The sequence below is a fragment of the Brevibacillus sp. genome, assembly GCF_003521185.1.
GTDB lineage: Bacteria > Bacillota > Bacilli > Brevibacillales > Brevibacillaceae > Brevibacillus > Brevibacillus parabrevis.
Map to the genome: position 1 here is coordinate 1 of NZ_DOTK01000078.1, position 83568 is coordinate 83568.

Below are 83568 nucleotides of genomic sequence, written 5' to 3' on the forward strand. Positions count from 1 at the left end.
ACACAAAAAAATTTACATTCCCGTTATTTATGAAACTACACTTCGTAAAAATTGTTGATCGCATCAAAAAGTGGGTTATTATTTAACAGGTTATGAGTCGAACCTGCATAGAAGACGATTGGAGCCTCTTTGACAATGCCGGAGAATGTATCCACATAGTAATCGAACCTGTCAGATCGGCTCTTACGATAATTATCATCACCTTCCATGGTTACCCCAATTAATGCTGTGGCCGAAGTCTTTCTTCCACCGCCAACAACATCTCCATCCAAATCATAAACCTTTTGACTATCGGCACTATCAAAGACTTTATCAACGTTAACTCGGTAAGGATCGCCCTGAAAATAGTATTGTGGCTGGATGCAAATGATATCAAAAATGTCTGTCCTGTTTGCAATTACCCCTAGATTATGAATGATATTCTCTGCATACGTTCCAAACCCATAGTATGGCGCCCACATAAACTCTTTTTTATGTGTCTTGCGTACTCTGTAAGCAATATCATTCAACAATTTAACCATTTTGTTCGAGGTCGGGGACGTACTGCTAATTTTCTGATCAATTGGGAAAATCGTTTCTGTTCGGAAATAAAAACCTTCTATCCGGAACTTCCATCCATCTTCACCTAAAATATCGATGCATGTTTTTTCAACTTTTCGCATATAGGATCGATAGTCGTCATAGAAATCATCAACATTTTTAATTGTAGTAATATCATTACTGAGAGCTGGCAACGAAATATACAAGTCTTTATAGTTTATTTCTGATGCTTTGTATTCAGGTAAAAAATCAGCAAGATCATCAATCATTTGATCAATTACAGCATTACGGTCTGACTTGCCCTTTCGATAATCAAAAAACACTTTATCCATGTTTCCCAGGTGTACTACGTAATCATGAATGTTGGTACCATCAAATTCATTTAGCATCTTTGTTGTTACCGTTCCATAACCTTTTCCTGTATAAAGATGAATCCCACGCATTCCTTTAGACATATTCACAACACTCCCACTATAAAGTAATGTTTTCCTCTGTTTTTTCGCCCATTCTTCGTGTAATCCGTTGATTCTGTTTCTGCCTATACTTCCTGTAGAGTATCCTCCCCATTTAGGGCAGTGAATGTGTCCCATTCCAAGACCCCGCATACAGGGGGCGCTTTTTTTCTTTCAACTTCATTACAGGAATGGCTCCCTTGGTTGCACTGCTTGCCTGCTGTTTGTCACATGCCAGCTCCCTCCTTCGTCGGATTAGCGAACAGGAAAAGCCACCCGGCAATTGACCAGATGGCTTCTTGTGTCTCTTACTTGATTCGCTTGAGTCCATTATAACCTTTTGCGCGGATCAAAATGGATTTTTCACGTAAGTGTCAGGGAGTGTCAGCTCTTGTCAGCCTTGTTAGCCAGTGATTCGCCCGCCCTTTTGGAAAAAGCCGCTCGAAGATCGTTCCAGCTCTTTCAACGATTCCAGCTACTTCATTCCAGCTCCAAAAAAAAAAGCCCGATCCTGGCATGTCGCGCCAAAATCGAGCTTCTCGCATCTTCTGCGTATTCACTTTTCGCTTTTTCATCCCGTCTGCTGCATTTCATCCCCGTACATCGCCCACGCCATTTTCAGCACAGCACTCCGCTTAATCTCGTAGTAGCGTTGGCGGGACACCCCGATCGCTTTGGCGATCAAATTGTTTTTCTCCCCATCCAGCAGCGCTTCCACAATCAGGCGCTCCTGTTCGCTGCGAATCGTTTCTACCGCTCTGTTGATCCGCTCGATTTTGTCCTGCAAATTTTGCAGCCGCTTCTGTTTCCGTTCCCGGCGAACGACTTCCGCGTGTGTTTTGTCGCTGTGGGAGCCTTGGCCTTTTGGCATGGCTGAATCCAATCCGTACTGGCTGACCATGCCTTCCCCGGCTTCCCGCAAATAGCGCTGAATGCGAACAATCTCGATTTGCATGTAGCTGTAATCGCGAATTTCTTCTTCCGTCTTTTGCAAAACAGAGAGGGCTGGAGCCAACTCGTGCAAATCAAAGCGGACTTCCCGTTGTTTACTCGCCTCTTTCTGAATCAGCCGTGCTGGCTTTGCTTGCTGCTGCTGCAAATATCTGTCCCACTCCGGGCACGATTCAATTTTGCCGATATGCTGGTCATGGACCTGGCAATGCGTCCGCTTCCCCCAGCACGTCGCCGGGCAACCTTCGCACACCGCTTCCATCAACATGTCTTTACTGATCAAAGTTGTCGTCGTCATTCTCTTTCCCCCTCGGTCTCTCGTAAAAGCTGTAGAGATACATCGTTTCGTTTTGCTGCTATCTATCTTTTTCGTACCTTTTCTGCTAAAATGCTCTGCCCGATGATCACTCCGACCAACAGGGCGCAAGCAACGATCAATGCTGCCTGTATCATCTCTGCAAAAATCCCCTTCCCCCATGGAATGATATGGAAACAAAGGACAGCGCCGACTCCTCAACTATTCTTGCGGATGCTGCTTTTCATGGACAGGAGGATCGATTTTTTTCTCACTCGGTTCTGCCTCCTTCTCTTTCTCCTTGTTCGCTTTCAACTGAACATCCAAAATGTTGTTGATGCGAATCTGCAAATCGACATGCTTGAACGTCACTACCAACACGAGAAAACAAACGACAACAGCGAGCACCTGGACATAATCCATCGACATCATCGCTGCCCATCCTTACTTTGAATCAATAGGCGCTCTCTGATCGTGCTTCCTCGGCTGAGCTTCGTGCTTGTCCATTCGCCTGCCAAAACGAGATTCTTCTTCGGGGAGAGCACAGGGAACTGGCTCGTGAGTACCGCTTTGCACTCTCCTGACCGTCCTCTGCGCACTCGGCAATGAGAACTCTCGCCTATGCAGCCGATACGGCCTATCGCTTGTTTTTGCATACTCTCACTCCTTGCCTGATTCCATTTTTGGAAATAAGATAGTTTGCTTCCCCTAAAAGATAGACAGGAACGTTTGTTCTCTTTGTTAGTACAAGTATCTCATACAATCCATTTCAGTTCAAGTTATTTCCAATCATTTTTTCCCTTGACTTTTCTTGATCGAACGGGGTTAAATGCCCCTGTATTTATTGCAAAATTCCGCATAAAAAGAAGCGCGATTCTCTGGAAAAGAACCGTGCTTTGAACGATAGCCACAACTCGAAAAGTATACCACTCTCATACTTCGTTGGTTACGTAATGCTTTCTTGCTGCCTTTCTGCCTGAGCGTTCCCAACTACGCCATCCACCATGCATAGCTGAAAAGCCGTGCGCAAAAAACGCGAAAGAGCCAGCGTCTCCTCCCGATGCAGAGAACGCTGGCTCTTTTGCGTTATTCCCAAAGCTTCTTCCGTTCTACTCAATCCCAAATGTTCGGACGTTCGATTCCCATCGTCCTCATGTAATCGAGCAACTGCCCGGTATGAACCGACTCATGGTACGCAATCCGGAGCAGCATGTCGCCCAATGTTCTGACGTACCCGACATCGGAACGGTCGATGCGGATGCTCTCCAGGTCGCTTTTGTCCAACTCTTTGACAAAGGCGAGAAACTCGTCCCGATACGGCTTAGCAAAAGCCAACTCTTCCTCAATCGAGGTGAACGGCTTGGTGTCATACGGATTCGGCAGAGCAGACAGAGCGGAGCTGCCTCTTTGAATCAAAATCTGATGGTACAAAAACTCGCCCTCGATGACGTGCCGGATCATTTCCCCGCAAGTAAACGCTTTGTTGTCGGGCTTCCAATCCAGCTTGTCTTCCGGGATCGCCCTCCACACCTTGATGCTGCGGCGTCTGACTTCCTCGAAATTCAGAATCAAAAGATCAGTCGCATTCATGTCTGCTCCTCCTCTCATTGCCTGTGCTTTAGTCTTTTTGATACAGATCGCACGTCTTCACGTGGTCATTTACCATCCCTACTGCTTGCATGAACGCATAGCAGATCGTCGAACCGACAAACGTAAACCCGCGCTTTTTCAAATCCTTGCTCAGCTTGTCGCTGATCTCGGTGGAGGCAGGCACATCTTTTAGCTCCTGAAAGTGGTTGTGAATCGGCTTGCCGCCAACAAACGACCAGATGTAGCTGGAGAAGGAGCCGAACTCCTCCACGACCTTGAGAAAGGCGTGAGCGTTTTTGACGACGCCCCTGACTTTCAGCTTGTTCCGCACGATGCCCTCATCCTGCAAAAGCTGCTCGATCTTGTCCTCGTCGTACTGCACAATCTTTGCCGCTTCGAAGTTGTCAAAAGCCCGGCGGTAGTTCTCCCGCTTTTTCAGGATCGTGTACCAGCTCAGCCCCGCCTGCGCGCCTTCCAGATTCAAATATTCAAAGAGCAGCCGGTCATCGTAGACAGGCACTCCCCACTCATGATCGTGATAATCCAAATACAACGGGTCCTGATTCACCCAGCCACATCGATTCATCAAAAGGAACCTCCCAGCAAATACGAACATATATTCTTATGCAAAGAATATACAATCTTTGGCTATTCTGCAAGTTATTCTTGCTCATTCTCGCAATTTTTCTCCCAAAGCAAAACGGTCATGACCGTTTCGTTGACCGTAAGCGCTCACATCCCATTTCATAAAAAACGTCGAGACGTTTTTCACACAAAAAAGACCCTATCAGCGCAATAGGGCCTCCTCTCTTTGTTCACGCTCGCAAAATCACCGCGCGCGGTGCGGAAAAACGCTCAAGCCGTCAAAATAATCGGCTTGCCGCGCGTTATGACGACGGTGTGCTCGTACTGGGCGGTGTAGCTTCTGTCCGGCGTCACCAAAGCCCAGCCGTCCTTCCCGTCCTGCACATACTCGGCTCCTGTGGAAATAAACGTTTCGACAGCGAGCACAAGCCCGTCCGTCAGCAGCCGTTTGTCCCATTTGTCGTAGTAGTTCAGGATGTCCGTCGGCTCCTCGTGCAAGCTTTTGCCGATGCCGTGGCCTGTGAGGTTTTTGACGACCGTAAATCCTTTTGCCTTCGCTTCATTGTGGACGATGCGCCCGATCTGGCTCAACTTGGAGCCAGCCCTGGCCGAATCCAGCGCCTTGTACAGCGACTCCTCTGCGCATTTGCACAGCGCCTGCTTCACAGGTTCTCCCTGTCCCACGACAACCGAAGCGCCTGTATCCGCAAAGTAACCTTCCAGCTCTGCGGAAACGTCGACATTGACGATGTCGCCTTCCTTCAATACCGTTCCATCGGGAATCCCGTGCGCCACGACATGATTCACGCTGATGCACGTCTGCCCGGGGAAGTCGTACGTCACCTGGGGTGCGGAGCGCGCGCCGTACTTCGCCAAAATATCGCCGCCAATCCGGTCCAGCTCTTTTGTCGTGATCCCCGCCCGAACGGCCTGCAGCATCGCTTCTCTCGCTTCTGCCACGATTCTCCCGATCCGTTGCAAAGCGAGCAAATCGTGCTCATTTTGAATCGACATGTCATTTCCCCCTTCATTAAAATATATGGCCAAAATTTATTTCCAGCTCTGCTCCCATTTATTGAAACACACTTCCGCGCAAATCGCAAATGCCAAAGGCTTGAACCAAACGGCAAGCCAGGCGCGCTAGGCCGGACTGACCACGTACTGTCCTCCCCCTGCCTGCTGCCTGATAAATCCGATCGAGACACGATTGAACTCTTCCGGCTGATCCACATTGACGACGTGGCCGCAATTGTCCAGCATGCAAAGCTGGGCGTGCCTTCTGCGGCTTACACACGACTGGACCGAGGGCAAAAACATATAGTCCTCATCTCCCATGATAAAAAGCGCGGGAATCGCAGGCTCTTTCGTCAGCAGCCCCGCGAGAAATGCATTGATTCCGTACGTCAGCCTGAACCAGCGCTTGAACTCCTTTTGACAAAGCTTTTTCGCTTCTCTGACAAATAAAGAGCGGGATTCGTGATGGCGTTCCCGCGGCATGATCACCCAGGCAAACAGCTTGTACAGCCACATGTACGGAACGATATGCTTGACGAGATTGCCCAGCGCAATCAAAATTTGCGAGCGCAAGTTCAGCTTCGTCACGGCTCCCGCCAAAACCATCGAGCGTATTTTTTGCGGCGCAAGCTCGGCGATGATCTGGACGATGATCGTGCCCAGCGACACCGCTACGAAATGAGTGGAAGCAATGTTCTCGTGCTTCAGCACCTCAATGATATCTTTGCTGATGTCTTCAAACGTGTATTTAGCCCTGGGCTTCCCCATATGCTGCTTCGACTTGCCGTGACCGCGCAAATCGACGAGGAGAATATTGAAATGCTCTTTGTAAGCTTTGATCTGTTTATACCAGATGGATGAGCTGCCGCCCGCCCCGTGGACGAAGGTTACCCATTCATAGGCATCTCCGCGTATGTACGTCTTATAATGGATCACTTATATCCCCCCAGAGTATTATAGCGGAGGGATGCTGCATGTGAAACATTTTCCATTTTATTGAAAAGAAAAAGGCAGGATGCCTGCATTCCCGCAGCTCCCTGCCTTGCCTGTACAGCCATGTTTTACGCTTTTCTTTTCCTGCGCAACTGATAGTACGTCACCGCAAGAGCAAGCGCCAGTACCGTTCCTTTAATAATATCGTAGGCGTAATACGGCACGTTCAGCATCGTCATGCCGTTCAGCAACACCCCGATCAAAATCGCGCCGACGAACGTACCGAATACGTTCGGCTTGCCCGCGCCGAAAACGGAGAAGCCGACAAACGCGGCCGCCACTGCATCCATCAGCATCGAGCCGCCGCTGCTCACCTGGCCCGTACCGATCCGCGCTGCCAAAAGCATCCCGCCCAGTCCGGCGAACAGGGCAGACAACACATAAGCGAGCGTGCGATAGCGATTCACGGGAATGCCGGAGAGACGCGCCGCTTCCAGATTGCCGCCCGTCATGTACAGCATCCGCCCTTGGCGAGTATACGCCAAATAGACGTGTGTGACCGCGACCAATAAAAAGGTCAAAATGACGGGAACAGGCAGGGATAAAATTTTGCCTTGTCCGAGCCAGAGGAACCATTCCTGGAATTTTCCCGGAGCCATCGAACCATCTTCCAACGGCATGTTGGCGTAAATCGAGTAGCCTTTTGAATAAGTCATATGAAGTCCGTTGACGATGTACAGCATCGCCAGTGTCGCCAGCAGATCGGGAATGCGGATTTTGACGACCAGAAAAGCGTTGACCAATCCGACAATCAGACTGAGCGCGATCGGGACGACCAAAGTGGCAAACACGCCCTGCTCGTACCAGACCATCATGGAAGCCGAAACGACTGTGGTCAACGACACCGTCGAACCGACAGACAAGTCGAAGCCTCCGACAATCAGTGAAAACGTAACGCCGATCGCGACGAACGTTACGATCGAGATGGAACGCAAAATGTCTGTGATGTTGTCGTACGTGAAGAAATACGGATTGGTCAGACTGAACAACAGCATGACGATCACAATTACTGCGACTGTACCGTATTTGTAAATAAAATCAAACAAGCTGAATTTTTTACCTTCCACCTTACTCACCCCCGCTGGCATAATACATCATCGTCTCCTGTGTCGCGTCCGCGCGGCTCAGCTCCTTGACGATTTTCCCTTCAAACATGACCAAAATCCGGTCGGCAATGCCCAATACTTCGGCAAACTCGCAAGAAAAGTAGAGAACGCCCTTGCCCTGCTCCGCCAGCTTTCCAATCAGGCGGTAAATATCGCTTTTCGCCCCGATGTCGACGCCTTTGGTCGGCTCGTCGAACATGAACACTTGCGCATCCGTATCCAGCCATTTGCCAATCGCGACTTTTTGCTGGTTTCCTCCGCTGAGGTAGCCAACCAGCTGTGTGATGTCTGCCGTCTTTACGCCCAGACGGCTCACCAGCTCCCTCGCCTGCTTCGCTTCTGCCCCTCTGCGGACAAATCCGAGCCGCGACCACTTCTCCAAAGCGGAGACAGACAAGTTGTTCTGGACAGATTCCTCGACAAAAATGCCTTCTTTGCGCCGTTCTTCCGGTACGAGGACGATTCCCGCATCAACAGCGTCCTTCGGCGACCGCAGCCGCACCTCTTTGCCGCTCAGCCTGACTTGTCCCGCCTCGGCGGTATCCGCTCCGAACAAAAGTCTCGCCAGTTCCGTCTTCCCGGCTCCAACCAGCCCGACAATCCCGACAATCTCGCCTTCGCGAACGCTCAAATCGGCGCGGCGAACCTTGCCGCCAGCCACTCCCGCAGCTTCCAGAAGCACCCCGCCTACAGGCACTTCGACTTTCGGGAACTCTTCCTCGAAGCTTTTGCCCAGCATGTTGCCGATGACCTCATCCATCGTCGTGTGGGACGTCTCGCTCGTCACGATCAGTTGACCGTCCCGCATGATCGTGATTCGGTCGCATATCTCAAAAATTTCCGGCAGGCGATGGGAAATGTAGATGATCCCGACACCCGCTTTTTTCAACTGGTCAATGATGAGAAACAGCCGCTCGCTCTCCTTCGTGCTCAACGGAGCTGTCGGTTCGTCAAAAATGACGTACTTCGCTTTTTGCACGGTCGCGCGGGCAATCAGGATCAGTTGCTTTTCGGACAGCGTACATTCCTCGACGAGCATGCGCACAGGGATGGAAAAGCCGAAGCTCTGCAAAATGCTTTCCGCTTCCTTGTGCAAGCTCGGCCAGTTCATGAATCCTTTGCGGCCTGCCGAGACAATCTGATCGAGCAAAATGTTTTCCGTCACGCTCAAGTACGGGATCAGCGCCGTATCCACTTCCTGGTACACGCACTGGATGCCTAAAGCTTTCGCATCCTGGGGCGATTGGATCGACACCTCTTTGCCGTCAATCGTGATGCTCCCCCCGTCAGACTGATACGCGCCCGTCAAAATTTTCATCAAGGTACTTTTCCCCGCTCCATTCGCCCCTAAAAGCGCATGAACCTCGCCAGCCTTGACCTCAAAATCGACCGAACGCAGCGCAGGAACGCCGGAGAACTGCTTCACAATCCCTTTCATCTGCAAGCTGGACACTTTTCGCACCCCCTTAAATAAGCAAGATTCCCGTTGACTGATCAACGGGAATAGCCAAATCAACCAGCTTTATATGCTTACTTGCCCCACTCTTTCACGTACTGGGACAAGTCGCCCATTGTCACTTTTTTGTCCTTAGGCAAATCTTCTTGTTTCACCAACACCGGATTCAGCTTCACGCTGTCTGGCACTTGCTCGCCTTTGATTTTTTGGAAAATAGCCGCTGCGTGAGTGCGTCCGATGTTCGATGGATCTACGGCTGCAGTCGCTGCCCATGGCGAATTTGCTTCCTGGATCAGTTGCAGGTCTTCATCACTCAGGTCGATGCCGTATACTTTGATTTCTGTGCGGCCTGCTTGCAAGATCGCACGGGTTGCCCCTTTGGCAAATTCATCCCAAGATGCCCATACAGCCGTGATGTCGCCTTTGTTCGGATATTTTTTCAGGATGGCTTCCATCTGTGCTTGGGTATCCAGCGCTGTGTTGTTTGTCGCGGAACCGAAAGCGGCGACTTCCTTGATATCCGGATATTTTTTCAGGAACGCTTCATAAGTCACCTGACGTTTTTCCATCGGAGCAAAGCCTGCCACCCAAATTTTCACGATGTTGCCTTTGCCGCCGGAATCTGCCGCCAGCTTTTCCAGGCTCAGCTCTGCCAGCTTGTTGTCGTCTTGCTCGACAATCGGCACGCCAGGCAGCTTGATGTCTGTGTCGAACAGAACGACCGGGATTTTTTTGTCGACAGCTTTTTGCGTACCTTGTTGCAACGCTTCCGCTGTACCGTGGTCAATCAGGATGCCGTCAAAGTTTTGGTTGACCGCAGCGTCAAGATTCGACGCCATTTTCGACAAATCCGTATCTGCGTTGAATACTGTCAGCTCTCCGCCGTTTTTCTCGACTTCCTGCTTCACACCGTTAATGTATTGAGCCGAAAACGTTCCTACATTTTGGCGCATGATCAGGGCAATCCGCTTCGCTTTTTCGCCGGAAGCGCCGTTTGCCGCCGTGTTTTTCGTATCGGCTCCGCCGCCGCACGCGGTCAAGGCCACCGATACTGCCAGTACGAGTGATGTGATAAGGCCCAGTTTCTTTTTCATCGAAAAATCCCCCTTTTTCTTTGTTCCTTGTTGTGCTGCAAGCTGAGGAGGCGACGACCTTCCCTTTCCAAAAGGAAAAGCCTCTTTCAACAGATGAAAGAGGCTTGATCGACAAGATTCGCGCCTCTTATCTGTCAGGTATCGCTACCTGTTGGAGTTAGCACCTTGGCTCGCAAGACATTGATCTTGCCAGCTAGGTTGCCGGGCGTCATAGGGCCATTCCCTCAGCCTTCTCTGGATAAGAGTAGTTATTATTTTCGAAACCTTTGTATTAGTATATAGAGACTATAATCCGTGTTTTACCCATCTGTCAACTAGGTTTTTAAAACTTTTCTCCTTTAAATTTATTCCGTCGGCGCGTCCAAATTTTGGAGGAATCGTGTAGGCTCTTGTCGAAATATCGTAGATTGAAGCAGCCATGCAAATTTGCGATGGGGATGTCCGATGATTCTACTAAAAGAAGTAATTTTGCAGATGTTTTTTGCTCTGACGCCATTTGTCCTGTTCAATATTTATTACCGCGACCGAATGCGCAATTACAGCCGCGCTTTCATTCTTGTGACCAGCTCGATTTGCATGTTTCTGGCCATGACCTTCGCGACCAGCGTCTCGGAAGGCGTGATTTTCGATATCAGGCACATCATCGTATTTTTTGCCCTAGTCTATGGGGGAGTGCGGATCGCGCTGGTCTTGCTGATCGAGTCCGCGCTATACCGCTATTATTTGGGTGGTGAAGGCATCTGGCTCGCGCTGCTTGCCCTGGTTGTCACCTTTGCCATCTCCCTCCTGATGTATCGGCGTTACAAAGCCAGTTATCGGAAAACACTGTATATTTTTTTGACGGGCGCGCTCTTTTCCCTGGTAGCTTTGGGGTTGACCTATCTATACTTTCCCACCTATGTATCCCATCATCCTGCCTACTACTTGTTCGTGATCCCCGTTCAAAACTTTGTCGGAATTTGGCTCTTGTTGTCGCTATTTAGCAAGTGCGTATCCGACAAAGAACTGTTTATTCGACACGCCCAAAATGAAAAAATCGAAACGATGAGCCATGTCGCCGCATCGCTTGCTCACGAGGTGAGAAATCCGCTCACAGCGGTCAAAGGATTTTTGCGCCTGATTCAGGAAAATCCCGAGAATATTACGAAAACCGATCAGTACATCCGCATCAGCATGGACGAAATCCAGCGGACGGAAGCGATCCTGACCGAGTATCTCGCTTTGTCCAAGCCGCTCAAGGAGCGCACCGAGCTAATCAACGTATGCGACCAGCTTTACGTCGTGCGGGAAGTCATGCTGCCTTTTGCCAATATGCACAATGTCGAGCTGGAGCTGCAAGCTTATGAAAAGCCTGTCACGATCCTGGCCAATCCCGACGAGTTCAAACAAGTCTTGGTCAACTTCATCAAAAATGCGATCGAAGCTTGTGAGGAGACGGTCAACGGCAAAGTGTCCCTCTCGCTGTTCATTGAGAAAAGCAACGCCATGCTGATCATCAAAGACAACGGCATCGGGATGGACGAAGGCCAGATCAAACGCCTCGGGTCCATTTATTTCTCGACGAAAACAAGCGGAACCGGTCTCGGGCTTACGTACTCCTATCACGTCATCCACGCGTTCGGCGGGTCGGTAAGCGTGTCCAGCAAGCCAAAAGTCGGCACCAAATTCACGATCACGTTTCCGTATCACGCGCAACCCTAGCCGTCAGTCGAGTGATCTGGGCTTAAACGAGCGACCTGGTCATGAATACTTGCTCGGCCATCACGTCAAAACCTGCCCTTTGCAAAATACGGATGGCCATTTCGTTGGAAACTGGCAAATTGACCGTGAGGCGATACAGCTCCTTGTCCCATGGCGAAAACACATGGGCAAGAGCACTTCTGACAATCGCCTCCCGGTCGGCCCGTTCCGGCCTTGCCTCACACTGAAACAGCAAAGCTGTCGTTTGTTTTCCGTTTTCAAAAATCCGTCTGTACAAGGCATAGCCGATTACTTGTTTGTTCTCATCGCGGACGAGTACCGCTTGCGGTCAACAAAACGATCATGACCGTTTTGTTCCGGAAAAATCGACTGGTCACAGATAGCAAAGCCCGTTTTCTCGTACAAAGCGATCGCCCTGTCTTTCTCCCGGATGGCGACCAGTGACGCGCCCCCCGACTACATTTTTTCTCCGCCAAATAGTCAGACGAAAAAGGGAAATATTACATAAAAAAGGCCGCCTGACCAAACCGTTCTGTCAAGCGATCAACAGGGGAGAATTCGCTAACATCGAAAAATCAGAAACATGATTTACCAAGGTGTTTGAAATTTAAAAGGGTATCTCTAAAGCCGAAAAATTGACTTTGAGACACCCCCTTTGATTCGTAATACCCCTTTATTCTCTTGTGTCCTTAGTTGTGTCACTTAATTCCATTTTTTCTTGCTCGAATTCGTCAAGTAATTCTTGTGCAGACTTACCAGTTGTCAATTTCGCATTTCCCGAAAGCTCATTTTCCATTCGTTCAATGAGTTGTTTTCTTTTCTCGATCGCTTCCAAAACCTTGATAACTTTTGGATCATTGAAATCCACCTCTTCAACATTTTCGCCCTTATAAGAGTTTTCATGAATGAGCGTCATTTGTTTGAAGGCGCTCAGTTTCCTTTTTAAAACTTCTTCAGGATCTTCGGGATGTAGCTCTTTTTTCAGTTTACCAACTTCCCACGATAAATCTTTTACCTTTTTTTCCTGTTTGTCAGTATACTTCTTATCCAAGATTTCTTCTTGTTCTTTGAATTCCTTCTCCATTTGGGCTAGACGTTGTTGTTTATCGGCATATGCGTCAACCCCGATGATGCCTAAACTCAGGGAAGCTGCAGCAGACAAAGTTACTACTAGCAACTTATTCAGCTTACGCATAAAATCATCTCCAATTGACAAAAATCTGTCCTTATTTTTTTATCTCTATGGTAATTACATACGCACCACCATAATCAAGCCATTCGCTTAACCGCAAATCTGTTCCCCAATAATAATCTTCATCATTAACAGAATGTTGCGCCATATATACATCACCATCTTTGAACTTGTGTACGACTTGTGAGTGTACTGTCCTTCCGTTTTCATCGACATATTGAACAATATCACCAGTATTTAAATCTTGATAAATATCATCAAAATTCTCTTGTGCATCCTGAACTGAGTACTTTTTAGCTTGATAAGCAAATTCCCCTCCAGAGCCATTCACTACAGCCCAATGCTCCCGAAATTGATGAGCGCCGGTCCAAGATGATGTGCGTGATTTTTTATCATTCGTATTTTTAGGAACATGTGGACCGTAATAGTACCAATCCTTTTCATTCCTATTGTAACCAATCTTCCCATGAAACCCCAGACCTCCACCTTCATGTAATACCTGAGAGACAAAGTTTGTGCAATCGCCGCCATCGCCGTTGCTTCCGTAATTTGCGTAATTTTTGTTTCCTGGTCGCTCAGCATACTTTTCAGCATATTTTTTTGCTTCGCTACGATCGTACTCTTTATTGGTTGAGGAACTATTAGTAAACAAAGTTTCTGCTGCCATCGCTTGTCCAGTCACTAAGGTGGATGCTAGGCACACAAGTGTTAGTGACTTTTTTAAAACCTTTTTCAAACAAGCTCATCTCCTTGAAATAAATAAACTTTCGAATCTTCAGCGTACAAAAATTGTCCTGTAGTAACCTTTTATTCAAAAGTATGGATTTTTATTGTGTAGAGAGAATTCTTCATTAAAAAACCACGTTAAGGGAAGAATCCCCGTTTGGCCGGACCCCTAGACTATTAAATCACACTTTTTTGCATCATTTTTGATTGAATTACCAGAATGTACTGATCCAACTGCTGGCTTAATTCCACGACTTTATCATCCAACAAATCATTCTTCTCTAAATACAATTGAACCAGCTGTTCGCGCAATTGTTCCACCATGTTTTTCAATTGAATGATATCGTGACAAGTTCCTCCTTCCCGATCTAAAGGTGGCGTGGTACATTTACTTATAGGAGCTGTAACTGCTCCTCCTGTGGGCGTTCCTTGAACCTGGCGAATGGGTGGGACGCCCTTTTTATAGGCAATAGCTCCTATAATTATCACCTTCCTTTTTTTAACATAAAATACAATTACAACTATACAATATTATCCTAAAAAAACCGTTGATAGAAAAACAGGAAAAAAGCACCCCTTTTTGTTTGGGATGCTTTTTCAAATCCTTTATCAAAACGCTTTTTAGCCTCCTACGCCGTGATGATATTGAATAATTGTAGAAGATGAAATAGTAGAAATGGATAGCGATTCGCTTTCTTTAGAAGCCTGGGCAACATTGGAAAACAACCCAATACTTACAATCACAGCTAATAAAACAAAAAATCTTTTCATACTCACACTCTCCCTTCTAAAATGGCTTGATAGCGATCTTTTTGCTCGTTTGATGCATGGGGCAAGTGTTTCCAAAACTTTGTGATACAACGTTTGAAGCCATGATAATAGGCCATTTTGTCAGAGAAATCTAAGCATAGCAGTAACTCATCTATCGCTTGTGAGGTGCGTCCTTTTCTAAAGTCATATTCGGACTTTTGATCCCAAAAGTGAAAATTCTGACTCAAATTAATTGGGTTCTGATGATCATGGAAGCTGGATAGATGAGCAGAAAAATGATCTAGCAGCTCATCTATACAAAAACCATGCTGATTAGCTGCTTCAATGATGGTCAACATGCCGGGAAGAATCTCATTTGGATGTTCCGTTAAGAAATCAACATACTCTGATAGGAGATTCAGGTTTCCCTTTTTTAAGCCAAGTCCATATAAATTGGCCCTTCCCCAGACATTGAATTTCTTTACTTCTTTATATCCTATCTCATCCAACAGTTCAAACCAGCTAAGATCCGTATATTCGTGCACATGCTTTTCTGCTTCCTCATATTCTTCTTGCATAGTTAGAGCGATTCCTTTTAGCAAGGAACTTTGCCCATAATATACGACTAGATGACGTTCCGTATCTAATCTTTCCTCGGTTTTACCGATGTCTTTCTTGCGTAGCTGATCCTGATAAACTGCAATAGCTAGAGTTCGTAATTCGTCTGCATATTTCTCAACATCTTTCCATTTCTGCAACGTGTAGCACGCATTCGCTAGCTGTAGCAACGCATCCAATTGAAGATTTTCAGATAATCTGTTCCTGTAGGGTTCAAACCGTATGATTGCTTTCCAGTTATCTTCGGCATTTGCCCCTTGTACCGCACGAAATAAGCGATATTGGCTGATCACAAATAATTCAGAATGACTATCTTTTTCCGTTTCAATCACGAACTGATAAAAGGGGACAGACGAAGCTTTTTTCCCATTTTGAAATAATTCCTCTGCCACAGTGAAGAGAATGGAAACACTTTTGGGCTTCTCTAGTAATTTGGAGACAACCGCTTCAATGCAATCCTGCCGCCCAAGCTCAGCGCATCGAACCAAATAAGGTACCAAACGCGGCCGCGAGATTCTATCTTCGGAGATACATTCTTCCGGGTACAACTCATACAACCATCCAGGAGGTTGACCAAAAACCATTGCCATTGCGTCAAGTTGGCCAATCGTAATGGCACGCGGCGGATTGCTATTTAAAATCTCACTCAGATGACCTGGATTAACACCGCTTAGTTCACTGAGTTTGCTAAGTGTATATCCGTTCTCTCTCATGTTGCTATGAATTTCAGAACGAATTGACTTTAGCATCGCTTTGCTTGTTCCCATACGAAAAGAACTCCTCCTTAGTCATATACACAAGAAACGTATAACTTCTTTTATTTTACGATATTTTGATTTTTTGTAAATATATTCCTATACAGCGCTACTTAGCACTCAGGTACCACAATTTGCTTTGAGCTACCTGTCAAAAAGCACACTTTATGACACATTGGAAATCTGCTTCTCTCAACATGTCATAAAGTGTGCTTTTTTTGAAACATTTCAATTCATTGATATACTCTTTGCAATAGAATGTCGAAGGGAGTAACAAGGTGAAGATAGGATACGCTCGTGTTTCTACGAAAGATCGAAATCCTCATTTGTAAACCGCCGTAACTTCTCAGAAGATTGATGCAGCCATACGCGATATTTTGGATCAATATAATACACACTGAACCTACCTAAACTATGGGGAGACGGGAAGAAGTGAGTATGGCGGAAGCCACTTGAATGAGCAATGTCAGTACCTGTTTAATTGCTGGGGTCATAGCGTTGATTTTTTCACCATCACATGACCCGTTTTCACACGTATCCCGGCTGTACCCGCAGCGAGCCTTACCCCTCCCCCTAATGATGAACGGGCGGCACTTGTTGCTCGTTCTTCGGATGTTTTTCAAAAAACAGCAAATCGTTTTGCCGGTTCAATGTAGCTAAAAATACTTGCTCAACCGCGACGCCGCTTTTATGTAGCTCCTGCAAAAGCCAGTTTTCATCCCGCTCGCGATAGGTCAACACTTCTGCGCATATTTTCCCCTCGATAATCACAGGCAAGGAAATGCCTGTCGAAGCCGTCTTGATTTGCAAATCTTGTCTCGTCACGGTCTGCTGTGCCGATTTTTTCAAGACCGTCAAACGCCCGTTGGCCTCGATAATCGCCATATCAATCTCGGCGAGATCGAAAATATCTTTTTCCCGCAGCATTTGCAGCACGTTGTCGAGGGAATAGCGGATTTTTTTCAGCTGATCGACGAGAAACTCGCCGTTGTAATAAACAACCGTCGGCTCAAACGTGACCATTTTTCCAAAGCGCCTGGAAACGACCGACCATTGCGACACGATTCGTTGCAGCACGCCCAATGTCACAATCGCTACAGCTATGGGGATATGGTGGACGTTCGGTTCGGCGATATCGGCCCCTGCCACAGAGCCTAACGTGATGATCACCATAAAATCAAAAACAGGCAGCTCGCCAATCGAGCGTTTTCCCATGAATAGCGTCACAATCAACAATAGCGGCAAAATCGAGCAAACCCGCCCGATCACGATCAAGCTTTCACTGAACAGCTCCACCCACTTGTGCCCCCTGCTCTATGCCTTTCTTCATTTTACTATGTAAAGTTTTGGAAGCAATTATACAAGTTCGCCGATCAAGAAAGGCCGTTTCCCGATTTCCCGAGCTGACGGCCTTGAAAAAGACGTTGCTATTTTCATATCGCAGAAAATTTTCCATTATATGGACCGAAGAAAAATTATATGCTCCCCAGCCGCTGCGATGTTTTGTGGGCAGCATCCTGCACGCGCTCGATCAAATAGTTCAACCGCTCTTCTTTCAAATCAAAGGTGACGATTCCGATGCTGAGAGCACCGATTACTTTTTGCGTATAATCAAAAATCGGAGAGGCAACAGAAGCTGTATTCTCTGTCCGTTCCGCAAAACTCACCGCGTAACCAGCCTTGCGAATCTGGGCCAGCTTCTCCATAAATGCAGGCGTCTCCTCCTCGCCGACGAGCTGAAGCACGGTCTGCCTCGCTTCCTCCTCTGGCATGTGCGCCAAAACGACCTTGTTCGCTGCACCGATGTGCATCGGGATGCGCAAGCCAAGCTGATCGTAGATGCGAATATTGTGCTGGCTGTCCACTCGATCGACCACGATCGACTCCAAACCGCTCGGCTGGCTGAAATAAACGCTTTCCTCGACTTCTCTGGCCAGCTCCTCAATCATCGGTTTGATCACTTTGCGATAATCGATCCGATCCAGGACGCGAAGTCCAAACTCCATCCACCTGATTCCCAACGTGTACTGCTTCGTCGCCGCATCGTGCTCCACCAAATTGTGATTCATCAAAGTGTACAGGAGGCGATAAGTCGTACTCAGCGGAAGCTGGCATTCTTTCGCCAAATCGTTGATGGTCCACCACTTTCTATGCTCGTCCGACGCAAGTGCCGTCGCAATCGCCATCGCCCGATCAAACGATTGAATCACTGTCATTTCCCCTTTTTCTATGTTCTCGTCTATCTCATATCTTAAACTACTTGCTATAATTTTGTGAATCGCAAAAAATTTTACACAAATCCCCGCATCTGGCGCGGAATAGCGATTGACAGTCCAAAATCAGAATGTGTACACTTAGAGTGATTTTTCGAAATATGAACAATATTCCATAATACGGAATAAAGGGAGGCAACTATGTTCCAAGGCAGCCAATCCATGGTCAAAAAGATGAAGACAGTCATCATCAAGCATCCCCGTGAAGCTTTTATCAGCCAGGCCCACCTCGAAGAATCGTGGAAAACCTTTAACTATACAGACCGTCCTGATTGGGACAAAGCTTTGCACGAGTACGAGAAGTTCGAAGCCATTTTGCAAGAGCATGTGGAAAACGTCCTGCATCTCCCGCAATCGGACAAAACCGGACTCGATTCCATCTACGCCCATGATCCGGTGAAGTTCACGTCCAAAGGGGCGATCATCCTCAAATCCGGCAAAGAGCTGCGCCAGGGTGAAGCAGAAGTATACAAAGACTTTTTGCAAGCAAACAACATTCCGATTCTCGGACAGTTGACAGGCGATGCCCGCTCCGACGGTGGCGACCTCGTCTGGCTGGACGAAAAAACGCTCGCCATCGGGCTAGGCTTCCGCACCAACCAGGCGGCGATCGCGCAAATTACGGAGATGGTCAAAGATTTCACGGAAGAAATCATCGTCGTTCCGCTGCCATACGACCGCGGCCCGGCGGAGTGCCTGCACCTGATGTCGATTATCAGCATGGTTGACCACGATCTCGCCGTCGTCTATTCCAAGCTGATGCCTGTTTTCTTCCGTCAGCTGCTCATCGACAGAGGCATTGAACTGATTGAAGTTCCCGACAACGAATACGATAACCTGGGCAGCAACGTCCTCGCGCTCGCCCCTCGCCTGTGCATGGTCGTAGCGGGCAATCCGCTCACAAAAGAGCTGCTGCAAAAAGCGGGCGCTACGGTGTACGAGTACGAGGGTCATGAAATCTCGTATAAAGGCACGGGCGGCCCTACTTGCCTGACTTCTCCGGTTGAGCGGGTGTAGTTTTCTCGCAACCGTTCGGAAACTGGTTTCTCCAAATGAAAAACGAGTCATAGAAGTGATTCTACGGCTCGTTTTTTTCGGCTGTTTCTTTGTTTGTTTCTGAAAAAAGAGGCTTTTGCAGCGCTTGGCAAACAGTTATTTTTACCAATCGGGGTCCGCGAATGTGATGACAAATTTCACCCAATCAGGATCAGCATGCTGCGGCATGTATTGTATTTGGGTAATGGTGAAGAGAAAAATGAAAGCAGCGAATCCAGGCAACCATTTTTTCATGGCACTCTACCTCCCTATTCTTTTACTAAACTAGCACGGAAAATTTCCGCGATATTTTCCACGGTCTCGAAAGATACATCCTTTCTATTTGCTAGATGGTACTTAAAAATCGTCTCAAAACCCTCAACCATCTTTGCCGCCGCTCCAATTTGTCGATAAAATGCAATACTTTGTGTGAGACTGTCGATCCCTTCCTCCTCCAGCTCCATTGAGATCAAGCAAATGCCTTTTCGTTTAAAGTATCTGGCTGCATGTTTAATTCGGTTAGGATGGGTGTCCACCGACAAAAAGGTGTCTTCAGTAGCGATCAGCTCTTGAATCGCACCATTTTGTTCCGTTTCGAAGTATACGTCCAATAGATCGCTGGCAATCGTAATGCGCTCAGACGGCTTTGCTTCATGCAAGCACTCGTTATACAGCGCAATCGCTTGGTCGTATTCTCCTTTTTTCGCATGCAGCAGCGCCCGCAAATGCTTCTTTCGGAAATCCGCATATTCACTTTTTTCGTATAATTCCAAATATTGCTCAGCCAAAATCAAATATCCAAGGCGCAAATAAGCGTTCACGACAGAGATTAACGCTGAAGCTTTTTGCCTGCTGTCGTTTGTCCTGTCTTCCATCAACGCCTTTCCGCACAGTTCAATGCTTTCGCTGTAATAATCCAAAATATAAGCGTGGACGCCCATCCAGTAATAGTAGTCGATGCGCTCTAACGGTTGCAGCAGGTCGATATAGTGCAACAATTCCATTCCTCGCTGAAAAGTTTCTTCAAAGCGGGAAAAATCATCCCGTTCGAGCAAATAACGCGCGTAGAGATTCTTCGCCAGATAGAAAGGGATGCCGCGTTTTCTCGTAAACTCGATCATCACCTCATGCAAGGCCAATTTAGTCGATGAGTCCTCTGTTTCTTTTGCCAGTTGATGAAGGTAGTCCAGCGCAAGAAAAGTATCCATTTTCGGTGTGTCGAGCAGCTTCTGAGCCGCTTTGCGCACGAGAGCCTGGCTGTTAAGCGAAATAGCTTCGTTCAACAACAACTGAATCGATGCAGGTCTTTCGGTTGTACTTAAATAGACGGAGATAACATCGACATACGGAATTTTCAGAGCACTTGCGATCTTCTTCCACTGGGAAAAACCTGGCCGCTTGGTTGCTCCTGACTCCATTCTGGAAAGTGCTGTTTTGCTAATACCCGTTCGTTCTGCAAGCTCGCTTAACGATATATTTTCCCGCTGTCGATAGGCAAGGAGCAATTCTCCAATTTCTTCGGTGAGCATTGAGATCCCCCTAAAAAATTTTTATCTTTTATATTTTTTATAATATAACACGACTAGAAAAATGGGAATATATTCCTTTGGCGTAAAATAAAAAATATATAGAACAAACACGACAAAATACCAAAAGGCGCAAGTCCGGAGCCAAAAAGTACCCAAAAAAGAAGAGCCTCGACAAAGCGGCTCTCCTTTACACAAATCTGATCTGGCAATTCCTCGCAATGCAACAGCCTGTGCGCGCTTACAGAAAATGCTGCATCCAAATATTCGGCTCCACGTACTTGGCCTCGTTTTTCTCCACATCCATCCGCACAGGGACAAGCGCGTCCGGAATGATATACGTGCCGGACTCAGGGAACTTCAAGCCTGTCCATTCCTCCCAGTTGGCAATGCTTCCCACGATCGACATGGATTCCGACGCCACTTTCATGATTTTCGCCCCCATCTTCCAATGCGTGCGAACCCACGGATCAAAAGGAGCGCCCTCTTCCGTCTTCCATTCGATGTAGTTTTCCATCGGGGTCAACGGATACTTGTGCTTGAGCGATGGGCGAACAGGCGCCACCATATATTCCAGCCCGTTTTGCTTCGCAATGTCTTTCATCGCCGCCACCATGTGACGACTCAGTCCAAGACCGCGATGCGCAGGGTCGATTGAAATCGAAAGCGCCGACAATGTGTTTGGCTTCTGGCCTTGGGCGTGTCCTTCAATCCCGCGCAGAAAGACGTCTCCCCAGCCCTTCGGCATTCCTTCCAGCGTGCCGTCCCAGTAAAAAGGAATCGAGTTGCCCACGGCCATTACCTTGTCGTTTTCATCGGTCAACAAATATTGAAAAGAAGCAAACCACTCTTCCAGCCGATCGTAGTGCTGGTCGGCCACTTCGTCATGCAGCATGAAGGTAGACCAGCTGGCAGCGAGCACTTCGGCCATCTGATCGTTCAAATCAGGACGTTCTGCTTGTGTATACACCTTGTATGCCATTCTTTCCATCCTCCCAAAAACATCGCTGTCTCTCTGTTCGCCAAAAGGCTCCTCGCTAGAAAGTCAGGAAATCCTTTCCACGACTCTTTCATTCTATCAAAACTTGTTTGAAGCACAAACTTTTTCGCCGAATCGCCCTTTTCCGAAAAAACTTCTGATTGCTGCGTCACAAAAATTGCCCCCGCCTCGTTATATGGTCAAATCGCAGCGAGGAGCTGATCTCCATGAAAGAAATGACTGTAGTCGTAGTCGGTGGCGGCTATGCCGGAATCAATGCCGTTAAAGCAATCCAGGACACATGCAAAGGACGCCCTGCACGCATCGTCCTGATCGACAAGGAGCCTTACCATCTGCGCAAAGTTTTGCTGTTCAAGCCAGCTGTCTCCCAAACCGATATCGCCATCCCGTTGAAAACCATCTTCCCCGCAGGCGTTGAATTTTTGCAAGGTACGGTCGTTTCTGTCCAGGGAAGCGCCAAGATGATCCATTATGTAGATAAAGGCGGAAAAGAACTGTCGCTTGCGTATGACGTGCTCGTCCTCGCGGTAGGCAGCGTCGCCCGCCGAGCAGAACCGGAGCAGGGCGGAATCGCCTTGTCTGATGTGGCAGCCGCCGAGACGATTCGCAACACCTGGCAGCAAAATATGCGGCTGGCCGTTTTGGAAAAGCGCCCCGAAGAAAGACAGCGGCTCTTGACAATCGCTGTCGCAGGAGCGGGCATCAGCGGCATCGAGACAGCTTCCGAGCTTGCTTTTTCCATGCGGCAGGAAGCGCAACACCTCGGCATCGCTCCCCATGAAGTCACTGTCTACTTGCTCAATGCGCAAAATCGCCTCTTCACGGAAGGACCTGTGAAAATGGCGCGCAAGCTGGAACAAGCTTTGCTGGACGGCGGAGTCACGGTTTTGCACGGGACAAAAGCCATTCGCGAGCAGGACGGCAAGCTGAGTCTGTCCACGGGCCGCACGCTTGCTGTCGGTCTGTGCATCTGGGCGCTCGGTCTGCTGCCGAACCCGGCGCTGCGCCAGATGGGGTTGCCGCTCACCACACACGGCCAGCTTGTCGTGGATGAATCGTATCGGGTCGCTGGCGCCCCTTTCGTCTACAGCATTGGCGATTGCGCCCGCATCGTCGACCCGGCAAGCGGTCAGGCGGACCGGATGACGTGCAAGGAAGCGAGCAGGCAAGCCGCCCGGTTGAGCAAAATTATCCTCGCTGATCTGGATGGAACGCAGTCTCCCGTTCATAAAAGTTGCATGGACTTCTACTGCGTCGGATTGGGGCCGGAGCGGGCGATCGTCTGGACGCGCCAATGGGGCGTGGACATCATTTTGACGGGGAAATTGGGCTGGAAGCTGCGTCAGTTCACGTGGAATATTGCCAGCATGATAAAATAAGGAAAAAACGATGCTGACACTAGACGCCAGAGGAAGTGAACATGCGATGGAGGCCCTTTATCAGCAATACAAAGGATTGCTGTTTCGTCTCGCCTACCAGCTCACAGGCTCGGCCACAGATGCGGAAGATATCGTGCAGGATGTCTTTTTGAAAGCGTACGATGTCGAGCTGGAACAAATCGCAGAGCCAAAAGCCTACCTGTGCAAAATGACGACAAACCGCTGCCTCGATCTGTTGAAATCGGCACGCCACAGGCGGGAGCTGTACACGGGGCCATGGCTGCCCGAACCGATCCCTACTCCCGGAGCGGACAGCTACGAATCGGTCATCACCAAAGATTTGTTGTCGTACGCCATGCTCGTGCTGCTCGAACGCTTGTCTCCGGTCGAGCGTGCGGTCTTCGTCCTGCGCGAAGCTTTTGCCTTCGACTACGACGAGATTGCCCAGCTTGTCGGAAAAAGCCAGGCCAATTGCCGGAAAATCATCAGCCGCTGCAAAGCCAAGCTCGGTTTGGATGCAGACGAACAGCTTCACGCGCACGAAAAAGAAATCGGCGAAGAATGGATCGGCCGTTTTCTGCATGCGCTGGAACACGGCAATGTCAACGCTTTGCTCACGCTCTTGTCCGCAGACGCTGAACTGCTCTCGGATGGCGGTGGAAAAGTATTCGCTGCCATACGTCCGGTCGTGTCTGGCAAACGTGTCGCGGAGTTCTTGCTTGGCTTGATGCGCTTCGCCGCACAAGGCTCTCCGTACGAAGTAGGGCTTGCTTCGCTGAACGGCCAAACGGCACTCGTCATCCGGCAAAATGACGCAGTAGATACAGTCGTTTTCCTGCACAGCAAGGCAGAAAAAATTCACCGCCTGTACTTCGTTCGCAACCCGGATAAACTGAAAGCTGTCCTGTAAAAGCAAAGCAATGCCCCCTTCGCTCTCGGTACGAAGGGGGCATGTTCACGCTCATGACTTTGTTCACTTACAGGCGAAAGCGCTGGACGATCTCTTCCATCGAATGCGTCAACTCCGCATTACGTTCGGAGATGGTCGCGATTTTCTGGTTGTTGTGCGCGATAATTTGCGCCTGCTCGGTGATCGCTTCGACGCTGTATGCGCTTTGTCCCATGGAGCTTGTCACTTGCTCCACGATCGCCACTACACTGGCAATCGACGAGTTCAATTCTTCGAACGAAGCGCTGAAATCCGTCAGCAATGTGTTGAAATGATGTGCGTCGCTGTTGTATTGCTCTGACATGTGAATCAGCTTGCCGTAGTCCGGGCGGACTTTGCTGTCGATAAACTCCAGCACGCTGGAAGAGTTTTCTGCGAGATTGTTCACGGACTCGCGCACGATGGCGATAATTCGCTGAATATCGATGACGACCGCAGACGACTGTGTCGCCAGCTTGCGTATTTCATCAGCCACGACGGAGAAGCCTCTTCCGCTTTCCCCGGCACGCGCCGCTTCAATCGCGGCGTTCAAGGCGAGCAAATTCGTCTGCTCGGAAATATGCAAAATCGCTTCTGCCAACAAATTGATTTGCCCCATCGATTCGGTCGACTGCACAATCGCCTGCTCCGTTTGCTGCTTCACGCTTTGATACAACTCGGCTGCTGATACTTGCGCCGCAACGGCATTTTCCTTCAACACATCGGCTCGCTGGCTTACGTCCTGTGAGGTAGCCGCTGCTTCGGTCGTGCGCAAAGTGACTGCGTGAACGACATGCTGAATATCAGTAAGAGTAGCGTTCATTTCTTCCGTCGAAGCCATTGTCTCTTGCATATGCGACAGCAAGACAGCAGTCGCCTCCGCCGTTCCGCTCGATTGCTCGCTGACGGCCACTGTGGATTGCTGCACGCTTTGCGCATTTTCCGCTACCACATGAGAGACGGTCGCAAGCTTGCTCGCCACTTCCCGCAATTGCTCGCGCATGACCAAAATCGACTTCGCCATCAGGCTGATCTCATCCTCCGTCACCTGCTCCTTCGCCACGATCTGCTCGCGCAAGTCGAACTCGGCTGTTTGCGCAATCATCTTGCGCATGTGGTCGAGCGGTCCGGTAATCAAGCGGCTGAGCACAAACGACAAGATCAGCGCTCCTGCCACCGCTGCCGCCATTTTCAATAGCGCAGACCGGAGACTGTTGGCGAGCACTTCGTTGCGCTCCGTATTGTTGTAGACGATTTCCACTACACGGGAACGGCTCAGGTCGTTGGCGCTCTCATCCAGCTTGTATGGGATATAGCGGTATGTTTGGTCGTCCTCTCCCGTACTCTCGTGAAATTCCTTGATCGTCTGCGTGGAGAACGCCGCTTCAAAAGTTGGCGCAAACCGCTGCGCGATGCGCAAAGCTTTGCCGTCCTCCCCTTTTTTGCCGAGCGCGTAGCCATCGTGCGAGTAAACGGTGATTTCTTTCACAATGCTGTATTTGCCTGCGATCTCCTTCGAGACATCGAGAAAGTTGAACGTCTGGAACAAGTCGCTGTCCTGCAAATTCATGCTCGCTTCCAGCAAATATTTGTGATCCCCGGTTGGGAGATAGGCGAACTTTTTGATCTGCCCGCTGTTGACGGACACTTCCATTCCGTCGGCGGAAAACTTGCTTCCGTCGATTCGTTTCTTCAACACCTCCGCGAAAGCTCCCGATTGGCTAAAATCGAGTCCCACGTCAGAGGCGACACTGGACTGCACTACTTTGATGTTTCGATCAATGACGAAAAAATCCATTCCGTACTGCTCGCGCAAAGCCGCATAGTCCCACGCCGAAAGCGCCGAGTTGGCCTGATAGTTTTTCGCCAGCTTTTCCAGTGCGCCCTTCATCCGCTCCTCCATGTCTTGCTCGAACACGCCGTACACGAGATCGACGTTTTTGACGGCATGAATGATCCGATCCTCGACTAGCTGATACTGCACCGCTTTTTCCGAAAGGATCGTGGCCTTGAGCTGCGAATAGTCGATCAGCGACAGCACAATCGCGACCAGCATCGTAAACAGCGAGATCATAACGCTGAGTTTCATTTGAAAAGACACAAAATTTCGTTTCATAAGTATGCTCCAATAGTCTCCGTATTTTTCAACAAAACTCAACATAATTTACCATATCTTAACTTGTCAATATTTCTTCCCGATGACTTTATTTTGCAAAAACTATGTCTTCTTACCTTTTTGCGCTTTTTATGTCCATCCGAACACATGACAATCGAACTAAGGTTAACATCGTGCCAATAGTGTCAATGAACACCGTATGAACTTATGCCCTAAACCACTGCATCAAATCGTTCCTTGTGTTAAAATCACCTGGAATCAATATCCATCACAGGATATCCATTCTATTTTTATAAGGAGGGCACGTACACATGCGTCCACCAAGCAACAACGAAATCATCATTCCTGAAAATCCCGTGTCACAATTTTTGTTCACCAGCACCCGTTCGGCATGGATCTGGCTGATCATCCGCGTGTATGTCGGCTACACTTGGCTGACAGCAGGCTGGAAAAAAATCCATACCGACTCCTGGACAGGAGACAAAGCTGGAGCTGCCATCGAGGGCTTCGTCAAAGGCTCGCTCGCGAAAGCAGCGGAAGGAAAAGACGTCACCTCCTGGTACGGCTGGTTTTTGGAAAGCGCCGTTTTGCCAAATGCCAAGCTGTTCGCTTTCATGGTCGCTTACGGCGAGGTACTGGTTGGTCTCGGACTCATTCTCGGCCTGCTTACCGGAATTGCCGCTTTCTTCGGCGGATTGATGAACGTCAGCTTCCTGTTCGCAGGGACAGTCAGCACCAACCCGATGCTGTTTGTTTTTGCCACATGGCTCGTTCTCGCTTGGAAAGTCGCTGGCTGGTACGGTCTGGACCGTTGGGCTTTGTCGTACCTGGGCACGCCTTGGACACGATCGAAGTCGCGTAACGTGGGCATGCACTAGCCTCTCGTTCCATTCATCATCCTGCATACGGCAGGCAAAAGACGCTGGCTGCACCGGAATCTTCTGGTGTCGGCCAGCGTTTTTTTATTCAGGATCAAATCGCTTGCAACAGCAGCCGCTTTCCGCTTTGCTGCTGATTCAAGGACAAATTGTATGAATTATTCCCGGTTTTAAAAACAGAATATTCATGAATATTTATACAGAATGTTTAATGACATATACAGGAAACTGAATTATCCTTCTACATATGAATTTTTAAAAATATTCAAACAACTAGGAGGTACTGATGAAAAAATGGTTGCGAGTTGCCTGTAGCACCGCGTTACTAGCAAGCCTCATGATCGGCTGTACGACGAAGCCCGCTGAAAATGCCCAGCCTGCCGCAAGCCAGCAGCCCGCTGGTGAGACCGGAAAACCTGCCTCGGGAGAACCGATGGTCTTGCACTGGAGCATCACGGGCGAACCTCCGACGATGGACCCCGGCATTGCTACTGACGCCTCCAGCATGGACATGATCAATCTCGCTTTTGAAGGACTGACTATCGTCGATCGGCAAGGTCAGATGATCAACGGAACAGCAGAGAGCTTCACCAACTCCCCTGACTTTACCCACTTCACTTTTACCTTGCGCAAGGATGCCAAATGGAGCAACGGCGATCCGGTTACCGCCCACGATTTTGAATACGCTATCAAGCGCAATCTCGATCCGAAAACCGCCTCCGGCTACGCTTACCAGCTGTTCTACATCAAAGGCGGCGAAGAGTTTTTCAACGGCACAGGCAAAGCAGAAGACGTCGGCGTCAAAGCCAAGGACGATTACACACTCGACTTCACCCTGCGCTCGCCTACGCCATTTTTCCGTGAATTGACCTCATTCACTACTTATTATCCTTTGCATAAAAAGACGCTGGAGAGCAATCCGAAATGGGCAAGCGACGCCTCTACCATCGTCGGAAACGGCCCGTTCGTCATCGACCAGTGGGAGCATAAAGCGAAGCTGGCCTTTTCCAAAAGCCCTACTTACTGGGATCAGGCCAACGTCAAGCTGGATCGGATTGAAATCGTCGTGATCGAAGACAACAACACCGCTCTCTCGATGTTTGAAAACGGCGATCTCGATTGGGGCGGCTATCCTTCCTTCGGCCTTTCTCCTGATGCAATCGGGCAAATCAAGGAACAGGGCAAGCTGGTCGTCGCCGATAATCCGGGGACAAAGGCAGTCATTTTCAATACGCAAAAACCGCCTTTTACCAACAAAAAAATTCGCCAGGCTTTCTCTTACTCCATCGAACGCCAACAGTTAATCGACAATATTTTGCAAACCGGGGTACCTCCTGCATACGGTTGGGTGCCGACCTCGATGGGCTTGAACCCGGACGGCTACTTCAAGGAAGACATAGACAAAGCCAGGCAGCTGCTCGCGGAAGGCATGAAGGAGCTGGGGTTGACCGAGTTCCCGAAGGTGACGTACTACTACGACACGGGAGAAACTGACAAAAAGATCGCCCAGGCGTTGCAGGACGAGTGGAAGAAAACGCTCGGCGTGAACATCGAGATTCGCACAGCCGAATGGAAAGTGTTCAACGACGACGTCCAGAACGGGAAATACGACTTCGGCATCTGGCTATGGGGCGCCGATTTCAACGATCCGATCAACTTCCTGGAAATGTACAAGGACAAAGAAGGCGGCAACAACGTGGTGCGCTTCGACAACAAAGAGTACCGCGACCTGTTGAACAAAAGCTACTATGAAACCGATGCCGCGAAACGCAAGCAGTTGATGTTCGACGCGGAAAAAATTCTCATGGAGGAAATGCCGCTCGCCCCTCTGCACTTCCGCGGCAACGCCTACGTGAAAAACGACAAAGTCAAAGATTTCGTGATCTTCCCGCTCGGAGGTTCGTACTTCAAGTACGCGTACGTAGAAAAGTAGCTCGCTTCGCTTGCCCGAAGTGCCCGAATCGCTCGAATCGCCCAAAAGAAAGAGGAGCTTTGCCTGTTTGATCGGCAAGGCTCCTTTGGTTTTTGCTGAAAGTGTTCCTAGCCCCAGCCCCGTCTCGTTGGGAAGGGCGGAAGTTGGGAAGTCGGACAGTCAGGAAGTCAGGCTATCTCCTATCCCCTCAGTAATCGCAGCAAGCTGGCAGTCTCGTACGGATGGCTGAGCGGAAAATGGTGGGCCAAATCCAGGCGGTGTACCGCAATCTGCCTCTCCCCAAGCGCTGCCTCCTGCTCGCTGGTCAGGCGATAGGCGCTGTCTTGATTCCCCCATACAAGGTGAACGGGAAAAGCGGCAGCCTGCCCCCACTCCATTTGTTGAAAATCGTGCATGAAATAACGTAAAACCTCTGCGTGCGTCTTGCTGATGCGCGGTGATTGCAGAAGGCTTTTTGTCTTGTCCAGATAGCCAGCCGGCACCTCAGCCACGAAGCGAAACATCCCTTGTTCAATCATCGTGCTCTCCAGACGGGGGCGAGTCAGCTGCTTTTGCAAAAAGCGCTGGAGCAAGCTCTCGCTCTTCCCGATTTGCACAAGCAGCGGGTTCTGCTTCGGGGCGTGCAGCGGCGGTTGCAGCAAATACACTCCGGCGATCTTGTCCGGCACTCGCTTGGCCGCTTCCCATGCCAGGAAAGCACCAAACGAATGCCCTGCCAAATGGACGGGAGCAGGCAGCTCTCGGAGCGCGCTGGCGACAGCCTCGATGAAGCCGCCCAGCTTTTGCTCCCGGTGATGATAGGGCGATCTGCCAAAGCCCGGCAAGTCCCACAGCCATACCTTCTCCTCGCCAAGCTGCTCAGCCAGCGGGAACAAATCGCCAAGCTCGCTGAACAAGCCGTGCAACAGTACCCATGGCGCTCCCTCCACGCCTGGCTTCTGATAGGCAGCCAAGCCTGCGACTTTCGCCCGCTGAAAAGCATCGGGAGCGGCATCGTCCCGGACAGACAGTCGATAATCGAGATCAGCCACAACGCTTGGCAGATGACTGTCGACGCGATATTCGCCTACTCCCCTCATTTGCTTCATGTGCTGAAAAGGCGCGAGCGGAAACTGTTTTTTCACGATAAAGTCCATCGAGTTGGCCGGAACGCCGAGCAAGCGGCTGCCTCCGTTGCGCACGATCGTTTTCAAAACGGACAGCGGGAACGGGACGGACGGAGGCTTCATCCGCAGTTCTTTTGCCATGAGCTGCACCAGTTCCGGGAAAGACGGCGTCGCCCCGCGCTCGTTCAAGGCGTAGTACGTCTGGTGCGCGATGTTTCTTGCCTCGACAATTCCGACGATTACTTCAGCCAGATCGTCCACAGCAAGCAGCGGGAGCCACCATTCTTTTCCGCCGGGCAATACGGGAAATTTCCCCTGCCGCATGGAGTTGACCACAAGTCCCAGGCCATCCGTCTGCTCGGTGCTTCCCGTATGCCGCGGCCCGATGATCGTGCTCGGATTGACGACAACCAGCGGCATTCCTGCTTGATGAGCCTGTTGCCGCACGTACAGGTCAGCCAAAAACTTGTATTTTTCATAGCCTCCTGCATGATCGAACAGCTTGTTCTCGGTGAACACATCCGTGGCAAGCGTCGCGCTCGCATCGTCAAAAGGGCTCATGTAACCGACAAGGTGAATGAGCTTTTGCAGCCTTTTGCGCTGGTGCAGCTCGCCTGCCAGCTTCAACAGATGTTCGGCTCCTTGCAAAATGACTTTTCTGGCCGCTTCCTCGCCGAGCGAGATATCCATCGGCACCCCGGCATGAATGATTGTATCTGCGGCAAGCACCCGCTGGTAGTCAAGCTCTGACAGCCCCAATCTCTCCTCGCGCAAGTCGCCCCGCACTGCGCTGCTGTTCGCCTGCTCTTCGGCTGTCATTGCAGCCAGCTGCCTCTCCCACTTTTCCAGAGAGCGCACGAGCGCCAACACCGTATGTCCTGCGCGTGCCAAGCGCCTTGTTACCTCCCGGCCGATAAACCCTGTCGCTCCTGTTATCAATACAACTGCCATAAAACGAACCTCCCTTTAATAGGACTAATCGGTACTAATCAGTTGCAAAAAAAGCCTACACTTGAATCAAGTGTAGAAAAGTAGCGCCTGCGTTTATAAAAGCTTCTGTGTTGCCGTAAGACTCGGCAAGCTGCATGGCCCCTTCCAAAATCGTGATGAGAAGCGCCGCCGTCTCGGGAACCGGAATCTCTGCCTTGAACTCTTTTCGCTCAACTCCTTCTCTTAGCACATTTTCCGCTACTCCTTGCAGCTCGCGCATAAACGCGTGGATGCGAACCCGAACCTGCGGGATTTGCGCGGACAGAAGGGACAGGATCGGACAACCTCCCACACAGTCTCGCCCGTTCAGCTCGTCAGCCAGTGCGGCAAAAATTTGCTCGATCCGCCTCGCAGCGGTCAAGTCCCTGGCCTGGGCAATCTCATCAAGCACCGTGCGCAACAATTGGGCGCGGTAGTCCAACACAGCGACAACAAGCTCCTCCTTGCTCTTGAAATGGTAGTAAATATTTGACTTGGAGACTTTGCTCTGCGCCACGACGTCATCCATGCTCGTATTCATCAGCCCTTTTTGCAAAAACAGAGCGGATGCGCTGGCAATCACATGGTCGCGATTCGAGATTTTTTTCATGATTAGAACTATATAGTCCTAATCAAATAATGTCAAGCGACAAGCTGCTCGGCACATGCAGTTGGCAACAAAAAAACGTGCCCGCGGGAGCCACTGAAAATCATGGCGTCGCCTGGACACGCTTCGCTGGTTGCAATCCGCTTACTTACCGGACACGGGCGCGGGAGCTGGAGCAGGGCCAGCCCCTTCTGTAACAGGAGCATTTTTCAGCTTTTCTCTCGCTTGCTCGATTTCCGTTTGTGTCAGCGGCGCTCCTGTCGAGAAGCCGTCAATGATTTTGCCCAATACGTTAGGCGCAAAATCATCTTGCGCATACAACTCGATCGTATACCCGTCCTTCTCCCAAATGACAATCCCGTTCGCCATGTACACTTTCGTTCCGTTCAGCACTTGCGTTTTGACTTCCTCTGTCGTTCCGATCCCGTTTTCCCCGCCTTTCGAGATCAGGAAGTTCACTGTTTTATCGCCATGCGCATATTGGACTTCCGCCATGCTGTCACCGTGAACGACCGTGTTGACGTACTCGTAATCGGCTACCCAGGATGGCGCGGGGAAGTTCGAACCGAGTAGCGCGCGCGCTTCCTGCACCGTCAGATTGGGACGCGGCTGCAAAGTCACGGCACGGGCGCCGTCTGCTCCGGCTTGGACGGCTGCATTTTCGCTTGCAGGTGCAGCAGGCTCTTTGTCATATTGCACAATTTGCAAATTCCCCACTTGAAACCGCGCCAAAATAGAGGACAGCATTTCTTGGGCAAACGAGGTAGTCGAGAAAGCTCCCGTCAGGCAGACAATGGCAGCGACACTGGCCGCAACCGTTTTCCAACTGCTTTTTTTCATCACGATCTCATCCTTTTCCACAGGCTTTGCCTGGATTTTTCCGGCTTTCAGCTTGTTTGCAAGCCGGTTGTAGATTCTGTCCCTCGCTGCCTGGTCATCCAGCTCCACATGAGCGAGATAGTCGGCCAGCTCGCGAAATTCGTCTGTATCCGGCTTATTCCTCATGCCGAAAACCTCCTTTTTCCAGCTCTTTTTGCAGCTTCTTCAAGCATCTGTACAGCACAACCCCGATATTCGAACCGCTGACGCCAAGCAGCTCTGCGATTTCTGCGTTTTTCAAGCCTGCCGCATACTTCATGCCGATGATGTTGCGTTCTTTGTCGCTCAGCTTTGCCAGCGCCCGGAACAAAGCGGCATGGCGGTCATCGCGGATCACGATGTCTTCCGGAGACGACTTGGGCAAGGCCAAATTCAAAATCGAACTGAGCGAGAAGGCGGCCCTTTTTTTCTGTGAGCGGAAGTAATCCGTCACCGCATTTCTGGCAATGGCGAACAGCCATACTTCAAAACTCGCTTTTTCCGGCGAAAAGCGGTTGTATTTGGCAATCACCGCTTCGAATACGTGGCTGCATACTTCCTCTGCCGCATAGTGATTGTCGATCCGGTAGCAAATGTACTTGTAGACGCGTTTGTAGTACGCATCGTAAATCTCGGCGAACTTTTCCGCTGCCATGCACTCATCGTGGCTCTCGTTCAGCTGATTTTGGTGGATGCCCGTTTTGGTGCTCATTTGAACAATCTCCAACTACTTCCCCTCCCTTCCCTCCCGACTCAGACATGGTACAGGAACAAATTGCGCAATTTGTTGTGGTTGTCCGTGAGTCTCACGCTAGTTAATACGGAAAAAAACAGATTGTATTAACAAATCGGTCGAGAAAAGTACCCAACTCTTTTTCGAGCACAACGAAAAAAGCCGACATCGTTCGTGAACGATATCAGCCTGTTGCTGCTTTTTAGCGAACCCTATGTGTCCATCTGCACATGATCCCACTCGTCTTCCATGTGACGCACGAGCCAGTTTAGTGCCCTGTGTCTTTCCATGACGACTCCCGGCTCCAAACCTCCCGCCACGGTCCGGTTGTTGATGCGCGCATCGACGCACGCCCAATCGTAGCGATAGATCAAATCCGCCTGATCCAAAATCTCCGCCTTGCTTCGCACGACGGCGTTGTCGTAGAAAGTTTGATAGTTTCCCGCGCTGCGCAATACATCGATGGCATAGCTGACATCGCAAATCTCGCTCGGAAACTCCAATTCTTTTTTATAGCCGAGCGCCCACAACAGCACCCAGTAGCATTCGTACATCCACGCCATCTGCACCATGTCGTTCTGGCTTGGATTCGGGTCGTCGAGGAGCTTTCTTTCGTTTTCCGTAAAGAAGTCTGCCGCGCCGTACTGCTCGATAATTCCTTCGATGAACTCGCGCTCTTCGGCAATCTCCCCGTTCTCCGCGATTCCGGCGGCGTAGACGGCAATCAGGCACAAAGCAATGGCCCGCTGCACGATCTCTTCCTTGGTCCTGATGACAGCATCCTCATCCCCGACGATGACAGGCAAATGGTTAATATACGGGACGCCTTGCTCCTGCAAAAGCTGGATGTTGCGCGCTTTGCGCTCTTCCCCGGACTGGGATGGACGCACGTGCCGATCGATAAACTCGGTGCTCACCGTCACCAAATAGTCGTCCACCTCTGATTCGCCCTCGGTGTTCAAAAGCAGGCGGCCCTCTTTATCGAGCATGTGGCCTGTCGGGAGGAAAACGATGCCGGATACTTCCTTGGCAATCGCCAGGACAGCAGCGAACGTTTCCCGGTCGATTTCCTTGCTGGCTACGATGCCTACGGCCACGTTGAGCGCGGTAATCTGGATCAGCAGCTTTTCCTTGACCTTTTCATGCGCCGTCTCAATCTGGGCAAAAAATCCGTACATCCCTTTTTTCATCTGCAAAAAGCGCTCCGGATCGGCTTCCTCGCGCATGAAGTTGAAGGCCAGTGTGCTTTTGCCAAACCATTTCTTGTCTGTGACAGTCACGCTTTGTCCGTCCGCAGCAGCTTGTACTTCTTTGTCTGGAAAAGTCTCCTTGATCGCATCGACTATTTTTTGATAGTCAGCTATGGAGACGTATAGTGTACATTGATTCATCGTTGCTCCCCGCTTTCGTTTCTATCTTTTGTCTAGACGAAATTTTGCCACCAATAGTCAATTATGGTATTCTACCCCTGTTCCGTGCAAGTTTACATCTACCTATTTTGATGAAGAATCTACCATATTCCGTTTGGAAGGTGATCCGATGAAAAACATTTTGTTGGAGGAATTTTCTCCACTTTGCGACATTCAAGCCTTTGTCGAAGAAGATGAATCTGGCGTTTATTTTTATTTGTGGGACTACCCCGGCCAGGAACACGCGAGTATTCGCTCCTGCTGGGTGCGCAATTACGGGCCAGCTCCCGAGACACTCGATTTTTCCGCCATGGAAGACGGAAACGCTCCCATGCTGCCGCGCGACTGCTGCGCCCATCCGCAAGGCGCGGAAAAGCTCGACCCAGATGAGCTGTCAATCGTCTGGCTGACAGAAGGAGACGCCGCAGCTTTGCTTTATCAAGACGAGGTGCTGTGCGTCATTCCCGGCTGGGCGGGGCAGCAGGCAGACGGCTCCAGCTATCCGGCTTATGCGCGAGACTGTATCGCAGAATCTCCTTTCTGCTTTCCGCTGGGCACACCAGACACAAACGCTTTGTTTGCGCGAATCGAAGCTGCCCGGCAATTTTGGGCGAGCTGGGACGAAAATCCTTGGCCAGACTTGCAGCATCAGTATCTCGACGCGATCACGGCAACGCTTGGCCCGGTCAAAAACTATTACGGCATCGACGGCGGTCACTGGCCGCCGAAAGCATTGGTCACGGTGGAAAAGGGCGAAATCACCTATGCCGTCACCTTGGGCGTCTCCATCGTGCCGCAGCCAAAGGTCGAGCTATATACCGAATCACCGGAACAACTGCGCCGCTTCGAGCTGGCTTTTGCCTGCGAAACCAAATGGCTGGCTGAAAATGAAAAGCAACTTTTGGCCTACATCAGCGGACAAACAACGCTGCCCTGGTCGTACATGACTTTTCTCGCCCAAGGGCACACCATCCCTTGTCAGGAGATCAGCGAGGTAGACGCCCGCTTCACATCCATGCTGCTCGCCAAGCCCCAAAGCGCCCCGGCGCTGGCCTTCCCGACGGTTTACGGCGATCCGGTCAACCTGCTCTGGATGATTCCCATCACGAGTGCCGAACAACGCTTCGCGGAGGAAAACGGGTCGGAAGCATTGATCCGTCTGGCTGCTGGGACGGAAGCGGAATGGATTTTCAATGGGATGGAAAAGTGGATGCGTTGAGTGAATGCGTAGAAAAAGTTCGGATTCGCCATGCCGAAAAGAGTTGCCTAGCATGATAAAAAGCTTCGCTGCATTTTGTGCGCGAAGCTTTTTCGTGCTTGTTTTGCTTATGTGTTTCTCCTGTTTCCTCCCTTCGCTACAGCTTCGATCAACACCATCTTTACAAACTAATCCTTCTCTCCGGCTTCCAATACAACAACGCCGCTTTAAACTGATGCACATACGCAGGCTTGCCATCTACCCAGACCAAATATTGGCGCAAAATCGCCTCCGCTTTCTCCCGATCATAGGACGGCTCCATAATCGCGCTCAAATTTTGGCTGACAAACTGCTCCTCCGACTCGTACACGTACGTTTTTTGCAAAGGAAGAATATTGCAGTTCACGTCAATGCCCAGCTCATATAGCAAATTGGTCAGATGAATATAGTCTCTGCGCGAAAATCTGATTTTGTACCCGAGCTGCTGATGAATATCCCAGTAGTGCGGCTTTTCCGGTCCGCTAGTCATCCCGATCACCGCCAACCGCCTGGCCGAATTGTTCATATTGACCATCGCCTGATCAATCGCCTGCATCCGATAATAGCAGTTCACACCAAACACGACATCATGGACGGGCGGCTCGTACTCTTCCCACTTGGCATGGACAAAGCTCATGTTGGATAGCCCTTTCGCACGCGCCCCCTGCTCCAGATAGCCCAGCACACTCGCCGAGCTGTCTACGCAAGTGAGCGACCGCGCTTTGCTCGCCGCCGCAAACGTGTAATTTCCCCATCCCGGCCCAATCTCCAGCACTTCATCGTCTTCCTGAATAAAGGAAAGCAGCTCCCTGCCAATCTCCCGCACATAGTCATCCGGCTCCGCTTCCGCCGTTTTGCGCTGCAAAAATTGATCCCAAAAGCTTTCTTCCAGTTGGTCGTCAGTCATGCGCTCGGGCAGCTTGCCTTCCCAGTTTTTCATCCCTTCCATCCAGGCTTCCCTGGACTTCATCCCTAGCCTTACTCCGTAGTACATGTTCTCCCCCTTGCTTATCGCGACTCTGGCAGCGTGGCCGTCAACTTCAGACCGCTGCTGCCCTGCCCGATCTCGACTTTTACTCCGTACACCTGCTCCATATTCGCAGAGGTAAACACTTCCTCCGGCCGCCCGGAAGCATAAATTTGCCCTTGCTGCAGCAAAAACACGCGATCTGAATATCTGGCCGCCAGCTCCAGATCGTGCATGATCAACACGACCAGCACTTGCTGCTGGAGGGCAAGCTGCCGAACCAGCTCCAGCACCTCCAGTTGATGGCGAATATCGAGAGCGGACGTCGGCTCATCCAGCAGCAGTATTTCCGGCTCTTGGGCAAGCGCTCGCGCAATCAGTACCTTTTGCCGCTCGCCTCCGCTCAGCTCGTCCATATAACGCTGCGCCATTTCCGCAAGTTGCAGCCGCTCCATGATTGCTCCCGCTACTTCCAGATCGTGAGCCGTCACGTTCCACTGCATGTACGGTTTCCTGCCCAAAAGCACTGTCTCCAACACCGTTAACGGATAGCCGAAAGCCGTGTGCTGCGGCACGTACCCCAGCGTTTTCGCCAACTCGTTAGCCGAATAGGAGCGAATGTCTCTGTCTTTGATCCAGATCCGCGCTCGTTCCACCGGGATAATCGACGCCATGCTTTTGAGCAAGGTTGTTTTCCCGGCACCGTTTGGCCCGATGATGCTTGCGACCTCGCCTTTTTGCAAGTTCATCTGAATTTGCTTCAGAATCATCTTCGTTCCGTACTTGATCGATAAATCCTTGACCTGCATGTACACCCGACCGTCCTCCTTATGCCCAGTAGTCCTTGCGCTTTTTCAACAGCAAATAGACGAAAAACGGGGCGCCAAACAACGCGGTGATGATGCCTACCGGAATCTCGATCGGAGATAATACCATGCGGGCCGCCGTATCTGACAAGAGCAACAGCAAAGCGCCCATCAGGCAAGAGCACGGCAGTAAAAATCGATAATCCGTCCCGATGATGATTCTGCTGATATGCGGTGCCACCAGCCCGATGAACCCGATAATCCCTGTGAAGGCAATCGTGACGGAGGCCATCAAGGTAACGAGCAAAAGGCACACCCAGCGGACTTGTTTGACATTGACGCCGAGCGTTCGCGCTACATCTTCGCCAGCGCATAGCGAGTTCAGGTCCCAGGCGTATTTCAGCAAAAGGACAAGCGAGATGATCACGAGCGGCAGCAAAATGTGCAGCACTTGCCATTTTGCTCCCCAAAATCCCCCCATGAGCCAGACGACCAAGTCTTTCAACGCTTCGTTGTTGGAAAAAAACTTCAAACCGGAAACGCCCGCCGAAAACAGTTGCCCAATGGCCACCCCCGCCAAAAGCAGTACGGTCGTCGAGCTGTTTTTGAGCTTGGCGATGCCGTAGACCGCGCCCACAGCGAGACAGCCAAACACAAAGGCATTAAGAGCGATCATCCACTGTCCACTCGAAACGAGGTTGATGCCAAACACACTCGTCCCGGCCACGATCGCCAATGCTGCTCCAAAAGCCGCTCCGCTCGATACGCCGAGCGTAAAAGGGTCTGCCAGCGGATTGCGCAAAATCGCCTGCATAATCGCACCGGCACATGCCAGCGAAACTCCTGTAATGATCGACATGACCATGCGCGGCAGCCGAATCTCGTATACGATGTAGGCGGTCATCTCATCGGAAGCGCGTCCGGACAAAATAGCCAAAAGCTCAGGCAACGCAACTTCTACAGCCCCTTGACTGACTGCGTAAAGCGTCAGCAACACCAGCAGGAGGAAAAGGCTTGTCAAAACGAGCAGCTTGCTTTTCACGCTCCCGTGATAGATGGCCTGGATCGGTCGCTGCACTGGCTTGCTCAGCGGTTGTCCTTGGCTGTCATTGAACATCTTTGAACGAATAGTGCCAAATGCCTTGGTATGGCACGCCTAACCATTTTTCAAAATACTCTTTGGCATACTGCTCGGGATCGATATCCTGGAATTTATCCGGGTACAAATATTTGGCTAGTTGGAGATTGCCGATATACCGCTTGTCCGATCCGACAAAGTTGGTGTAGAAAAAGTAAATGTCTTTGCTTTGCCCCGCCTTGAGCCGCGAAACAGATGTCGTGCTCATAATATGGCGCAGCGCTTCCTCAAACGGCTTCGTATCCTTCACATTGTAGCCACCCAGCCAGGTGCCGTGCAGGGTAATGACCTCCGGGTTGCGCTTGAGCACATATTCCTCGTCGACCATGATCGTAGTCGACGCCTCCGCCGGATTCCATTGCAAGTCGGCAGCGTCTTTCCCGCCAGCCAGAATCGTCGCGTAGCCTTCCCCTACTCCTGGCTTCCCGTCCAACGACTGGCTGGGGAAAATCCGGTAGCCCCCGTTCGTATTGAGAAATCCGGCTGACAAGGCAAGCACCTGTTTTTTGTCTTCCTCCTTGATGCCTGCCACCCGGTCCGCTAACAGCTTTTCAATCGAATGCTTCCAGGCGAGAAATTCGTCTGCCTTGTCCGATTTATCAAAAATTTTTCCGAGCAGCTTCAGCTCCTCATCCATCTGTTCCGGCAAATAGTTGTTCATTCGCACGACTTTGATTCCGGCTGGCTCCAGCTTTTCCTCCAGCGTCTTGTCTGGGCGATTCGTATAGGCGAAGACGATTTGCGGCTTCAAGCTGATGATTTGCTCCAGATTGATCTGCTTCGTTTCCCCCACATCCGGCTTGCTGTCAAATCCGAGGTACGGGTTATTTTTGACCGTCGTGTCGCCTGTAGCCAGCACGTACTGCTCGGCTCCCAGCAGCTTGATCGCTTCTGCCGTGTTGCGATTGAGCACGACCACCCGCTCTACTGGTAGCTTTACCGTGATCGCAGTCCCTGCGGAATCTTGAAAAGCAAGCTCCTGCTTTTCCTGCGGCACCGCCTGTTCAGTTTTCTGTTCCGCAGGCGTTGACGATGACGGTGAAGCAGCAGAGCAGCCAGTCACGACCAAAAAAATCGTGAGCAGGCCAAACAGCCATGCTTTGCCGATCCAGCTTTTCCGGTTCTTTTGCAGCATCGTTTCCACTCCCTATCTTTTTGTGATCAATAGAAAAGCCCCGTCCCGCCGGACGAGGCAAACGTGTAGAAGTAATCAGTCGACATCATGAATAAATAGACACAAGCTGTCGCAGCTTCTTCCTACACCTCACCTTTTCCGCGAAGGATTACGGGTGTGACAAACTAGGTAGGTCTCCTGGCTTTTGGCTCATCGCGCTCTTTCGTCTTCCCCGATGGTTATGCTCCACACCGAGTGACATGTTGGAAAGAGAACTCACCAATTACAGTGGCGGGACCGCTCGGGATTTTCACCCGATTCCCTGTTACCCCTTGCTCTCGCAAAGGCACCTAGCTGCCTGCTATTCTTGGCTGATTATACCATTATTTTCATAGGGAGGGGGGACCGTAAAAACAAATCGGCCGCTTCCTTCCCTTTTTTGCCTTCGCCCGAAAAAAATCCGCCGTTCTCAGGTGGTCGTATGGTTGTCGTATGCGATTATGGCCCGGTGCTTTCAGCAGTTTTAGGCAGTCGGCTCCACTTCATCCGCCACAGGCGTGCCAAACTGCTCTCCCCATTTGATCAAGTATTCAATCACGGGACGCAGTGCCTCTCCCCGCTCTGTCAGCTCGTACTCCACCTTTGGCGGAACGACCGGGTACACATGCCGCAGCACAATCCCCGACTCTTCCAGCTCCCGCAGCTGTTCCGCGAGCATTTTGTGATTCACGCCCATGATGTTTTTCTTCAGCTCACCGTACCGCTTTTTCCCGTTCAGCAGCTGGCAAATAATCGTCGTTTTCCATCTTCCTGCAAGAATGGAAACAGACAGCTCGATCGGACACTGAAACTGTTTGCCGTTTATTTGATAAATCACCTGTTGGTTCCCCATGGTTCTCACTTCCCTTTTGGTAAGTATTCAACGAAAAAGTGCGTACTTACTTTTTTACAGTGTATTCGGTAAGATCACTTTTGTAAAACACGATTTCAAGGAGGCCCTCATGGAAAAATTCGTTCAGGTTGGTCCCATAAACGTCGCATATGCAGTAGAAGGAAGCGGGCCTGCCGTGCTGTTGATCCACGGTACAGGAGGCAGTTACGAAGGCACGTGGGGCAATCTCGGCAAGGCGCTGGCACCTGACTTTACCGTCATCACCCCCAATTACAGCGGCTCGGGCAAAACGCAAGACGACCGCGAGCGGCTGGAGCTGGACGATCTGGTCGAGCAAAATGTGCAGGCAGTTATGCAGGAAGGCTTTACGCACTTTCATGTCGTAGGCTACTCGCTCGGCGCTGTCGTAGCAACGGCCATCGCCGCCAAATACCCGGAGCGAGTCCAATCGGTGACAGCGATCGCGGGCTGGGTAGAAAGCGATCTCGCTGTCGCCTATCAGTTCGATCTGTGGCAAAAGCTGTTCCGCCAGGATCGGGAGCTGTTCGCCCAATTCGCCATCCACACTGGCCTCAGCCCGGCGTTTTACAGCTCGTTTCAAACGTTGGAGCAGTTGCATGAGTTTACCGCCAATTTGGCTGCGACACTTGCCGAAGGTACTGGCAAACAGGCCGAACTTGACACTCGCATCAACCTGCGGCCTTTGCTTGGCAAAGTCACTGCCCCAGCACTGGCCATCGGCTTGACTTACGATCGCATGGTGCCTGTGGAGCAGACAAGGGAAATGGCCGCTCTCCTGCCTGACGCGCGCTACCACGAGATCGCTTCAGGGCACCTGGTACTGTGGGAGCAGGAGGCAGAGCTGATCGAAACCGTCCTGTCCTTTGTCCGTTCTACCCGATGACTTCCCCAAAATAACTTACCTTATCTGGAGGATAACATGATCCAAAAAGAACAGATTTTGCAAGCATACGAAACCAGACACGCCACTAAAGAATTTGCCGCAGACAAAACGGTTGCACAAGAAGACTTCGCTTTCATTATGGAAACGGCTCGCCTTTCTCCCAGCTCATTCGGTTTTGAGCCTTGGAACTTTCTCGTCGTGCAAAACCGCGCTCTGCGCGACAAGCTGTCTGTCGTTTCCTGGGGAGCGCAAAAGCAACTGGCTACAGCGAGTCATTTTGTCATCATCCTGGCGCGTACCAAGCAAGAGATGGCGGCTGATTCCGACTACGTAATGAACCAGATGAAAAACGTGCAGCTTTTGCCGGAAAACGTCATCACCGCGAAAAGCGCCATGTACGACAAATTTTTGAAGCAAGATTTTGAGCTGTTTGCAGACGAGCGCGTCATGTTCGAATGGGCAGCCAGACAAACGTACATCGCCCTTGGCAACATGATGACCTCAGCCGCCATGATCGGCATCGATTCCTGCCCGATCGAAGGCTTCGACAAAAAACAGGCAGAGGAACTCCTGCAAGCTGAAGGACTGCTGGACAAGGAACGCTTCGGCGTAGCCTGCATGGTTGCCTTTGGCTACCGCAAAAACGAGCCGCGCCCGAAAACAAGACAGCCGCGCGAACACATCATTCGCTACGTCGAGTAACGACATCGCTACTGCCACTATTGCCGCCCCGAACAAGAATGGATGTTCGGGGCGGCCCTTTTTCCATATATAGTTGTTTCAAGACGGAAATGACGCCGTCCGCGCCGTTTTCCGTCATGCGAAATGCTTTTCTGGCGATGCACACCGCATCGATATTCGCCTTCAACATCGGCGGCACGCCGTAATTCCACATCGGAGCAACAATAATATAGCCGTCAGCGGAAATAAACTGCTCGGTGATTGATCACCGAATACCACATTTTTCTCAAAAGCAAACCATCCAATTGCTCAGCCATTCACCCATCCATGTTCAATAGATTGGTATTCTTTCGGCCGAAGCTGCTTCCATTCGCGTGGTATGATAAGTTTGTTTCTTGTCAATATCATTGTTAACGAATATGTCCAAGGTTGTGATTATCATGTGGAAACCTGATCGGTCCAGCACGCAAACACTCTATCACCAAATCGCCGATGAGATCGAGCGCAGGATTTCTTATGGAGAATATCCTCCCGGAAGCTTGCTCCCCTCTGAAAGAAAGCTGGCAGAGCAGTTGGGGGTCAATCGAAGTACCGTCATTTTGGCTTACGAAGAGCTGCGTGCACTCGGCATCATCGAAAGCAGGACAGGCAGCGGCACGCGCGTCTGCAAAAACAAATGGGAAGCGACCCCCAAACACACTCCAAACTGGCATCGGTACGTGGAGGGCGGGCAGTTTCTCCCGAATTTGTTTTACTTGCGCCGCATTCGCGAGGCCCTGCAAAAAGACGGCATGATCGACTTTGCCAGCGGTGAGCTGTCCGCGCAATTGTCTCCGGGTCAGGAAATCAGCACCTTGATGAAAGAAAACCCCTTTACGGAATATTTAGGCTACGACAATCCCCAAGGCTTCACGCCACTGCGCGAAGAACTCGTTTCCTATTTGTCGCGGTATCGGCAGATCAACACGACAGACTCGTCCATTCTCATCACATCGGGTTCCCAGCAGTCGCTTTATTTGATCACTCAATGTTTGCTCGCTCCCGGGGATGCCGTCGCCATAGAAGATCCATCGTATTGCTACTCTTTGCCGATGTTTCAGTCGGCCGGCCTGCGCCTGTTCCGGCTCCCGGTCAGTCCGGAGGGCATCGATCCCGAAGATATTCGCTCCTTGTATAAAAAACACCGGATCAAAATGATTTTTCTCAATCCGACTTTTCAAAACCCGACAGGCATTTGCCTCAATCCGGCCCGCCGTACCCAACTGCTGAACGTGGCCAGCGAGCTGGGGCTTCCGATCGTGGAGGACGATCCATTCAGTCTCACGTCCTACGATGGCGATCCGCCTGCCCCGCTCAAATCGCACGACCAGCTCGGCTCCGTCCTGTACATCGGTTCCTTTTCCAAAATCGCGGCCTCCGGCTTGCGCGTCGGCTGGATGGTGGCCCCCCACTCCGTCGTGGAACGACTGGCAGACGCGCGACAGCAGATGGACTTCGGCCTGAGCGTCGTTCCGCAAAAAATTGCCGCCCAATTTTTGCACTCCGACTTCTTCCTGCCCCACCTGGAGCAACTGCGGATGCGCCTGCTCTATCGCCGCGATTTGCTGGTGGAAGCCTTGCAAAAGGAACTGCCCGATCTGGTGACGTTCACGCTTCCGCAGGGCGGACTGCATTTGTGGTGCAAAATTGTGCCCGAGATCAACGACAACCAGCTGTTTGAAGAAGCTCTGCGGCGCGGCGTGGTTGTCGCCCCCGGAAGTGTGTACGGATCTGACTCCGGTTATATTCGCTTCACCTTTGCCCGCCCGAAAGAAGCAGAAATCACGCGTGGCGTAGCCAAATTCGCCTCGGCTCTGCGTGCGGTTTTAAGCTGATTCGCGCCACAATGTCCAGAAAAAGAAAACCTCCTGTCGCGAGTTTCTCAGGCTGTCGACTTTCTCGACGGCCTTTCTTTATGGCCTCCGCAATTCAGGGGAAAAACTTTAAAAGCTATGTACAGCATTGTGCTACTTTCAATTCGTCACTTTTTCTTATCCATAAAGACCCATCTTCTTTGATCATATAATCTATTTTATTACTCTTTAGAGCTTCTATCTGTTCTGAAGATGCTCCATCAGAAAATTTATAGTAATCGGTTCCAGTCCACACATATAAAAATCCAAATACTAGCACCACAACTATTGTTGTTGCAGCCAAAGGCACCATTAATTTATTCTTCATAAATATCACCTTCTTTCAAAAAGGAGAATCAGGAATGATTATTCCTGGTTCTCTTTTTTCTTACTAAATAGGGGGAAGATCTTGATCTGCATAATCCTCTTCTTTACCTGTAAATTTATCTAGTGTCCAGGTACTCTCTTTTTTAGGGTTCGGTTTATTAATTTTTTTAAGCTTTCCGCTTTTGTATAACTCATCAATCGCAATTTTAATGTCTGAACGACTGCTATCACTGTCTATCCCCTCTTGTGCTGCTTTGTATCGTCCTTCTGCATTATTGTGCATATCCATTTTATATGTTAGAGATTTTTTGTTTTGATAGGAAGCACCATCTTCGTGGGCATTCGTCCACTTTTCTGCCCAACTATCATTCACTGCCCATACTATCCACATATTCCATAACGCATGTCGAAAAGCATCTGATTCTTCATCAGTACCATTTCTACCGAAAGCTAATTCTGTATAATTCCATGCCCCTTTCCCAGCCATAAGAGTCACCATCAGAGCTTGAAGCCAGATTCATCCGGCATTTATCTCGTTCCGATTGACCAAAATGAAAAAGTGGAAGCCGATTTCTTCCGTAACAACAGGCAAGTAGCTTTTGACAATGCCCCAGAGGAATTTCAAGCTGTTCTCCTAGCGCTGCTGCTGATAAGATAACAAAACGAGGCAGGGCTTTATCGACAAAAAGAGAAACTCGCCAAAGGAGTTTCTCTTTTTGTCTTGCCCTATTTTTGCAGCAGCTTGATGTCCTCCACGATCTCGTCGTAAGGCGGATCGGTCATGCCGTCATAGCGTGCCACCACTTTGCCGTTCTGATCGACCAGGTAGAGCAGCGTGTCGTGAATGACTTGTTCAGATGCAGCGTCTTTGGCAATCGTAGCCCGGAACGAGCGTAGCAAAAACGTTTTGATTTCGGCAAACTCGTAGCCGGTCAATGCATGCCAGTTGGAAAAATCAGCAGCGAATTTGCCCAAATAAGCCTTCAGTGCCTCCGGGCTGTCTTGCTCTGGATCGACCGAAAAGGAGACCAGCTCGACGTCCACTCCCGCCTCCTTCGCTTTCTTTTGCAACTGCGCCATGTTGGCTGTCATCGTCGGGCAAACCGTCGCGCAGTACGTAAAAATAAAGTTGGCGACCCACACCTTGTTTTCTACATCGGCTGAGGAAAAAGGTTTTCCGTCCTGGTCAGTAAACGCGAAAGGTTGCACGGGTATGTTCAGCTTGCTTGCCTTTTCACTGCCGCAGGCGGTCGCCAATACGATTGTGATGACTAAAGTGATGAACCAGACTGCTCTTTTCATCGCATATTCCTCCCGCTCTATTCCTTTTTCGCAGCCAACCATTTTGCCAGTTGGGAGATTTCTTCGGTCTTCAGGCTCTTTTCGTAACCCGGCATCCCTCTTGCACCCGCTTTGATGATGTCTCCAATCTGTTCCTCGGTCAGCCTGGAACCTGCTTGCTGCAAGCTCGGGCCGACCCTGCCGGACAAATCGTTGCCATGGCAGCTCATGCAGTTCTTTTTATATAGCTGCATCGCGCTTGTATCTTCAGCGGAAGCCGTCACTTCCGCCTGTTCTTCGGCTGCTGGGCTGCCGCACCCGGAAACTGCGGCGAGCAGAAAAAATACGATCAGATAAGAAGCCACTCTCATAAGAATCCCTGCCCTTCATCTGGTCTACCAAAATGGACGGCCTGGCGTATCGACGACCATGCACACGAAGACAACCAGCAAATAGTTTACGGACAAGATAAAATTCGTTTTCGACCATTTCTCATTATTTGCTGTCACAACGCCACTGATGGTATGTCCCATCCAGATCATGCCGAACAGCAAAGAAACCGCGAAAAACACAACCCCTGCATACCCTAGCAGGTACATCGCCGTGACCGTCGGGAGCAGAAACAGTACGTACGGAATCATTTGCAGCTTGGTTCGGGCGATTCCTTTGACGACAGGAAGCAGCGGAAAGCCAGCCGCTTTATACTCGTCCACGCGCCGAATCGACAGCGACCAGAAATGCGCGGGCTGCCAAAAATACAGCAAGGCAAACAACAACCATGCCCCGGCATCAAGCTCGTTCGAAGCGGCACAATACCCCATCACCGGGGGCATTGCGCCGGACACCCCGCCAATCGACGTGCTCCATGTCGACTTTCTTTTCAGCCACATCGTATAGACGCACCCGTACATGAACATCCCGAACAGTCCGAGCCAACCGACCAGCTCGTTTCCTTTCCAGAACAAAACCAGCTCGCCGCAAACACCGAGCATCAGGGCGTACAGCAGCACGCCCCCGGTTTTCAGTCGACCAGCCGCGAGCGGGCGGTCTTTTGTCCGCTGCATTTTGCGATCCAGCTCGTAATCCCAAACATTGTTCCATACGCAGGACGCCGCCATCGTCAGCGCCGTCCCGGTCAACAGCCACAAAAGAAGCAGCCAATCCGGCTCCCACTTGCTAGCCACCCAGTAACCGCCAAATGCTGCGATCAAATTCAACTGTAGGATGCGGGGTTTGGTCAGCTGTATCCAGTCTGCGAGCATCCGGGCCCCTCCTTTTGTTTCTTGCTCATATCGCTACCATGTTGTACATCATGATCCAGATGGAGCCGACCACGATCAACAGGACGATAAAAATCCCGAGCAAAAGCGACATCAGATTGTACCTCGGTTTTTCCTCGTCCTTCAAGTGCATGAAGAACACCAGCTGGACGATAAACTGCAACAGCGCCGCCGCCAAAAAGACGATTGTGCTGCCCAGCCCTTCCAGCCAATTGTTTACGAGGACGACAATCGGGATAATCGTCAACACGATCGAGCAAATAAACCCGGTGACGTACGATTTCAAGGAACCGTGTGCCGTTTGGTTGCTCACTTTACTTCACCCCCAGCAAATACACGATGGTGAAGACGAAAATCCAGACGATATCGAGAAAATGCCAGAACAGGCTGACGATGTTGACTTTGCGCTTGGTCACGGGCGTGATGCCGTGCTTGGCGATTTGGATGATCAAAATAATCATCCAGCCCAGGCCGAGAGCAACGTGCAAGCCGTGCGTCCCGACCAATGTGTAAAAGGCAGTCAGGAAAGCGCTCGTGCTGATCGTTGCGCCTTCGTGCACCATGTGCATAAACTCGTTGACCTCCAGGAACAAAAACGACGCTCCCAGAAAAATCGTCACCCACAGCCAGTTCATCAGAGCAAGTCGATTGCCCTTGTGCATCGTCAAAAGGGCAAGGCCGCTCGTAAAGCTGCTCGTCAACAAAATAAACGTACTGGCGTAAATGCCGTTCATCTGAAAAATGTCTTTCGGCCCTGGCCCGCCGTCCGTGTTGCCTTGCAGGACGATGTAAGTCGCAAACAAGGTCGCAAACAAAATGACGTCTGTCATGAGGTAAATCCAAAAAGCAAAGGTGCGCATTTCCTCCTGATCAGGATGTTCATGGCCGTGGCCGTGATGCTCGGCGTTGCTATGCGTCTGAGCCATTACTTGCTCCCCCTCCTTGCCGCAGCCTCAACCCGCTGCACTTCCTCCACCGGGACGTAATAGTCCGGCTTGTAGTTGAACGAATGGACGATCATGCAAGCGAGCACTCCCACAAATCCCGGTACCGCCAGCCAAAGCCAGTCAAATACCAGCCCGAATCCGCTGAAAAACCAAAACATCGACATGATGATCGGGATACCGGAATTTTTCGGCATGTGAATCGGTTCCAGCTCGACTGCCGGAGCACTCCAGCCTCTCTGCTTCTTCTCCCACCAGTCGTCCTGATGAGTCACCTGCGGCAAAGTAGCGAAGTTGTAGAACGGAGCGGGAGACGGAATCGACCATTCCAGCGTTCGCGCATTCCACGGATCTTGGGTTCCTTCCCGATCCATTTTTTTCAGGCTGTGCGCAATATCCCAAACTTGCACGATGAAGGCTGCGCCCATCAGGACGGCCCCGATCGTGGAAACGAGATTCATTTCAAACCAGCCTTTGTCCCAACCGTACGTATATACCCGACGAGTCATCCCCATCAGACCGAGCGCGTATTGAGGCATGAAGCACAGGTAAAAACCGATATTCCACAGCCAGAAAGCCAGTCGGCCGAGACGTTCGTTCAGCTTGAAGCCAAACAGCTTCGGCCACCAGTAGTACAATCCGGCGAAAAATCCAAATACGACTCCGGCGATAATGACCTGATGGAAGTGGGCTATCAGGAAATAGCTGTTGTGATACTGGAAATCGGCAGGCGCGACAGACAAGAGCACCCCGGTCATCCCGCCGATGACGAAGTTCGGAATAATCCCGATCATCCACAGCATCGGTGTTTCAAAAGTGACTTTTCCGCGGAACATCGTAAACAGCCAGTTGAACACCTTCACACCTGTCGGAATGGCAATCACCATCGTGGACAGGGCAAAGAACGCGTTGACATCTGCCCCGGAGCCCATCGTAAAAAAGTGATGCGCCCAGGTGAGGAACGACACTACGCTAATAATCATCATGGCGAACACCATGGATTTATACCCGAACAGCTTTTTCTTCGAGAACGTGGCGGCGATCTCGGAGAAGATGCCGAATGCAGGCAGCACGAGAATGTATACTTCCGGGTGGCCCCACATCCAGATCAGGTTGATGTACATCATCGGGTTGCCGCCGCCATCCAGCGTGAAAATATGTCCGCCCAAATAGCGGTCGATGAACAGAAGCGCCAAAGTCACGGTCAAGATCGGAAAAGCAAACACGATGGCGATACAGCTCGACAGCACCGACCACGAGAACATCGGCATTTTCATCAACGTCATGCCGGGCGTGCGCATTTTCAAGATCGTGACGATGAAGTTGATCCCTGTCATCAAGCTGCCGATCCCGGAAATCTGGATGCCCCAAATGTAGAAGTCTTGCCCGTAGCCAGGGTTGAATGTTTTATCCGAGTACGGCGGATAGGCCAGCCACCCGGCATCCGGCGAGCCGCCGATGACAAACGACAAGTTGAACAGCATCGCTCCCGAGAAAAACAGCCAGAAGCTCAGCGAGTTCAGAAACGGGAAGGCTACGTCACGCGCCCCCAGTTGCAACGGTACGATCACATTGAACAGCCCGAACATAAGCGGCATCGCCATAAACAAAATCATGATGACGCCATGCGTGGTAAAAATCTGGTTGTAGTGCTCGGCGGGCAAAAATTGCAGCTCTGGCATGGCGAGCTGCGCGCGCATCAGCAACGCGTCGACCCCGCCGCGAAACAGCATGAGCACGGAAGCCAAAATGTACATGATGCCAATCCGTTTGTGGTCGACAGTCGTCAGCCATTCGCGCCAGAGCCAGCCCCATTTTTTATAGTAAGTCAGCACAGAAACGATCGCGATCAGCGTCAAAGCGATACTGACATCCGCACCGTAGATGAGCGGATCGCCTGTCACAAAAAACTCCGAAGCAAATTCTTTCACTTTATCCCACACGTCTTCCTCTCTCCTTCCTTCTGGCTATTCCTCGATGCGCACTTCCTTGCGTGCCTTCACGGACAAACCGTGGTTGTGCGAAGCAGCGTATTTCGTCACTGTCATCTCAAACAATCCTTCAGGGAAAGAGGAGAAATAGCGGACATCCGAGGTACCTTGCTCTGCCAGCTTTTTATAGCCATCCAGAGTCAATGCTGCCGATGTTCCTTTCACTTCGCTCACCCATTGATCAAAAGCTTCCTGCGATGCCGCCTTGGCCGTGAAGTACATGTCCGCGAAGCCCTTCCCCGTGTAGTTGGCGCCGGAACCCATGTACTCGCCCTGCTCGTCCGCTTGCAGGTGCAAAACCATCGCCATTCCCGACATCGCATAAATCTGTCCGCCAAGCTGGGGAATCCAGAAGGAGTTCATCGGGGCATCCGAGGTAATCTCGAAGCGAATCGGCACATCTTCCGGGAACTGCACGTAGTTCACTGTCGCAATCCCCTGCTCGGGATATTGGAACAGCCACTTCCAATCCAGATTCGTCACCTGAATCGTGATCGGTTCGACTTTTGACTCCAGCGGTTTGGACGGTTCGAGCGAATACGTATAGCGAACCGTAATAATAGCGATCAACGTAATGATGACAACAGGAATCCCCCACCAGGTCGTCTCCAGCGCCGTGCCGTGCTCCCACTCCGGGGTGTACTTCGCCTTTCTTCCTTTCCTGTCACGGTATCGCCACACAATGACAAAAGTCAGAATCAAAACCGGAACAATCACGATCAAGCATAAAAGCGTAGACAAAATCATCAGGTCCTTTTGCTGTTCACCGATCGGCCCCTTCGGATTGAGCACGAGATATTTATCTGCGCACCCGGTCGTCATGAACAGCAGCAGGAACATGTACAAAACGGACAGACAGCGTGCTGTCTTGGACGTTTTCATGTCCTCATCTCCTATCACCATGCTCGGTACTGGTTGAAACAAGTCCTACTGTAAGGGCGATCCAATCGAGTGTCACCAGCCAATAAGCAAGTCCTTGAACCAGCCATGTTCAAGATTTGGTTGCATTTACGACAAGGTTTGGTCACAGAAAAAGACAGCCCGTAGCAAAGGCTGCCTTTTTTTGCAGATCACATTTACTTGAGTACACGTACAGTCAAAAACGCTGGGTCTTCCGAGCCTTGGACAGGCAGACCTGCCTCCCGGTTTCTTTGCGCGTAAGCCACATTTTCCTTGGAAATGACTTCACCCGGAATAAAAATCGGGATTCCTGGCGGGTACACCATGACAAACTCGGCGATAACTCTCCCCTCCGCTTCTGCGACGGGCACGATTTCGGTCGGCGCGTAAAAAGCGTCACGCGGCGTGACAGCAAGCTGCGGAATTTGTGGCAGAGGCATGTGCTCCTCTGCCAGCGCCTTCGCCTGCTCTCGAAAATGCAGCGACAATTCTTCCAGCGCATACACGAGAATTTGCAAATCCGCTTTGCTGTCGCTCGGTGTGACAATACAAAGGATGTTGTGCAAATCGGACAGCTCCACTTCAATATGGAAGCGCTCCCTCAGCCATTTTTCCACCTCATGCCCGGTCAGCCCCAGCCCTTTTACGGAAATGACCAGCTTCGTCGGATCGTAGGCGACCACCCCGTTTTGTCCGATGATCTCGCTACCCATGCAAGTCAAATACTCGATCCGATTGATTTCCTGACGCGCCTGATTGGCAAGCCGGATTGCCTGATCCAACAGCGTTTTGCCTGCGGTCACCAGCCGTTTGCGCGCTACATCGAGCGAGGCGAGCAGCAAATAAGACGTGGACGTCGTGGAAAGCATGCTGGAAATCGCCTGTACGCGCGATAGCGAAATCCGGTTTCCCTGGATATTCAGCACCGAGCTTTGCGTCATGGAGCCGCCAAGCTTGTGCATGCTGCTCGCCGCCATATCTGCGCCTGCCTGCATCGCGGACAGCGGCAATTTCGGGTGAAAATGCACATGCGAGCCATGGGCTTCATCGACCAGTACAGGCACCCCCCGCGCATGCGCCACCTTCACAATTTTTTTCAGGTCGCTGGCCGTACCAAAATAGGTCGGGTGAATAACCAAAACAGCCTTGGCGTCCGGGTGCTGCTCCAAAGCTTCTTCGACGGATTTTGGAGTGATGCCATGCGCGATCCCGTAGACCAGGTCCATTTCCGGATGCAGAAAAATCGGATGCGCCCCCGAGAAAATAATTCCGCTCATGATCGACTTGTGCACATTGCGCGGCACAATGATTTTTTCGCCCGGATGGCAAACCGACATGATCATCGTCATAATCGCTGTACTGGTTCCTTGCACGGAGAAGATCGTGTGCTCGGCGCCAAAAGCCTCGGCAGCCAAGTCCTGGGCCTCTTGAATAATCCCGGCAGGCTGGTGCAGATCATCCAGCGGCCGGATGTTGATCAAGTCGATAGACAGCGCATTTTTGCCGATGAACCAGCGAAATTCCGGGTCCATTCCTTTGCCTTTTTTATGGCCGGGTATATGAAATTGAATCGGATTTTTTCGGGCGTGCTTGACCAGTCCAGTAAACAACGGTGTTTGGTCTTGATTTGACATGGCTCCTCCTTCGCTTGTCCAGCCTTTTCTCAAGTGTCAGCCTGTAGTGTGGCAAGCTGATTATAGGACAAGCCGCTGTCTTTCTTCTGATCCAATCGCGCTGTTTCTTACCCATCCAATTTGTCTCCATGCCAAAAAGCCGTCCAACGCAAAAAGCCACCTGTATTCTGGTGGCTTTTTGCCGCTTTTATGCCAAAATCGGTTCACGGGGCGGATCGGTTTTGGTTGCCCGCGCGAGATTGGTCATCATGCAGCCCTACTTTTTCAACAACCCGCCATGATAGAGCAATTCATAGACAATCTCATCCTGGCGGTAAATAAATTCCTTCCCCTGAAAAAGAGTCACATTCCCCTCATTCGTATCGACGTAGCGCAAATCGTCCTGCGCATGCTCGAACGCCCCCAAAAAGCGGCCCTCCGCGTACATCTTCGACAAGCTCGCCTTAATGACCAGTCCCGCAGCATGCGCGTCGATTCGCTCCGGCTTGGTAATGTAGCCAAAATAATTCATCGCCCACACCGGACTTTTTTGGAAGTACACGACCTCTTGCCCGATAAAATCGCTCTCGCCCAAATAGCTGTCGTGATAGGCCCAATCCCCGCTTGCATATTGAATGTCCTTGGACCCCAGCCGATACGGCAACAGGCGCTTGGCTCCTCCAACGTATGTGTGCTGCTTGGCTTGCACGACAAACGCTTCCAGGTCGGCAACAGAAAAAAGCTCACGCATTCCCCAACACCTCTTTTTCGGTTCGTTTCCTCTTACATTTCAAGAAACGCGAGCAATTTCCTGTAAAAATTTTCTTTCAATTCCAAAAAAACAAGCACCGCATCGGATGGCTTGCTACTCTTCCTGCCCCTGAAAATTTTGCCCGGTTCGCAGGGAGGGAAAAAGCGCTTCGGCGTTCTGCTAACGCAGCAGTCCCACTTTAATCCCTTTGTTCAGGATGTTCTCATAATCGATAAACGCGTACAGATCGTCTCCGATGTACGGGCTGATCTGCTGCAATTCTTCCAGCGTCAGCTCCTCGATCGCCTTCTGGTTGTCCTCGCAATAAATCACAATCGAGCCGACGATGCTGTGGGCGTCGCGGAAGGCAACCCCTTTGCTGACCAAGTAGTCGGCAACCTCCGTCGCGTTGAGAAAGCCCGCTTTTACTGCCTTTTTCATCTGCTCGTGATTGACCTTCATCGTCGCGATCATTTTGGACATAATCGCCAGGCACGAGAGGACGGTATCCAAAGCGTTGAAAAACGCCTCCTTGTCTTCCTGCATGTCCTTGTTGTAGGCAAGCGGCAGCCCTTTCATCGTCGTCAATAGCGAGGTCAACGAGCCATACACGCGTCCTGTCTTCCCTCTGATCAGCTCGGCGGCGTCCGGGTTTTTCTTTTGCGGCATGATGCTGCTTCCCGTCGAGTACGCGTCGTCGATTTGCACGAAGCGGAACTCCTGGCTGCTCCACAAAATCAGCTCCTCGCTCAGACGGCTGAGGTGCATCATCAGGATGGAAAAGCCCGACATCAACTCCAGCAAATAGTCGCGATCGCTCACCCCGTCGAGGAAATTGTCGACTGGCTTTGCGAAGCCGAGCGCTTTTGCCGTCATCTCCCTGTCGATCCGATGCGTCGTGCCTGCGAGAGCGCCGCAGCCGAGCGGGCTTTCGTTCATGATTTCGATTGCGTTGGCGATTCGCAGTTTGTCGCGGCGCAGCATCTGGTAGTACGCCATCAGATGGTGCTGGAACGTCACGACCTGGGCGCGCTGCAAGTGGGTATAGCCCGGCATGATCACGTTGTTTTCGCGCGCCTTCGCTTCCAGGCTGGCTTGCAGCTCCTCGATGCTTTGCATGACCTCGTGCGCCTTGTTTTTCGCATAAAGCCGAATGTCTACCGCCACCTGGTCATTTCTGCTTCGCGCCGTGTGCAGCTTTTTCGCTGTGGCGCCAATCCGCTCGGTCAGCTTCGCTTCGACAAAGCTGTGAATATCCTCGTAATTGCCGCCGATCTCCAATGTGCCCGCTTCGATCTCTTCCAAAATGGCGAGCAGCCCTTTGACGATCTCCTCGCCTTCTTGCCGGGTGAGCAGCCCGCTATGCGCCAGCATGTTGACGTGGGCCACGCTTCCTTTGATGTCCTCTGCATACAGTCGCTGATCGACATGCAGCGAGCTGTTGAAGTCTTCCATCAGCTTGTTTTCTTCTTTTCTAAAACGGCCACCCCAAAGCTTCATAGCTACGTTCTCCTTTACGATCGATAAAAATGTTTGCCGCTCGCTTGCGCCTACTCCTCGGCAAGCTCTGCGACGTTTCCTTTTTTGCGCATGTACCAGACACCGTTGTACACCGCAAAGTAGTAGAAGATGAAGCCTGTCACTGCGGCGACGATCGACATGAACGGCTCAGGCAGGATGCCGATTCCGCCAAAGTTGCCGAGGTAGGACAGCCCGATGAGCACGAGGATGTAGGCGATCAAATACAGTCCGCCGATGATTTCCTCCGCTTTGTACTTGCGGATGAAATGAACGATCAAGTAGCAAGCCAATCCAATCAGCAAGCCCGTAATCCCCAGCTGCACCTTGCTCCATTTCGTCCAGTAAATGAGCAGAGTGGCAAATACGAACGCCAAAGGCGCAATGACACTCATGCCCGGAAGACCTTTGTCTTTGGTCAAGCCCACCTTGCGAAACACCATGACGGTTACGCACGCAGAGGCGTACTTGTAAATGCCGATCGCGCCGACGATCGCGACAATTGCCGTCCAGCTTTTCAGCGGGAACAAAAACAACAAGCCGATGACAAAGTTAAAAGCGAGCGCGCGAGTCGGTACGCCAAAGCGCTTGTTGATCACCCCGAAATAACCGGGCAAAAAGCCGCTTTTCGCCATCCCGAATACATGTCTGGAAGTTCCCGCTGTGTAAGCGAGCGCAGAGCCTGTCGGAGACACCATCGCGTCTGCTGTAATGATCCAGGAGAGCCAGACCATGTTGGCAATCATCGCGAGATTGGCAAAAGGAGAATCAAACTTGATGCCGCTCCAGCCGTTCGCAATCATCTCCGGCGGCACAGCCCCGATGAAGACGACTTGCAGCAGCACGTACATGATCGCCGCCAAGACGAGCGACGCAATCAAAGCCAGCGGAATGTTTTTGCGCGGATTGACCACTTCGCCGCTCATCATGATGACGTTTCCAAATCCGGTGTAAGCAAAGAAAATTCCGCTTGTGAGCACCGCGCTCAGACCCGCACTGTAGCCATTCGGCGCAAAGCCCTGGCTCGTGAAGTTTTCCGGGTGAAAGCCTGTCATGAAAAAGGCGATAATCGTCAGCACCGGCACAACAAATTTTATGACCGTAATAATCGTGTTCGTCACAGCAAACAGCTTCACGCCGAAATAATTGAATACAACGAAAAAGACCATGAGTACCGTAGCAGCCAACATCCCTGTCGTCGTCAACTGTTCGTTGCCCACGTCGTAAAGTCCGGGCCAAAACTGATTCGCGTACTGAATCACGCCAGCCGATTCTACCGGAGCGGTAGCGCAATAGCCAAGCCAGATCGAGTAGCTGGTCACAGTCGCCAGCATGCTTCCGTGCGAGTACAGCGGATAGCGTCCAAGTCCCCCGGACTCGGGTCTGACCCGCCCAAGCTCTGCGTATACGAGAGCGATAAACGTAATAACAATGGCACCGATTAACCAAGAAATAATAGCGGCAGGACCTGCCAGCTTCGCTGTTGCCCAAGGGCCGAACAGCCAGCTGGAACCGATGATTCCCCCGAGAGAAAGTGCCGTAAGAGACCAAAAGCCCATTTTCTTTTTCAGGTATTGTTCTTGATCCATGAATTTCCCTCTCTCTTCACGTCGTCGTTGTGCTCATAGCTTGCCCGCAAAAAATGGATACTCCTTTCTCTTCGGCCTGTTGATCCGCAAAGCTGTCTTCCCTCGCCAGACTGGATATGTTCAAATGAGTGCGATTGTCCAGCGGCTTTTATTTAAGGGTAATAAAAGGGTAATTACCTAAAATGCATTATATTTGAATCATTCTCATTTTTCAACGCATTTTCGCCAAAAAAAATAACCATTCAACCTGCGAATGGTTATTTCAAACGATATCTTTTGCTTGGCCTGCCCCGGGCGGAAGAAGCTTCTTCCCCGACGCATTCCGCCAAATCTGCCTCGCACAGACTGACCATGAAGCGGCGCGCATTGCGCTCGTCCCAATAAAGATGCGTCGCCAAGTCCTTGATCGTAAAGTCGTTCCAGTTCATTCTTTTCATCAACGCCGTGACTTTGTAGTAGTTTTTCGCACTGAGCTTGACTTCCTTCAGCTTCTCGATCAGTTGCTTGTCGTCGCTTCGAAAGGAAAAGCTCAGCTCTTCTTCGTCGCCCGCCGACTGGACAATCGTGCCGTCCTCGCGGATGATCACAATTCCGTGCTCGGCCCGGTCTTTGGATAACTGGAGGGCGCGCTCGGCGTTTATTTCCGCTGTATGCACGGTGACACCGTAGCCGATCCCGACACTTGCGGCATGCTCAACCTCTTTCGCCAGTTGCTGGAGCGTCTCCTGAAGCTCCCTGATTTCCCGCTCGATTGCCCCGCGCGAGCTGATAATCACGTAGCGGCCGTTGCCTTTTTCCAGCAAAGAACCGTCCAGCTTTTCACAGTACCGCAGCAGCGTCTCTTTTACCTTCATCTCGAAGTATTGCAGATGATAGGAGCTTTTCGCCTTCTCGCTGATTTTGGCGAATTGCTCGATTTCCACCAGTTGTACGCCAATCTGTGTGTCCTTGTAGTAAAACGTTCGGATTTTTTCCGCGAGGATGCGCAGAGCCTGACGAATTTCCATATCTGTACTTTCGATCCGATAAGCGGGCACTCCGGCTTCGGTCAACGCAAAATAGACGGCTTCAAAGCACGTCAGAGCCCCTTTCGTTTTCCCGGCCCGGTACAAGTCCAGATGAAAGTCGATCAGCTCTTGCGTACTCGAATGAACGTCAAAGGTCTTCACATACATGTCCTGCGGCGCAATTTCGATCTGTTCCAGCGCCTGCTCCAGATGGGATGTCGTAATCTCGTCGATGCTCACCTTGCTCAAAAATTCGTGCTGATAGTACCCCATATGCAAAAGACTTTTGTAAATGCCTGATTCCGTATGCTGGATGTAGACCAGCTTTTCGTCCGTGCTTAACGTATTTTTCGCCACCATGTACGAGATTTGGCCAGAGAATAGCCAGGCGTCGACTTGCTGGTCGTATTCGCGGACGATTGTTTTCGTTTCCTGAAAGTCGCTGTATGAATAGCCGATAAATTTCATCGTCTGCTCGTATTCGTTCCCGAGCTGGATAATTCGTTCAACAGATGTATGAGGACCGACAACCCCAACTGTATACATGATTCCCTCCTGTTCCAGAAGACTCCTTATCTACCATTCTATCTGTTCCGGGAGGGAATTGACAGCCGCTACAGCTTGAATACGCGCACGGATGATTGCAGCTCTTCCGCCATCTGGGAGAGAGCGGCGGCAGAGGAGGCGATTTCTTCCATCGATGCCAGCTGTTCTTCGGCCGCAGCCGTAATATTTTGCGTGCCAAGCGCCACTGACTGCGCTACATTCGTAATTTGTGAAATCGTTTGGACGACCTGCTCGGTGCCCGCTGACATATGACCGGAAGCTGCGGAGACTTCCGCGATCCGGGCTGCCACTTCCGTCACGGACTGCTGTATTTCTCCGAAGGTTTGCCCGGCCATCTGAACGACGTTCATTCCTTCCCGCACTTCCTTCGTGCCTGTGTCCATCGTCGCCACAGCCTTCGCCGTCTCTGCCTGAATCGTCTGGATCAGGCAGGCAATCTGTTCGGCAGAAGCGGATGATTGCTCCGCCAGTTTGCGGACTTCCGCCGCGACGACAGCGAAGCCGCGCCCGCCTTCTCCGGCCCGGGATGCTTCAATCGCCGCGTTCAACGCCAGCAAATTGGTCCGCTCCGCAATGCTCGTAATCGCTTCTGTAATATGGCCGATTTCCGATGAGCGCTCGCCCAATCCTCTGACGACTTGCGCCAGCTCGGTCATGGTGGAGTGAATAGCGTCCATTTGCCGCGTGGTCGTATGGACAGCCTGATTGCCTGCCGAAGCCATGTTGGAAGCTTGATTGGAGATGACAGCTACTGCGTTTGCCTTGGTCGCAATCTGCTCGGAGTCGCCGGACATCTCCTCCACGACCCGGAAGCTTGCTTCCACACTTTGCACCTGCTGATCCGAGCCATTCGCCACTTCTTGAATGGAAATCGCAATATGTTCGGTCGCTTGGCTCGTCTGCTCTGCACTGGCTGTCAATTGCTCCGCGGAAGCCGCCACTTGCTGGGCGGTCACGTTCACCTGGGAAACGATTTCGCGCAGCTTTGCCAGCATGTTGTTGAAGTCACGGGTCAGCTCTGCGATTTCGTCCGTGCTTTTTACCGGGAGAGCTTCCATGCGCAAATCGCCTTCTGCAACAGCGTTTACTTGCTGGGCCAGCCTGTTCAGGCGAGAGCGGATACTGCGAGTAATCGCAGCAGCCCATACCACCGCTACCGTGACGGAGACGGCTATCAGCAGCAATGTGACTTTTCTTCCCTCGTCATAGATCGCTGCCGCTTGTTCGCTCTCATTGTTTGCCCCGTCATGATTGATTTTGATCAGGGCATCGAGGTCATTTTTCATGGCCTGAAACAGGGCAGACACTTCGCCAATTACGTCCTTTATGTCGGCGCTGTTGTTCTGTCTGGATGCGTCCATCAGCTTGTCGTGCAGTTGTTCATACGACTCCCATTTGCTCTTGAAGGAACTGAAAATTTTCTGGTCCTCGACGTCGTCCTCCTCCAGGGTGCTTTCGTAAGACGCTATATCCTCCCTGACTTCCTGCAAGGTCAGCGCAAGCTCCTTTTCCAGCGGCTCTTTCTGTTCCTTGCTTTGATAAAAGACATGCGAGAATACGAGCGCATGGACATGCTCGGTCAAGTAGTTCAGATGGTTGATGTCTTCTACGGCCGGCAACCAGCTCGTATTGATTTCCACCGCCTTCTCGTTCAAATTTTTCATTTGATAGATGCCAAGCCACCCAATCGCCGCCATCAGCAACAACGTCACTGCGAATGCTGTGTACAGCTTTTTTCCGACTGTGAGTTTCATACGATTCTTCTCCTACTCTTAACGATTCCTGTTTGTACTATGTACCCTTTACAAAATACGTTAAAACTCATTGAAAGCATAAAATGTCGATTAATCAGATCAACAAATAAATGATTGGATCTGTGCCAAGAAAAAGGAGCCCGGTTGGTTGAATGCCAACGGACTCCACAATTGTCGGTTACGCCCTCTGCTTGACGGTAACCGGGTATGTTATGCTTTTGTCGCCATTTTCGATCGTAATGGTGATCACCGTTCCATCTGGAGCATCCGGACTGACTTCCAGCAAGCCATTTTCGCTGATTTTGGCATATTCCGTATCATCCAACGAATACTTTGTGCCCATGCTCGATTTGGTGATGTCGCTGCTGCTCCGATCCGTATACTTCCCTTTGACCTTCAATTGCAGCGTCTCTCCCGCATAGACAACAGCTTTTGCCGGAGACACAGCGATGCTGTCCAGAGAATACACACTGACCGTCATTTTCACCGTGCTTTGCCCGTTTTGGATGGTGATCGTCGCTTTCGAACCACTCTCCGCCTCCGGCAACACCGTGATCAGACCGTCCTCATCCACCTCAATCAACTCAGGCTTGTTTGACGAGTAAGTCGTGCCGTCTTCGGAAGCAGTCAAATCCACTTTTCGGCCGCTCGTCAAAGCTCCTGTCACCTGCACTTGATACGTCGCTCCCTGCTCAAGCTTCACTGTACGTTGAGCCACAGCGAGAGAGCGCAGCTTTGTTTCCGCCAGCATGTACGTCCCTGGCGCGCTGGTCAGAAAAAGCAACTGCTCCCCATCATGCTTGACGTATCCTTCGCCTTTGCCTGTTGCACCAGCCTTCCAGTTTTTTCGAGCGGCATCATACGCATAAGGAGTGAACTTTTTCGAGGAATAGGCGTACGGTATTCCGATCAATGCCTCTCCTTTGGCAAAGCTCTTGATTTCTTTTTCCCCGGCAAAAACCCGGAAATCGTATGCATCGCTTGTCTTGGAAAACGTAGCAGGGATCGTTGCCTCGTCGTTTTCTTCGACCACCACGGCTATCGCCTCAGCGTTGTAGCGGGCAAAAAAGGCTGGCGGCAGCTTCACGCTTGCTCCCGACTGCGCCATAACGGTAACGGCAAACTGTTGATTTGCCAAAGTCTCGACCAGCTCTTCCGACAACAGCACAGTCGGCTCTTGGGACGCAGAAGCAGCACGGCTGGAACGCAGCTGATCGCCATTGTCCTCTACGTCCGCCGCTTCTTCGTCCACCACTTGAATGAGCAAGTGCCGTTCGAGATCAAACAGGTCGGACTTGCTGCCAAGCTCCTGGCTCCAGTCCTGCACCAGAGCAGCAACCTCGTTCAACTGTTCGCTCGTATCCGCTACTTCTGTATGCTGGGCTACCTGGAGGATGCTTTTGTGTTTGAGCAGCTTGTCCATAGCTTCACGGAAAGGCTGAGCCACTTCTTCCCTGACCTGATCATCTTCCAGTTCGACGATCACGTCCCGAATCACCGTGCTTACGAGCTTTGCCCCTGCTGCAAACACTTCCGAATCATCCAGTTTGCTTTGAGCAAGACCTTCGTTCATTCCCTTTTCTAAAAAGAGGGACAGCGCTTCTCTCAATTGCTTGTCGGAAACTACTCCTTCTTTCCATTTGACAACGAGCGGAGACAAAACTTCTGTTGAAGTGCTTGCTACGAGTTGAAGCTTCTCGGTATCGCCGAGCTTGCTGCTCATAACTTTATCTGCCAAGTGGGCGAGCGATTTATCCACCTGCTCGGCAATTCTTTTTGCGTCAACTGATTCCTTGATTACCTCTTTTGCCTGTTCATTCAAATGGTTCTGCGATTCCGGAATCGTTTCGGAATGTCCTGGATAAGTTGGTGGGTTCGGCGTCACAGGCGGAGCGCTATCCCTTGTCACACTCAACTGGTATGTCTTGGTCGAGCCGTTCCGCGCCGTCACGATAAACGTAATATCGTTTTGGCCTGGATTCAGGCTCACCTCTTTGCTTATATCGTTCACTTCAGCCGCCCCGTTAATGGTCAAGGTTGCCGTCTGATCCAAAGTTGCCGCCCGAAACCGCAAGCTGCTCACTTCGTTGGGCACTCGCAGCGTGTATTGCGCCACACTTGGCTGAAAAGCAGGTGTCATCGTACCTTCTTGCAGCCATAGACCTTTCAGTTCGTGAGAGACGACAGATACGGTCCGCGTCACGGGCAAAGCTTCAATTCCGTTGTCGTCCTGAACGTTATACACCAGATCGTAGTCTCCCGGTTCACTCGTAACCACCTGACCAGTCACTTGCACCTTGTTCGTAATGTCGTTATTGTTTGCGTCTCTCGCTGAGTAGCCTGGTTCTTGAAAGCTTTGACCGAACGGCACATACATTGTGTTGCCGCCAACCAGCGAAATTATCGGCTTCGTGATTTGTTCCACGGAAAACTCCGCTTTCGCTCCAGCCGTCAACGAAGCAGGAAGGCCACTGGTTGTTCCATCGTCTAGTAAGCTGTATTGAAAAGACGCTGTCCCCTGGAAGGTAGGGTCCAATGAAAATTCTACCTCTTGGTCGACAAGTCTGACCGTCCCTCCTACTGCTTGATCAACATCTGCCACTGTCAATGTTTGTCCGTGCTCATTGGCTGGCCCTGCCTGATCATTTGCCGTCAACAGCGAAAACGGAATCATCACTTTAGGCGTTCCTTTTGTCACCGTCGCGAGCTGATCGTTCTGGGCGGTCGGTGCATCGTTCACTTCCTGCACCGTAATGACCGCCGCCGCCGCTCCGCTTAGCCCTGCACCATTGGCATCTTTGGCTGCTTTGACCTTGAAGCCGAACAGATCGCCAGCTGGCGTATTCGCATCCGCATTAGGCACGAATTTCAGCCCTGTAGCACCATCTGCTTTTTGCAAAAAGTTGCCATTCGTTAACTCAGTCACTCCATCGTTCAAGTAAAGCTTTCCGCCCTGAATTTCGCTGACCTGAAAATGGGTCACGCTGCTGGCGTCCGCCGGGTCAGGAGTAATCACCAGTCCACTTGAAGTTGCGGTATCTTCCAGGGTAGTAGCTGGGGTCACTTGCGGTTGTTTGGCTGCATATTCGAGCACGAGACGCGGGTAATTGCCGTCTATGATTTCATTTGACCCAAATCCGAAAGCACCTGTCTGTGTATTGCTCAAAAGCGCAAATGTCACATTCTGGCTTTGCGCCTCTAGCTGGAGGCGAAGAAAATTGGTTACGTCAAATTCCAGCCAATCGCCTTCTTGCAGATTTTGCCCAAATGAATCAATGACCGGATCATTGGGATTCAGCGGAAAATCGTCGTCCCATGCTCCGTAGGTGGAGCCGTACAGAGTGAAGCTCGGAACCGTTTGAGCGTCCCCGTTCACATTGGTCACGTACAATTTGAGCTTGGCCTTGATAAATGACGTATCAAGCTGAGTCAATGGGAATTGCACGGCTGCTTTTTGCATGCCAAAATTTTCGTCTAGTCCTACATAGTTGGAGCTGTCCTCAAAATAGCTCCCATCTTCGACTTCCCCGCCGGAGTACCAATAACCATCCACTGTAGAATTGATTTCTTCCAGTGGTCCCTGAGCGTGGGATTGCGCTGCAAATCCAAACAGGCTCTGTATGGCAAGCAATCCGATTGCTGCTGTCTTGATCATTTTGGCTTTTTTGTGTGTTAGGCTCATGTTTTCCTCACCTTTTGTACGTCTTGTCATCAATAGCTGTCTGTTTACGGATTATGCCGCCCAATGTTCTGGTAATAACCGGCAGGATAGATGTCCCATTCCCCTTCGAGGCTGAAGCTTTGCGAGCCTGTATAGATTCCCGACTTGCGAACAATCGTGCCCGTTTGCGCCAGGATCGGGGAGCGGTTATTCGGATCGGGATTCCCCAAAACATCCACGATTTGACCATCTTTTTTCAGCACGAAAGCCGTGACATATCCTTGGTAACTCATATGAACTTCTTCGTTGTAATAAGTAGCTGGAGTGATATCAAGGAAGTCATAGAAAATCGGGTCGATAATAATATAGGCCATTTTCGGAAACAGCGGCATGATTGGCTTTGTCTCCACTGCTTTTGTCTGCGTACTGGTCATGTACCTGTGAATTTCCAGCTCGTACCCTGTGACCTTTTGACCGTTGTTGTCTCCCTGGAAAAAGAGCTGTAGCGCATTGCGGCCATCTGTTCCGTATACATAATCCGAGAAGAACAGTTGCGGCTGTCCTTGCTGCTGAATATCTACCTTGATTAGCGCAACCTGGTCGCTTTGATTGGCAACCCACAGCCCGCTTCCAGGCACGCTTGCAGGGATCAGCTGGAGCTTGGTGCCCATCACGGTGCCACCCGTCCCGTTATTGAGGATTTGCAGGGAGTTGGCCGGAGCGCCCGGAAAATATTTGTTCAAGTCCAGTTGCACGTTCATGACCCCTGATTTGGTCCTGATCGTGACCTGCCCGCCTGCGACGAACTCATAGGCGTGAGCTGTAAAAGTAACGTCTTGTGTGCCGCCCTTGCCGTCATTGGCCGTGACCGTAATCGTGACCACTCCTTTGCCGACCGGAGCAAGACTGAGCATGTTGCCGCTAATGGTCGGCTGCACGATATTTTGCGCCGTTGCCGTTGCCTGGTACTGCAAGGCATCGTTATCCGGGTCAGCAAAAATAGTAGACAGATCGATCTGCGGATAAGGCTGGCTTCCTGGCAGCAGCGTCTGGTTGCTGATCGTGCCTACTGCCGTCGGCGGCTGGTTGTTACTTTGCGCCGCTTGCTTGAGTACGGTAAGGACGAACGGTTTGGTGTCCGAGCGGCTTCCGTTCGTTATGGTTGCCGTCAATGTGACGGTAGCGTCTTGCTCGATAGCTTGCGGGCGCGTAACCGTGCCGTCCTGCGCAATCACAGCCGGGTTATCCGAACTCCATGAGATCAGCGAGCCATTTGCCCCTGTCGTTGCCAAAACCACATTTTGCGTAACATGATCGGCGTCATCCCCGCTGGCATAACCGATGGTCAGCGTCTGGCGATCAGCTTCAAGCGGGTCTTCTGTCACGGTTACGGAGACAACTGTAGCAGCTGTTCCCCCTCTTCCGTCATCCGCCACGATGGAAAAGCTGTCCGTTCCTGTAAAAGCATTTTGTGGCGTATACGTCCATGCTCCGCTCGGCAGAACGACCACAGCCCCGTGTGCAGGAGTTGTGGAGCCGAGCAAATACGTGATGGTGTCGCCATCCAGATCGGTCGCAGCAACAGTTCCGCTTGCTAACGTATTTTTGAACGTTTGCGCCGTATAGCTGCTGTTGATGACAGGCGGGTTATTCGCCGCGGGAACGTTCGTAACCGTCTGGGTTGACGTGTAAGTTGCCGGCACCCCGCTTCTCGTTCCTGTGCTGGCGATAGGTGTCACTTCAAACGTCACATGCTTCCCTACATCATCCTGCTGCAACACATACGTTTTTTTGTTCGCGCCGGAAATTTGCACCTTATCGGAACCGTCCGACAGCGAACCGCGGTACCATTTGAACAAGGACAAGCGCTCCGGGTTGTTTTCCGCATCGGTGTACACATAGCTGCCCGTCAATGTCTCGCCTGCTTGGAACGTACCGGAAATCGTTACTTGGCTGGCAACAGGCGCCTGGTTTGCAGGCGGTGTAGGTGGAGTCGGCGGTGTTGGCATAGCAGGTTCATTCGCGTACGCCACTGTCGGTATGTTGACTTCGCTTTTCACATTTACCGAACTGTCGGCCAGCACGAGCTTGTCTATCGTGCCCGATCCTTCCACACTGGCGCTTGCATTCGCTTCAATTACTTCGATTTTGCTCTCTTTGGTGGTTTCGATCCGCGTTCCTTCAGCGTCTTTGTCTACAACCACCTTTGACACAACAGAGTCGACTACCACCCAGGAAGGAGATGTAATTTGCAGCGTACTGTTAGTAGCTGCTTTGCCTTCGATCACGACAGGGAACTGTGTGGACTGGGCAGATACCTCTACCTCTGGCAGCTCAACCTCATCTTCGAGAACAAGCCGTGCGCCATTCTCATCGGTGATCACCAGTCGGTCGGCTGAGACATTATTTACATGCAAACTGTTGGAAGCAACGTCCTTCACCTTGATCTCCCCTGAGACGTGAACGTTGTCCAAAGTGACAGAACCGCCGTTGTCGATGACGAGATCGCCGTCCAGCTTCGTGTTTCTCAGTAAAACAGTAGTCTCCTTGCCTTTTATCTCGATTGTTCCACTCGTTTTATATACTCCCGATTCCGGGCCAAATTCTCCATCTTTGGAAATCGCCGCCGGAACTTGCTGCTTGCTGACGACATCGATTTGATAAGTCTCCGTCTTCCCAGCGATCGTTGCCGTAATTTCCGCAGTTCCCGCCTTCTTCGCCCACACTTTTCCTAGCGAAGTAACAGAAGCAACTCGCGGATTTTCACTTGCCCAGGTAACTTTATCATAAGCGACAATCGCACCTTCGCTGTCTTTCGCTACTGCCAGCAATTTCGCTTCCCGATCATTGCTGTCGCGCAACTGCAATTCAGAATTTCCCCAAGTGTTCAAAATCTCGATCGATTCTACCTCGGAATCTTTCGGCGCCAAAACAATAGAACGCTCTGTCGGTTCTGAATCTTCATAGCCGATGCGAATCGTTATTTCTTGCTCTGTGTCGGTTGATTGAAAAGGTTTAAAGGGAATAAAAAAGGTTCGCGTAGATTCTTCCCATTTTGCTGGGAGGGGGGATAAGGAGTGTGTCTCAGAATCTTGCGTGTAAGAGAGGGTAAACTGTTTGGTCTTAGGATTTCTTTCTGGGATCGAATAAAATGGAACGGTGATAAGGCCATTGGTCACTTTTATTTCGGAGAAGTTAACATTTTCCGCTGTAGAAGAAGTGGTTGTTTCGCTTTCAAAAGCGAATGAGGGTGAAACGGGACAAGAAAAGGAATAAACAAGCAGGCATAACAGGATCATTCGCATGACCCAATGATTCAGTCTCATCGTGGTTCCCCATTTCATGTTCGGCGTATTTGTCTAGCTGATCATGGTTTCCTTCGAATAAAGAGCAAAGCGCTGTCTTCCACCCCTCCTTTTCTCAAAAAATAGTATAAACGATGAACTAGGTCTTTGGCATCATTTTTCCTTTCATTTCCCCAACCTTTTCCGCAGTCCGCCCACCACGAGCAGCAGCACAGGCAAAAACAAGCCGTACGTCAATGAGTACGGCATCCAAATCTCCGAAACAAAGTTGTCAAAATACGGCCGATTGGGCATCGTGGCAAGCGCGACGATGACCATGATCATCGCCAGAGGCAGCGTCAGTCTGCGATAGTCGGTCAATCGCAGCGTCTGGGCAATCCCGCAAGCCGTGGCATAATAGCAAACCGTTATTTTGATAAACAGCGTGATGAACCAAATGACAGCCATCAAAACCTCGATGCGTTCAAAAAAGTTGCCGACGCTAATTTTTTGCGCCAGCGTGTAGCTTGGATAGGCAAGCAGTACGGTAATGTTGGGACCGAGCACCAGCACCGCGACGGTTGTAATGATCGTCAGGAAAAAATTAGCAATCAAAATGCCCATAATATACGCCTTCGCTGCGTGCCGCGGCTGTTTCACAAGCGGAAACAGAAAGATCAGGACGACCGATTCCAGCAAATAGCCCATATAGCGGAAGTTGCCGCCAAAAACGGGCGCCATCCCATGGGCAAGGACAGGCTTGAGGTTATCGACCTTGATTTGCGGGGCGATGAACGCAATCAGCGTGAAAAACAGCAGCAGAAAATACGGAAACAACAGCTCGGAGACACGCGCAAGCGGCTCCATCCCGCAGCGGGTTCCCATGACAATAATCGCCGCAAACAGAACGAGAATGATTTCGATCGGCGTCTCCTGCATGATCTGTGTGGTGACAAAATCGCCGATTTCCATCAGCATCAGTGACGCATCGATAAAAAAATAGGAAAGGAACAAAAAAGCGACCGCTTTTCCTGCCCACTTGCCCAAGATGTCTTCGCTGTATTGAAGTATCGTCCGATTCGGATGCCGCAAGCTCAATGCCGCATACAAACTGGTCAAAAGAAAGCCCTCTCCCCAACCGATCAAAGCCGAAATCCACGCGTCCTGCCGGGCGGATGTAGCGGTGAGCGAGGGAACGTACAAGACTGCATCGCCAATGACGAACAGGGTTACCAAAATAAAAAACTGCCTCGCACTGATCAGACTGTTGCCAAGCACCCTTGTTTCCCTCCCTTCTCTTGCGCACCGCTTATGTTCACCGTTACTCCACCATGCTTAAAATCAAGTCGCTGAACGGCCGATAGACGAATGTAATCCAGTCCAGCGGGTTTGGAATGTTTGCCTCCACCGCTTCGGCGATGCAAAGCCCTGTCCCGAGCAGCAGCAAGCAGCCAAAAACAAAAAGCTCCTTTTTCAAGCCGTTCCTTTTCAGAAAAGGAGCTTCGATCGCTACGATCACCAGACTAATCAGCAAAATCAACAGGATCATCCACATCGGAACAAGTCGCACCTACTTCTTGCCAGGAATATCCTTACCTTTTCCACAACAGGAAATAGTTATGCTCTAATCCTTTTTGATAAAGGGGATAAAAGAATTGCCGACTTTGCCTGTTCGCCGGAGCTTCACATCTACGTTGATTTTCACCTTCAGGTCGGCAAAAGCCTCGTTCCAGTTGCGCTTGACCTTTTCCCAGCCCTTTGGATCGTTCTGGTAAATGACTTGCCCAAATCCGAACGCATCGGAGTGAAATTGCTTCTGCGCTTTTGTAATCACATTCTGGATTTTTTCCTTGATTCGCTTTTCTACCTCTCGCTCCAATTTGTAGATCGTTTGCGACTTTGCCAGGTCAATCGCGCACGCTACTTCTCCTACATTTCCTTCCGCTTCGATTTTCACCTCGACTTGCGGTTTTCCGTTTACGACACGACCATCAAGCGTCGATTTGCTGTGAATGATTTCAATGATGAGCTTGCTGTTTTTGTCGCACGGTATGGCTTCAACTGTGCTGTCCAGCCTGTCTGTAATATAGCTGAAGCCGATGCTTTCCTTTTCATTAAACCATCCTTGCAGCTTGTCTTCTTTGAAAACGCCGATATCCTCATACTTGAGCAGGGTAGAGACGCTTTCCTGCTGCGGGTTATTTCCGTTGCTTCCTGTCTGAACCTTGCCTTTTACAGTAACCCCTACCAACACTGGCTCCGACCCTTCGCTCAGCAGCTGTGTAATAAATTCGTCCAGTTGGATCGAGATCACGGAGCCCCATGCTTTTTCGCCTGTTTCCAGGCTTTTGTACAGCTTGGTGGCAGGGATCTTCTCCAGCGGATCAAGCATGCTCAAAATGTGCAGGGCGGAAGTATCTTTCGCCAAAATGACGTAAAAATCCGGGCGAACTTCGTGATCGCGAAACAACAGGTCGAGCACCTCTTTTGTCCCTTCCCTCGCTACCTGCTCCCCCAACACCAATACTTGAATATGCGAAAAGTACAGCCGGCGCGGAGTCATGGTCGTCAAGCGGCGTATCCCCTCAAAAATGTCCGCAGATCGCATGCTGTACGTGGCTACTGCCGACTGAGTGCCTCCTGCCCCGTCCTTGGAGGCGGCAACTCCACCCGGATTGACGATTTGCGTAGACAACAAATACTCTCCGTCCACCTTGTCGATGCCCACCGCCATGACAATCGCCAAGTCGTTCAATTCCCTGCGGTTCCAACACCCTGTAGTCAACAGCAGCAGAACAGCGGCCAGAACGAACACCGCCTTTCGTTTCATGCTATTCCCACCTCGGCAATCAATTTAATGAACAGACTCTCTCGGAGGATTGGGCTTGTTGTCATGCTCTCTGATACTGTTTTTCGGCCGTAAAAAGTAGGGACGCGTGTGCATCATCCAGATCGGCAGACGCAGCAGCGTATCTCTCTGGTCGGCCAAATTCAACGGAGCGAGCGGCGACATGTACGGAACCCCGAACGAGCGCAAGGTGCACAAATGCAGGCAAAGCGCGATCAAACCGACAAATACGCCAATCAGGCCAAAGCTGGCAGCAAGTGCAATCAAGCCGAAACGCAGCATGCGAATCGGAATGGACATGGAAAACGACGGAAACACAAAGCTCGTAATCGCCGTGATGGAGACGACGATGACGGTCGCAGGAGATACGAGTCCGGCCTGTACCGCCGCTTCGCCCAAAACGAGCGCCCCGACGATTGAGATGGCAGAACCTACGGCACGCGGCATGCGCACTCCAGCCTCACGCAGCAGTTCAAAAGTCAGCTCCATCAGCATCGCCTCGACAGCAGCCGGAAACGGTACACCCTCCCGCTGGGCCGCAATACTCATCAGCAAGTTCGTCTGGAGCATTTCCTGGTGAAACGTCGTAATCGCTACGTAGATGGAAGGACCGAGCAGCGCGATAAAAAAGGAAAGCAGCCGCAACATGCGAAGCAGGCCAAAATCCGAACGCTGATAGTAATCCTCCGGCGACTGAAAAAACTGGACGAAAATCGCCGGAACCAGCAGTACAATCGGCGTTCCGTCTACCAGGATCGCGACCCGCCCCTCCAGCAGCCCCGCTGCTACCGAGTCCGGCCGTTCGGTATTGTAAATCGTCGGAAACGGCGTAAAGGCCGCGTCCTGAATCAGCTCTTCTATGTTTCCGCTCTCCAAAATGCCATCGATATCGATCCTGTTTAGCCGCCGCTGCACTTCCGCAATGACGTTTTCGTCCGCAACCCCCTTTATGTACATCACGCTCACTTTGGTCTGGGTCATTTTCCCGATCTGTTTCGTTTCCAGCCACAGATGACGGTTGTTGATCCTTCTTCGCACCAGCGCGGTGTTCGTCCGCAAACTTTCCGAGAAAGCCTCCCGGGAACCACGCACTACGGTCTGTACAGAAGTCTCCTGGACACCGCGATCCTCCCACTGCTTCGTATTGACGATAAAGCCCTGCGTACACCCCTCCACGAGCAGAACCGTATCTCCGGTCAATACAGCATTGAAAAGCTCGTCCAAATCATCCAGCAGCTCCACTCCACCCATCGTCAGCATGAAATCCTTGATCAACGACAGCGGCTCGTCTGCCAAAGCGTCGTCGGATGGAATTTCCCTTTTGTGCGCATGAACCATGAGCGACTCCATGAAGTTGCTGATCAGGCTTTTATCGACCAATCCTTCTGTGTACAGAATGCCTACCTCGATTTGCCCAATCGCTTCCATCCGTACAGTTCTGGTCACGAGGTCGGTGCTGTTCCCCAGCTCCCTTTTCACCACTTCCATGTTCTCTTCCAGCGAGCTGCTGAACGACACTTGTTGCTTGGCGTTATGACTCATTCTCCAATCACTCTTTTTCCAAATCAGGATAGCTTTACTATCCCTCAGCGAACATGGCTCTATGCCCATGAAAAAAAGCCCCCTGCACGTACAGGCGACTTCTTCGTTCTCTGGCATGTATATCATCGGGCGAACCTTTTGCTGCCCCGGTTACAGCTCGCTCTCTCGCAGCTTGACCACTGCCTGTGTGCGATTGCGAACTTGCAGCTTGGCGTAAATCTGGTGAACGTACACCTTGACTGTCCCGATCGTCAGGTGCAGCCTGCCCGCAATCTCAGCGTTGGACAACCCTTCTCCGATCAGAGACAGCACTTCTGCCTCCCGCTCGGTCAATTTGTCCAGTTCAGGCGACACGCGAATTTGAATGTCCAGCGCCGGAAACTCTTTTTCCACCGTCTTGAGCAGACTTGCCATATAGTCAAGTTCTTGCCTGGAGCACGCCTTGCTTTTATAGAGGGCGTACAGCATTTTGGCGACCTCTGGCCCTTCGTCCAAAAAGATCCGCACGTAGCCTTCCGGTGCCGCCAACATCACCGCTGTGCGAATACATTCGGCTGCCTCGTGATGCCGCTTTTGGCTGTGATAAGCTTGGCTGAGCAAAATCAGCGTCTCGATCCGGCTCCCCAGCCGATCCTTCACCTCTGTCTCATGCTTTAGCCGGGTCAGCAGCTCACACGCTTCATTTTCCCTTTTGGCAGACAAGTACACACGAGCCAAAGTCAACCGTTCAAACTCGTGCCGGGAATGAATCAAGTCTTTGCTCATTTTTTCAAATTGGCTCGCCCATTGCTCTGCTTCTTCCCGCTGATTTTCGTCCAGCAACAGCCGCACACGAAACGCGTCCAGGAAAGCAATCCAATGAGGCGGGGCTTTTCGCTGGCGACACAGCTCCGCTATTTCCGCAAGCGGCAGCCACATCTCCGCCCCGCGCTTCTCCGCCTTTCGCCAACGGGTCAAAACCAGATAAGCCGGGACCAGTACGCCAAAATTCATCGTATTGCTTCCCAACTGCAATGCTCTTTGCACAAAGTACGTCAATTGCTCGAACTCGTTTTTCTCATAATACAGCTCTGCCATTACAATCGAGCCGTATGCGAGAATCCCCAGGCCGCTGTGCTTCCAAATCGTTCTGATGGCAGGGTAAAACTCGCTTACCTTGGACAAATAGCCGCTTAACGCCACGCGACTGCGAAGCACAAAAGCCTCGTCTCCATTCAGCTCAATCCCGACGATAAAATAGCGGCTGAATTTTGGCTTCATTTTGACCGATTCTTCCAAGTACGAAAGGGAGAGGGCAATATTGCGCAGGATCAACTGCACGTATCCGCGAAGCACCCAGATTTCTACCCGACATTCCTCAAGCCCCTCATTTTTGCCGTGCAGACCATCCTCAGCGAGATGCAACAACGCTTCTGCCTGCTCAAGCTCGTCCGATAATGCGTGCATCCAGGCAAAAGCAATGCACAGCTCGGGATGACTCTTGAGCCACACTGTATCAAAACGCCTCATCCAGCGGCGCAATGTCACATTTTCGTGCTGCTTCAACATCCAGGGAGCGTGCTCGACGATCAGCCTGGTTGCACGCGACCAATCACTGCCCTTGAGCGCGTGGTCGATTGCTTCTGTCATCCATCCGTGGCCCTCAAACCATCGACTGGCAGCCACATGAAGCGTTGGCAGCTGTTCACTGTATGTTTTACGCAAATGCGTGTGCAAAAGATCCGCAAATAAATGATGGTAGCGGTACCACTCGTTGACTCCATCCAGCGGTACGACAAAAGAGTTCGTACGTGCAAGCATCTCCAAAATGGCGTGGGCATCCGGCTCACTCGCTACGGCTGCGCACAGTTCCCCGGACAGGCGCGGCAATATGGAAGTTTTCAGCAAAAATTGCTGTACCGATTCCGGCAATCGCTTCAATACTTCTTCGGTCAAGTAGTCTTCCACGTATTTGTCATTGCCGGAAAAGCTGTGCATGGTAACCGTGGAGCCACCCTTCCCCTGCATGGACAAAGCAGCCAACTGCAACCCGGCAATCCAGCCCTCTGTCCGTTTGCTGAGTACGTGAATGTCCTCGTATGACAAATCTAGCCCGAGCAGTTCGTTAAAAAGCTGACGACATTCCTCTTCATTGAACCGGAGATGCTCCGCGCCCAATTGTCCCAGCTGTTTGCGTACGCGCAAGCGATGGAGAGACAGCGGCGGCTCCTCACGGCTGATGAGAATGACGTGTAAAAAAGGCGAGGCGTGCTGGAGCAATGTTTGCAAACCTTCGTGAATCGAGCGCTCTTTGATCAGATGATAGTCATCCAGCACCAAATAATAGTCGGTAGGCATTGCAGCGATTTCTTCAAGCAGCATGGAGAGCAGATTGTCTGCTGACGCCGCATAGGTCAAATCGAGCATCGCAGAAGCTTCACGACCAGCTTCCCGTTGTGCCATGCTCAATGCTTTTGCGAAGTAGCGCCAAAAACGGGCCGGATCGTTATCCGCCTCATCCAGCGACAGCCATCCCGCCGGCTTGCCGATACTCGTAATCCACTGACTAACGGCTGTTGTTTTCCCGAACCCGGCCGGAGCGCAAATAAGGATCACTCTGGCTGTCCTGACTTCATCGATTTCTTCCACCAATTGATGCCGATGCAACAGGTCCGAACCATATGTAGGAACATGTAATTTCGTTGCGATAAGTGAACTGTACTTTCCTTGATCCATGTGCATCTCCCTGCCTAAAAAGAAAATGACCCCACAAAAGAGCAGCCTTTTTGTCTCGATCCAATATGTGCACAAAGTTATTATGTGGAATCCTTCCGAACAATGCAAGTAAACTGCCTTATAAGAAAAGAACGTTATGTGGACGCAAAAAAGCCCTCCAGCTAGAGGGCCCGTGGACGGCTTGCTTTTTACTTGATTAAATCGTATCTCCCGTAAACCAAAAATACCCTCCGGTCGCGATCGCCAAGACTACTATGATAGCGAAATACCATTTCGTGAATCGAAGGTTTACCCAGGTGCCTTCCCACCACATCGTGAGGTAGGCGACAACCCCCAGCACTAAAACAGCGACAAAAGCAGTCATAGGCGTACTCATCATAATCACCCTGTATATGGTTTTTCTTACATCAGCTCGCTTCCTAATATAATCGTCGCAACTATCGTGTGTCACCTATCTTTAGGTAGGTTTCTTGCAGAAAAGCAAAATTTGACAGAGTAAATTTTGAAGTGTTTAAATGTTATATGTTTACATTTTTGTTGGAGGTGCACAAGTTTGGAGAATCATTCATTGCCGCAAGCAGATTCATCGGTGGCTCCCCCAATTCCACCACCAGACAGACCGATTCTGGAAGGACCGCAAGTAATGGGGTCCATTACGCAGACTTACGGAGCGTCGATTTTTTTCCTGCGTTGGGGAGCGCATGTGATAGATTACATTTTGCTCATTTTTTTCGTCTTAGGGGTGGTCGCGCTGGCTGGGCGTTCGTCTGACGATCCGTCCATTATCGGGTTGCTTGTTTTCGTACTCGGAATTTTATCTTACTACGTTCTTCTGGAAGGTTTTACTGGCTATACCATCGGGAAATTCGCCCTGCGAATCAAAGTGGTGAATCAGGAAGGTCAACCGCCAGGGCTGTGGAAATCGGTCATTCGTTCCTTGATCCGCATCGTCGAAACCAACCCGATGCTCATCGGCGGATTGCCTGCCGGGATCAGCGTACTGGTGTCGAAAAAGAAGCAACGGTTCGGCGATATGGCAGCGAACACTTTTGTCGTGAAAGTAAAAGATTTGAAAAACGAGAGCAAGCAGCTGACCACCAGCTTTGCCATCGGCTTCTCCTTGTTGGCCCTCGTTATCATTGCTTGCGGTATTTATGGCGTTTCCTTTTATGCCAAGCAAGACCCGTTAACAGGTTCGTTTGAGAACAAAGCTTTTTTTAACAAGGCTCTTTTCGCAAATTTTGTTGCTATTGCTGTTGTGGAAACGTGTGTTCTATAATGAAAATCAGGAAGTCTATAGGATTTCCATTTACCGTGAATGCACGCTTCGCTTGGTACTATAAATATCAAGCAACTCACGGCTTTTCTAAAAGCAACAATTTCTTAGAAAAGAGCGTTTAACAAAGACAAAACCATGCAAATCATTGCTCCGACTTCCTGGAGCGAGAATGCTAGTCTTCACCCAGACGCATCCATTGCCCTTTCCAACAACTTCGCGGACAAGCATCTGCTTATTCTCGCGGACTCTAAAGAAGAATTGGACGGTTCATTTGATTATCCCCAATACGTCGATTTCGTGGAATCAAACTTGTTCAGTGAATTGACAGATGCAAGCATGAGCAAGCATGTTCAGCTCACGATTGACGGACGTCTTTCCACTCAATTCACGATGCATGGGAAAGTCGATGGTCAAAGTATCTCCTATCTTGTAACCGTCACAGAGTCTCCGACGCACTTTTATCAGATTATGTGCCTGACGCAAACGAGAAAATTTGACAGACTGCATGGCGAGTTCAAGCAAATAACCGCCAGCTTTCACGAAATGCCAGAATCGCCGAAAAAAAGTGCTCGGCTTCGCCAGGCGTGCCTGCAAAGTCGCGCCTCCTTTTTCCATGCCAAAGCTCATAAAAAGTGGCTGCCCACAAGGACAGCCACTTTCTTTTATCTTGCCGTTTTTTCTGCATGGAGAAATTGTGTGAGCAGCTCATTAAACCGTTCGGCATGCTCCCAAAACATCATGTGCCCGCCCAATACTTCCACTGCGGACTCGGGGGCATGCTTTTCCATGAACCGCTTTGCAGTCTCGGCCCAATGCTCAGCCACAATCGTCAGCGTCGGCACCGACTCGCTCGCAACCTTTGCCTCTACCCGGTAGTCAGAGAACATCCCGGACGCGAACAAGTTCGCCGCGATATAAGGAGGCGTTTTGAGCGATTGCTCGATGATCCAGGAAAGCTCATTTTCCGCAAGCTCTCTTTGCACCATGACCCCTGTCGCGTAGCCCGAGATAAACTCCCGCTGCTTCTCGGCATCCCGCGTGTAGTAGTTGTAGGCGGCGGCGATTTCATCGAGCGGCCCTTCCACCCAATCTTGCTCGTGATTGGTGGAGAGCGGCTTCGGCGACAAGTCGACGAACACGAAAGATTTTACGTTTCGCGTGCCGTGCTGCCGAACGTATTCCCACATCGTCAAGCAGCCAAATGACCAGCCGACCAGCGTCACATCCACAAGCCCCAGCGCCTCGATGACTTTTGCCAAGTCAGTACCGTGCGTGGCATAGTCGTTGCCGTGCATCGTCACGGACGATCTGCCATGGCTTCTCGGATCAATCGCGATCACCCTGTTAGTCTTTTGAAAATGCTCGATCTGCTTGTGAAACACTTCGGTTGTAAACGTCCAGCCCGGGATCAGGACGATCGGATCACCTTGTCCCACGTCCTGCACAAAAATCTCGACCCCTGGCTCCACCTTCACATATTTTCCACCTTGCAACATGGTCGCAGCCGCCTCCCATCGTGAGTGAATACTCAGACTTTTTATCCGTTATTCTCTTCACTTACGGAAAAACCCTTCTTTTCAAAGATCAGGCGAGCACATCCGACTTGCGTAATCGCCGGAGGACAACTGTACTGATTCCCACTCCGAACAATGCGTTCATCAGCAGAAAAACCACGTTGCTGCCAAAATCAAGTCCCTCCTGGCTCAATACCCCCATCCCCACTGTTAACAGCGAATGCGGGAAAAACAATCCGAGCTTCAGCACATACATTCCCAGCCCGAAAAAAACGGCACACAAACCGATGCCGACTGGCGTTGCAAAGCTTTTGATCCGCATCGAGAGCGCCAATTGAAAAACCGCGATCGTCATCGCCGCGATCCATCCGCGCAACAACCAGCCGGGCAATTCTGCGGGAAGCAACGCGGAAAGCCCTGCCAAAAGCCCGCCGCATACATACAGCAAGCAAAAGAACGCTTGGACTAGGAGAAGAAGAGTTGCTACGACTCCCAGTTTGGCTGCAAACAGGGCCGCAAGCGATACAGGTGCGGTCAGCACCAGATGCCAGTTTTTGTTTTGATGCTCCAGTCGGCATTGATACGAGCAGCCGATCGCAATGAGAATAGGAAAGAAAAACTCTCCGTAGAACAAGCCAACCTGCGACCACAAGCTGTACCATTCCTTTTGCAGCGTCCCTTGGTTCATGACGTAATTGGCCCAGCCGATGATGACGCTGACCAAAGGCAGGAGCATGAACACCACCCAAATATGGGAGCGGCGCATTTTCAACCACTCCGCCTGAAAGCATTGCTTGATCATCACTTCTCCCCCTACCCTTCCAGTCTGGATGCATGGCGTCTTCCCATGAGAAAAAGCAGCGCGGCAACCGCCAGCAAAACAGCCGCGGCAGACGAGATCGGGCCTGCCTCCCGGACGACGAATTGCATCTTTTCGCTCGCATACTGCTGTGTAACGGGACTAAGCCCCGTATAGTACGCCCAGACGAATACGCGTCTTGCCGCTTCCGGAAACAAATCGCCTACCATTCCGAGAAAACCGCCGAGCATCCCCAGGCAAAGCGCAAACGCCTGATTTTTCACCACCGTAGAAATCCACTGCTGCAAGGCAAGGACGACCAGCGTCGTGACCAGCGTGCCGAAAAGAAACCGTGCCAACAGCACAAGCGGAACAGACGTCAAGTACCCGGATTGGACGCCAAACACCGCAATCGCCAGCAGCTGGCACAGGCAAACGCCCAGCATGATCAATCCGGCGCAAGCGTACTTCGCCGCATACAGCTTCCCTGGCTGCACGGCCATAGAGCGAAGCAGCCTCCACGTATTCCCTTTATGCTCCATGTCGCAAATCCGGGAAACGACAATAGCCGAAAGCAATGGCAAAAACAGTCCGTTCATCGTGGACAGCATGGCGACGATCACTTCCCAGCCCGCGCTGTCACGATTGCGCTCAAAAGACATGCTGACGGCGATCAACGCCCAGACAAGCTCCACCGTCAGAAACAAAAGCGCCATCGGCAACACATATTTGCGACGCAGCTTGTAAAACTCAAGCGACAGCGCCTTCCTCACAGACTCTCGCCTCCCCCTGTAAGCTTCAGGAACATGTCTTCTAGGCTTCTTTTCTGTTCCTCGATGCGAAGCACATCAATATGTTCAGCCAGCAGAATCCTGTTTGCCTGCGCTACCTGTCCATCGGCAAGCTTTTCAAAAACAAGCGCGCCCTCCTCCACGCCGGGGAAAAAGCCTGCCCGCATCAACACGTCCCTCGCCGCCCTGTTATCTGTCGTTTTGATGATAATGCGCGGCTGGTTTTTTTGGTGCAGCTCGCTCAGCTTGCCCTGGAACAGCATGTGACCATGATTGATAATGCCCACGGAAGTCGCGATCTGGTCGATTTCGGATAAAAGGTGGCTGGAAAGCAAAATCGTCATTCCATATTGTTGCGGAAGCGCTTTGATCAGCTCCCGGATTTCTCCGATTCCCGCAGGGTCCAAACCATTCGTTGGCTCATCCAAAATCAACAGCTTGGGAAACGCCAGCAATGCCATCGCAATTCCTAGCCGCTGTTTCATCCCCAGTGAATACTTTTCAACCTGCTTCTCCTTCTGTTTTTCCAGACGCACGATTTTCAGCGCTTCCTCGATGTTTTTCGCCGGAACAGCGCGCAGCTTCTGCACGACACGCATGTTTTCCAGCCCGGTCAAGTGCCCGTAGTACGAGGGCGATTCAATCAGTGAACCGATTTGGCTGAGAACGAAGCGGCGGTTTGCCTGAAGCTCCTTCCCGAACACCTGCACCTGGCCGCTCGTCGGTCGTACCAGCCCCAACAGCATCTTTAATGTAGTCGATTTCCCTGCTCCGTTCGGGCCAAGAAATCCGTAAATCTCCCCTTCGCGTACAGACAAATTCACTTCCTTCACGCGCAAGGCATCACCGTATCGCTTCGATAGTTTGGTAGTAGATAGGATCGTCTCCATCTGTCCCTCCTGCAATGGCTTTATTTGGCATATATGCAGTATGACAGGAGATTCTTTCAGCAATCTGACGTTCACCTTACGCCAGCCTTAAATTTGCTGCAAAAGCCGATTATCCCGCGCCAAAGCCGCTATAGTAGAGAGAGGTGATGACAGATGGACGAACTGAAACAGAAAAAGCTGCTTATCGTCGACGATGAGCCTGAAATCCGAAAAATGGTCGAGCATTTTTTGCGCAAGGAAGGATTCATGCGCATTTACCATGCGGGCGATTGCAGAGAAGCGCTGGAGCTTTGTCGTTCCATCCAGCCTGACCTCGCCATTCTTGATGTCATGCTGCCGGATGGCGACGGCTTTTCCTTGCTGCAAGCGATCCGGCATATTTCGAACTTGCCTGTGCTGTTTTTGTCTGCCAAAGGACAGGATGAAGACCGAATCCTCGGCCTCGGACTGGGCGCGGATGATTACATCGTGAAACCGTTTTTGCCACGGGAGCTTGTCTTGCGGCTGACGGCTATTTTGCGCAGAGTGTACATTCCCCACACGCCGGAAAAACGCCCTGTTTTTCAACTGGACGACCGTCTCATTGACTTGGAGGCTGGCACCATTCGCCATGACGGAACAAATATCCCGCTGACCGCAAAAGAAATCGCTCTGCTCGGCAAGTTTTATGAGAACCACAATCGCATCGTCACGAGCGACGCGCTCTGTCAGGCCGCATGGGGCGACGACTATTACGGCTATGAAAATACGCTGATGGTGCACATTCGGCGCATTCGGGAAAAAATCGAAGCGAATCCTTCCCAGCCCGCTCATTTGCTGACCGTGCGCGGACTCGGCTACAAGCTGATCGTAAAGGAGGAGTAACGATGGAAGGCACGTCGCGCATTATCAAGCGTTTTGTTCACGCCACCATCCTGATTTCGCTGCTGCTCCTGGCTCTCAATGCTGTCGTGCTCTTGATCTGGATCGGCAGCGGGATCAGCGATGGCGCCTCTCCTTCCGCTGTTGTGCATTTCGTCAGCGACGACTTGCATGGCAATCGAGACGCCTATGCCATCGCTCCCCGCTCGCAACAACTTTTGGAGCAAAACAGGGCGTGGGCCATGCTGATCGACTCCAAAGGCTACGTGGCATGGAAGTTCCAGCTCCCTGCCGAACTGGAACGGCCGTACTCTCTCGCAGATGTAGCCAAGTTTTCACGCAGCTTCCTGGACGATTATCCGGTCTTCACCTGGGAACATCCAGATGGCCTTGTCGTCGTCGGTTACCGGAAAGGCTCCTACGCCAAATACCAGCATATTCTTCCGGTTGGCTGGGTGGAGAATTTGCCCGGGAAGGCGTTCTTTTTGTTGGCAGGCAACATCGTGCTGGCTCTGTTGCTCTCGCTGTTCATCGGTTCCAGACTCATCGCTTCCATCCGCCCGCTGACAAGCGGCATTCAAGCGTTGGGAGCAGACAAGCCTGTCCAGATTGAGCCAAAAGGCGTGCTGGCGAATCTGGCGGTAAGCATCAATCATGTGTCCGCCCTGCTGCAACAAAAAAACGCAGCTCTGAAAGCAAGAGACGCGGCCCGCTCCAACTGGATTTCCGGCGTTTCCCACGACATCCGTACGCCGCTTTCCATGCTCCTCGGCTACGCGAGCGACATCGCTGACAGCCCGGAGCTGCCGGCAGAACAGAGGCGCTTGGCCGCGATTATGCGCCAACAAGCCGAGCGCATCCGTTCTTTGGTAAGTGATTTGAACCTCGTCTCCATGCTCGAATACGAGATGCAGCCGCTGGGCAAAAAACCGCTGCGGTTGTCGGCAGTCGCCAGACAAGCGGCCTCGGAGCTGTTGAACAACGGACTGGATGAGCGGTATCAGCTGGAAGTAGAGCTTGGAGATGAATCCCCGCAAATCGATGGGGATGAGCGCCTTTTGTTGCGTGCCCTTGCCAATCTTTTGCAAAACAGCATCGACCATAATCCGGCGGGGTGCCAACTGCGCATCCAAACCTTTTTTGATCCCGGCAACCAAGCTTGTCACGTAGTCGTCTCAGACAACGGAAACGGAATTTCCCCAGACGAACTGCCCGACTTGCTGGAACTGCCTTACGCAAGCAAACGCAAACGCCCGCGCCATAACGGACACGGCTTCGGCCTTCCCATGGCCGAGCGAATCGCCAAGGCTCACGGAGGAAAGCTGTCGTTATCGAGCGAGGTCGGCAAAGGCTTCTGCGCGAGTATGGAGCTGCCTGTCCTCTCGCAAAAAGAAAAGAGCAAGCCGTAATGGCCTGCTCTTTCTCCGGTTAGATTTCTTACTATTGCGAATAAAAGGTTCGTGACTGCGGTGTAAAAAAACAACCGTACGTCACAGCACGGCGTCCCATTTTTTCACTAATTTTTTGCATTCACCGGATTTCAGTTGGTTCGCTCCGTTTGACGCTTATCGCTGAATAGCTGCGCTAGGCTAATCATTCAATCCTTTTCCGTTTAGAATTTGCTCCATGTATTTTTCCACTCTCGCCACTCGCGTCTTGGATTGTTTCGGTTCAGAAAAATAATGAAGGTATGCTCTCTGCCGTCCCGGTGTCAACGCTTCGAAGGCAGCTTTCAGGTCAGGATTTTCAGCCAATTTCGTTTGAAATTCTTCAGGAGCGGTATATTCTTCTGTCTTCTTGAAATCCACTTCCAAACCGGCTTTTTCCACTTCAATAGCCTGATGAATATAGGCTTTCAAGACGTCTTCCATCTCCACGATTTCTTGCACGTTGGTAAAGCGAATTTGTCGCGCCGCCTGTACATTTTCCGTCTGCTGGATGAGGATTCCGTGCGGATCTTGCAACAACGCACCTTTGTGGAACAGGAGCGCACAGTATTCTTTGAAACCATGGATTAAAACGACGTTCTTTTTCTCCAGCGTGTAACAAGGATGCATCCATTTAAAATCTTCGGTCAGCCCACAGTCGAGAACGATTCTGCGCAACTCCACAAATTCTTCCTGCCACTTTTTCGCTTTGCTTAAAAATTCGTCGACCTTCGGATGCGCACTACTATTTGTCATCAAAGAGCACTCCTCTTCCATCTTTTGATCAACTGACAGTCAAAAGAATGTTCATTCAGTCGTAATAACCTCTTGCTCTTAATTTTGCCCATTCTATCATAATTAAGACTGTGACTATGCGAACAACCGCGACAATTCACTTGCACGCAATTGAAAAACCTCCCATTCGAGCACTCTATCCCGTTTGCTGCAACTGGAAGGCTTTTCATTTGTGTGTATGGAAATGATCATCCATTCATCTAGCGTTGCGGACGGAGGTAATCAGTGGTACATCCCGCTATCCGGTTATTATGCCAACGCCTTTTCCAGCTCGCTGCACCACTTGCTCCAGCCGTACTTCGCTCCACCCAGTGCCTGCTCATTGGAGATTCCGGATTGTTCGAGATGCAGGTTAACTTTTCCGTCTCCTAAATCCTGTAGCGTCCAGACAACTGTGTGCTTCTCTCCCCCGCTGCCCCACGTGTAGGACAAGCGGTTTGGTTCGTCTACGATAAGCACTTCGCCCTCAACGACTCCATCCCAATATTCGGTCGGCTTAGTGCGAAACTGAAAACGATGTCCCACCACAGGTTTAAAATCATTTTCCATCGGCTCGCCAGTCTGGATGTTGCACACCCATTTGGCCAGCTTGCTTGAATCAGTCAAAGCGGACCACAGCTTCTCAAGCGTTGTCTTGTACTGAAAATCCAAAGATAATGTCAAACTCATTCTGCTTCCTCCTCTAATAGTTGGTTCAAGCGCAACAAATTCGCACTCCAAAACTTGCTGTAGAAAGCCACCCAATCTTGAATTTCCCTCAGTGGAGCCGCGTTGAGCCTAAATCGCGTTTCCCTGCCGACTTTGCGGTCGAGCACCAGTCCGGCCTCTTTCAGAATTGTCAAATGCTTGGATACCGCCGTCCGGCCCATTTGAAACTGTGCCGTTAGTTCATGAAGCGGCAGCTCCTCTGCTCCGGCCAATAACTCAATCAGTCGTCGCCTGGTTGGGTCCGCTACAGCATCAAACACATCCCGAGACTGGTTGTTTTCGTTTTCATTCTCGTTCACAACACTCCCTCCAAAATATTAATTTCTGTAGGACATAGGTATTGGTGGCGCGAAAGGACGAATGTTAATTTTGAGCACCTCCCTAAAGTTTGCACCCTGTGAATGCAGCGCCCATGCGGCGAGATTTAGCGCGGAATAAAAGAGCGGGAGGATAGCAGAAAACTCGCAATCACCGTAATCGTTGGCAAACACATGAGAGAAAGCTGCACCAGTCATTCAAATGTAGATACCAGCGTGAACCATTCTTTCAGCCGAGGTAAACCTGGCACGGCAAGAGCGATGGCTCCGGGCACTTTTCAAATCCCGGGAATGGTTAAGAGGGTTAAGATAGTCAAAGCCTATAGCGGGCAACCAAACTTCGCCACCAGTTCGACGCTTCTCCCGCTTGCATCAGTTGACCGATGCCACTTGCCATCACTGTTGCTGCGAGTAAG

Annotated in this window: 76 protein-coding genes, 2 pseudogenes and 2 riboswitches; of the genes and pseudogenes, 13 read left to right on the plus strand and 65 right to left on the minus strand. The window is 50.9% G+C overall.

Annotated features, from left to right (window positions below; genetic code table 11):
- Positions 1-35: 35 nt before the first annotated feature.
- The 10 genes from DEP07_RS22685 to DEP07_RS22730 form a co-directional block, all read right to left on the minus strand.
- Positions 36-995, minus strand: a complete 960-nt coding sequence (locus DEP07_RS22685) for a DUF4855 domain-containing protein (protein WP_167470268.1) — start codon at positions 993-995, stop codon at positions 36-38.
- 568 nt (positions 996-1563) lie between these two features.
- Positions 1564-2241, minus strand: a complete 678-nt coding sequence (locus DEP07_RS22690; protein WP_287103039.1) for a hypothetical protein — start codon at positions 2239-2241, stop codon at positions 1564-1566.
- A gap of 219 nt (positions 2242-2460) precedes the next feature.
- Positions 2461-2670, minus strand: a complete 210-nt coding sequence (locus DEP07_RS22695; protein ID WP_063231744.1) for a hypothetical protein — start codon at positions 2668-2670, stop codon at positions 2461-2463.
- A gap of 681 nt (positions 2671-3351) precedes the next feature.
- Positions 3352-3828, minus strand: coding sequence for a DinB family protein (locus DEP07_RS22700; protein WP_122963770.1), 477 nt, complete (start codon positions 3826-3828; stop codon positions 3352-3354).
- 28 nt (positions 3829-3856) lie between these two features.
- Positions 3857-4414, minus strand: a complete 558-nt coding sequence (locus DEP07_RS22705) for a DNA-3-methyladenine glycosylase I (RefSeq protein WP_122963769.1) — start codon at positions 4412-4414, stop codon at positions 3857-3859.
- A 269-nt stretch (positions 4415-4683) separates the two neighbouring features.
- Complete coding sequence (gene map / locus DEP07_RS22710) at positions 4684-5427, minus strand: type I methionyl aminopeptidase (protein WP_122963768.1); 744 nt, start codon at positions 5425-5427, stop codon at positions 4684-4686.
- A 126-nt stretch (positions 5428-5553) separates the two neighbouring features.
- Positions 5554-6363 carry an alpha/beta fold hydrolase gene (locus DEP07_RS22715; protein ID WP_280649120.1) on the minus strand — a complete coding sequence of 270 codons (810 nt, stop codon included), beginning with the start codon at positions 6361-6363 and terminating at the stop codon, positions 5554-5556.
- Positions 6364-6488: 125 nt separating this feature from the next.
- Positions 6489-7487: an ABC transporter permease gene (locus DEP07_RS22720; RefSeq protein ID WP_122963766.1), complete on the minus strand. Its 999-nt coding sequence runs from the start codon at positions 7485-7487 to the stop codon at positions 6489-6491.
- Position 7488: 1 nt separating this feature from the next.
- Complete coding sequence (locus DEP07_RS22725; RefSeq protein WP_242774198.1) at positions 7489-8979, minus strand: sugar ABC transporter ATP-binding protein; 1491 nt, start codon at positions 8977-8979, stop codon at positions 7489-7491.
- A gap of 77 nt (positions 8980-9056) precedes the next feature.
- Positions 9057-10076 carry a sugar ABC transporter substrate-binding protein gene (locus DEP07_RS22730; protein ID WP_063231736.1) on the minus strand — a complete coding sequence of 340 codons (1020 nt, stop codon included), beginning with the start codon at positions 10074-10076 and terminating at the stop codon, positions 9057-9059.
- A gap of 124 nt (positions 10077-10200) precedes the next feature.
- Positions 10201-10321, minus strand: a riboswitch (SAM riboswitch).
- A 199-nt stretch (positions 10322-10520) separates the two neighbouring features.
- Here DEP07_RS22730 and DEP07_RS22735 point away from each other — a divergent pair.
- Positions 10521-11777 (plus strand): ATP-binding protein, encoded by a 1257-nt coding sequence (locus tag DEP07_RS22735; RefSeq protein WP_242774195.1) that lies wholly within the window; start codon positions 10521-10523, stop codon positions 11775-11777.
- A 22-nt stretch (positions 11778-11799) separates the two neighbouring features.
- Here the strand turns inward: DEP07_RS22735 and DEP07_RS22740 are convergent, their stop codons facing one another.
- From DEP07_RS22740 to DEP07_RS22775, 8 genes are all read right to left on the minus strand, one after another.
- Positions 11800-12054, minus strand: coding sequence for a hypothetical protein (locus tag DEP07_RS22740; protein WP_287103041.1), 255 nt, complete (start codon positions 12052-12054; stop codon positions 11800-11802).
- Between the two features lie 396 nt (positions 12055-12450).
- Positions 12451-12972, minus strand: coding sequence for a hypothetical protein (locus DEP07_RS22745; protein WP_122963762.1), 522 nt, complete (start codon positions 12970-12972; stop codon positions 12451-12453).
- 31 nt (positions 12973-13003) lie between these two features.
- On the minus strand, positions 13004-13705 hold the full coding sequence (locus tag DEP07_RS22750; RefSeq protein WP_122963761.1) for an amidase domain-containing protein: 702 nt from the start codon (positions 13703-13705) through the stop codon (positions 13004-13006).
- Between the two features lie 167 nt (positions 13706-13872).
- The gene (locus DEP07_RS22755; RefSeq protein WP_122963760.1) at positions 13873-14184 is read right to left on the minus strand and encodes an aspartyl-phosphate phosphatase Spo0E family protein; all 312 of its coding nucleotides are present in this window, start codon (positions 14182-14184) and stop codon (positions 13873-13875) included.
- 132 nt (positions 14185-14316) lie between these two features.
- Entirely contained in the window at positions 14317-14466 is a 150-nt protein-coding gene (locus DEP07_RS22760; RefSeq protein ID WP_167470265.1) for a hypothetical protein, read from the minus strand.
- Between the two features lie 2 nt (positions 14467-14468).
- A complete protein-coding gene (locus tag DEP07_RS22765) occupies positions 14469-15830 on the minus strand; it encodes a helix-turn-helix domain-containing protein (RefSeq protein ID WP_122963759.1) in 1362 nt (453 codons plus the stop codon).
- Between the two features lie 561 nt (positions 15831-16391).
- Complete coding sequence (locus tag DEP07_RS22770; RefSeq protein WP_122963758.1) at positions 16392-17114, minus strand: DUF421 domain-containing protein; 723 nt, start codon at positions 17112-17114, stop codon at positions 16392-16394.
- Between the two features lie 179 nt (positions 17115-17293).
- Positions 17294-18028: an IclR family transcriptional regulator gene (locus DEP07_RS22775; protein ID WP_353772896.1), complete on the minus strand. Its 735-nt coding sequence runs from the start codon at positions 18026-18028 to the stop codon at positions 17294-17296.
- Positions 18029-18232: 204 nt separating this feature from the next.
- Here DEP07_RS22775 and DEP07_RS22780 point away from each other — a divergent pair, with 204 nt between their 5' ends.
- A complete protein-coding gene (locus tag DEP07_RS22780; protein ID WP_287103043.1) occupies positions 18233-19108 on the plus strand; it encodes a dimethylarginine dimethylaminohydrolase family protein in 876 nt (291 codons plus the stop codon).
- A gap of 141 nt (positions 19109-19249) precedes the next feature.
- Here the strand turns inward: DEP07_RS22780 and DEP07_RS22785 are convergent, their stop codons facing one another.
- The 3 genes from DEP07_RS22785 to DEP07_RS22795 all read right to left on the minus strand — a co-directional run bounded on the left by DEP07_RS22785 (position 19250) and on the right by DEP07_RS22795 (position 21634).
- Entirely contained in the window at positions 19250-19381 is a 132-nt protein-coding gene (locus DEP07_RS22785) for a hypothetical protein (RefSeq protein WP_267901842.1), read from the minus strand.
- A gap of 14 nt (positions 19382-19395) precedes the next feature.
- Positions 19396-20655, minus strand: coding sequence for a helix-turn-helix domain-containing protein (locus DEP07_RS22790; protein ID WP_287103044.1), 1260 nt, complete (start codon positions 20653-20655; stop codon positions 19396-19398).
- Between the two features lie 238 nt (positions 20656-20893).
- Positions 20894-21634, minus strand: coding sequence for a GNAT family N-acetyltransferase (locus tag DEP07_RS22795; RefSeq protein ID WP_122963755.1), 741 nt, complete (start codon positions 21632-21634; stop codon positions 20894-20896).
- 224 nt (positions 21635-21858) lie between these two features.
- Here DEP07_RS22795 and DEP07_RS22800 point away from each other — a divergent pair, with 224 nt between their 5' ends.
- Together DEP07_RS22800 and DEP07_RS22805 are read left to right on the plus strand one after the other, a co-directional pair.
- Positions 21859-23031: an NAD(P)/FAD-dependent oxidoreductase gene (locus tag DEP07_RS22800; RefSeq protein WP_280649116.1), complete on the plus strand. Its 1173-nt coding sequence runs from the start codon at positions 21859-21861 to the stop codon at positions 23029-23031.
- Positions 23032-23077: 46 nt separating this feature from the next.
- Complete coding sequence (locus tag DEP07_RS22805) at positions 23078-23941, plus strand: RNA polymerase sigma-70 factor (protein WP_242775246.1); 864 nt, start codon at positions 23078-23080, stop codon at positions 23939-23941.
- A gap of 67 nt (positions 23942-24008) precedes the next feature.
- Here the strand turns inward: DEP07_RS22805 and DEP07_RS22810 are convergent, their stop codons facing one another.
- Positions 24009-26075, minus strand: a complete 2067-nt coding sequence (locus DEP07_RS22810; protein ID WP_173599390.1) for a methyl-accepting chemotaxis protein — start codon at positions 26073-26075, stop codon at positions 24009-24011.
- A gap of 311 nt (positions 26076-26386) precedes the next feature.
- Between DEP07_RS22810 and DEP07_RS22815 the strand changes: the two genes are divergently transcribed.
- Together DEP07_RS22815 and DEP07_RS22820 are read left to right on the plus strand one after the other, a co-directional pair.
- Entirely contained in the window at positions 26387-26953 is a 567-nt protein-coding gene (locus DEP07_RS22815; RefSeq protein ID WP_122963751.1) for a DoxX family membrane protein, read from the plus strand.
- Positions 26954-27239: 286 nt separating this feature from the next.
- Positions 27240-28886: a peptide ABC transporter substrate-binding protein gene (locus DEP07_RS22820; protein ID WP_287103046.1), complete on the plus strand. Its 1647-nt coding sequence runs from the start codon at positions 27240-27242 to the stop codon at positions 28884-28886.
- A 179-nt stretch (positions 28887-29065) separates the two neighbouring features.
- On the opposite strand, the gene DEP07_RS22825 is transcribed toward DEP07_RS22820, so the two are convergent.
- From DEP07_RS22825 to DEP07_RS22845, 5 genes are all read right to left on the minus strand, one after another.
- Positions 29066-30943: an alpha/beta fold hydrolase gene (locus tag DEP07_RS22825; protein WP_287103047.1), complete on the minus strand. Its 1878-nt coding sequence runs from the start codon at positions 30941-30943 to the stop codon at positions 29066-29068.
- Positions 30944-30998: 55 nt separating this feature from the next.
- A complete protein-coding gene (locus DEP07_RS22830; protein ID WP_217023239.1) occupies positions 30999-31571 on the minus strand; it encodes a TetR/AcrR family transcriptional regulator in 573 nt (190 codons plus the stop codon).
- Positions 31572-31712: 141 nt separating this feature from the next.
- Complete coding sequence (locus DEP07_RS22835) at positions 31713-32573, minus strand: hypothetical protein (RefSeq protein WP_217023242.1); 861 nt, start codon at positions 32571-32573, stop codon at positions 31713-31715.
- Complete coding sequence (locus DEP07_RS22840; protein WP_242774178.1) at positions 32563-33138, minus strand: sigma-70 family RNA polymerase sigma factor; 576 nt, start codon at positions 33136-33138, stop codon at positions 32563-32565. The genes DEP07_RS22835 and DEP07_RS22840 overlap by 11 nt, the downstream gene beginning before the upstream one ends.
- A gap of 233 nt (positions 33139-33371) precedes the next feature.
- Positions 33372-34550, minus strand: a complete 1179-nt coding sequence (locus tag DEP07_RS22845) for a DUF4272 domain-containing protein (protein WP_122963745.1) — start codon at positions 34548-34550, stop codon at positions 33372-33374.
- Positions 34551-34698: 148 nt separating this feature from the next.
- On the opposite strand from DEP07_RS22845, the gene DEP07_RS22850 reads away from it, so the two are divergent.
- Entirely contained in the window at positions 34699-35787 is a 1089-nt protein-coding gene (locus tag DEP07_RS22850) for a suppressor of fused domain protein (protein ID WP_122963744.1), read from the plus strand.
- Positions 35788-35947: 160 nt separating this feature from the next.
- Here DEP07_RS22850 and DEP07_RS22855 read toward each other — a convergent pair whose 3' ends face one another.
- The 5 genes from DEP07_RS22855 to DEP07_RS22875 all read right to left on the minus strand — a co-directional run bounded on the left by DEP07_RS22855 (position 35948) and on the right by DEP07_RS22875 (position 40722).
- Positions 35948-36799: a class I SAM-dependent methyltransferase gene (locus tag DEP07_RS22855; RefSeq protein ID WP_281869359.1), complete on the minus strand. Its 852-nt coding sequence runs from the start codon at positions 36797-36799 to the stop codon at positions 35948-35950.
- A gap of 14 nt (positions 36800-36813) precedes the next feature.
- The gene (locus tag DEP07_RS22860; RefSeq protein WP_217365748.1) at positions 36814-37581 is read right to left on the minus strand and encodes an ABC transporter ATP-binding protein; all 768 of its coding nucleotides are present in this window, start codon (positions 37579-37581) and stop codon (positions 36814-36816) included.
- Positions 37582-37600: 19 nt separating this feature from the next.
- The gene (locus tag DEP07_RS22865) at positions 37601-38656 is read right to left on the minus strand and encodes a FecCD family ABC transporter permease (RefSeq protein WP_287103049.1); all 1056 of its coding nucleotides are present in this window, start codon (positions 38654-38656) and stop codon (positions 37601-37603) included.
- A gap of 28 nt (positions 38657-38684) precedes the next feature.
- The gene (locus DEP07_RS22870) at positions 38685-39851 is read right to left on the minus strand and encodes an ABC transporter substrate-binding protein (protein ID WP_122963740.1); all 1167 of its coding nucleotides are present in this window, start codon (positions 39849-39851) and stop codon (positions 38685-38687) included.
- 150 nt (positions 39852-40001) lie between these two features.
- Positions 40002-40199, minus strand: a riboswitch (cobalamin riboswitch).
- Between the two features lie 154 nt (positions 40200-40353).
- Positions 40354-40722, minus strand: a complete 369-nt coding sequence (locus DEP07_RS22875; protein ID WP_122963739.1) for a winged helix-turn-helix transcriptional regulator — start codon at positions 40720-40722, stop codon at positions 40354-40356.
- 109 nt (positions 40723-40831) lie between these two features.
- On the opposite strand from DEP07_RS22875, the gene DEP07_RS22880 reads away from it, so the two are divergent.
- A complete protein-coding gene (locus DEP07_RS22880; RefSeq protein WP_173597667.1) occupies positions 40832-41626 on the plus strand; it encodes an alpha/beta fold hydrolase in 795 nt (264 codons plus the stop codon).
- 39 nt (positions 41627-41665) lie between these two features.
- Positions 41666-42328 (plus strand): NAD(P)H-dependent oxidoreductase, encoded by a 663-nt coding sequence (locus DEP07_RS22885; protein ID WP_420840590.1) that lies wholly within the window; start codon positions 41666-41668, stop codon positions 42326-42328.
- Here the strand turns inward: DEP07_RS22885 and DEP07_RS27775 are convergent.
- Entirely contained in the window at positions 42309-42569 is a 261-nt protein-coding gene (locus DEP07_RS27775) for an NAD(P)H-dependent oxidoreductase (protein ID WP_173599432.1), read from the minus strand. The two genes, DEP07_RS22885 and DEP07_RS27775, sit on opposite strands and share 20 nt — an antisense overlap.
- Positions 42570-42747: 178 nt before the next feature.
- Here DEP07_RS27775 and pdxR point away from each other — a divergent pair, with 178 nt between their 5' ends.
- Complete coding sequence (pdxR, locus tag DEP07_RS22890) at positions 42748-44181, plus strand: MocR-like pyridoxine biosynthesis transcription factor PdxR (RefSeq protein ID WP_173597669.1); 1434 nt, start codon at positions 42748-42750, stop codon at positions 44179-44181.
- Between the two features lie 115 nt (positions 44182-44296).
- Here the strand turns inward: pdxR and DEP07_RS22895 are convergent, their stop codons facing one another.
- The 23 genes and pseudogenes from DEP07_RS22895 to DEP07_RS23005 all read right to left on the minus strand — a co-directional run bounded on the left by DEP07_RS22895 (position 44297) and on the right by DEP07_RS23005 (position 74147).
- Positions 44297-44527: a hypothetical protein gene (locus tag DEP07_RS22895; protein WP_274874424.1), complete on the minus strand. Its 231-nt coding sequence runs from the start codon at positions 44525-44527 to the stop codon at positions 44297-44299.
- 63 nt (positions 44528-44590) lie between these two features.
- Positions 44591-45013, minus strand: a complete 423-nt coding sequence (locus DEP07_RS22900; protein ID WP_233454115.1) for a DUF6973 domain-containing protein — start codon at positions 45011-45013, stop codon at positions 44591-44593.
- Between the two features lie 239 nt (positions 45014-45252).
- Entirely contained in the window at positions 45253-45828 is a 576-nt protein-coding gene (locus DEP07_RS22905; protein WP_173597671.1) for an SCO family protein, read from the minus strand.
- 17 nt (positions 45829-45845) lie between these two features.
- Positions 45846-46178: a c-type cytochrome gene (locus DEP07_RS22910; RefSeq protein ID WP_122963733.1), complete on the minus strand. Its 333-nt coding sequence runs from the start codon at positions 46176-46178 to the stop codon at positions 45846-45848.
- 24 nt (positions 46179-46202) lie between these two features.
- Positions 46203-47075 (minus strand): annotated as a pseudogene (gene cyoE, locus DEP07_RS22915) (heme o synthase); the annotation flags it as partial.
- A 19-nt stretch (positions 47076-47094) separates the two neighbouring features.
- Positions 47095-47400, minus strand: a complete 306-nt coding sequence (gene cyoD / locus DEP07_RS22920; RefSeq protein WP_063229517.1) for a cytochrome o ubiquinol oxidase subunit IV — start codon at positions 47398-47400, stop codon at positions 47095-47097.
- A 1-nt stretch (position 47401) separates the two neighbouring features.
- Complete coding sequence (gene cyoC / locus DEP07_RS22925; RefSeq protein ID WP_287103052.1) at positions 47402-48013, minus strand: cytochrome o ubiquinol oxidase subunit III; 612 nt, start codon at positions 48011-48013, stop codon at positions 47402-47404.
- On the minus strand, positions 48013-49974 hold the full coding sequence (locus DEP07_RS22930; protein ID WP_173599402.1) for a cbb3-type cytochrome c oxidase subunit I: 1962 nt from the start codon (positions 49972-49974) through the stop codon (positions 48013-48015). Before DEP07_RS22930 ends, cyoC begins: the two co-directional genes overlap by 1 nt.
- Positions 49975-49998: 24 nt before the next feature.
- A complete protein-coding gene (gene cyoA, locus DEP07_RS22935) occupies positions 49999-50904 on the minus strand; it encodes a ubiquinol oxidase subunit II (protein ID WP_287103055.1) in 906 nt (301 codons plus the stop codon).
- 194 nt (positions 50905-51098) lie between these two features.
- Entirely contained in the window at positions 51099-52556 is a 1458-nt protein-coding gene (locus DEP07_RS22940; protein WP_287103056.1) for an aminotransferase class I/II-fold pyridoxal phosphate-dependent enzyme, read from the minus strand.
- A gap of 256 nt (positions 52557-52812) precedes the next feature.
- On the minus strand, positions 52813-53286 hold the full coding sequence (locus DEP07_RS22945) for a DUF5680 domain-containing protein (RefSeq protein ID WP_122963727.1): 474 nt from the start codon (positions 53284-53286) through the stop codon (positions 52813-52815).
- Between the two features lie 180 nt (positions 53287-53466).
- The gene (gene argH, locus DEP07_RS22950) at positions 53467-54786 is read right to left on the minus strand and encodes an argininosuccinate lyase (RefSeq protein WP_217023259.1); all 1320 of its coding nucleotides are present in this window, start codon (positions 54784-54786) and stop codon (positions 53467-53469) included.
- 50 nt (positions 54787-54836) lie between these two features.
- A complete protein-coding gene (locus DEP07_RS22955; RefSeq protein ID WP_173597678.1) occupies positions 54837-56393 on the minus strand; it encodes an APC family permease in 1557 nt (518 codons plus the stop codon).
- A gap of 257 nt (positions 56394-56650) precedes the next feature.
- Complete coding sequence (locus DEP07_RS22960; protein ID WP_122963725.1) at positions 56651-57946, minus strand: hypothetical protein; 1296 nt, start codon at positions 57944-57946, stop codon at positions 56651-56653.
- 68 nt (positions 57947-58014) lie between these two features.
- Positions 58015-59721: a HAMP domain-containing methyl-accepting chemotaxis protein gene (locus tag DEP07_RS22965; RefSeq protein ID WP_173599406.1), complete on the minus strand. Its 1707-nt coding sequence runs from the start codon at positions 59719-59721 to the stop codon at positions 58015-58017.
- A 178-nt stretch (positions 59722-59899) separates the two neighbouring features.
- On the minus strand, positions 59900-63403 hold the full coding sequence (locus DEP07_RS22970; protein WP_287103059.1) for an immunoglobulin-like domain-containing protein: 3504 nt from the start codon (positions 63401-63403) through the stop codon (positions 59900-59902).
- A 44-nt stretch (positions 63404-63447) separates the two neighbouring features.
- On the minus strand, positions 63448-66312 hold the full coding sequence (locus DEP07_RS22975; RefSeq protein WP_287103061.1) for an immunoglobulin-like domain-containing protein: 2865 nt from the start codon (positions 66310-66312) through the stop codon (positions 63448-63450).
- A gap of 540 nt (positions 66313-66852) precedes the next feature.
- A complete protein-coding gene (locus DEP07_RS22980) occupies positions 66853-67944 on the minus strand; it encodes a GerAB/ArcD/ProY family transporter (protein ID WP_122963721.1) in 1092 nt (363 codons plus the stop codon).
- A 43-nt stretch (positions 67945-67987) separates the two neighbouring features.
- Positions 67988-68221 (minus strand): hypothetical protein, encoded by a 234-nt coding sequence (locus tag DEP07_RS22985; protein ID WP_122963720.1) that lies wholly within the window; start codon positions 68219-68221, stop codon positions 67988-67990.
- A gap of 69 nt (positions 68222-68290) precedes the next feature.
- Positions 68291-69496: a Ger(x)C family spore germination protein gene (locus DEP07_RS22990; protein WP_173597682.1), complete on the minus strand. Its 1206-nt coding sequence runs from the start codon at positions 69494-69496 to the stop codon at positions 68291-68293.
- Positions 69497-69520: 24 nt separating this feature from the next.
- Positions 69521-71056 carry a spore germination protein gene (locus DEP07_RS22995; protein WP_122963718.1) on the minus strand — a complete coding sequence of 512 codons (1536 nt, stop codon included), beginning with the start codon at positions 71054-71056 and terminating at the stop codon, positions 69521-69523.
- A gap of 150 nt (positions 71057-71206) precedes the next feature.
- On the minus strand, positions 71207-73771 hold the full coding sequence (locus DEP07_RS23000) for a LuxR C-terminal-related transcriptional regulator (protein ID WP_173599410.1): 2565 nt from the start codon (positions 73769-73771) through the stop codon (positions 71207-71209).
- Positions 73772-73967: 196 nt separating this feature from the next.
- Positions 73968-74147 (minus strand): hypothetical protein, encoded by a 180-nt coding sequence (locus tag DEP07_RS23005; protein ID WP_122963716.1) that lies wholly within the window; start codon positions 74145-74147, stop codon positions 73968-73970.
- A 177-nt stretch (positions 74148-74324) separates the two neighbouring features.
- Between DEP07_RS23005 and DEP07_RS23010 the strand changes: the two genes are divergently transcribed.
- Positions 74325-75050: an RDD family protein gene (locus DEP07_RS23010; RefSeq protein WP_287103064.1), complete on the plus strand. Its 726-nt coding sequence runs from the start codon at positions 74325-74327 to the stop codon at positions 75048-75050.
- A 303-nt stretch (positions 75051-75353) separates the two neighbouring features.
- On the opposite strand, the gene DEP07_RS23015 is transcribed toward DEP07_RS23010, so the two are convergent.
- From DEP07_RS23015 to DEP07_RS23035, 5 genes are all read right to left on the minus strand, one after another.
- On the minus strand, positions 75354-75677 hold the full coding sequence (locus tag DEP07_RS23015; protein ID WP_173597686.1) for a hypothetical protein: 324 nt from the start codon (positions 75675-75677) through the stop codon (positions 75354-75356).
- A gap of 35 nt (positions 75678-75712) precedes the next feature.
- Complete coding sequence (locus tag DEP07_RS23020) at positions 75713-76546, minus strand: alpha/beta fold hydrolase (RefSeq protein ID WP_122963714.1); 834 nt, start codon at positions 76544-76546, stop codon at positions 75713-75715.
- Between the two features lie 88 nt (positions 76547-76634).
- A complete protein-coding gene (locus DEP07_RS23025) occupies positions 76635-77366 on the minus strand; it encodes an ABC transporter permease (RefSeq protein ID WP_287103065.1) in 732 nt (243 codons plus the stop codon).
- Positions 77367-77377: 11 nt separating this feature from the next.
- Complete coding sequence (locus tag DEP07_RS23030) at positions 77378-78136, minus strand: ABC transporter permease (RefSeq protein ID WP_122963712.1); 759 nt, start codon at positions 78134-78136, stop codon at positions 77378-77380.
- Positions 78133-79044, minus strand: a complete 912-nt coding sequence (locus DEP07_RS23035; protein WP_173597689.1) for an ABC transporter ATP-binding protein — start codon at positions 79042-79044, stop codon at positions 78133-78135. The genes DEP07_RS23030 and DEP07_RS23035 overlap by 4 nt, the downstream gene beginning before the upstream one ends.
- Positions 79045-79197: 153 nt before the next feature.
- On the opposite strand from DEP07_RS23035, the gene DEP07_RS23040 reads away from it, so the two are divergent.
- A complete protein-coding gene (locus DEP07_RS23040) occupies positions 79198-79908 on the plus strand; it encodes a response regulator transcription factor (RefSeq protein WP_287103066.1) in 711 nt (236 codons plus the stop codon).
- Positions 79909-79910: 2 nt separating this feature from the next.
- Entirely contained in the window at positions 79911-81314 is a 1404-nt protein-coding gene (locus tag DEP07_RS23045; protein ID WP_287103067.1) for a sensor histidine kinase, read from the plus strand.
- 180 nt (positions 81315-81494) lie between these two features.
- Here DEP07_RS23045 and DEP07_RS23050 read toward each other — a convergent pair whose 3' ends face one another.
- The 4 genes and pseudogenes from DEP07_RS23050 to DEP07_RS23065 all read right to left on the minus strand — a co-directional run.
- Positions 81495-82088 carry a YdeI/OmpD-associated family protein gene (locus DEP07_RS23050; protein ID WP_287103068.1) on the minus strand — a complete coding sequence of 198 codons (594 nt, stop codon included), beginning with the start codon at positions 82086-82088 and terminating at the stop codon, positions 81495-81497.
- A gap of 288 nt (positions 82089-82376) precedes the next feature.
- Entirely contained in the window at positions 82377-82796 is a 420-nt protein-coding gene (locus DEP07_RS23055; protein ID WP_242774094.1) for an SRPBCC family protein, read from the minus strand.
- Positions 82793-83134, minus strand: coding sequence for an ArsR/SmtB family transcription factor (locus tag DEP07_RS23060; RefSeq protein WP_173599417.1), 342 nt, complete (start codon positions 83132-83134; stop codon positions 82793-82795). The genes DEP07_RS23055 and DEP07_RS23060 overlap by 4 nt, the downstream gene beginning before the upstream one ends.
- Positions 83135-83152: 18 nt before the next feature.
- Positions 83153-83568, minus strand: a pseudogene (locus DEP07_RS23065) (DoxX family protein); the annotation flags it as partial.

What these genes read in the sequence shown, in the direction of transcription:
- DEP07_RS22805 (WP_242775246.1), top strand. Translation starts at nt 23,078, where the DNA reads ATGGAGGCCCTTTATCAGCAATACAAAGGATTGCTGTTTCGTCTCGCC.
- map (WP_122963768.1), bottom strand. Translation starts at nt 5,427, where the DNA reads ATGTCGATTCAAAATGAGCACGATTTGCTCGCTTTGCAACGGATCGGG.
- DEP07_RS22860 (WP_217365748.1), bottom strand. Translation starts at nt 37,581, where the DNA reads ATGCAGGTCAAGGATTTATCGATCAAGTACGGAACGAAGATGATTCTG.
- DEP07_RS22910 (WP_122963733.1), bottom strand. Translation starts at nt 46,178, where the DNA reads ATGAGAGTGGCTTCTTATCTGATCGTATTTTTTCTGCTCGCCGCAGTT.
- DEP07_RS22705 (WP_122963769.1), bottom strand. Translation starts at nt 4,414, where the DNA reads ATGAATCGATGTGGCTGGGTGAATCAGGACCCGTTGTATTTGGATTAT.
- cyoC (WP_287103052.1), bottom strand. Translation starts at nt 48,013, where the DNA reads ATGGCTCAGACGCATAGCAACGCCGAGCATCACGGCCACGGCCATGAA.
- DEP07_RS22685 (WP_167470268.1), bottom strand. Translation starts at nt 995, where the DNA reads ATGTCTAAAGGAATGCGTGGGATTCATCTTTATACAGGAAAAGGTTAT.
- DEP07_RS22900 (WP_233454115.1), bottom strand. Translation starts at nt 45,013, where the DNA reads ATGGCTGGGAAAGGGGCATGGAATTATACAGAATTAGCTTTCGGTAGA.
- cyoA (WP_287103055.1), bottom strand. Translation starts at nt 50,904, where the DNA reads ATGAAAACGTCCAAGACAGCACGCTGTCTGTCCGTTTTGTACATGTTC.
- DEP07_RS22815 (WP_122963751.1), top strand. Translation starts at nt 26,387, where the DNA reads ATGCGTCCACCAAGCAACAACGAAATCATCATTCCTGAAAATCCCGTG.
- DEP07_RS23000 (WP_173599410.1), bottom strand. Translation starts at nt 73,771, where the DNA reads ATGGATCAAGGAAAGTACAGTTCACTTATCGCAACGAAATTACATGTT.
- DEP07_RS22840 (WP_242774178.1), bottom strand. Translation starts at nt 33,138, where the DNA reads ATGAGCACCAAAACGGGCATCCACCAAAATCAGCTGAACGAGAGCCAC.
- DEP07_RS22995 (WP_122963718.1), bottom strand. Translation starts at nt 71,056, where the DNA reads ATGAGTCATAACGCCAAGCAACAAGTGTCGTTCAGCAGCTCGCTGGAA.
- DEP07_RS23015 (WP_173597686.1), bottom strand. Translation starts at nt 75,677, where the DNA reads ATGAGCTTTGGCATGGAAAAAGGAGGCGCGACTTTGCAGGCACGCCTG.
- DEP07_RS22695 (WP_063231744.1), bottom strand. Translation starts at nt 2,670, where the DNA reads ATGATGTCGATGGATTATGTCCAGGTGCTCGCTGTTGTCGTTTGTTTT.
- DEP07_RS22985 (WP_122963720.1), bottom strand. Translation starts at nt 68,221, where the DNA reads ATGTGGATGATCCTGTTGATTTTGCTGATTAGTCTGGTGATCGTAGCG.
- DEP07_RS22790 (WP_287103044.1), bottom strand. Translation starts at nt 20,655, where the DNA reads ATGCTCACCGAAGAAATTGGAGAATTGCTCCTTGCCTATCGACAGCGG.
- DEP07_RS22945 (WP_122963727.1), bottom strand. Translation starts at nt 53,286, where the DNA reads ATGCGTGAGCTTTTTTCTGTTGCCGACCTGGAAGCGTTTGTCGTGCAA.
- pdxR (WP_173597669.1), top strand. Translation starts at nt 42,748, where the DNA reads ATGTGGAAACCTGATCGGTCCAGCACGCAAACACTCTATCACCAAATC.
- DEP07_RS22825 (WP_287103047.1), bottom strand. Translation starts at nt 30,943, where the DNA reads ATGGCAGTTGTATTGATAACAGGAGCGACAGGGTTTATCGGCCGGGAG.
- DEP07_RS22880 (WP_173597667.1), top strand. Translation starts at nt 40,832, where the DNA reads ATGGAAAAATTCGTTCAGGTTGGTCCCATAAACGTCGCATATGCAGTA.
- DEP07_RS23005 (WP_122963716.1), bottom strand. Translation starts at nt 74,147, where the DNA reads ATGAGTACGCCTATGACTGCTTTTGTCGCTGTTTTAGTGCTGGGGGTT.
- DEP07_RS23025 (WP_287103065.1), bottom strand. Translation starts at nt 77,366, where the DNA reads ATGATCAAGCAATGCTTTCAGGCGGAGTGGTTGAAAATGCGCCGCTCC.
- DEP07_RS23040 (WP_287103066.1), top strand. Translation starts at nt 79,198, where the DNA reads ATGGACGAACTGAAACAGAAAAAGCTGCTTATCGTCGACGATGAGCCT.
- DEP07_RS22940 (WP_287103056.1), bottom strand. Translation starts at nt 52,556, where the DNA reads ATGTCAAATCAAGACCAAACACCGTTGTTTACTGGACTGGTCAAGCAC.
- DEP07_RS22970 (WP_287103059.1), bottom strand. Translation starts at nt 63,403, where the DNA reads ATGAGCCTAACACACAAAAAAGCCAAAATGATCAAGACAGCAGCAATC.
- DEP07_RS22850 (WP_122963744.1), top strand. Translation starts at nt 34,699, where the DNA reads ATGAAAAACATTTTGTTGGAGGAATTTTCTCCACTTTGCGACATTCAA.
- DEP07_RS22855 (WP_281869359.1), bottom strand. Translation starts at nt 36,799, where the DNA reads ATGTACTACGGAGTAAGGCTAGGGATGAAGTCCAGGGAAGCCTGGATG.
- DEP07_RS22760 (WP_167470265.1), bottom strand. Translation starts at nt 14,466, where the DNA reads ATGAAAAGATTTTTTGTTTTATTAGCTGTGATTGTAAGTATTGGGTTG.
- DEP07_RS22835 (WP_217023242.1), bottom strand. Translation starts at nt 32,573, where the DNA reads ATGAGGAATAAGCCGGATACAGACGAATTTCGCGAGCTGGCCGACTAT.
- DEP07_RS22690 (WP_287103039.1), bottom strand. Translation starts at nt 2,241, where the DNA reads ATGACGACGACAACTTTGATCAGTAAAGACATGTTGATGGAAGCGGTG.
- argH (WP_217023259.1), bottom strand. Translation starts at nt 54,786, where the DNA reads ATGAAGCTTTGGGGTGGCCGTTTTAGAAAAGAAGAAAACAAGCTGATG.
- DEP07_RS22730 (WP_063231736.1), bottom strand. Translation starts at nt 10,076, where the DNA reads ATGAAAAAGAAACTGGGCCTTATCACATCACTCGTACTGGCAGTATCG.
- DEP07_RS22810 (WP_173599390.1), bottom strand. Translation starts at nt 26,075, where the DNA reads ATGAAACGAAATTTTGTGTCTTTTCAAATGAAACTCAGCGTTATGATC.
- DEP07_RS22905 (WP_173597671.1), bottom strand. Translation starts at nt 45,828, where the DNA reads ATGAAAAGAGCAGTCTGGTTCATCACTTTAGTCATCACAATCGTATTG.
- DEP07_RS22965 (WP_173599406.1), bottom strand. Translation starts at nt 59,721, where the DNA reads ATGAAACTCACAGTCGGAAAAAAGCTGTACACAGCATTCGCAGTGACG.
- DEP07_RS23020 (WP_122963714.1), bottom strand. Translation starts at nt 76,546, where the DNA reads ATGTTGCAAGGTGGAAAATATGTGAAGGTGGAGCCAGGGGTCGAGATT.
- DEP07_RS22785 (WP_267901842.1), bottom strand. Translation starts at nt 19,381, where the DNA reads ATGAAAAAATGGTTGCCTGGATTCGCTGCTTTCATTTTTCTCTTCACC.
- DEP07_RS22800 (WP_280649116.1), top strand. Translation starts at nt 21,859, where the DNA reads ATGAAAGAAATGACTGTAGTCGTAGTCGGTGGCGGCTATGCCGGAATC.
- DEP07_RS22765 (WP_122963759.1), bottom strand. Translation starts at nt 15,830, where the DNA reads ATGGGAACAAGCAAAGCGATGCTAAAGTCAATTCGTTCTGAAATTCAT.
- DEP07_RS22990 (WP_173597682.1), bottom strand. Translation starts at nt 69,496, where the DNA reads ATGAAACGAAAGGCGGTGTTCGTTCTGGCCGCTGTTCTGCTGCTGTTG.
- DEP07_RS23055 (WP_242774094.1), bottom strand. Translation starts at nt 82,796, where the DNA reads ATGAGTTTGACATTATCTTTGGATTTTCAGTACAAGACAACGCTTGAG.
- DEP07_RS22895 (WP_274874424.1), bottom strand. Translation starts at nt 44,527, where the DNA reads ATGAAGAATAAATTAATGGTGCCTTTGGCTGCAACAACAATAGTTGTG.
- DEP07_RS22830 (WP_217023239.1), bottom strand. Translation starts at nt 31,571, where the DNA reads ATGAAAAAAATCTCGAATCGCGACCATGTGATTGCCAGCGCATCCGCT.
- DEP07_RS22955 (WP_173597678.1), bottom strand. Translation starts at nt 56,393, where the DNA reads ATGGATCAAGAACAATACCTGAAAAAGAAAATGGGCTTTTGGTCTCTT.
- DEP07_RS22820 (WP_287103046.1), top strand. Translation starts at nt 27,240, where the DNA reads ATGAAAAAATGGTTGCGAGTTGCCTGTAGCACCGCGTTACTAGCAAGC.
- DEP07_RS22875 (WP_122963739.1), bottom strand. Translation starts at nt 40,722, where the DNA reads ATGGGGAACCAACAGGTGATTTATCAAATAAACGGCAAACAGTTTCAG.
- DEP07_RS23035 (WP_173597689.1), bottom strand. Translation starts at nt 79,044, where the DNA reads ATGGAGACGATCCTATCTACTACCAAACTATCGAAGCGATACGGTGAT.
- DEP07_RS22795 (WP_122963755.1), bottom strand. Translation starts at nt 21,634, where the DNA reads ATGGCATACAAGGTGTATACACAAGCAGAACGTCCTGATTTGAACGAT.
- DEP07_RS22870 (WP_122963740.1), bottom strand. Translation starts at nt 39,851, where the DNA reads ATGCTGCAAAAGAACCGGAAAAGCTGGATCGGCAAAGCATGGCTGTTT.
- DEP07_RS22845 (WP_122963745.1), bottom strand. Translation starts at nt 34,550, where the DNA reads ATGAATCAATGTACACTATACGTCTCCATAGCTGACTATCAAAAAATA.
- DEP07_RS22960 (WP_122963725.1), bottom strand. Translation starts at nt 57,946, where the DNA reads ATGTATACAGTTGGGGTTGTCGGTCCTCATACATCTGTTGAACGAATT.
- DEP07_RS23045 (WP_287103067.1), top strand. Translation starts at nt 79,911, where the DNA reads ATGGAAGGCACGTCGCGCATTATCAAGCGTTTTGTTCACGCCACCATC.
- DEP07_RS23050 (WP_287103068.1), bottom strand. Translation starts at nt 82,088, where the DNA reads ATGACAAATAGTAGTGCGCATCCGAAGGTCGACGAATTTTTAAGCAAA.
- DEP07_RS22780 (WP_287103043.1), top strand. Translation starts at nt 18,233, where the DNA reads ATGTTCCAAGGCAGCCAATCCATGGTCAAAAAGATGAAGACAGTCATC.
- DEP07_RS22745 (WP_122963762.1), bottom strand. Translation starts at nt 12,972, where the DNA reads ATGCGTAAGCTGAATAAGTTGCTAGTAGTAACTTTGTCTGCTGCAGCT.
- DEP07_RS22735 (WP_242774195.1), top strand. Translation starts at nt 10,521, where the DNA reads ATGATTCTACTAAAAGAAGTAATTTTGCAGATGTTTTTTGCTCTGACG.
- DEP07_RS22700 (WP_122963770.1), bottom strand. Translation starts at nt 3,828, where the DNA reads ATGAATGCGACTGATCTTTTGATTCTGAATTTCGAGGAAGTCAGACGC.